This is a genomic window from Nitrospirillum amazonense (genome assembly GCF_029594735.1).
GTDB lineage: Bacteria > Pseudomonadota > Alphaproteobacteria > Azospirillales > Azospirillaceae > Nitrospirillum > Nitrospirillum amazonense.
Map to the genome: position 1 here is coordinate 669385 of NZ_JARPAF010000001.1, position 115343 is coordinate 784727.

At 67.8% G+C, this 115343-nt stretch carries 89 protein-coding genes and 1 pseudogene (1 of these 90 running past the window's edge); 54 read left to right on the plus strand and 36 right to left on the minus strand.

Annotated elements, in window-relative coordinates; all coding sequences use genetic code 11:
- Positions 1-88: 88 nt before the first annotated feature.
- Positions 89-1789, minus strand: a complete 1701-nt coding sequence (locus P5F91_RS02825) for a tyrosinase family protein (protein WP_277906430.1) — start codon at positions 1787-1789, stop codon at positions 89-91.
- 260 nt (positions 1790-2049) lie between these two features.
- Between P5F91_RS02825 and P5F91_RS02830 the strand changes: the two genes are divergently transcribed.
- The 3 genes from P5F91_RS02830 to P5F91_RS02840 all read left to right on the plus strand — a co-directional run bounded on the left by P5F91_RS02830 (position 2050) and on the right by P5F91_RS02840 (position 4970).
- Positions 2050-2550 (plus strand): DUF2231 domain-containing protein, encoded by a 501-nt coding sequence (locus P5F91_RS02830; protein WP_211107037.1) that lies wholly within the window; start codon positions 2050-2052, stop codon positions 2548-2550.
- Positions 2547-3872, plus strand: a complete 1326-nt coding sequence (locus P5F91_RS02835; protein ID WP_277906431.1) for a PQQ-dependent sugar dehydrogenase — start codon at positions 2547-2549, stop codon at positions 3870-3872. Before P5F91_RS02830 ends, P5F91_RS02835 begins: the two co-directional genes overlap by 4 nt.
- Before the next feature lie 96 nt (positions 3873-3968).
- Complete coding sequence (locus P5F91_RS02840; protein ID WP_277906432.1) at positions 3969-4970, plus strand: Ldh family oxidoreductase; 1002 nt, start codon at positions 3969-3971, stop codon at positions 4968-4970.
- Between the two features lie 91 nt (positions 4971-5061).
- Here P5F91_RS02840 and P5F91_RS02845 read toward each other — a convergent pair whose 3' ends face one another.
- Positions 5062-7494, minus strand: a complete 2433-nt coding sequence (locus P5F91_RS02845) for a TonB-dependent receptor (RefSeq protein WP_277906433.1) — start codon at positions 7492-7494, stop codon at positions 5062-5064.
- 211 nt (positions 7495-7705) lie between these two features.
- On the opposite strand from P5F91_RS02845, the gene P5F91_RS02850 reads away from it, so the two are divergent.
- From P5F91_RS02850 to P5F91_RS02860, 3 genes are read left to right on the plus strand one after another with little or no spacing between them, the layout of a single operon-like run.
- Positions 7706-9088: an ATP-binding protein gene (locus tag P5F91_RS02850; protein ID WP_277906434.1), complete on the plus strand. Its 1383-nt coding sequence runs from the start codon at positions 7706-7708 to the stop codon at positions 9086-9088.
- 31 nt (positions 9089-9119) lie between these two features.
- Positions 9120-9737, plus strand: coding sequence for a response regulator (locus P5F91_RS02855; RefSeq protein WP_277906435.1), 618 nt, complete (start codon positions 9120-9122; stop codon positions 9735-9737).
- Positions 9738-9792: 55 nt separating this feature from the next.
- Positions 9793-10245 carry a hypothetical protein gene (locus P5F91_RS02860; RefSeq protein ID WP_145612554.1) on the plus strand — a complete coding sequence of 151 codons (453 nt, stop codon included), beginning with the start codon at positions 9793-9795 and terminating at the stop codon, positions 10243-10245.
- Here P5F91_RS02860 and P5F91_RS02865 read toward each other — a convergent pair.
- From P5F91_RS02865 to P5F91_RS02875, 3 genes are all read right to left on the minus strand, one after another.
- Complete coding sequence (locus P5F91_RS02865) at positions 10232-12304, minus strand: methyl-accepting chemotaxis protein (RefSeq protein WP_145612553.1); 2073 nt, start codon at positions 12302-12304, stop codon at positions 10232-10234. The genes P5F91_RS02860 and P5F91_RS02865 overlap by 14 nt on opposite strands.
- 175 nt (positions 12305-12479) lie before the next feature.
- Positions 12480-13562: a flavodoxin family protein gene (locus P5F91_RS02870; protein WP_277906436.1), complete on the minus strand. Its 1083-nt coding sequence runs from the start codon at positions 13560-13562 to the stop codon at positions 12480-12482.
- A gap of 58 nt (positions 13563-13620) precedes the next feature.
- Positions 13621-14556, minus strand: coding sequence for a DUF6328 family protein (locus P5F91_RS02875; protein WP_277906437.1), 936 nt, complete (start codon positions 14554-14556; stop codon positions 13621-13623).
- A 207-nt stretch (positions 14557-14763) separates the two neighbouring features.
- Here P5F91_RS02875 and P5F91_RS02880 point away from each other — a divergent pair, with 207 nt between their 5' ends.
- The 12 genes from P5F91_RS02880 to P5F91_RS02935 are packed head-to-tail and all read left to right on the plus strand — an operon-like array spanning position 14764 to position 26386.
- On the plus strand, positions 14764-15426 hold the full coding sequence (locus P5F91_RS02880; protein ID WP_145612550.1) for a cytochrome c3 family protein: 663 nt from the start codon (positions 14764-14766) through the stop codon (positions 15424-15426).
- 5 nt (positions 15427-15431) lie between these two features.
- Positions 15432-18326 (plus strand): TAT-variant-translocated molybdopterin oxidoreductase, encoded by a 2895-nt coding sequence (locus P5F91_RS02885; protein ID WP_145612549.1) that lies wholly within the window; start codon positions 15432-15434, stop codon positions 18324-18326.
- Entirely contained in the window at positions 18323-19702 is a 1380-nt protein-coding gene (gene nrfD, locus P5F91_RS02890; protein WP_145612548.1) for an NrfD/PsrC family molybdoenzyme membrane anchor subunit, read from the plus strand. The genes P5F91_RS02885 and nrfD overlap by 4 nt, the downstream gene beginning before the upstream one ends.
- Complete coding sequence (locus P5F91_RS02895; protein WP_277906438.1) at positions 19689-20243, plus strand: DUF3341 domain-containing protein; 555 nt, start codon at positions 19689-19691, stop codon at positions 20241-20243. The genes nrfD and P5F91_RS02895 overlap by 14 nt, the downstream gene beginning before the upstream one ends.
- Positions 20240-20797 carry a c-type cytochrome gene (locus P5F91_RS02900; RefSeq protein WP_277906439.1) on the plus strand — a complete coding sequence of 186 codons (558 nt, stop codon included), beginning with the start codon at positions 20240-20242 and terminating at the stop codon, positions 20795-20797. The genes P5F91_RS02895 and P5F91_RS02900 overlap by 4 nt, the downstream gene beginning before the upstream one ends.
- Positions 20794-21798, plus strand: coding sequence for a hypothetical protein (locus P5F91_RS02905; protein WP_277906440.1), 1005 nt, complete (start codon positions 20794-20796; stop codon positions 21796-21798). Before P5F91_RS02900 ends, P5F91_RS02905 begins: the two co-directional genes overlap by 4 nt.
- A complete protein-coding gene (locus tag P5F91_RS02910) occupies positions 21795-22172 on the plus strand; it encodes a hypothetical protein (RefSeq protein WP_277906441.1) in 378 nt (125 codons plus the stop codon). Before P5F91_RS02905 ends, P5F91_RS02910 begins: the two co-directional genes overlap by 4 nt.
- Positions 22169-22939 (plus strand): SCO family protein, encoded by a 771-nt coding sequence (locus tag P5F91_RS02915; RefSeq protein WP_277906442.1) that lies wholly within the window; start codon positions 22169-22171, stop codon positions 22937-22939. The genes P5F91_RS02910 and P5F91_RS02915 overlap by 4 nt, the downstream gene beginning before the upstream one ends.
- A complete protein-coding gene (gene coxB, locus P5F91_RS02920) occupies positions 22936-23907 on the plus strand; it encodes a cytochrome c oxidase subunit II (protein WP_145612542.1) in 972 nt (323 codons plus the stop codon). Before P5F91_RS02915 ends, coxB begins: the two co-directional genes overlap by 4 nt.
- On the plus strand, positions 23904-25517 hold the full coding sequence (gene ctaD / locus P5F91_RS02925; protein WP_145612541.1) for a cytochrome c oxidase subunit I: 1614 nt from the start codon (positions 23904-23906) through the stop codon (positions 25515-25517). The genes coxB and ctaD overlap by 4 nt, the downstream gene beginning before the upstream one ends.
- Complete coding sequence (locus P5F91_RS02930; RefSeq protein WP_277906443.1) at positions 25510-26121, plus strand: cytochrome c oxidase subunit 3; 612 nt, start codon at positions 25510-25512, stop codon at positions 26119-26121. The genes ctaD and P5F91_RS02930 overlap by 8 nt, the downstream gene beginning before the upstream one ends.
- Position 26122: 1 nt before the next feature.
- On the plus strand, positions 26123-26386 hold the full coding sequence (locus P5F91_RS02935) for a cytochrome C oxidase subunit IV family protein (RefSeq protein ID WP_145612539.1): 264 nt from the start codon (positions 26123-26125) through the stop codon (positions 26384-26386).
- A gap of 8 nt (positions 26387-26394) precedes the next feature.
- Here the strand turns inward: P5F91_RS02935 and P5F91_RS02940 are convergent, their stop codons facing one another.
- From P5F91_RS02940 to P5F91_RS02970, 7 genes and pseudogenes are all read right to left on the minus strand, one after another.
- Entirely contained in the window at positions 26395-27201 is an 807-nt protein-coding gene (locus tag P5F91_RS02940; RefSeq protein WP_277906444.1) for an SDR family NAD(P)-dependent oxidoreductase, read from the minus strand.
- Positions 27202-27238: 37 nt separating this feature from the next.
- Complete coding sequence (locus P5F91_RS02945) at positions 27239-28408, minus strand: zinc-dependent alcohol dehydrogenase (protein WP_040850348.1); 1170 nt, start codon at positions 28406-28408, stop codon at positions 27239-27241.
- Positions 28409-28565: 157 nt separating this feature from the next.
- The gene (locus P5F91_RS02950; protein ID WP_145612533.1) at positions 28566-28964 is read right to left on the minus strand and encodes a response regulator; all 399 of its coding nucleotides are present in this window, start codon (positions 28962-28964) and stop codon (positions 28566-28568) included.
- A complete protein-coding gene (locus tag P5F91_RS02955) occupies positions 28948-32436 on the minus strand; it encodes a chemotaxis protein CheB (RefSeq protein ID WP_277906445.1) in 3489 nt (1162 codons plus the stop codon). The genes P5F91_RS02950 and P5F91_RS02955 overlap by 17 nt, the downstream gene beginning before the upstream one ends.
- Before the next feature lie 186 nt (positions 32437-32622).
- Positions 32623-35012, minus strand: a pseudogene (locus P5F91_RS02960) (membrane-bound PQQ-dependent dehydrogenase, glucose/quinate/shikimate family).
- A complete protein-coding gene (locus P5F91_RS02965) occupies positions 35009-35320 on the minus strand; it encodes a hypothetical protein (protein WP_277906446.1) in 312 nt (103 codons plus the stop codon). Before P5F91_RS02965 ends, P5F91_RS02960 begins: the two are co-directional and overlap by 4 nt.
- Positions 35321-35437: 117 nt before the next feature.
- Positions 35438-35899 carry an Lrp/AsnC family transcriptional regulator gene (locus tag P5F91_RS02970; RefSeq protein WP_145612529.1) on the minus strand — a complete coding sequence of 154 codons (462 nt, stop codon included), beginning with the start codon at positions 35897-35899 and terminating at the stop codon, positions 35438-35440.
- Positions 35900-36032: 133 nt separating this feature from the next.
- Between P5F91_RS02970 and kynU the strand changes: the two genes are divergently transcribed.
- The 3 genes from kynU to kynB are packed head-to-tail and all read left to right on the plus strand — an operon-like array spanning position 36033 to position 38742.
- Positions 36033-37268, plus strand: coding sequence for a kynureninase (gene kynU / locus P5F91_RS02975; protein WP_277906447.1), 1236 nt, complete (start codon positions 36033-36035; stop codon positions 37266-37268).
- A complete protein-coding gene (kynA, locus tag P5F91_RS02980; protein ID WP_277906448.1) occupies positions 37265-38116 on the plus strand; it encodes a tryptophan 2,3-dioxygenase in 852 nt (283 codons plus the stop codon). Before kynU ends, kynA begins: the two co-directional genes overlap by 4 nt.
- The gene (gene kynB / locus P5F91_RS02985) at positions 38113-38742 is read left to right on the plus strand and encodes an arylformamidase (protein ID WP_277906449.1); all 630 of its coding nucleotides are present in this window, start codon (positions 38113-38115) and stop codon (positions 38740-38742) included. The genes kynA and kynB overlap by 4 nt, the downstream gene beginning before the upstream one ends.
- Before the next feature lie 8 nt (positions 38743-38750).
- Here the strand turns inward: kynB and P5F91_RS02990 are convergent, their stop codons facing one another.
- Entirely contained in the window at positions 38751-40373 is a 1623-nt protein-coding gene (locus P5F91_RS02990) for an ABC-F family ATP-binding cassette domain-containing protein (RefSeq protein WP_277906450.1), read from the minus strand.
- Positions 40374-40595: 222 nt separating this feature from the next.
- Here P5F91_RS02990 and P5F91_RS02995 point away from each other — a divergent pair, with 222 nt between their 5' ends.
- From P5F91_RS02995 to P5F91_RS03050, 12 genes are all read left to right on the plus strand, one after another.
- Positions 40596-41180, plus strand: a complete 585-nt coding sequence (locus P5F91_RS02995) for an RNA polymerase sigma factor (protein ID WP_277906451.1) — start codon at positions 40596-40598, stop codon at positions 41178-41180.
- Positions 41177-42151, plus strand: a complete 975-nt coding sequence (locus tag P5F91_RS03000; RefSeq protein ID WP_277906452.1) for a FecR family protein — start codon at positions 41177-41179, stop codon at positions 42149-42151. Before P5F91_RS02995 ends, P5F91_RS03000 begins: the two co-directional genes overlap by 4 nt.
- Before the next feature lie 208 nt (positions 42152-42359).
- Positions 42360-45170 carry a TonB-dependent receptor gene (locus P5F91_RS03005; protein WP_277906453.1) on the plus strand — a complete coding sequence of 937 codons (2811 nt, stop codon included), beginning with the start codon at positions 42360-42362 and terminating at the stop codon, positions 45168-45170.
- Between the two features lie 75 nt (positions 45171-45245).
- The gene (locus tag P5F91_RS03010) at positions 45246-46751 is read left to right on the plus strand and encodes a tryptophan halogenase family protein (protein ID WP_277906454.1); all 1506 of its coding nucleotides are present in this window, start codon (positions 45246-45248) and stop codon (positions 46749-46751) included.
- Positions 46752-46839: 88 nt separating this feature from the next.
- Complete coding sequence (locus P5F91_RS03015; RefSeq protein WP_277906455.1) at positions 46840-48888, plus strand: hypothetical protein; 2049 nt, start codon at positions 46840-46842, stop codon at positions 48886-48888.
- Positions 48889-49573: 685 nt separating this feature from the next.
- On the plus strand, positions 49574-52363 hold the full coding sequence (locus P5F91_RS03020) for a TonB-dependent receptor (protein ID WP_277906456.1): 2790 nt from the start codon (positions 49574-49576) through the stop codon (positions 52361-52363).
- A gap of 161 nt (positions 52364-52524) precedes the next feature.
- Positions 52525-53073, plus strand: a complete 549-nt coding sequence (locus P5F91_RS03025) for an RNA polymerase sigma factor (protein WP_186454883.1) — start codon at positions 52525-52527, stop codon at positions 53071-53073.
- A complete protein-coding gene (locus tag P5F91_RS03030; protein ID WP_145612518.1) occupies positions 53070-54065 on the plus strand; it encodes a FecR family protein in 996 nt (331 codons plus the stop codon). The genes P5F91_RS03025 and P5F91_RS03030 overlap by 4 nt, the downstream gene beginning before the upstream one ends.
- Positions 54034-57075, plus strand: coding sequence for a TonB-dependent receptor (locus P5F91_RS03035; protein ID WP_277906457.1), 3042 nt, complete (start codon positions 54034-54036; stop codon positions 57073-57075). The genes P5F91_RS03030 and P5F91_RS03035 overlap by 32 nt, the downstream gene beginning before the upstream one ends.
- Positions 57075-58223 (plus strand): hypothetical protein, encoded by a 1149-nt coding sequence (locus P5F91_RS03040; protein WP_277906458.1) that lies wholly within the window; start codon positions 57075-57077, stop codon positions 58221-58223. Before P5F91_RS03035 ends, P5F91_RS03040 begins: the two co-directional genes overlap by 1 nt.
- Positions 58224-58246: 23 nt before the next feature.
- Positions 58247-59494, plus strand: a complete 1248-nt coding sequence (locus P5F91_RS03045; protein WP_277906459.1) for a histidine-type phosphatase — start codon at positions 58247-58249, stop codon at positions 59492-59494.
- 27 nt (positions 59495-59521) lie between these two features.
- Positions 59522-61606, plus strand: a complete 2085-nt coding sequence (locus tag P5F91_RS03050) for a phosphocholine-specific phospholipase C (protein ID WP_277906460.1) — start codon at positions 59522-59524, stop codon at positions 61604-61606.
- Here the strand turns inward: P5F91_RS03050 and P5F91_RS03055 are convergent.
- On the minus strand, positions 61590-62495 hold the full coding sequence (locus P5F91_RS03055; protein WP_277906461.1) for a LysR family transcriptional regulator: 906 nt from the start codon (positions 62493-62495) through the stop codon (positions 61590-61592). The genes P5F91_RS03050 and P5F91_RS03055 overlap by 17 nt on opposite strands.
- A gap of 100 nt (positions 62496-62595) precedes the next feature.
- Between P5F91_RS03055 and P5F91_RS03060 the strand changes: the two genes are divergently transcribed.
- Positions 62596-64095, plus strand: coding sequence for a CoA-acylating methylmalonate-semialdehyde dehydrogenase (locus tag P5F91_RS03060; protein ID WP_277906462.1), 1500 nt, complete (start codon positions 62596-62598; stop codon positions 64093-64095).
- 25 nt (positions 64096-64120) lie between these two features.
- On the opposite strand, the gene P5F91_RS03065 is transcribed toward P5F91_RS03060, so the two are convergent.
- Entirely contained in the window at positions 64121-64657 is a 537-nt protein-coding gene (locus tag P5F91_RS03065) for a GNAT family N-acetyltransferase (RefSeq protein ID WP_277906463.1), read from the minus strand.
- 81 nt (positions 64658-64738) lie between these two features.
- Between P5F91_RS03065 and P5F91_RS03070 the strand changes: the two genes are divergently transcribed.
- Both P5F91_RS03070 and P5F91_RS03075 read left to right on the plus strand, forming a co-directional pair.
- Positions 64739-65314 (plus strand): helix-turn-helix domain-containing protein, encoded by a 576-nt coding sequence (locus P5F91_RS03070; protein ID WP_145612510.1) that lies wholly within the window; start codon positions 64739-64741, stop codon positions 65312-65314.
- Between the two features lie 118 nt (positions 65315-65432).
- Positions 65433-66677: an MFS transporter gene (locus P5F91_RS03075; RefSeq protein ID WP_277906464.1), complete on the plus strand. Its 1245-nt coding sequence runs from the start codon at positions 65433-65435 to the stop codon at positions 66675-66677.
- On the opposite strand, the gene P5F91_RS03080 is transcribed toward P5F91_RS03075, so the two are convergent.
- Complete coding sequence (locus tag P5F91_RS03080) at positions 66674-67510, minus strand: oxidoreductase (protein WP_277906465.1); 837 nt, start codon at positions 67508-67510, stop codon at positions 66674-66676. The genes P5F91_RS03075 and P5F91_RS03080 overlap by 4 nt on opposite strands.
- A 105-nt stretch (positions 67511-67615) precedes the next feature.
- Here P5F91_RS03080 and P5F91_RS03085 point away from each other — a divergent pair, with 105 nt between their 5' ends.
- Together P5F91_RS03085 and P5F91_RS03090 are read left to right on the plus strand one after the other, a co-directional pair.
- Complete coding sequence (locus tag P5F91_RS03085; RefSeq protein ID WP_277906466.1) at positions 67616-68530, plus strand: LysR family transcriptional regulator; 915 nt, start codon at positions 67616-67618, stop codon at positions 68528-68530.
- A gap of 141 nt (positions 68531-68671) precedes the next feature.
- On the plus strand, positions 68672-69256 hold the full coding sequence (locus tag P5F91_RS03090; protein ID WP_277906467.1) for a DUF4865 family protein: 585 nt from the start codon (positions 68672-68674) through the stop codon (positions 69254-69256).
- Here P5F91_RS03090 and P5F91_RS03095 read toward each other — a convergent pair.
- Complete coding sequence (locus P5F91_RS03095; RefSeq protein WP_145612505.1) at positions 69239-70402, minus strand: winged helix-turn-helix domain-containing protein; 1164 nt, start codon at positions 70400-70402, stop codon at positions 69239-69241. The genes P5F91_RS03090 and P5F91_RS03095 overlap by 18 nt on opposite strands.
- 146 nt (positions 70403-70548) lie before the next feature.
- On the opposite strand from P5F91_RS03095, the gene P5F91_RS03100 reads away from it, so the two are divergent.
- Positions 70549-70947 (plus strand): DUF1636 family protein, encoded by a 399-nt coding sequence (locus tag P5F91_RS03100; protein ID WP_186454880.1) that lies wholly within the window; start codon positions 70549-70551, stop codon positions 70945-70947.
- Positions 70948-70951: 4 nt separating this feature from the next.
- Here P5F91_RS03100 and P5F91_RS03105 read toward each other — a convergent pair whose 3' ends face one another.
- The 5 genes from P5F91_RS03105 to P5F91_RS03125 all read right to left on the minus strand — a co-directional run bounded on the left by P5F91_RS03105 (position 70952) and on the right by P5F91_RS03125 (position 79354).
- Positions 70952-72190 carry an SGNH/GDSL hydrolase family protein gene (locus tag P5F91_RS03105; protein WP_277906468.1) on the minus strand — a complete coding sequence of 413 codons (1239 nt, stop codon included), beginning with the start codon at positions 72188-72190 and terminating at the stop codon, positions 70952-70954.
- Positions 72191-72216: 26 nt separating this feature from the next.
- Positions 72217-73173 carry a polysaccharide deacetylase family protein gene (locus P5F91_RS03110; protein ID WP_277906469.1) on the minus strand — a complete coding sequence of 319 codons (957 nt, stop codon included), beginning with the start codon at positions 73171-73173 and terminating at the stop codon, positions 72217-72219.
- 42 nt (positions 73174-73215) lie between these two features.
- Positions 73216-76101, minus strand: coding sequence for a glycosyl hydrolase 115 family protein (locus tag P5F91_RS03115; protein ID WP_277906470.1), 2886 nt, complete (start codon positions 76099-76101; stop codon positions 73216-73218).
- 5 nt (positions 76102-76106) lie between these two features.
- Positions 76107-78497 carry a glycoside hydrolase family 3 N-terminal domain-containing protein gene (locus P5F91_RS03120; protein WP_277906471.1) on the minus strand — a complete coding sequence of 797 codons (2391 nt, stop codon included), beginning with the start codon at positions 78495-78497 and terminating at the stop codon, positions 76107-76109.
- A 137-nt stretch (positions 78498-78634) separates the two neighbouring features.
- Positions 78635-79354 carry a GntR family transcriptional regulator gene (locus P5F91_RS03125; protein ID WP_244410944.1) on the minus strand — a complete coding sequence of 240 codons (720 nt, stop codon included), beginning with the start codon at positions 79352-79354 and terminating at the stop codon, positions 78635-78637.
- Between the two features lie 474 nt (positions 79355-79828).
- Here P5F91_RS03125 and manD point away from each other — a divergent pair, with 474 nt between their 5' ends.
- The 4 genes from manD (at position 79829) to P5F91_RS03145 (ending at position 87327) form a co-directional block, all read left to right on the plus strand.
- Positions 79829-81034 (plus strand): D-mannonate dehydratase ManD, encoded by a 1206-nt coding sequence (gene manD, locus P5F91_RS03130; protein ID WP_277906472.1) that lies wholly within the window; start codon positions 79829-79831, stop codon positions 81032-81034.
- A 99-nt stretch (positions 81035-81133) separates the two neighbouring features.
- Positions 81134-82453 carry an MFS transporter gene (locus P5F91_RS03135; protein WP_277906473.1) on the plus strand — a complete coding sequence of 440 codons (1320 nt, stop codon included), beginning with the start codon at positions 81134-81136 and terminating at the stop codon, positions 82451-82453.
- Between the two features lie 206 nt (positions 82454-82659).
- Positions 82660-84354 (plus strand): GH35 family beta-galactosidase, encoded by a 1695-nt coding sequence (locus tag P5F91_RS03140; RefSeq protein WP_277906474.1) that lies wholly within the window; start codon positions 82660-82662, stop codon positions 84352-84354.
- A 96-nt stretch (positions 84355-84450) separates the two neighbouring features.
- Complete coding sequence (locus P5F91_RS03145) at positions 84451-87327, plus strand: TonB-dependent receptor (protein WP_145612496.1); 2877 nt, start codon at positions 84451-84453, stop codon at positions 87325-87327.
- A gap of 153 nt (positions 87328-87480) precedes the next feature.
- Here the strand turns inward: P5F91_RS03145 and P5F91_RS03150 are convergent, their stop codons facing one another.
- The 3 genes from P5F91_RS03150 to P5F91_RS03160 form a co-directional block, all read right to left on the minus strand.
- Positions 87481-87993 (minus strand): flavin reductase family protein, encoded by a 513-nt coding sequence (locus tag P5F91_RS03150; RefSeq protein ID WP_145612495.1) that lies wholly within the window; start codon positions 87991-87993, stop codon positions 87481-87483.
- Positions 87994-88220: 227 nt separating this feature from the next.
- Positions 88221-88850 carry a flavin reductase family protein gene (locus tag P5F91_RS03155; protein ID WP_145612494.1) on the minus strand — a complete coding sequence of 210 codons (630 nt, stop codon included), beginning with the start codon at positions 88848-88850 and terminating at the stop codon, positions 88221-88223.
- 177 nt (positions 88851-89027) lie between these two features.
- The gene (locus P5F91_RS03160) at positions 89028-89441 is read right to left on the minus strand and encodes a hypothetical protein (RefSeq protein WP_145612493.1); all 414 of its coding nucleotides are present in this window, start codon (positions 89439-89441) and stop codon (positions 89028-89030) included.
- A 299-nt stretch (positions 89442-89740) separates the two neighbouring features.
- Between P5F91_RS03160 and P5F91_RS03165 the strand changes: the two genes are divergently transcribed.
- Together P5F91_RS03165 and P5F91_RS03170 are read left to right on the plus strand one after the other, a co-directional pair.
- Complete coding sequence (locus P5F91_RS03165; protein ID WP_145612492.1) at positions 89741-90088, plus strand: Hsp20/alpha crystallin family protein; 348 nt, start codon at positions 89741-89743, stop codon at positions 90086-90088.
- A gap of 10 nt (positions 90089-90098) precedes the next feature.
- A complete protein-coding gene (locus tag P5F91_RS03170) occupies positions 90099-90647 on the plus strand; it encodes an inorganic diphosphatase (RefSeq protein WP_145612491.1) in 549 nt (182 codons plus the stop codon).
- Here P5F91_RS03170 and P5F91_RS03175 read toward each other — a convergent pair.
- The 4 genes from P5F91_RS03175 to P5F91_RS03190 form a co-directional block, all read right to left on the minus strand.
- On the minus strand, positions 90637-93681 hold the full coding sequence (locus tag P5F91_RS03175) for an efflux RND transporter permease subunit (protein WP_277906475.1): 3045 nt from the start codon (positions 93679-93681) through the stop codon (positions 90637-90639). The two genes, P5F91_RS03170 and P5F91_RS03175, sit on opposite strands and share 11 nt — an antisense overlap.
- Positions 93678-94718 carry an efflux RND transporter periplasmic adaptor subunit gene (locus P5F91_RS03180; RefSeq protein ID WP_145612489.1) on the minus strand — a complete coding sequence of 347 codons (1041 nt, stop codon included), beginning with the start codon at positions 94716-94718 and terminating at the stop codon, positions 93678-93680. Before P5F91_RS03180 ends, P5F91_RS03175 begins: the two co-directional genes overlap by 4 nt.
- Complete coding sequence (locus P5F91_RS03185) at positions 94715-96085, minus strand: TolC family protein (protein WP_277906476.1); 1371 nt, start codon at positions 96083-96085, stop codon at positions 94715-94717. The genes P5F91_RS03180 and P5F91_RS03185 overlap by 4 nt, the downstream gene beginning before the upstream one ends.
- A 155-nt stretch (positions 96086-96240) precedes the next feature.
- Complete coding sequence (locus P5F91_RS03190) at positions 96241-97254, minus strand: YncE family protein (protein ID WP_145612487.1); 1014 nt, start codon at positions 97252-97254, stop codon at positions 96241-96243.
- Between the two features lie 164 nt (positions 97255-97418).
- On the opposite strand from P5F91_RS03190, the gene P5F91_RS03195 reads away from it, so the two are divergent.
- Positions 97419-98099: a response regulator transcription factor gene (locus P5F91_RS03195; protein ID WP_145612486.1), complete on the plus strand. Its 681-nt coding sequence runs from the start codon at positions 97419-97421 to the stop codon at positions 98097-98099.
- Positions 98086-99477, plus strand: a complete 1392-nt coding sequence (locus tag P5F91_RS03200) for an ATP-binding protein (protein WP_277906477.1) — start codon at positions 98086-98088, stop codon at positions 99475-99477. The genes P5F91_RS03195 and P5F91_RS03200 overlap by 14 nt, the downstream gene beginning before the upstream one ends.
- On the opposite strand, the gene P5F91_RS03205 is transcribed toward P5F91_RS03200, so the two are convergent.
- Positions 99474-101387, minus strand: coding sequence for an AsmA family protein (locus P5F91_RS03205; RefSeq protein ID WP_277906478.1), 1914 nt, complete (start codon positions 101385-101387; stop codon positions 99474-99476). The two genes, P5F91_RS03200 and P5F91_RS03205, sit on opposite strands and share 4 nt — an antisense overlap.
- A gap of 178 nt (positions 101388-101565) precedes the next feature.
- On the opposite strand from P5F91_RS03205, the gene P5F91_RS03210 reads away from it, so the two are divergent.
- Together P5F91_RS03210 and P5F91_RS03215 are read left to right on the plus strand one after the other, a co-directional pair.
- Positions 101566-102315: a creatininase family protein gene (locus tag P5F91_RS03210; RefSeq protein WP_277906479.1), complete on the plus strand. Its 750-nt coding sequence runs from the start codon at positions 101566-101568 to the stop codon at positions 102313-102315.
- A gap of 78 nt (positions 102316-102393) precedes the next feature.
- A complete protein-coding gene (locus P5F91_RS03215; protein ID WP_277906480.1) occupies positions 102394-102894 on the plus strand; it encodes a RidA family protein in 501 nt (166 codons plus the stop codon).
- 63 nt (positions 102895-102957) lie between these two features.
- Here P5F91_RS03215 and paoC read toward each other — a convergent pair whose 3' ends face one another.
- From paoC to P5F91_RS03235, 4 genes are all read right to left on the minus strand, one after another.
- On the minus strand, positions 102958-105153 hold the full coding sequence (gene paoC / locus P5F91_RS03220; protein WP_145612481.1) for an aldehyde oxidoreductase molybdenum-binding subunit PaoC: 2196 nt from the start codon (positions 105151-105153) through the stop codon (positions 102958-102960).
- Between the two features lie 4 nt (positions 105154-105157).
- Positions 105158-106123, minus strand: coding sequence for an FAD binding domain-containing protein (locus P5F91_RS03225; protein ID WP_145612480.1), 966 nt, complete (start codon positions 106121-106123; stop codon positions 105158-105160).
- Positions 106120-106824, minus strand: a complete 705-nt coding sequence (gene paoA, locus P5F91_RS03230; RefSeq protein ID WP_145612479.1) for an aldehyde dehydrogenase iron-sulfur subunit PaoA — start codon at positions 106822-106824, stop codon at positions 106120-106122. Before paoA ends, P5F91_RS03225 begins: the two co-directional genes overlap by 4 nt.
- Before the next feature lie 340 nt (positions 106825-107164).
- Positions 107165-107857: a helix-turn-helix domain-containing protein gene (locus P5F91_RS03235; protein WP_145619556.1), complete on the minus strand. Its 693-nt coding sequence runs from the start codon at positions 107855-107857 to the stop codon at positions 107165-107167.
- Positions 107858-108319: 462 nt separating this feature from the next.
- On the opposite strand from P5F91_RS03235, the gene P5F91_RS03240 reads away from it, so the two are divergent.
- A complete protein-coding gene (locus P5F91_RS03240; RefSeq protein WP_145612477.1) occupies positions 108320-108757 on the plus strand; it encodes a hypothetical protein in 438 nt (145 codons plus the stop codon).
- Between the two features lie 24 nt (positions 108758-108781).
- Here the strand turns inward: P5F91_RS03240 and P5F91_RS03245 are convergent, their stop codons facing one another.
- Both P5F91_RS03245 and P5F91_RS03250 read right to left on the minus strand, forming a co-directional pair.
- Complete coding sequence (locus P5F91_RS03245) at positions 108782-110494, minus strand: thiamine pyrophosphate-dependent enzyme (protein WP_145612476.1); 1713 nt, start codon at positions 110492-110494, stop codon at positions 108782-108784.
- A gap of 27 nt (positions 110495-110521) precedes the next feature.
- Positions 110522-111505, minus strand: a complete 984-nt coding sequence (locus tag P5F91_RS03250; RefSeq protein WP_186454878.1) for a catalase family protein — start codon at positions 111503-111505, stop codon at positions 110522-110524.
- A gap of 221 nt (positions 111506-111726) precedes the next feature.
- Here P5F91_RS03250 and P5F91_RS03255 point away from each other — a divergent pair, with 221 nt between their 5' ends.
- The 4 genes from P5F91_RS03255 to P5F91_RS03270 form a co-directional block, all read left to right on the plus strand.
- A complete protein-coding gene (locus P5F91_RS03255; protein WP_145612474.1) occupies positions 111727-112011 on the plus strand; it encodes a YtcA family lipoprotein in 285 nt (94 codons plus the stop codon).
- A gap of 8 nt (positions 112012-112019) precedes the next feature.
- A complete protein-coding gene (gene mdtN / locus P5F91_RS03260) occupies positions 112020-113054 on the plus strand; it encodes a multidrug transporter subunit MdtN (RefSeq protein WP_277906481.1) in 1035 nt (344 codons plus the stop codon).
- Positions 113041-114996 (plus strand): FUSC family protein, encoded by a 1956-nt coding sequence (locus P5F91_RS03265; RefSeq protein WP_277906482.1) that lies wholly within the window; start codon positions 113041-113043, stop codon positions 114994-114996. Before mdtN ends, P5F91_RS03265 begins: the two co-directional genes overlap by 14 nt.
- Positions 114997-115151: 155 nt before the next feature.
- Positions 115152-115343, plus strand: partial view of a TolC family protein gene (locus P5F91_RS03270; protein ID WP_277906483.1) — the start only. The gene runs 1116 nt beyond the window's last position; the window shows 192 of its 1308 coding nt (coding positions 1-192); it begins with the start codon at positions 115152-115154; its stop codon lies beyond the right edge, outside the window.

Sequence of the window (115343 nt, forward strand, 5' to 3'; positions counted from 1 at the left end):
CCAATCTTATGGAAAATACCTCATGCCATTGGAAGGGACCCCGTTTCCGGCGGTCCCTTCCAGGCACGTCAGCTCATGCGGTCCAGGATCACTGCGCCGGCTGCACCATCAGGCTGATCCTCTGGATCGTCAGGCCGGCGTCGGCGTTCATCGTTGGCTTCTCACCCGTGCCCTCGCGGCCGGTGGTGGCTTCGAAGCTGACGGTCACATCGGACAGGCTGGCCTTGCCGCCGGCGACCTCGCGCAGGGCGTCGGTGACGTCGAAGTCGTCGGTCTTGGGGGGCTGGTGCTCGGCATGTTTGGCGGCGGCGGCGCCCGACAGGCTGAAGAAGCTGATGGTGCCCACCTGCACCCGCTTCTTGGGGTCCTTGCTGTTCTCCAGGAACACGTCGAACATGGTGCCGGGGTGCGCCTTGTAGCTGATGCCCTCCAGGATCAGATGGGTCTCGGTGGCCGCCGCGTTTTGTGGGACCAGCGCGAACGCCTGCAACCGCGCCTTCTCACCGCCCTGGGGCATGGTGATCTTCACCTTGGTCTTGGCCTGGGTCAGGGCAAGCGGCTGGGAGGGCGCGTTCAATGGCTGGGGCTCCGCAAGCAGGCTTTCGGTGGCTGGCGCATTGGGGGCCCCATTGGGCGGCAAAGGGTTTGGCGGCAACGGGTTCGGCGGCTGGTCGGCGGCCTTCACCGCCGCGGCGGCCAGCGCGACCGTCGAACCGGCACTGGCGACCAGCGTCTCGCCGGCGCCGCGGGCGCAGTTCGTTTCCTGTTCATATTTGTAGTCGACGATGGTGCCGTTGAACAGGTCGCGGACCGTTACCGTGAATTCCTTGCCGTTGGTGTCGACGAAGGAATAGGGCTGGTTCAGGAAGGCGTCGGTGTCCGGGTTCTGGTGGCCGCTGATGTTGCTCCAGCAGCTCCACATCCGGTCTATGTTGGCGTGATGCGACCAGAACACCGGATCGTTGGAGGAATAGGGCACCGACCCCATGTCCACCACCGGGCAGGTCACACCCACGGTGCAGTGGACATAGCCGTGCACCCTGCCCTCGATATAGTTCTGGTAGGCAGTGAACTGCTTCAGCTTCAGCGCGGAATTGATATTGGTGGAGTTGCCGTTCAGCGTGGCCTTGCCCGTCAGCCAGCCGGGCGCGCGACGGGCTTCGTACAGCGGGTTCGGCTGGGTCTTGCCGGAACCGTCGACATAGGTCTTGTCGATGAAGGCCGCCGGCATGGCCAGTTGGGCTGGGTTGCTATAGTCCCAGTACGGCAAGCGCAAGGTCGGGTCGCCCGCGGCCGCCTGCAACTGCTTCTCGAAATACAGCAGGTACAGGCGGTGCCAGGCGAAGAACCAGGGCGTGCCGTGCTGGCAATTCGCCCACACGTCCTTGGCCACCTGGTCCGGCGGGCTCGTGTCCTGGATGCCCTTGAAATAGACCAGATACTGCTGCGGCAGCCCCTGCATGTTCTCGGCCACCGTACCGAAAGGCGAATCCGGGCCGAAATAGCCGTGGATGTTGGCCCAATACTCCCAGCTGGTGCGGTACACGGCGCTGGTGTGGTCCGCGCTGTTGCGGGATTTCATGACGGCCACGGCCTTGCGCAGGCTGGCGACCTTGGCCGGATCCTTGGCGAAGTCCTGCCAACTGAGGCGGATGCCGCCCGGAGACTTGGCCGCCTCCGCGTTTACCTCGGCATTGGACAGGGACGGGACGGCGAATGCCGTGGTGATGGCCAGGGCCGCCGTGCCGATCAGACGACGGGCGGCCCGCGAAGATGGGATGATGCGCATTTCACAACCCCTGGGTGAAATCGATGCGCGACTCTTATCCCCGCTTGCGGGCTTTGTCACTATGGATATGCACGTATTAATAGTGGATAAATGGCCAAAATCTGAGCGTTCCTGCGGATAATGACGGTCTGCGGGCTATTACCAATCCCGAAGATATACTCTTTTTACGCGTACCCAAAAGCGGCACCCGCGCGCCCTCCGGAACCACGCCGACGCCTAAGGGGTTGAAGGCGCGGGGAAGATTATGGAGAGGAGCGGCCATGCCCAGTGACATCACGCGATCGACGGTCCAGGGGACGCCGGTGCACCTGACCACCGTGGAAAGCACGACCACCGAGGTTGTGCGCCACCCCCTTTATCCCATGCTGGTCCCCTTCCCCAGCGTCTGTTTTGTCGGCGCCTTCTTCACCGATGTCGCCTACTGGGGCACGGCGGAAATGATGTGGGCGGACTTTTCCGCCTGGTTGCTGTTCGCCGGCGTGGTGCTGGGGTGCCTGGCGCTGGTCGCCGGCTTGGTGGATCTGGGGCAGCGCCGCTATGTCGTCACCCAGGCGCCCATCTGGCCGCATGTGCTGGGCAACCTGGTGGCGTTGGGCCTGGCCATCCTGAACTGTTTCGTGCACAGCCGCGACGCCTGGACCTCCGTCGTGCCGCAGGGACTGATCCTGTCGGCGCTGGTGCTGATCGTCGTGCTGACCAGCAACTGGATCGGCTGGTCGGTGCTGGTCTACCGCCGCCGGGTGGTGGAGGTGCGGCCATGAAGCGGCATGTCCTACGCCTGCTGGCCCTGGCCAGTGTGGCCGCCTTTGCCCTGAGCGCCTGCGACGACGGCAGCAAGGGCACGGATCCCAATGCCCAGATCGGCGCCAACCCCACCCTGCCCAAGCAGCAGCAATACCTGCTGCCGCCCATGAAGGTGGCCAAGGTCGTCGGCTGGAAGGATGGCGAGAAGCCGGCCGTCGCCCAAGGGTTGAAGATCCAGGCCATGGCCACTGGGCTGCATCATCCCCGATCCCTCACCGTGCTGCCGAATGGCGACGTGCTGGTGGTCGAATCCGTGGCGCCCAAGGGTGAACCCATCAAGCGCCCCAAGGACCTGATCATGCATTGGGTGGAATCGCTGGCCACGTCCGGCGGTGAAACCAAGGACAGCAATCGCATCACCTTGTTGCGCGATGCCGACGGCGACGGCGTGCCGGAGTCCCAAAGCGTGTTCCTGGACCACCTGAATTCCCCCTTCGGCGTGGCCCTGGTGGGCAACGACCTGTACGTGGCCGACACCGACGCCATCATCCGCTACCCCTACACCGAGGGCGACACCCAGATCACGGCGGAGGGCACCACCCTGACGCCCCTGCCCGGCGGCCCCATCGACCACCATTGGACCAAAAGCCTGGTGGCCAGCCAGGATGGCACGCGGCTCTATGTTGGGGTCGGATCCAACAGCAACATCACCGAAAACGGCATCGAAGCGGAGAAGAACCGAGCCGCCATCTGGGAGGTGGACCGCGCCACCGGCCGCTGGCGCATCTACGCCGATGGCCTGCGCAATCCCAACGGCCTGAGCTGGGAACCGCAGACCGGCACCCTGTGGGCGGTGGTGAACGAGCGTGACGAACTGGGCCCCAATTTGGTGCCGGACTACATGACCTCGGTGAAGGATGGCGGCTTCTACGGGTGGCCCTACAGCTATTACGGTCAGAACGTCGACCCGCGGGTGAAGCCGCAGCGCCCCGATCTGGTCGCCCGCGCCATCGTGCCGGACTATGCCCTCAGCACCCACGTTGCCCCCCTGGGCATGGTCTTTTACACCGGAAGCACTCTGCCCGGCACCTACCAGGGCGGCGCCTTCGTGGGTGAGCATGGCAGCTGGAATCGAAAGATTCCAAATGGATACAAAGTGATTTTCATACCGTTCAGCAACGGCCAGCCCAATGGTCAGCCGGTGGATGTGGTCACGGGCTTCCTGGACCAGGACGGCAAGGCCCACGGCCGCCCTGTGGGCCTGGCGGTGGACAAGACCGGGGCCCTGCTGATCGCCGACGACGTGGGCAACACGGTCTGGCGGGTGACGGCGCAATAGCCACGGCCCGCAGTTAGGCGGCGACAAATGGGCCGGGTGGCGGCATAGCTGGGGATTATCGCCCAGCCGTGCCCGTCCCCAACCTGTGCTGCCGCCATGCCCATTCTCTCGCTCACCGATGCCCACACCCTGACTGTCCGGGCGCTGACCGCCTGCGGCACCCTGCCCGCCGCTGCCGGCAGCGTGGCCCGCGCCTTGGTGGCGGCCGAGGCCGATGGCCAAGCCGGCCACGGTCTGGCCCGCGTGCCGTCCTATGCCGCCCAGGTGCGTGCCGGCAAGGTTGACGGCGCAGCTTTACCACGCCTGATCCAGACGGCCGCCGCCAGCCTGCGGGTGGACGCGGCTGGTGGTTTCGCCTATCCCGCCGTGGATATGGCTGTGGATGCCGTGGCCGCCCTGGCGCGCCAGATGGGTACGGCGGGCGCGGGCATCCACGCCTCCCACCACATCGGCCAAGCGGGCCTGGTGGTGGAGAGGCTGGCGGACCAGGGCATGGTGGCCCTGGTCATGTCCAACACCCCGGCCGCCATGGCAACGGCGGGCGGGCGTCGTGCCTTGCTGGGAACCAACCCGCTGGCCTTCGCCGCCCCGCTGGCAGGCCGGGCGCCGCTGGTCATCGACATGGCGCTGTCCCTGGTCGCCCGATCCAAGATCGTGGCGGCGCAAAAAGCCGGGCGACCCATTCCGGCCGACTGGGCCGTGGACGCCGATGGCAATCCCACCACCGATCCGGCGGCAGCGCTGAAGGGCGCGCTGGCGCCTATTGGCGGCCCCAAGGGGGCGGCGCTGGCCTTGATGGTGGAAATCCTCTGCGGTGCGCTGGCCGGTGGGCGGTACGGTTGGCAAGCCAGTTCCTTCCTGGACGCCCAGGGGTCCAGCCCCGCCGTGGGCCAGCTCATCATCGCCTTCGATCCGGCGGCGTTCAGCGGCCCCGACTTCGCCGGCCGCATGGGGGGACTGGTTCAGGCCATCGTCGCGGATGGCGCGCGCCTGCCGGGCGACCGCCGCCTGGCCGCCCGCGCCCGGGCACAGACCCATGGGCTGGAGGTGCCGCCGGCGCTGCTGGAAGAACTCAAGGCCCTGGCGGCCGGCGGGTAAAAAAGAGGGGGACCGGCAGCGGATGGAACCGGTCCCCCTTCCCTGACGGCATGATCGCGTCGCCCACAGGGAACTTCATGAATTCAACCTCTTAGAACGATACCTTCACCCCACCATAGAAAGTGCGCGGCGCACCCAGGGTCAGGGTGCGGGCGTCGCTCAACGAGCGGCCCAGGATGTCGCTGGCGCCGGCCGTATCGAAATAGGTGCCGTAGCTGGCGTAACGGCGGTCGAACAGATTGTTGACGCCGCCGATCAGCTGGATGTTGGACAGGATCTGGTAGGAGGTGCGCAGGTCCATGGTCCAGTAGGGCGTCAGCTGGGAGTTCTGGTTGGCGTCATCCCCAACCAGATACTGGCTGCCGTAGTACTGCACGGCGCCGCCTACGCTCCACGCGTCGGTCACCATCACGTCGCCGCCCAGCTTCACCTGGTGGCGGGGGATGCCGGGGATGCGGTCGCCGCTGTGCACGGTGATGGTGCCGTTGTCATCCGCCTGCGGGTTGTTGGGCGAGGCCAGCACGCCGTCGAACTGATAGGTGGCGTCGACGAAGCTGTAGTTCAGGTAGACCTGCCAGCGTTCGGCGGCGAAGGTCAGGCCAGCGTCGACGCCCTGGCGACGGGTCCCGGGAACGTTGGTGTAATAGCCGCGGCCCTGGATGCTGCTGGCCAGTGCCACGATGTCGTTGTCGCTCTCGGTGCGGAACAGGCCCACGGTCCAGTCCAGCCGGCCGGAAAGGATGCCCTGGGTCCCGCGGACGCCGGCCTCGTAGGTGTCGGCCACCACCTGGCGCAGCGGCGGATCCGCCACCAGCGAATTCTCCAGCAGGCAGGGGCGCAGGGGGTCGGCACAGTCCAGCTCCAGCGGCGTGGGCGCGCGGTTGGACTGGGAATAGCCGCCATAGACGCTGACTCCGTCGCCGAGCTGATAGGTCAGGCCGGCCTGCGGGTTCCAGTGGGTGTAGCGGTTGTCGCTGTTCAGTTCGGGCGCCGCCCCTCCCCGGTCGCGGGTGCCGATGTCGGCCACGTTCAGGCGCAGACCGGCGGTCAGCGACAGGGCCGGGGTCAGGTCCAGCGTGTCGGTGACGTAGGCGCCGTAATAGTCGGTGGTGCCGGACAGCCAGACGGGGGCGTAGCCCAGGTTGCCCAGGGTGCGGATGATCAGGCCGGCGCCGGGGACATCGTCGGCCTCCCCGCCCTGGGTGCTCACCGACAGGTCGGGGTTGATGATGCCCAGCGTGGTGGTGGCGGTGAAGCGGATGTCGCTGTGGTCGATGCTGCCGCCGGCGGCGAAGCGGTTGCCCAGGCCCATCAGCGGCCGGTCGCTGGTCAACTGCAGCGACCCGCCCACGGCGGTGGTGTCGGTGGCGCTGCGATCCAGGGTGCCGTAGGTGGCGTCGCGGTCGAAGGCGAAGGTGTGTCCCGCCAGGTCGGTGATGACGAACTGGTTGCGGAAAGCAGTTGTCTTTCCGCCCGCCGGCGTACCGAAGGCGTCATCCTCCAGGCATAGCTGGCCGCCGTAGGAGGAGCGCGCGCTGCAGCCTTCGAAATCGCTGTCGTTGCCGTCCACATGCTTCTGCCCGAAATGGCGGCCATAGACATTGCCCTGCAGGGCCCAGCCGGGGGCGATGTCGATCCTGCCGTTCAGGGCCAGCATGCCGCTGTCGTTCTTAGTGGTCTGCGGCCAAGTGTAAATGGCGGTCTCGTCCGCCTGGATCATTTCCAGCGGCGTGGGACCCACGACGCCCAGGCTGGATCGCGCGGCGGCGGCGATCAGGTGCACCTCCGCCGTTTCGCTGCGCCAGCCGGCGTCGGCGTAAAAGCGCTCTACGTCGGAGGCCGACTGCTTGCGCCAGCCATCATCCTTCTCCGCCTCCGCCGCCAGGTAAAGACTGAAGGCCCCCGATTGCCAACCGAACTCGGCCGAGCCCTGGATCCGCCCGTTGCTGCCGCCCAGCAACTCTGCATTCGCGCCCTGAAAGGTGAAGCCGTTCTTCATCTCCAGGGTCACCGCCCCGCCCAGGGCGTTCAGCCCATAGGCCGGGTTGTTGGTCGCCAAGGTCAGGCGGTCGATCGCCACCTCGGGCGCCAGATCCCAGTTCACCGTGTCGCCGAAGGCCTCGTTCAGGCGTACGCCATTCTGATAGACGGCGATGCCCTGGGGCGTTCCCTGCAGGGGGGACACGGTGAAGCCGTGGTAGCGGACATCCTGGAACAGGGCGTTACCCTGGGTGTCCGACAACGCCAGCCCCGGCATCCTCTGGGCCATGCCGTCCAGGATGGACACGGAATGCAGGCGGGCCAAGTCATCCGCCGACAGGGTGGTGGCAGCGGCCGGTACCTTGTCCAGCGGGACGTTGGCGCCCGGCAGGGGGGTCACGCCGATGACGATGATGTCGCTCAAGGTCGGCGGGGCGCCATCGGGGGCCGGGTCGGGCTCGGCCGCCAGGGCGTGGGCGGAACAGGCCAGGGTGGAGCAGGTGGTGCAGAGCAGAGCCAACAAGCCGGCCGGGATGTTTTTCATTATGGGGACGCACCGGTGGGATGGAGCTGGTCTTAGGCTAGCCCTGAGGCCAGGGCCCGGCCATAGGCCCCCTTCCCGATTTTCCCGGGAAAAATTCCCGATATCACGGCGGTTGTTGCACCTGGCCCCCAAGCGCCTGTTAGATAGGGGTGGGAGGCGCTGTCCGAAGGTGGGCGGCCACACATTTACCGGCCATTGGGGAACCAACCTCATGTCGCTACGCATCCGCCTGGTCTTGAGCATCGCCCTGCTGTTGCTGGTCAGCCTGGCCACCGGCGCCGCCGCCGCCTGGCTGCGGGCGGAGCGGTCCGTACATACGGAGATGGAGGCGGCCCTGTCCGTGGGCCAACACACGGTGGGCAGCGCGCTGGCCCACCTGGCCGGTCGGCCGGTGCCGGAAAGCCGCAGTGACGAGGACATCACCACCCTGCTGACCCGGCTGGTTGGCGCCTTCAACGGCGACCGTCACCTGAAGGTCAGCCTGCGCCAGCCGGGCGGCGGGGTGGTCGCCAGTTCCCGCCTGGCCGTGCCCGACCATCCGGCCCCCACTTGGTTCGTCCGGTCGCTGGACGTGCCGCAACTGAGCGCCGAGGTGCCCCTGCCCGGCTTTTCCGGCCAGGGCCTGTGGCTGCGCCTCGAAACCGATCCCTCAGGCGAGGTGTCGGAGGTGTGGGGCGAACTGGGTGACGACGCCGTCATGATGCTGCTGTTCAGCGCGCTGGCGCTGCCCATGGTCTATTGGACGCTGGGCCGGGCGCTGCGCTCCGTGGACCGTCTGTCCAAGGCCTTCGCCCAGGTAGCGGAAACCGGCATGGAGACGGCGCGGCCGGTGGCGGAGGCGGGGCCGCCGGAGCTGCGCCGCTTGGCCGTCGGCTTCAACCGCATGATCGAGCGCCTGGCGGCGGCGGAGGCGCGCAACCGCCGCCTGCACGAGCAACTGCAGACCATCCAGGAGGAGGAGCGTGCGGATCTCGCCCGCGACCTGCATGACGAGGTCGGCCCCTATCTCTTCGCCATCAATGTCGATGTCACCGCACTGATGGCGGCGGCGGAGCGCGTGGGTGACTCCGCGATGCGCGACCAGGCCCGCTCCGCCCGCGAGGCCGTGGCCCATGTGCAGCAGGAGGTGAAGGCCATCCTGGCCCGCCTGCGCCCGCCGGGCCTCAGCGACCTGGGCCTGCGGGCAGCCCTGGAAAACCTGGCGGCCTTCTGGCGCGCGCGCCGGCCGGACGTGGCCATCGCCGTCACCGTGGCGCCCGGTCCGCACCTGGGTGAAGCGGGGGACACCGCGATTTACCGGGTGGTGCAGGAAAGCCTGAGCAACGCCATCCGACACGGCCGGCCCCGGGCCGTCAGCGTCGGCGTGGCGTCCTGCGGCAGCGGCATCACCGTCGACATCGCGGATGACGGCGACGGACTGCCGGCGGAGGCGCCGCCCAGCACAGGCTATGGCCTGCGCGGCATGGCGGAACGGGTGGCGGCCCTGGGCGGCAGCCTGACGGTGGCAAACCGGCCGGAAGGCGGCGTGCGCGTCCACGCCGTGCTGCCTTCGGCCGCCGGTATATCGGCCTTGGCGACCCCGGAAGCGGCGTGATCAGGATGACGGCATCAGGAATGACGGCCCCATGAAGCTATTGCTTGTCGACGACCATGCCATTGTGCGCTCCGGCCTGCGCCGCCTGCTGGCCCCCCTGCCCGGTGTCGCCATCGCCGAGGCCGCAACCGGCCGCGACGCCCTGGCCCGCTATCGCGAGGACCGGCCGGACATCGTGCTGCTGGACCTGAACCTGCCCGGCGTGGGTGGGCTGGAACTGCTGCAGCGCCTGCTGATCGAGGACCCCACGGCCTGCGTCCTGGTATTCAGCATGCATGCCGAAGCGCTGTACGCCTCACGCGCGCTGGCGGCGGGCGCCAAGGGTTACATGAGCAAGAATGCCGACCCGGATGAACTGCTGGCCGCCATCCGCCGCCTGGCCGAGGGCGGCCGCTATGTGGAGAATGAGATCGCCCAGGAACTGGCGGTGCACGGCATGCCCGCCAGCCATCCGGCGCAGCGCCTGACGGAACGCGACCTGGAAATCCTGCGCCTGCTGGGCGAAGGCCGGGCGCTGGCGGAAATCGCCAGCGAACTGGGCGTGGGCTACAAGACCATCGCCAACACCTGCACCGCCATCAAGGCCAAGCTGGGCGTGGCCCGCACCGCCGACCTGATCCGCCTGTCCATTGAAATGGGCGTGAGCTGACCGGCCCGCCCGCGCGTATTCTCAAGCGAATGGACGTGACGCAAGGGGGTGTGGGATGTTTACGGGACGACAGGCCGGTATTCTGGTCGTGCTGGGGGGTATGTTCTGGCTGTCGGCACTGGCCTACCTGCGCGGCCTGCCCCAGCTTCTGACCGATCCCTTCTGGAACCCGTTGAACTTCGCCAGCACCGTCTCGGTCGCCTGGACCGCCGTGTACCTCATCCGGCGGCTGGCGGGATTGGCGCCGGAACAGCTGATGGCGGGCGTGGGGCTGGTGGGCGCGGTGGTCATGGTCACCGACGGCTTGGTCCTGAACTGGTTCCCCCGGATTTACGGGCCCAACGATACCGTCAGCCGCCTGGCCGGCGCCTGGCTGCTCTGGGGTTATGGCTTCAGCCTGGCCGCGGCCCTGCTCATGGCGCGGGCTGGACAGAGGGCCGCCACGGTTGGCGGCGACGCCCCTGCCCAATCCCCCGCCCAATCCCCCGCCGCCGTCACGCCGCCTTGATGGTGGCGACAAAGCCGCTGACCACCGAGCGCAGGGTGTCGGCCTCGCGGCCCAGCACGTCGGAGGAGCTGAGCACGCTGCGCGCGGCGCTGCCCGTCTCATCGGCGGCGGTGCGCACGCCGGTGATGTTGGACGACACCTCTTGCGTGCCGACGCTGGCCTGCTGGACGTTGCGGGCGATCTCCCGCGTGGCGGCGCCTTGTTGCTCCACCGCCGAGGCGACGCCGGTGGTGATCTGGCTCATGCTGGCGATGGTGTTGGTGATGCCATCGATGGCGGCGGCGGCGCGCGCCGTCTCCTCCTGAATGGCGCCCACCTGGGCCTGGATCTCCTCCGTCGCCTTCGCCGTCTGGTTGGCCAGTGCCTTGACCTCGCTGGCGACCACGGCGAAGCCCTTGCCGGCTTCACCGGCGCGCGCAGCCTCGATGGTGGCGTTCAGGGCCAGCAGGTTGGTCTGGCTGGCGATGTCGGTGATCAGTTTCACCACGTCGCCGATGCGCTGAGCGGCGCTGACCAGGCCGTCGATGGACTGCTTGGTGGTCGAGGCTTCGCGCACCGCCGCCTCGGAGGTGGTGGTGGCGCCCACCATCTGGCGGGCGATCTCACTGATGGACTGGTTCAGTTCCTCGGCCGCCGCCGCCACCGTCTGCACGTTGGCGGAGGTCTCCTCGGCGGCGCCGGCCACGGTGTTGGACAGGCTGATGGTGTCGCCGGCCGACAGGGTCAGGCTATCCGCCGCCCCGCGCAGCGAACGTTCGGCCCCGGAGAACCCTTCCACAACCTGGTCGATGGAGGTGGCGAATTCCCGGGTCGCCGCTTCCAGGCGCAGGCGGCGCTGTTCCTTGGCGGCCTCCTCCTCCCGCTGGCGATCGGCCAGGATATCGGCTTCCTTGGCATTGACCCGCAAGGTCGAGATGGCGCCCGCCATCTCTCCGATCTCGTCGCGGCGTTCCGTCAAGGGGACGGCCAAGTCATGGTCGCCGCCGGCGATCTTCATCACCACCTGCGTCAACACCGACAGCGGACCGGTGACCCGGCGGCCGACAAGCCAGACGATGCCGCCCAGCACGCCGCCTGCGGCCAGCAGCAGCAGGGTGACCAGCAGCAGGGCCCGGCTGGCGCTGGCATGCTGTTCATCGGCCAGGCGGGTCGCCTCGGCGATGGCGGCGTCGCGGATGCCCAGGATGCCGGCCAGCTGGGGCACGCTGGTCTTTCGGTACTCCGTGACATCGACGGGATAGGGCGTTCCGGCCGCGCTGGCCTCCAGCACCTTGGCGCGCATGGCGCCGAAGACGCCCTTATAGCCCTGGCGCGCCGCCTCCGCCGCCTTCACCAGGTTGTCGGGCGTGCCGGCCAGGGCCAGCTGGCCGTCCAGGCGCCCTTCCAGGTCGTCCAGATGCCCCTGCATGACCTGAACGTCGCGCGTGGCCTGCGGGCTCATAGGCTTGCCACTGTTCAGGGCCTGCAACAGCATGGAGGATTGGCGACCGGCATAGTCGCGGTAGGACCAGGCCATCACGGCGATGTTGGCATAGTGCCCCGCCTCCGGCGCGCGCTGCAGCAGCGACCGGCCGGTGGCATTCAGTTCGGCGCCAAGGTCCGCCATGATGGCGAACATGCCCTTGACGTAGGTGTCGACCTCGCCCGCCGGACGGTCCGCCACCGGCTTGGCCAGCAGGGCGTCGACGATGCCGCGCTGGGTGGCCAACCGGCCGTCCAGCGTGGACATGACCGCCTTCAAGCTATCCTTGGTGTCGAAATCCTCCGTGACCAGCAGATCGGCCAGGGCCTTGCGCACCGCATCGGACTTGGCGCGCTGCTCCTTCACCGGGGCCAGCGTCGCCGGATCGGCACTGCCCAGCGCCACCAGCGTCGGGCCACGCTCGACCGCCAGATTCTCCGTCATGCGGGTCAGCGCTGCCATGACGCGGGCCAGGCCCTGGGCGTCCGCCGCCGCGGCCGCCACCCGCCATTGCTCCACCGCCACCACGGCGCCCAGCACCAGCATCAGGACGGCGACGCCGCCCAGGCATGATGCGATCAACTTGCGTATGGTCATCGGACGTCTCCCCTCACGGTCCTAGGGCGCTTGGTCCCGCACCCAACGAAACCGCGCCCCGCACCACGGCCGCCATCCCGCAATGGCTAGCCGAATTGGTTAATCCCTACCGTGAAAATTAGGACAAATCCTTGAACAAACGGTTAAGCGCCAACGGCGCCGGCTTTTGGGCCGTCTACTTCTGGCGCGGCGGGTGTAAATCGTTGCCGGCGGCGACCTGGCGCCCCTGGCGCGTGGCTGTCACAGCCTGGCCCAGGGTGCGGGCGGCGTTGCGCACCTCTTCCTGCACCGCCTCGTCCGCGTCCAACTCCAGGTGGTTGGTGGCGTAGGGCTTCCAGTAACCGATGTAGCGGTCCAGCTCCGCCTGGGGCCCCGCCGGCACCAGCCGCATGAAGCGCAGCCAGTCCGACAGGCTGCGCCTCACATTCTCCGCCCCCTCCACGTCGCCATGGACGATGACGGAATACAGACGGCCGGCCAGGTGGCGGGGATAGTCCCAGCCCGCCAGCTCCACCGCCTTGGCCCGCTGGGCGTCCTTGCCCTGGGTCAGGGTGGGGTCGGGATTGCCGCCGTCGGCGCAAACCAGGCGGTCCATCATGAGCTTCACCGGTGAGGACACCTGGTACCAGTTGACCGGCGTCACGATCATCACCCCATGGGCCCGCACCCACATGGGGTAGATCTCGTTCATCCAGTCCTGCGCCTGTCCCAGGGAATAATTGGGGTAGCAGGAACAGGGCCAGTGGCAGAGCGGGGCGGCGGTGGAGAAGCAAGCCTTGCACGGATGGATGTGGCGGCCATACTCGGCGGCCAAGCGGTGCAGTTCCAGCACCTCCACCACCGTGTCCGGCATGCCCTCCAGTACCGATCGCGCCAAATCCACCAGGCGATGGGACTTGGACATTTCGCCCGGGCAGGTGTGCTCGCTGCGCGATGAGCCGCTGATGAGCAGTAAACGGCTGGGGCCGGCCGGATCGTCGTGCTGACGCTGCGCCGCCTGGATGGCGTCGCTGGCGGCGATCCAGTCCACCGCCAGATCGTAATCCGGATCATGGAACCCTGGACCCGCCTTGCGCGTGCGCGGGCTCTTGCGATGGTGGCTATAGGCGTCCCAAGCTGCGGCGGCGACGCGGTCCAGCTCCCCGGACAGGGCATCGAAGGCGGGATCCTGGAAAGGCGCCAGGAAGCGGCGGCGGAACTCGCCCTCATCCAGGAGGGGGCTGGGCGTGCCCTTGCGGGGTTGGGTGGGATCCGGCATCGGTCGCTCGCGGAAAGGCTGCCGCCATAACCGGCGGCGGCACGCGGCGGTTCCGGCCTCAGGTCACCAGCCGGCGGCGAAGCAGGCGCCAGGGATGCGCGTACCACAGCAGCGCCAGGACCAGCAGGACCGACCCGCCGGCCACGGCGCCGGCCATGGCCGAGTCCAGGATGAAGCCAATGGTGACGGCGGCGTCGGCTGCCATGCCCGCGCCCAGAGGCAGGGTCGCGGCCGTGACCAGGCGGCTGGCCACTGTCAGGAAACGGGGGCTGGCCTCACCCGCGTAAACCAGGCGGTGATAGGCGGCCGGCGCCATCAGCAGGATGATGGACAGGGCGACGCAACCCAAGGCGGCCGCGTGCAGGGCCTTTTCCGGGGGCGACAGGCCGGCGAAGGCTTTGGTCAGGACCACGGCCAGCTGAAAGCCCAGCATGGCCTGGGCGCCCGGCAGGATGGTCCGCGCCTCCGTCATCATGAAGGTGATCTTCTGCCCCACGTCGGCGGTCTCATCCCCGCGCAGATCGGCCATCTCCCGCTCCTTCCGGCCATGACGCGACCGCGCCAGCAGGCCCCAGCCCAGCCACGCGCCCAGCGCCAGGGCCGCAAACGCCAGGCCCCCGGCCACCCCCGCCGCCGTGCCGTAGACCTGCTCCGCGCCGATCAGCACGTCCAGGCCCAGGGACAGGGCGAAGGGCGGCAGGGCCCAGTCCGCCATACGGCTGGTCATGTGCGCGACGCCCCGCGTCGCCTGGTGATCGCCGTAAAGGGCGTGATGGATGCCCGGTGCCATCAACAGGCCCACCGCCAGGATCATCAGCAGCAGGCCGGCGATGTTGGCCACCTTGGCATGGTCCGGCAGGTCGGCGAACAGCTCCTGGAAGACGGCCTGGAACTGGAAGCCCACCAGGACCTGGCAGCCCAGGGTCAGCATGCGGAGTTCATCCAGCCCCGCCTTCACCTTGTGCGTCAGGTCCATGGCGTTCTTTGGCGGCATCACAATTGTTACAGATGGATGAACGCCGCAGGCCGGAGCTTGTTCCTGCCGCGCCAAAGCCTCGTCCGCCCTCAGGCGCGACAGGACGCCGCAGGCCCGGAACCAAACCGGTCGGGCGCCGGTTCAGGGGGCGGCTCGGTTCAACTCCCCTTCATTCAGCTCACATCCCCGAAGCCCAACACCCGAATAAGGGGGGATCCCCGCCCCATGCCCCAGATTTTCACGGCATCCGCCGATACCTGGCTGCGCGCCGGCGTGTTGCTGGCGGCGCTGGGCGTCTTGGTCACGGGTCTGCTGTGGGGTGGGGCCATCGGATCCAGCTATATCACCGCCGTGGGCTGGGTCCGCGACCAGCCGGTGCCCTTCAGCCACAAGCATCATGTGGGCGACGTCGGCATCGACTGCCGCTATTGCCACACGACGGTAGAGACGGGACCGCACGCGGGGTTTCCCGCCACCCACACCTGCATGACCTGCCATTCCCAGCTGTGGACCAGCGCCCCCGCCCTGGCGCCGGTGCGGGAAAGCCTGGCCACCGGCACCCCCATACGTTGGCAGCGGGTGGCCCGCCTGCCGGACTACGTCTATTTCAACCACAGCATCCATGTGGCGCGCGGGGTGCCCTGCGTCACCTGCCACGGGCGGGTGGACCAGATGCCCCTGATGATGCGGGCCCAGCCCTTCCAGATGCGCTGGTGCCTGGACTGCCACCGCGACCCCGGACCGCACCTGCGCCCGCCCGATCAGATAACGCGCATGGACTGGCGCGCCTGGGATCGCGAGGGCCACGCCGACTACGGCCCCAACCAGGCCGCGTTGTTCGGGATCAAGCCCGAGCGCATGACCGACTGCACCCTGTGTCACCGGTGACGCCCATGGACCGCACGGCACGCGATACCGTCATCCAGGCCCTCAGCGGCCGTACCGGCAGCGGCCTCTGGCGCAGCCTGGAGGACATGGCCGATACCGCCGCCTTTCGTGATCTGGTGGTGGCTGAGTTCCCGGCCCTGTTGCCGTCGCTGGCGCCCGCCGGCCTGAACCGCCGCGCTGCGCTGAAGGCTATGGCCGCCAGCCTGGCGTTGGCCGGCCTGACGGGCTGCGACGGGCGGCCGGATGAAACGGCCCTGCCCTATGTCACCGCACCCGAGGGCGACGTGCCGGGCGTCGCACGCCATTACGCCACCGCCGTGCGCCTGGGCGGCTATGCCCAGCCCGTCATGGGTAAGACCCACAGCGGCCGGCCGGTGAAGCTGGAGGGCAATCCCAACCATCCCGCCACCGGCGGCGGCACCGACCTGTTCACCCAGGCCGCCCTGCTGGATCTTTACGATCCCGACCGCTCGCAGGGTCCCCGGCGCCGGAACCAGCCCACGACCTGGGCCGCCCTGGACACCGCGCTGGGTGGAGGGGCGCGGGCGGCGGACGCCAGCCAGGGTGAGGGCCTGCGCCTGCTGACCGGCCCCACCACCTCCCCCACGCTGGTCCGCCAGATCACGGCTTTGGCCCAACGCTGGCCCCGGGTGCGCTGGCATGTGCTGGACCCGATGGGCGATGCCTCGCGGCTGGAGGCGGCGCGCCTGGCTTTCGGCCAGCCCTTGCAGGCACACACTCTGCTGGATCAGGCGGACGTGGTGGTGTGCCTGGACGATGACCCGCTGGGGCCAGGGCCCGCCCAGACCACGCTGGCCCGGCGCTGGGCGCGGCGTCGCCTGGCCGGCCAGACCGGCCAGGGTCCCTGCCGGCTGTTCGTGGCGGAACCGACCCCCACCCTGACCGGCGCCCGTGCTGACCTGCGGCTTGTGGCCGGGGTGCAGCGGCTGCCGGCCCTGATGCAGGCCCTGCACGGTGAGACGGCGGACTTGAGCCCTCAGGAGGCCCGCTGGGCGGAAGAGGCCAGGGCGGCGCTGCTGGCTCATCCCGGCCGTTCGTTGATCACCGTGGGGCCCTGGCACGACCCGGCGCTGCAGGCCCAGGCCTTGGACCTGAACACACGGCTGGGTGCGCTGGGCGGCTGCCTGCGCTTCACCGGGCCGCTGGTAGCGACAGCCGCGCCTTGGCATGACCTGTTGCGGGACATGGCCGAGGGCCAGGTGCGCGCGCTGCTGGTCCTGGACGCCAACCCGGCCTATGCCGCCCCCGAGGCCGCCGCGTTCCGCGACGCCCTGGCCCGGGTGCCCTTCAGCCTGCATGCCGGCACGCTGGTGGACGAAACCGCCACGGCCTGCCAATGGCATGCGCCCCTGGCCCATGACCTGGAAAGCTGGGGCGACGCGCGCGCCGTGGACGGCACGGCCAGCCTGATCCAGCCGCTGGTGCGCCCGTTTTACGACGTGCGCGGCCGCCACGCCCTGCTGGACGGTCTGATGGGCGGCGGCGCCACGGATCGGGAGGTGGTGCAGGCCACCTGGCGTCCCGGCTGGGGTGATGACTTTGAGCGGCGTTGGAGCGACGCGCTGGTGCGCGGTTTCATTCCCGACAGCGTCCCGGCTTGGGTGACGCCCCAGTCTGCCGAGCTTCGCGCCAACCTACCCGCGCCCGCCGAGGCGGCATCCTCCGGCGGTCTGACCCTGTTGGTCCGGCCGGATCCCACCCTGTGGGACGGCGCGTCCGCCAACAACGCCTGGCTGCAGGAAACGCCCAAGCCGCTGACCAAGGTCACTTGGGGCAACGTCGTGCACATCAGCCCCCATTTGGCGGCCGAGCGCGGCCTGAGGAATGGCGATGAGGTGCGGGTGGCGGTGGGTGGCGCCAGCATCATGGGTCCCGCCTGGGTCCTGCCTGGGCAACAGGCGCTGACCATCACCCTGACGCTGGGCTATGGCCGGCGCCTGCCCGGCCAGACGGCGGATGGCCTGGGCCACGACGCCTATCCCCTGACCCCGGGCCCGGTGTCGCTGGAGGCCACGGGCCGGCGGCTGGACATCGCCAGCACCCAGCGCCACCACGCCATGGAGGGCGAGAACTTCGTGCGCACGGTGCCGGCGGACCACCCTGTGGTGCCGCATGAAGAGCCCACGCCCAGCTTCTACCCCGATGCGCCGCGTGAGCGTCCGTCCTGGGGCATGGCCATCGACCTGGACCTGTGCATCGGCTGCAACGCCTGCGTCGTCGCCTGCGTGGCGGAGAACAACGTGCCCATGGTGGGGGCGGAGCTGGTGGCCATGGGGCGCGAGATGCATTGGCTGCGCGTCGACAGCTACCACGCGGGCGACGCGGCGGCACCTGCCACCTATTTCCAGCCCGTGCCCTGCATGCATTGCGAACAGGCGCCGTGCGAGATGGGCTGCCCCGTCAACGCGGCAGTGCACAGCCACGACGGCCTGAACCTGCAGGTCTACAACCGCTGCATCGGCACCCGCACCTGCTCGTCCTACTGCCCCTACAAGGTGCGCCGCTTCAACTGGTACGATTATACCGCCGACGCGCCTGAATCCGTGAAGGCCCAGCGCAATCCGGACGTGACCGTGCGCCAGCGCGGCGTCATGGAAAAGTGCACCTACTGCGTCCAGCGCATCAGCGCCGCGCGCATCCAGGCCAAGCTGAAAGGGGAGGCCATCCCGGACGGCGCCATCGTGCCCGCCTGCCAGCAAGCCTGCCCCACCCAGGCCATCACCTTCGGGGATGTCACCGACCCCACCTCCGCCGTCAGCCGCCAAAAGGCCAGTCCCCGCAATTACAGCCTGGTGCCCGAGGCCGGGACGCGGCCGCGCACCACCTACCTCGCCCGCATCGAGCCCGCCCCCACGGACAAGGACGGGGGGCCCGCATGACGGACGCGACGGACACCCAACGGGCCGACACCCAACGGGCCGCCGCCTACGCCCACGTGACGGCGGAGGTGACGGGCATCCCCCTGCACTATCCCCGGCCGCGCGCCTGGTGGCTGTGCTTCCTGCCGGCCTGCGGCCTGCTGGCCGTTTTCTTCACGGCGCTGGGCGTCCTGCTGTGGAACGGCGTGGGCGTATGGGGCCTGAATATCCCCGTCAACTGGGGTTTCGACATCGTCAACTACATCTGGTTCTTGGGCATTGGCCATGCCGGCACCCTGATCTCGGCCATGCTGCTGTTGCTGAACGTCCATTGGCGCAATTCGCTCAACCGTTTCGCGGAGGCGATGACTCTGTTCGCCGTGGTCTGCGCCGGCCTCTACCCGCTGATGCATCTGGGCCGGCCCTGGCTGTTCTACTGGGTGGCCCCCTATCCCAACAGCATGACGCTGTGGCCGCAGTTCAAAAGCCCGCTGACCTGGGACTTCTTCGCCGTCCTGACCTACCTCACCGTCTCCGCCCTGTTCTGGTACATCGGCATCGTGCCGGACCTGGCCGCCACGCGGGACCGGGCCCGCGGCCGCCTGGCCCAGGTCCTGTACGGTCTGGGCGCCTTGGGCTGGCGCGGGTCCGCCCATCACTGGGCGCGCTGGGGCCAGGCCTATCGCCTGACGGCCGCGATCGCCGTGCCGCTGGTGGTTTCCGTGCATTCGGAAATCTCGCTGTTGCTGGCGGCCGGCCCGGTGCCGGGATGGAGTTCCACGGTCTTCCCGCCTTATTTCGTGCTGGGGGCCGCCTTCTCCGGCTTCGCCGTCGTCTCGATGATCGCGGTTGTGCTGCGCGGCGCCCTGGGACTGCAGGATCTGGTGCGGCCCCTGCACCTGGACATGCTGGGCCGCCTGCTGCTGGCCACCGGACTGATGACCGCCTACGGTTACGCGGCGGAGGTGTTCGACACCCTCTATGGCGGGGAAAAGCCGGAATTGTCCCTGCTGGCCGACCGGCTGACCGGGCCGTTCGCCTGGAGCTATTGGGGCGCCGTCATCGCCAACTTCGCTCCGCTGCAGCTGCTGTGGTGGCGGGGGGTGCGGCGGCACCCGCTGGCCCTGTTCCTCATCGGCTTTTCCGCCATGGTGGGCATGTGGTGCGAACGCTTCATGCTGCTGGCCACCAGCCTGCATCACAGCTGGGTACCATCGAGTTGGCGGCCCTACACCCCCAGCTTCTGGGAGGTGGCGCTGTTCGCCGGCATGCTGGGCGTGTTCCTGGTGCCCTTCCTGGTGTTCGTCCGCTTTCTGCCCGTCATCTCCGCCTTCGAGGTGAAGGAAGCGCTGTTCGAGGAAAGCGAAGAAAAGGGAGGCGGCCATGCCGGAGCGTAAGGTCCCCCTGCCGCCCTTCGGCGTGATGGCGGAATTCGACGACGCCGAACACCTGGTGGATGCCGTGAAACGGGCCAGGGACGCGGGCTTCCATCGGCTGGACGCCTACACCCCCTTCCCCGTGGCCGACCTGACGGAGGCTTTGGGCATCCACGACAATCGCGTCCCCTGGCTGACCCTGGCCGGCGGCATTATGGGGGCCGCCGCCGGCTTCGGCCTGCAGGTGTGGAGCAACCTGGACTATCCCATTCCCGTGGGCGGCCGGCCGCTGGTGGCCCTTCCCGCCACTTTGCTGATCACCTTCGAGCTGACGGTGCTGGGCGCAGTGCTCAGCGCCATCCTGGGCATGCTGGTGCTGAACCGCCTGCCCCGCCTGCACCACCCGGTGTTCGGGATACCGGATTTCCACCTGGCCAGTACTGGCAAGTTCTTCCTGGTGATCCTGGGCGAGGACGCCCGCTTTGGCGAGGCGGCCCGGTTCCTCGGCGATCTGGCGCCCGTGCGGGTGGTGGACGTGCCGCAGACGGAGGGGCCGGAATGAGATATCTGCTGCTGCTGGCCCTGTGCGCGGTCCTGATCATCCTGCTTGTCGGCTGTGATGAGATGACCCACCAGCCCCGCTATCAGGCGGCGGGGCCGGGCCGGCTGTTCCCAGATGGCAAGGCGATGCAGGCCCCGCCGGCCGGCGCGGTGGCGCAGGACGACCCCGCCCGCGCCGCCGCCTTGGCCCGCCGCCCGGCCATGAGTGCGGCGCTGCTGGCGCGCGGACGCCAACGCTATGACATCTATTGCAGCCCCTGCCATGACGTCGCCGGCACCGGCCACGGCGCCGTGCCCGCCCGGGGTTTCCCGGCCCCGCCCAGCCTGCATGAGCCGCGCCTGGTGCAGGCGCCGTCCCGCTATTTCGTGGAGGTCATCACCAGCGGCCACGGCGTCATGTACAGCTACGCCGACCGGGTGGCCCCGGCCGACCGCTGGGCCATCGCCGCGTACATCCGCGCCCTGCAGCTCAGCCGCGACGCGCCGGCGGATGCGCTGGAGGCCACGGACAGGGTTAAGCTCGATGGGGCCAGGCTGGATGGAGGGGCGCCTTGACCGCCCGCCGCTATTTCCCGGCCGTCTGCGGCCTGCTGGTGTGCGGCGGCGTGCTGGCCTATGCGGCGGTGGAACCTGCCGTGGCGCTCGGCGGGTGGCTGGCGGCCTTCGCCTTCTGGAGCGGGCTGCCCATCGCGACACTGATCCTGCTGGCCATGATGCGCCTCATCCCCGGCGTCTGGCGCCAGGGCCTGGCGCCGGGGGCGGAAGCCGCCCTGCCCCTGCTGGCCTTGGCGGCCCTGGCCCTGCTGCCTCTGCTGATCGCACCGCGCGTGCTGTACCCTTGGGCGGATGAGGTCATGGCGGGCTTTCGCGGCTGGTACCTGTCGTCGTGGCCCTTCCGGCTGCGCGGCGCGCTGTTTTTCGCCCTGGCCGGACTGCTGGCCTGGGGGCTGATGCGACGGCCACCGGCGGTGCCGATGGCCATCCTCACCCTTATCCTGCTGGTTCCCTTCCAGGATCTGGTGGCCACCGACTGGCTGATGTCGCTGGATCCGGAATTCCATTCCTCCGGCTTCGGGCTCTACCTCCTGTCCATCCAGATGGTGACGGCGCTGGCCGTGCTGATCCCCCAGCGGGTGATGGCGGACAAGACGGCGCCCGTAGGGGTGCTGGCGGGGGTATGGCTGACGGCCCTGCTGCTGTGGGCCTATCTCGCCTTTATGCACTATTTCATCAGTTGGTCTACCGACCTGGCGCCGGGCGTGCGCTGGTACCAGCGGCGTGGCGAGGGCGCCTGGGCCGTGGTGGAATACGCCGTGGCCGTGCTGGGCCTGCTGCCCCTGTTCCTGTTGTTCTCCCCGCCCATCCGCCGCAGCCGCCTGGCCCTGGCCCGCATGGCGCCCTTCGTGCTGCTGGGCAAGGTGCTGGAAACCGCCTGGCTGGTACTGCCCGACCTGCCCCGCGACCAGGGGCCCGCAGCGGTCGCCGGCGTTCTGGCGTTGCTGGGAATGGGCCTGCTCAACTGGGTCGGCTTGCGCTGGCGGGAGGTGCGGGCATGAGCCCGGCGCCGGAAACCCGGGCCCCCGAGGCGCGCGACATGTCCCCCCGCGTCGTGCTGTGGTCGGCGGCGGTCCTGGTGGCCTCCGTCGCCGTGGCGCTGGGCATCGTGGCTGGCCTGGTTCATCTGCTGGGCCATGGCCGGGGGCCGACGCCGGTCACCGCCCCGCCCCCCGTGGCGGGCGTCCCCCTGGATGAGGTGCCGTACCTGGGCGGCGCCCAGGTGCGGGCGCGAGCGAAGGCCGACCTCACCCGCTATGGCTGGGCCGACCGCGACGCCGGACGCGCCACCATTCCCATCGACCGGGCCATGGATCTGCTGGCCAGGAAGGGTTGGCCAGCCCCGGACGACAAGGACACGGAGGCGCCGGAATGACGCGCGCCCTCGCCCTGATCACCGCCGCCTTCTGGCTGGCGGCCTTCGACCCCTTCCAGGCGGCGGGCATCGACCCAAGGCTGGGCGCGCGCATCCCCCTGGATGGTACCTTTCGCGAGGCCGACGGCCGGGCGGTCAGCCTGGGCGGGCTGGCGGACGGCAAGCCGCTGGTCCTGGTCCCGGTCCTGCATCGCTGTCCCAACATCTGCGGCGTCACCCTGGCGGGCTTGGCCCAGGCCATCCTGGCGCAGAGACTGCGCCCCGGCCGCGACTTCACCCTGGTGGCCTTCGGTATCGACCCGCGCGAGGGGCCGGATGATGCCACCGCCGACCTAGCCGACCTGCGCCGCGCCTTCCCGGCCCTGCCCGCCGACGGCATCCACGCCCTGACCGGCGCGCGGGACCAGATCCGGGCGGTGACCGACGCCCTGGGCTACCGTTACGCCTGGGATGACCGCATCGGGCAGTACGCCCATGTGGCGGCGGTGGCCATCCTGCGTCCGGACGGGACGCTGAACCATTGGCTCTATGGCCTGTCGCCCGCACCCGACGCGCTGGAACGGGCGCTGGACGAGGCGGCACGGGGTCGGGCTGGCGACTGGGGCCAGCGCATCCTGCTGCTGTGCTTCCACTACGATCCCATGACCGGCCGTAACGGCCCCCTGATCTGGACCCTGCTGCGCACCCTGGGCGCGCTGGTGGCGCTGGGCGGCGGGGGCTGGATCGCCTGGTCCCTGTGGCGCGACCGCCGCCTGGTGAAGTCATGAACCGGCTGCTGACCTTCTGGGGCGGCCAGGCCTCGCACCACGCGCATCAGGTGGACACGCTGTTCCTGGGATTGGCGGCCCTGGCCGTGTTGCTGTCGGCGCCGGTGTTCATCCTGATCCCCTGGTTCGCGGTGAAGTACCGGCGGGGGAAACCGGCCGACCGCACCCATGCCGCCGACCGCAGCGTCTGGCTGGAGGTGTCGTGGGCCGCCATCCCCTTCCTTGCCACCCTTGCCTTCTATGTCTGGTCCACCCGTCTGTACATCGATCTCTACCAGCCGCCGGCCGAGGCGCTGGCGATCAACGCCGTGGGCAAGCAATGGATGTGGAAGTTCCAGCACCCGGGCGGCCAGGCGGAAATCAACGAACTGCATGTGCCGGCCGGCCGTCCGGTGGAGGTCACCCTGGCCTCCCAGGATGTCATCCACAGCCTGTTCGTGCCCGCGCTGCGCCTGAAGCAGGACGTGGTGCCCGGCCGCTACACCCGCCTGTGGTTCACCGCCGACACACCCGGCAGCTACGCCCTGGTCTGCGCCCAGTTCTGCGGCGCCGACCATGCCGTCATGGGCGGCCGGCTGGTGGTGCAGACGCCGGCCGACTATGCCCGTTGGCTGGAGGGTATGGGCACCGACGGTTCGCTGGCGGCGCAAGGGGCCGTCCTGTTCCGCACCCGGGGCTGCAGCGGCTGCCATGGTTCCGCCGGCACCGTCCACGCCCCGCCACTGGAAGGGCTGTACGGGCGCCCGGTGCCCCTGGCCGACGGCAGCGTAGTGACCGCGGACGATCAATACCTGCGCGACAGCATCCTGCTGCCACAGGCCCAGGTGGCGGCGGGCTATCCCGCCATCATGCCCACCTTTCAGAACGTGCTGGGGGAGGAAGATGTGCTGAAGCTGGTGGCCTACATCAAGTCCCTGGCGAACGCGCCACCACCCCCGAGGGATCGCGACGACGGGGGACCGCCATGACCGAGGTCAGCTACCTGGAGCATGGCCACAGCCTGAAGTCCTGGCTGTTGACCACGGACCACAAGCGCATCGCCATCCTCTATTTTCTCTCCATCACCTTCTTCTTCTTCGTGGGTGGGGCGGCGGCGGCGCTGATCCGCATCGATCTGCTGACGCCTGAAGCCGACCTGATGAGCAACGAAGGCTACAACCGCGCCTTCACCCTGCATGGCGTCATCATGGTGTGGTTCTTCCTGATCCCGTCCATCCCCAACACCTTCGGCAATTTCCTGGTGCCGCTGATGATCGGGGCGCGGGACCTGGCCTTTCCGCGGCTGAACCTGCTCAGCTGGTACATCTATATGCTGGGCGGGCTGTTCACCCTGGCGGTGCTGGTGCTGGGTGGGGTGGACACGGGCTGGACCTTCTACACCCCGCTATCCTCCATGTTCGCCAACGGCAACGTCATCCTGGCCGCCACCGCGATCTTCGTGGTGGGGTTTTCGTCCATCCTCACGGGCCTCAACTTCATCGTTACGGTGCACCGGTTGCGCTGCCCGGGCATGACCTGGGGCCGGCTGCCGCTGTTCGTGTGGTCGATCTATGCCACCTCGCTGATCCTGGTGCTGGCGACGCCGGTCCTGTCCATCACCCTGGTGCTGATCGCGGCGGAGCGGCTGTTCGGCGTCGGCGTCTTCAACCCGGCGCTGGGTGGCGACCCGCTGCTGTACCAGCACCTGTTCTGGTTTTACAGCCACCCGGCGGTTTACATCATGGTGCTGCCGGCCCTGGGCGTGATCAGCGAATTGGTCACGGCGGCGGCGCGCAAGCCGGTGTTCGGCTACCGCTTCGTGGCCGGTTCCTCCATCGCCATCGCCATCATCGGCTTCCTGGTCTGGGGCCATCACATGTTCGTGGCGGGGCAATCCATGTACGCCAGCGCCGTCTTCAGCTTCCTCAGCCTCGCGGTGGCGGTGCCCTCGGGCATCAAGGTCTATAACTGGACGGCCACCCTGTATAAGGGGCACATAGCCCTGGACCCGCCCTTCCTGTTCGCCATGAGCTTCATCGGCCTGTTCGTGGTGGGCGGCATGACCGGCCTGATCCTGGCCATGCTGGCGGTGGACGTGCACGTACACGACACCTATTTCGTCATCGCCCATTTTCACTACATCATGGTGGGCGGCACGGTGTCCGCCTACTTCGGGGCCCTGCATTACTGGTGGCCCAAGATGATGGGGCGCTGGCTGCCCCTGGTGTGGGGGCGCCTGTCGGCCATCTTCATCTTCCTGGGCTTCAACCTGACCTTCTTCCCCCAGTTCATCCTGGGGTACCTGGGCATGCCCCGGCGCTATCACGTCTACCCGGCGGAGTTCCAGACGCTGCACGTCCTGTCGTCGGCGGGGGCCAGCGTGCTGGGCCTGGCCTATCTCCTGCCCTTCACCTATTTGCTCTATTCCCTGCGGCATGGGGAAAAGGCACCGCCCAATCCTTGGGGCGCCACCGGGCTGGAATGGACCGTGCCCTCGCCCCCGCCCCAGCACAACTTCCATGAGTTGCCCACGGTGGACGGCCCGCCGTACCAGTACCCGGTGGAACCGGACGCCGAGCGGGAGACAGCCCATGGCTGACGCCGCCCCCAGCCGGCAGCGTGACACCACGCTGATGGGCATGTACCTGTTCCTCGCCAGCGAGATCATGCTGTTCGGCGGGCTGTTCGCCGTGGCGCTGGCCCTGCGCCTGCTGCACCCGCAGGAGGTGGCGGCCGCGTCCCGCCGCCTGCACTACGGCATCGGGGCGGCCAACACCGTGGTGCTGCTGACTTCCAGCCTGGCGGTGGCCCTGGCCGTGGCGGCGGCGGAAATGGGCAAGGTCAAGGGCACCGTGGTGGGCCTGCTGGCCGCCGCCGGCCTGGGGCTCGGCTTCCTGGCCCTGAAGGCGGTGGAATACGGGATGGAAATCCGCGAACAGTTGCTGCCGGCCTTCACCCCGGCCGAGGCATTCGAGAGCCCGCCGGCCCACCTGTTCATGGACCTCTATCTGGTCGCGACGGCGCTGCACGCCGCGCACGTGACGGTGGGCGTGGTCCTGCTGGCCGGCCTGGCCTGGCGTGTCCATCGTCGCAGCCTGGCCCTGCCGCGCGGGGCCGCAGGCGTGGAGGTGGTGGGCCTCTATTGGCACCTGGTGGACGTCATCTGGGTCTTCCTCTACCCCGTCCTCTACCTGGTGCGCTGAGATGAAGGTCGTGGCTCCCCTGATCGCCGTCTGGGCCGCCTTGCTGGCCCTGCTGGGACTGACCGTAGGCGCCAGCCTGATGCTGACCGGCACGCCCAGCCTGGTGGTCAGCCTGGGCATCGCGTCGGCCAAGGCGGCGCTGATCGCCTGGGTCTATATGCAGCTGCGCCGCGAAGGCGGCCTGATGCGCATCATGGCGCTGGGGGCCGCCTTCTGGCTGCTGATCCTGCTGGGCTATCTGGCGCTGGACTACCTGACGCGTTGAGCGACGGGTCAGTGCTTGCGGGCTGTTCCGGGCGCGGCCATGCCGCGGTGCTGGTCCGCCAGCATTTCCGCCGGCGTGATATTGGCCAGGGTGCTCTGCAGCTTGTTCTTCCAGCCGCTGACCACGTCGGCCTCACCCTTCATCAGGGCGTCGAAGCCGTCGCGGGCGACCTTGGCCGGGTCGTCCTTCTCGGCCGTGCCCATCTCCGTGTCCATCAGCTCGGCGCGGCGGAAAAAGTCGGTGTCCGTCGGCCCGGGCATGAGGCAGGAGACGGTGACGCCCGTGCCCTCCAGCTCATTGCGCAAGGCGTAGGCGAAGTTGTCGAGGAAGGCCTTGCTCGCGTTGTAGACGGCCTGGTAGCTGCCGGGGATGAAGCCGGCGATGGACCCGGTGATAAGGATGCGGCCCGAATTCAGCGCCCGCATGCCCCGGCCCACCAAATGGATCAGATACACGGTGCCGGTGACGTTGGTATCGATCACCCGCTTGGCCTTGATGAAGTTCTGGTCGAGGAAGCCCTTGCCCAGGCCCCGGCCGGCATTGGCGAACAAGGCGTCCACCGGACGGCCTTGGGCCTGGATGGTGGCATAAAGCGTATCGACGCCGTCCAGGGTGGCCAGATCGGCCTGCACCGCCTCGACATGCGCGCCCAGCGCGCGGAAGGTGTCGGCGGCGTCATGGATTTCGGGTTCATCGGCAGCGACCACCAGGTCGAAGCCGTTCTGGGCGCACAGCTTGGCGAGTTCGTAGCCGATGCCGGTGGAGGCACCGGTGACGACGGCCAACAGGCGCACGGGCGCGCGGGAAGCAGCCATGGCGTTTCTCCTTCTTGGGGACTGGCTTATGGGATGGTCAGGGCTTCATCACGACCTTGATGCAGCCGTCCTGCTTGTCGCGGAAGGTTTTGTAGAGCTCCGGCCCCTCCTCCAGCGACGCGCGGTGGGTGATGACGAAGGACGGGTCGATCTCCCCCTCCTCGATGCGGCGCAGCAGGTGGGGCAGGTAGCGCTGCACCGGCGTCTGGGCCATGCGGAAGGTCAGGCCCCGGTTGATGGCGGACCCCATGGGGATCTTGTCCAGCAGGCCGCCATAGACGCCGACGATGGAGACGGTGCCGAAGTTACGGCAGCACATGATGGCCTGGCGCAGCACGTGGGGCCGGTCCGTTCCCATGAAGGTCGCGACCTTGATGCGATCGACCACGGCGTCGAAGCCGCTGCCGATGTCGGGTTCCGTTCCCACCGCATCGATGCAGGCGTCGGCGCCCCGGCCCTGGGTCAGGTCCATGATGCGGTCGTAGATGTCCTCTTCCTTGAAGTCCAGGGTCATGGCGCCGCCCTGCCGGGCCAGTTCCAGCCGCTCGGGCACATGGTCGATGGCGATGACCCGCTCCGCCCCCAGCAGGTAAGCGCTGCGGATGGCCATCTGGCCCACCGGGCCGCAGCCCCAGATGGCGATGGTGTCGCCCGGCTGGATATTGCAGAAATCGGCAGCCATGTAACCGGTGGGGAAGATGTCGGACAGGAACAGCGCCTGCTCATCCGTCAGGCCGCCCGGAACCTTCAGGGGGCCGACATCCGCGTAGGGGACGCGCAGGTACTCCGCCTGGCCGCCGCTGTAACCGCCCAGCAGGTGCGAATAACCGAACAGTCCCGCGGGCGAGTTGCCCCACAGCTTGGTCGCCTTGGCCTTGTCGGGGTTGGACCGCTCGCAGGCGGAGTAATAGCCGCGCTTGCAGAAGAAGCACTCGCCGCAGGAGATGGTGAAAGGCACCACCACGCGGTCGCCGACCTTCAGGTTGCTGACGCCGCTGCCGACCTCGACCACCTCGCCCATGGTCTCGTGGCCCAGCACGTCACCGCTTTCCATGGAGGGAATAATGCCGTCGTAAAGATGCACGTCCGAGCCGCAGATGGCACAGGCCGTCACCTTGATGATGCAGTCGCGGGCATGCTCGATCGTCGGATCGGGGACATGTTCGCATCGAACATCGCCCTTGCCGTGCCAGGTCAGCGCTTTCATGAGGTATCCCTTCCACGTCGATCACGGATTGAACGGGAAGACCTCTCCGGCGCTGCGGACTTGAAGCGAGGGCGGTTCCCCGAGTGCGGGATCAATCCGGACGGCACGGCGGGGTTCCGCTTATGGCGCGAAATTTACCCAGGCGGGACGGTTCCGGTCAGGCCAGCGCCTTCTGCTTGGCCACCAGGGCCAGCATGGTGGCCATGAAGGCATCCTGCCGCACCGGCTTGGTCAGCACCGGGACGCCGGGGTATTTTGCCTGCATGCTCGGCGACAGCATCTGACCGCTGTAGAAGAAGAAGGGAATGCCCCGTTCGGTCAGGATGTCGGCCACGGCTTCGGAGGTTTCGCGCCCCAGGCGCACGTCCAGGATGGCGGCGGTCAGGCGGGGGTTGCGGGCGGCGACGATCGCCTGCGGCACGGTAGCGGCGCTGAGGATATCGGCACCCGCGTCCCGGAAGGTCTCCTCCAGGTTGATGGCGATCATCACCTCGTCATCCGCGACCAGGATGCACGTGCCGGCCAGCGGCAGTTCGGGATCAGCTGTCGTCCCCATCCTGCTCTTCCTCCTCAACGTCGATTTCCATGGTGCACACCAGGCCCGTGGGCTCGAAAAGCCGGGTCACGGTAGCGCCGGGCATACCACGCTCAATCAAAACTCCGCCGAAGCCATGATGTTCCGGCGGAACGACGGCGGGGCCGTCGAATTCCCGCCACGTCACCGTCAGGAAGGGCCGGCCCTCGCGGGTCACTTGGGTCCAAGTCAGTTCCACCCGCCCGCCGGCAACGGAAAGGGCGCCGTACTTGGCGGCGTTGGTGGCCAGTTCGTGCAACACAAGGCCAAAGGGGGTTGCCAGGTGGGGCGGCAGCAGGACGTGCGCGCCCTCCAGGCGCAGGCGTTGCGGGCCGGCAGTGATGTAGGCCGCCAGCTGGATGCGGGCCAGGGCTATCAATTCCGCCCCTTCCCATTGGCAATCGACCAGCAGGGTATGCGCCCGGGCCAGCGCGGTCAGGCGGCCCTCGAACAGGTCGACGAAGCGGTCGCTGGATCCGGCCGTGCGCAAGGTCTGCCGGGCCAGTGACTGCACCACCGCCAGCGTGTTGCCCACGCGATGGCGCAGTTCGCCCAGCAGCAGGCGCTGGCGCCGTTCCCATTTCTTCCGGTCGGTGACATCGCGCGTGCTTTCCAGCACCAGCCGCCGGCCGCCGACGCTGACCATCTCGATCTGGCTTTCCACCGTCAGCACCCGGCCGTCCTTGGTGGTGTGCCGCAGCTCACCACTCCAGGCGCCCTTTTCCGACAGGGCCTGGCGCACGATGTCGAAGCTGCCGTCCACCGGCGCCGATCGCAGCAGTGCCGCCACATCCTGGCCCTTCGCCTCTTCGCGGGAATAGCCGTACAACTCCTCACTGCCCCGGTTCCACTGAACGATGCCGTCGTCGAACTCCCAGACGAAAATAGGCGCGCGTGAGAATTCGACCAGGCGCATCTCCTGTTTCAGCCGCGCCTCGCTGTCGCGCAGGGCTTCTTCGACCCGGCGGCGCTCGGTGATGTCGAAGAAGGTCACCACCACGCCGTCGATGCGATCGTCGACGGTGCGATAGGGCCGGATACGGACCAGGTACCAACCGCCGTCCCGGCTTTGCACCTCATGCTCCAGCAGCGTCAGCTCCCGCAGCACGGCGTGGGCGTGGTCCGCCAGCTGGTCGTAATCCAACTGATGGGTGAAGTCGGTGATGGGCCGGCCGGCGTCGGTGGCGGTGATGTTGAACAGCTCCGTCACGCGGGGCGTGAAGCGCTTGATGCGCAGCGAGGGGTCCAGGAACAGGGTGCCGAAATCCGCCGCCGCCATGAGGTTCTGCAGGTCGCTGTGCGCGCGGGACACGCTGGCCAGCTTCTGCTTCAGCTCATTGTTGACGGTCTGCAGCTCCTCATTGGTGGATTGCAGCTCCTCCTTGCTGGTCTCCAGCTCTTCGGAGGTGGATCGGTACTCCTCATTGATGGACTGCAGTTCCTCGTTGGCGGCCCGCAATTCCTCGTTCGTTGCCTCCGATTCCTCCCGCGTGGCCCTCAGGCGGTTTTGCGCCAGCTGCAATTCCTCCTGCAACTGGCGGATGGTCTCATTGGTCGGCTCACGATCCTGGCCACCTTCGTCCCCGTCGCCGTCCGCCAGCACCGTTTCACCCTCGATGAACAGCACCAGGGCGTAGCGGCTGGGGTCGCCTTCCTCAAGGACCGGTTTCACCTGCAGATAGACCCGCTGGGGCTGGCCTTCGAACTTCACCACCAGCGGCCGGGTCAGCGTCGCCTCCTTCCGGTCGAAGGCGCGGTGCAGCGCCGCCTCGAGGTCGAAGCGCAGTTCGGGCCGGACCATGTCGGTGGCCACCGTGGTGACGGGCCCGCCCGAGGGTTGCAGGAAACGGCCGGCGGTTTCGGACAGATGGATGGCGCGGTGCGTCTCATCCACCAGCATGCTGGGTGGCGCCACGCGTTCCAGCATCTGGCGGTGCAGGGCCACGTCGCCCCCCGGACCCAGGGGCCGGTGCGCGGTCGCGCCACGGCTGGGTGCCGCATGGTGGGTGCTGGGCATGATGGGCAGGGCCGTCCGCCTTTCCCCGGTATTGGGAACCATGCGGTAGATGCGCGCGTCGCGGTCCAGGGCCCGAAACAGGCCGGGGGGATGGTCGGCGTTCTCAGACGCGCCCAGGAACAGGAAGCCGCCGGGGTTCAGCGCGTAGTGGAAGGTGGTGCAGACCTGGTGCTGCAGTTCCCGGTCCAGGTAGATCAGCAGGTTGCGGCAGGACACCATGTCGACCCGGGCGAAGGGCGGGTCGCGCAGGATGCTGTGGCTGGCGAACATGACGGTATCGCGCAATTCCCGACGCACCCGGTAATGGTCGCCCTCACGCTGGAAGTAGCGGCGCAGATATTCCTCTGGCACGTCCTGGTCGATGGTCAGGGGGAAGCAGCCCTCGCGGGCCACGACCAGCGCATCGGCGTCCAGGTCGGACCCGAAGACCTGGATTTCGGGCCGCACGTCGCGGCGCGCCGCTTCCTCCAGCAACAGGATGCCGATGGTGTAGGCTTCTTCGCCCGTGGCGCAGGCGGGGACCCAGATGCGGATGGTGTTCGCCGCTTCCTTCCCTTCGAACAACTGGGGAATCACCATGGCCGCGAGCTGATCGAAGGCCCGGTTGTCGCGGAAGAAGGTGGTGACCGAGATCAGGAAGTCGGTGAACAGGGCGTGGGCCTCGTCCGCGTGCTCCCGCAGGTAAGTGTGGTACTGGCTCAGCGTGTCCTGCTGCGTGACCTGCATGCGCCGTGTGATGCGCCGCGCGATGGTGGCACGCTTGTATTGGCTGAAGTCATGGCCCACGCGCACCCGCACATGGGCCAGGATACGGCGCATCATATTCTCGTCGTCATCCGGCGCGGTCAGCGCCTCGCCATCCTTCCGGTTCCGCAACAATTCTGCCAATTGCCGGGCCAGGTCGCGCACGGGCAGGACGAAGTCGGCGGCGTCGGTGGCGATGGCGTTGCGGGGCATGGAGGCGAATTCCGCCTCGTCCGGGTCCTGCACCAGGACGATGCCGCCCACCTCCTTGATGGCCCTGACACCCACGGCGCCATCCGCGCCGGCACCCGTCAGGATGATGGCGAAGCCGTCGCTATGCTGCGCCGCCAGCGACCGGAAGAATAGGTCGATGGGCGCCCGCTTGGCCCGCGGCTCGTCAAACGACAGGGCCGAGATCATGTGGTCGGCGATGTTGAGCGCGCTGTCCGGGGCGATGACATAGACGTGGTTGTTGCGCAGGTGCACCCTGTCGGTGACCTGCGAGACAGGCATGCGAGTGCGGGTCGCCAGGATCTTGGCCAGTTCGCTGCGCCGTTCGGGATTCAGGTGGATCACCACGACGAAGGCGGCATTGGGTTCGTCCGGCAATGCCTCGAATAAGGCCTGCAGCGCCTTCACCCCGCCTGCCGACGCTCCGATGCCGACGATCGGCGGATCGGTTTCCAACTCCACATGCCCCTCCAACGCCCTTGGCCTCATCACGCCGGCCGATCAGTCCAACCTTCCGCAAGAGCTGTCATAAATCATTGAAACCATGGACAACCGCGCCCATGGGCCGTCGCCCGCTGGCTTGTGAAGAACGCAGCCCGGGGCCTGCGGCGCAAGGATGACAAAGGAACTATGCCCATCGCCGCTCCCTCAATCCCCGAGGGTATAGGCCCGCACATAGTCGCCGATCCTGGTGCCGAAGGAGCCGTGGCCGCCGTCCACGGTGACGATGTATTGCCGCCCGCCTTGCTCATAGGACATGGGGGTGGACTGGCCCCCGGCGGGCAGCGGGTCCTGCCACAGCAATCGGCCGTCCGTCACATCGAAGGCCCGGATGGCGTAGTCCATGGTGGAGGTCAGGAACACCACCCCGCCCGCCGTCACTAGCGGACCACCCAGCATGGGCACCCCCAATTCCAGCGGTATCGGCACGGGCGCCATGTCGCGGATGGTGCCCACGCGGTGGCGCCATACCACGGTGTTGGTGCGCAGGTCGATGGCCGCCAGCTCACCCCAAGGCGGCTGCAGGCAGGGGATTCCCAGGGGCGACAGGAAACACCCAGGTTAGCGCCGAAGGGCGTGCCGTACATGGGCTGCACACCCAATTCCGTCCCCGGCGGATGCTGGCCGTTGGGGGCCGCCGGGTTGTCCTTGCCGCGTGGCACCAGGCGGGAGACGAAGGGGATGGACATGGGATTGGCAATGGCCACTTGCCGCCGCGGGTCGATGGCGATGCCGCCCCATTCGAACATGCCGAGGTCACCTGGGAAGACCAGCGTGCCCTGCAGCGATGGCGGGGTGAAGGGCCCCTCGTAACGCAGGCGCTTGAACAGGATGCGGCAGGCCAACTGGTCGAACATCGTGCCGCCCCACATCTGCGCGCCCGTCAGCTTGTCCCGGGGGCGGAAGCTCAGTTGCGAGGCGGGCTGCGTCGGGGACAACCGGTCGCCGGGCGCGGGTCCCTGGGGGACCGGCACCTCTGGCGCCGGCACGATGGGGTGCCCGTCCCGGCGGTCCAGCACGAAGATGTTGCCGGTCTTGGCCGGGACATAGACAGCCGGCACCGGTCCGGCCGGCGTCGCCACGTCCACCAGGCTGGGCTGGGCCGGGACGTCCATGTCCCACACGTCGTGGTGCACGTTCTGGTAGGACCAGCGCAGCCTGCCCGTGGCGATGTCCAGCGCCACCAGGGCGCTGTCATAACGTTCCTGCGCCGGCGTGCGGTTGCCGCCCCAAATGTCAGGGGAGGACGATCCCAGCGGCACATAGACCAGGCCCAGCCCCTCGTCCACCGCCGAAACGATCCAGGAATTGGGGCTGCCGGCGGTGAAATGGTGGGTGGCCGACGGCATCTCGTTCGGGTCGGGATTGCCGGCGTCGAACGCCCAGAGCAACCGGCCGCTGTAGACATCGAATCCCCGGATGACGCCGGACGGCACCTTGCCGGAGTAGTTGTCGATGACGGCACCACCCATGATCAGCACCCTGTCCGTCACCGCCGGCGGGGAAGTGCCCTGGTAGAAACCCACCTGCTTCACCTCGCTGCCGCGCTTCAGGTCGATTTGGCCATGGTCGCCGAAGCCGTCGCAGGGCTTGCCGGTTTCCGCGTCCAGGGCGAACAGCCGGCCGTCATCGGTGGGCAGGTAGATGCGGGTGGGACATTCGGCGGGTGCCGGCGCGCCGTCGGCCGTCGTGCCCCCGGGCCGCGTGCGGTGGAAGGCCACGCCGCGGCAGGTCATGTGCTGGAAACCAGGGTTGCGCTGGACCTGCGGATCGAACTTCCAGCGCAGCGCCCCGGTTGCGGCGTCCAGGGCGAAAACGATCTGGTGCGGGGAGCAGGTGTAAAGCAGGTCGCCGACCTTCAGGGGCGTCACCTCGGTGGTGATCTCGCCGGGGTCGTTGGGCCCCGGCAGGTCGCCGGTGCGGAACTGCCAGGCCAGCTTGAGGCGGCCGACATTCGCAGGGGTGATCTGGGCCACGTCGGAATAGCGGTCGCCCCTGCCGCTGCCGCCATAGGCCGGCCAGTCGGTCGCCGCCTGATCGGAGGCGGGCGCCTCGAGCCCCATGGGCCGCACCGTTCCCTGGATGGCGTGCCGATCATGCGCCAGGGCGACGCCAACCACCACCACGGCCAGCGCCAGTACGCCGCCCAGAGCTAGCACCGGTCCCTTGCCTGCCCCACTCTTGCCCTCCCCACTGGCCGCCGGCGACAGCCCGCGGCTGATGAAGGGCAACATCAGCCAGACGCCGAGGGGGACCAACACGTCGCCGCGCGGGGCCAGGGCCCAGAAATCGAAGCCCACCTCCCATACCGCCCAGGCCATGGTGGCCAGCACCAGGGCGGCGTACAGCCACAAAGCCGCCGCCCGGCGGCGCCACAACAGGACGGCGACCGCCAGCAGCGTGACGCCGGCGATGGCGTAATACGGGCTGCCGTGCAGGAGAATCAGCCAGGCACCGCCGACCATGAGATAAAGGCCGAACACCGCGATCAGCGCCGCCGTGCCCGTGGACAGCCGCCGGTCCCAGGCTGCGCTCATGGGGCCGGCTTCCCGGCCTGGACCTTGGCGAAGTGCAGGGTCAGCCAGGCGCCCGTCAACAGCGCGCCCAGCGCCAGCACCGCGAAATCAAGCGTCAGTACCGCCATGACCGGGCGCACCGACCAAAGCAACAGTCCGGCGATGATGTTGGCGAAGCCCCATAGGAAGTTCACCAGGGGCGGGCTGTCGCCGGCGGCGGGTGGCTTGGCGAAGGGCGTGGGAAATGGGCGTCCGTGCAGGCCGGCGACCAGATGGGGGATGCCGTTGCACAGGAAGACCCCGGCGAAAAACAGGGCGATATAGTCCATGGCGGCCACAGCCTCCGCTAGGGGCGACGTCCACCGGCGTGACTCCGGGGATCACGGCCCACAATCCGCCATCACGGGATAAGGTTCCGGAACGGCGGGCCGCCTGGGCCGCCGCCCTTACGGCTGGGTGCCCAACGCGGCCATCAACGGACGCGCCTGAAAGACCGTCTTCAGGCAAATGCGGGTGGAGAAGGTCTTGACGCCTGGCAGGCGCGACAGCTCCGTCCGCAGCAGTTGGTCCAGCGCCTCGACATCCCGCAGCGCCACCCGTAGGACGTAATCGAACGGCCCGGCCGTGGTATGGCACTCCAGCACGGCGGGGACCTGGGCGATGGCCTCCTCGAACGCCTGATGGCGCCCCAGGTCGATGGCCACGTCCACGAAGGCCAGCAGCGGCAGCCCCACGCGTGACCGGTCGAGCTCCGCTCGGTATCCCGTGATCACCCCGCCGTCCTCCAGGGCCTGCACGCGGTTCCAGCACGGCGTCTTGGACAGGCCCACCGTCTCGGCGATCTGGGCGAAGGACGCGCGGCCGCTGGTTTCCAGGATAGTCAGCAGGCGCTGATCGATCGCATCCATAGTCGTTCTCCAATTCACCAAGTTGGCAGAACGATGTTCTTAACGTTTCATCAAGACAAGCATCTTCGTAACAATGTTCCCCTTCGGGGGCGGTATGATCGGGGAAAGGGAAACCTCAAGGAGATCTCGGGACATGTCCCTGGACCGTGCCGCCTGCGCAGCGCTGGATCATGACGATCCGCTGGCCGAATTCCGTGACGCGTTTGAGATCGCCGACGGCGTCATCTACCTGGACGGGAATTCGCTGGGCGCCCTGCCCAAGGCCACGCGGCAGCGCCTGGCCGACGTGGTGGCGCGCGAATGGGGAGGTGAACTCATCCGCGGCTGGAACACGGCCGGCTGGATCACCCTGCCCCAGCGCGTCGGCGCCAGCATCGCGTCACTCATCGGCGCGGAAGCGGATGAGGTCATCGCGGCGGACTCCACCTCCGTCAATCTGTTCAAGCTGGCGACGGCCGCCCTGGCCCTGCGGCCCGGCCGCTGGGTGATCGTGACGGAGCCGGGCAACTTCCCCACCGATCTCTATATCCTGCAGGGCGTGCGCGACCTCCTGGGCGACCGGGTCGAGCTGCGGGTGGTGGAGCCTGATCACATCGAACAAGCCCTGGACGCGGACACGGCCCTGCTGCTGCTGACCCAGGTGCATTACAAGACGGGCCGCATCCACGACATGGCCCGGCTGACCGCCAAGGCCCATGCCGCCGGGGCATTGGCGCTGTGGGACCTATCGCACAGCGCCGGTGCCATCGATGTCGACCTGAACGCGGCGGGCGCCGACCTGGCCGTCGGCTGCGGCTATAAATACCTGAACGGGGGCCCCGGGGCGCCGGCTTTCCTATACGCGGCCCGGCGTCACCAGGCGCAGCTGCGCTCCCCCCTCTCCGGCTGGATGGGCCACGCGGCGCCCTTCGCCTTCGGCGACGACTATGCGCCGGCCCCCGGGATCGAGCGCATGCTCTGCGGCACGCCCCCCATCCTGGGCCTGGCCGCCCTCGAGGTCGGCGTCGGCATCATGGCCAGCGCCGATCGTCGTGCGGTGCGCGCCAAGTCCATGGCGCTGGGCGACCTTTTCATCCGGCTGGTGGAGGAATCCTGCCCGGGGCAGTTCATCCTGCATTCACCCCGCGACGCGCAGGCCCGGGGCAGCCAGGTCAGCTTCGGCCATCCCGAAGGCTACGCCATCATGCAGGCGCTGATTGCCCGGGGGGTCATCGGCGACTTCCGCGCCCCGGATGTGATCCGCTTCGGCTTCGCCCCGCTCTATGTGCGCTATGTCGATGTTTATGACGCGGTGGCCCACCTGAAAGACATTATGGACAGCGGCGCCTGGCAGGATGCCGCCTATCAGACCCGTGGAGCCGTGACGTGACCGACATCGCCCGCCCCCATACCGCCGCCGTTGATCTGTCCGGCGAGGGGCTGCACACCGCCCCGCCCATGAGTTATGGCAGCTACCTGGGGCTGGAGGAGTTGCTGGCCGCCCAGCATCCCCGCTCCGGCGAGCACGACGAACTGCTGTTCATCATCATCCACCAGGCGTCCGAGCTGTGGATGAAGCTTTCCCTGCATGAGCTGCGGGCGGCATTGCGCCAGATCCAGGCGGACGACTTGGGGCCGGCCCTGAAGATGATCGCCCGGGTCAGCCGTATCCAGGCGCAGCTGATCCAGTCGTGGGAGGTGCTGTCCACCATGACTCCGGCGGATTACAGCCTGATCCGCCCCCACCTGGGACAGAGCAGCGGCTTCCAGTCCTATCAATATCGCCACCTGGAATTCCTGCTGGGCAACAAGAACGCCGGCATGATGACGGTGCACCAGGGCGAGCCGGCCATCTTCGCGGCATTGGAAGAGAGCCTGAACGCCCCCAGCCTGTATGATGAGTCCCTGCGCCTGCTGGCCCGCCGGGGGTTTGACATCCCGCGGGAGAAGCTGGAGCGTGACTTCGCCCAGCCCTATGAGCCGGACGCCCGGGTGCAGGCCGCCTGGCTGGCGGTCTACCAGGACCCGCACCGGCACTGGGAGCTGTACGACCTGGCGGAAAAGCTGGTGGATCTGGAATACCGTTTCCAGCAATGGCGCTTCAGCCACATGAAGACGGTGGAACGCATCATCGGCTTCAAGCCCGGCACCGGCGGCACCGGCGGCGTCAGTTACCTGGTCAAGGCGCTGAGCCTCAGCTTCTTCCCCGAATTGCTTTCCGTGAGGACGGCGCTATGACCCGCATCTGGGATATCACCCAGCCCATCCGCCCCGGCATCCCCGTGTGGCCCGGCGACACCGCCTATCAGGAGGAACGGGTGTGGGCCCTGGGGCCCGGCTGCCCCGTCAATGTCAGCCGGCTGACCCTGTCCACCCACACCGGGACTCACGCCGACGCCCCCCTGCACTATGACGCCGCCGGCCTGCCCATTGGCGCCGTCGACCTGGCGCCCTACCTGGGGCCCTGCCGTCTTATCCACGTGGTGGATGGCGATGGGCCGGTCATGCCGGCGGAGGTGGCGGACAGCCTGGCAGGCGCGCCGCCGCGCATCCTGCTGCGCACCTATCAGCGCTTCCCGCACGACCGCTGGGTCAGCGACTTCCGTGCCCTGGACGCCGCCACCGTCGACCTGATGGCCGCCCATGGCGTGCGCCTGGTGGGGGTGGACGCGCCGTCGCTGGATCCGGAAACGTCCAAGGACCTGCTGGCCCACAACGCCGTACGCCGCAACGGCCTGGCCATCCTGGAAGGGCTGGTGCTGGACGAGGTGCCGGCGGGGGATTACGAACTGATCGCCCTGCCCCTCAATCTCGCCCACGCCGACGCCGCCCCCGTCCGCGCCATCCTGCGCGCGCTGTCTTAGGATCGGAATCAGCTGTGCAGGCCGGGGGCCTCCTGCCCGGTGCTGGCCACATATTCGGTATAGCCGCCGCCGTACTGGTGGATGCCTTCCGGTGTCAGTTCCAGCACGCGGTTGGACAGCGTGGCCAGGAAGTGGCGGTCGTGCGACACGAACAGCATGGTGCCCTCGTACGCCGCCAGGGCGGTGATCAGCATCTGCTTGGTGTCGAGGTCCAGGTGGTTGGTCGGCTCGTCCAGCACCAGGAAGTTGGGCGGGTTGTACAGCATCATGGCCATCACCAGCCGGGCCTTCTCTCCGCCCGACAGGACGCGGCAGCGCTTTTCCACGTCGTCGCCGGAGAAACCGAAGCAGCCTGCCAGCGCCCGCAGCGATCCCTGGCCCGCCTGCGGGAACTTGGCCTCGAGGGCCTCGAACACCGTCTGCTCACCATCCAGCAACTCCATGGCGTGCTGGGAGAAATAGCCCATCTTGACGCTGCCGCCGACGGTGACGGTGCCCGCATCCGGCTGGTCGGCGCCCGCGATCAGCTTCAGAAGGGTGGACTTGCCGGCGCCGTTGACGCCCATGACGCACCAGCGCTCCTTGCGGCGGATGGTCAGATCCAGGCCCTGGTAGATGATGCGGCTGCCATAGCCCTTGTGCACATTCTTCAGCACCGCCACGTCGTCGCCCGAGCGCGGCGCCGGCGGGAATTCGAACGTCACGGTCTGGCGGCGCTTCGGCGGCTCGATCCGCTCGATCTTGTCCAGCTTCTTCACCCGGCTCTGCACCTGGCTGGCGTGCGAGGCGCGGGCCTTGAACCGCTCGATGAACTTCAGTTCCTTGGCCAGCATGGCCTGCTGGCGCTCGAACTGCGCCTGCTGCTGCCGCTCGTTCAGCGCCCGCTGCTGCTCATAGAACACATAGTCGCCGGAGTAGCTGGTCAGCGACCCGCCGTCGATCTCGATGATCTTGGTGACGATGCGATTCATGAACTCCCGGTCGTGGGAGGTCATCAGCAGGGCGCCGTCGTACCCCTTCAGGAAGCCCTCCAGCCAGATCAGGCTTTCCAGATCCAGGTGGTTGCTGGGTTCGTCCAGCAGCATGGCGTCGGGCTTCATCAGCAGGATGCGGGCCAGGGCCACGCGCATCTTCCAGCCGCCGGACAGCATGCCGACGTCCTTGTCCATCATCTCCTGGCTGAAGCTGAGGCCGGCCAGCACTTCCCGCGCCTTTCCCTCCAGCTCGTAGCCACCCAGCTCATCGAAGCGCGCCTGCACCTCGCCATAACGCTCGATGATCTCATCCATGCGGTCGGCCTGGTCGGGGTCGGCCATGGCGGCCTCCAGGATGGCCATCTCCTTGGCCACCTCGCTGACCGGGCCGGCGCCGTCCATCACCTCCGCCACCGCGCTGCGGCCGGACATCTCGCCCACGTCCTGGTTGAAGTAACCTATGGTGATCTGCTTTTCCACCGACACCTGGCCGGTGTCCGGCAGTTCCTCACCGGTGATCATGCGGAACAGGGTGGTCTTGCCGGCGCCGTTGGGACCGACCAGGCCCACCTTCTCACCCCGGTTCAGGGCCGCGGACGTCTCCATGAACAGGATGCGGTGGCCGTTGTGCTTGCTGATGTTTTCGAGGCGGATCATGGGAACCGGATTCCAAAGGCGTGATTGGCCCCCTTATGCCACAGGATGCGCGACACGATAGTGCCCGGATCGGCATACCCGTCCAGCGATGGGGCCGCGCCCGGCACATCCTGGCCCCGAAATTTTTTCCCATTGCCCATAACGGATTTTTGGCGCCCGTTCGTCATCCAGGGAAAGGGCGCCCCGTGTGCGCGCAGAATACCGAGGGAGGAAGGACGTCCGGTGAACAGAAGTGCGGTGGATCTATGGTTTGTGGAGGAAGTCCTACCCTTGGAGGCGGCGCTGACCGGCTACCTGCGCCGCAAATGGCGGGAGGCATCCGAGATCCCCGATCTTCGGCAGGAAATCTACACCCGCGTCTACGAGGCGGCGACCGTGGCGATCCCTGAGATGACCAAGCCCTTCCTGTTCATGACCGCCCGGAACCTGTTGATCGACCGCGCCCGCCGCGCGCAGGTGGTCTCGATCGAGACCGTCATCGATCTTGAGGACCTGGACGTGGCCGACACCGTGCCCAACCCGGAACAGAGCGCTGTCGGCCGCGAGGCCATGCGGCTGCTGCAGGCTGCCATCAACCGCCTGCCGCCGCGCTGCCGCGAGGTGACCCTGCTGCGCAAGGTGCACGGCCTGCCCCAGCGCGACGTGGCCCGCCGCATGGGCATCAGCGAAAGCACGGTGGAACAGCAGGTGGCCAAGGGAGTGCGCCTGATCGCCGACGCCATGGTCGACATCGTCCCCGAACCCGGGACAGGCCGCTTCGGCCGGCGTTTGCGCAAAATGGGGCCGCGCCAGGTGGGGCGGCCATGATGGAGCACGATCCCATCGAGGAACAGGCGGCGCGCTGGCTGGCCCGCCAGGATGCCGGCCCGCTGGACGCGGCGGCCAAGGCAGGGTTCGACGCCTGGATCGCCACCTCTACCCGCCACCGCGTGACCTACCTGCGGCTGGAGGCGGCGTGGCAGCGGGCCGACCAGCTGCGCGCTACCCGCCAGGCCCCCGCCCTGCCCCCGCCGCGGGCCGGCTTGGTGCGCGCGCCGTGGCGCCGCTGGGCGCCTATGGTGGCCGTCGCCGCGGCGGTGGCCCTGGTCGCCGTCGTTCCCGCCTTGGATGACTGGGACTGGCCCTTTGCTGCCGGGCAGAAGTTCAGCACCGGCGTCGGCGACCGCTATACCGCCCACTTGCAGGACGGATCGCAGATCGAGCTGAACACCAACACGCGCCTGCGTGCATCCGTCGACCAGACAACGCGCGAGGTGCGGCTGGACAAGGGCGAGGCCTTCTTCGAGGTGGTGCACGACGACAAGCACCCCTTTGTCGTCATCAGCGGCGACCTGCGCATCGTCGACGTCGGCACCAAGTTCTCCGTTCGCCGTGAAGGCGACAGGCTTGAGGTGGTGGTGGCCGAGGGTGCCGTCCTGGTGGAGGACATGGCCCATCCCAATGAGGTGGGCCCCACCCTGGTGACGCAGTTGAACGCGGCGGTGGCGCAGCCCAAGGCCATCCGGAAAAGCCCGCGCAGCGAGGAACAAGTGCGGGACTCCCTGGGTTGGCGCCACGGGACGCTGGTCTTCACCGACCGCCCCTTGCGGGAGGTGGCGGCGGAGTTCAACCGCTATAACCGCAAGCAACTGGTGGTGCCGGCCGAGGGGCCCATGGGCGATATCCGCATCGGCGGCAGTTTCGAGGCCACCAATGTCGACGCTTTCGCCCGCCTGCTGCACAGCGGTTTCGGCCTGAAGGTAATCGACGACGGCAGGGAAATAAGAATTTCAAATTGAGGATAGGGGATCCGGCACGGTCCTTCGTCATAGCCAAATACAACAATCCAGAAATGAGGGAGAAATCGTGCCAAACCCGAATATCCGTCACGCCCTTTCCGCCGCCCTTCTGACGACGGTCTGCTGGCCGGCGCTAACGCAGGCCGCTGAATCCATGGCGGTGCCGCAACCTTCGCGCGCGATCACTTTGGCGTCCGCCGCCGAAACGATGATCGATGTCCCGGCCGGCGACCTGCGCACCGCGCTGGAAAGCTATATTCGCCAGACCGGCTCGCAGCTGATCTACAAGGCCGACGAGGTCGCCGGCATCAGCACCAAGGGCGCCCAGGGCCGCCTGTCCGCCCAGCAGGCGCTGGACAGCATCCTGGCCAACACCGGCCTGACCGTGCACCGCGACCCGTCGGGCGCCGCCGTGGTCAGCCGCAAGTCCGACCGCGCCGCCACGGCGACCCCGGCCCTGCGCAATGCCGCCGCCCAAGGGGGCGCGACGGAAGGTGCCGCCGCCCAGCCCCAGGTGGCCCAGGCCACCCCCGCCACGACCGGCATCGACGACACCGTGCAGATGGGCGGCGCGCCCGACCTGCAGGAAATCATCGTCACCGGTCTGCGCTCCAAGCGCAACCTGCTGAACGCCTCCGTCGCCATCACCGCGGTGAACGAGGCCGACCTGGCCCAGAAGGCGCCGCGCAGCACCGTCGACGTGCTGGAAATGATCCCTGGCATCTTCGTCGAGGGCACGGCCGGCCCCGTGTCCAACAACTACTCGGTGCGCGGCCTGCCCGGTGGCACCCAGCAGTTCGTCCGCCTGATCGAAGACGGCATGCCCGCCATCTATGGCGGCCTGAACGATGACGAGGTGTTCCAGAACGACATCTCGATCGATCGGGTCGAGGCGCTGCAGGGCGGCAGCTCGGGCATCCTGACACCCAACGCCGCCGGCGCCTCCATCAACTTCATCTCGCGCAAGCTGAACTTCGACGAGGCCGGCGGCATCGCCCGCATCACCGGCACCACCTATGGCGACCGGCGCGGCGACCTGTGGTTCTCCTCCCCCATCCCGGACCTGAAGGACACGGCCTTCGCCATCTCCGGCTACTACGACAGCACGCCGGGTGTGCGCAGCTCCCCCTTCCGGTACGAGACCTATCACATCAAGGGCCAGCTGGAGCACAAGTTCGAGGACGGCTGGATCCGCTTCACCGTCAAGGATTGGGACGAGCACGATCCCTACTACGCCGACCAGCCCTACGCCTATAACAACGGCACCATTTCCAGCGTGCCGGGCCTGGACACCCAGTTCGGCAACATCATCGGCAAGGGCTTCGCCAACGTCAGCGTGCCGGACTCCTGCTACGCCAACGGCCAGTGCTTCCGCAATTTCAGCATGCAGGACGGCATCCACGCCACCGGCCACCAGTTCCGCGTGGATGGGGAGCGTGAGTTCGACCACGGCATCTCCCTCTTCGCCCGTGGCCGCTATACCGAGACGGATTGGGACTTCAACGGCGTGTTCGCCGGCAGCGGCACCGGCAACGGCGGCCTGGCGTCGGCCCTCACCTACCTGACGCCCACCAGCGCATCGCCCATCTACGATCTGCTGCAGTCCGGCCTGGCCGCCTTCCCCGGCACCACGCAGTTCGGCATCCGCAACCTGACCAACGGCCAGGTCACCGCGGCCTCCAATGCCGCGGCCCTGAACGCGCTCAACGGCAACGGCCTGCTGCAGCAGACCGTGCTGAACCGCCAGTTGGTGAAGCTGCGCGACTGGGGCAGCGATTTTGGCGCCAAGTGGGACACCTCGGGCGATGGCTGGACCAACAGCCTGACCGTGGGCGGCATGATCTACGCCACCGACATCGCCAACGACCAGTCGGGCGTCTCGACCGTCATCAACGACGTGAAGAACCAGTCCAACATCTATGACATCGTGGCCATGAACAGTGCCGGCAATGTGCTGGGCACGCTGGGCAACAACGGCCTGATCTCCTACGGCAACTGGGGTGCGGGCATCAGCGCCACCCACCAGACGTCGAAGTCGGTCTATGTGAACGATGAATTCGCCTGGAACCAGGACCTGCACTTCGACTTCGGCGTGCGCTATGAGCGCGAGGACACCGTCGGCGTGGCGGGCAACAGCTCGCCCCAGCCCATCCCGGCGGGCGTGGGCGGCATCGTGCAGGTGAACCCGAACGCGTTCAACGGCACCTACAGCTACACCTCGGGCCATGAGTCGCCGGTGCACGTCACGGCCGGCGTCAACTACACCATCGCCCAGAACCTGTCGGTCTACGCCCGCTACGCCCACGCCTACCAGACCCAGGGCACCAACCCGCAGGCGGCCGCCCTGAGCCTGTACGAAGGCGGCGTCACCTATTCCGACTATGGCCTGACCGGCACCGTCCGCGGCTTCCGCACCGAGTTCAAGAACCAGACCTGGGGCGGTGGCGTCAACCCGGCCGATCCCAACCTGAACCAGGGCTTCTTCGCCGATTCCGAAACCAACGGCGTCGACGTCGATCTGTACTACCGCCCGCAGTACGAGCCGCTGAGCGCCTTCGGCGTGCACGCCCAGGCCACCTACCAGGACCCGACGTTCAGCAACGTCAAGGTCGGCTTCATCGACGTCAACGGCACCAACATCGCGCCGCAGGTGGCCGCCTTCTACAACGGCAAGATCCCGGGTCGCACGCCGAAGATCCTGTATGCCATCACGCCGGAGTACAACCTGCCCAACAACAAGGGCCAGATTTACCTGCGCTACAAGTACGTCGGCCGCATCTTCGCCGACAACGGCAACCAGGTGGAGCTGCCTGGCTACGGCGTCGTGACCATCGGCGCCATCTACAACCTCACGCCCGCCATGACGCTGAACGTCAGTGTGGACAATGTCACGGATGAGCTGGGCCTGACGGAAGGCAACCCCCGCCAGGGCTTCACCCAGCAGGTCGTGAACGGCTACTTCTATGGCCGTGGCATCGTCGGCCCCAACGCCATGGTGTCCCTGACCGCCAAGTTCTGACCCTCTTCCTCCCCTGGGCGGCGGATCAGTCTCGGGGCCCGCCGCCCGCTTTTTTTCTGAAGGAGAGCGAAAGCCGTGTCAGATCGACGGATCCGGAAGGTCGTCATCCTGGGCGGGGGCACCGCTGGCTGGATGACGGCGGCGGCGCTGGCCAAGGTCAACACCCCGCCGCAGTTCGAGGTGACGCTGATCGAATCCGATGAGATCGGCATCATCGGCGTGGGGGAGGCCACCATCCCCACCATCCACTGGTTCAACCGCCTGGTAGACCTGGACGAGGCGCAGTTCCTGCGCGAAACCAAGGCCACCTTCAAGCTGGGCATAGAGTTTGTCGGCTGGAACGGTGGCGACAGCCGCTATTTCCATCCCTTCGGCCGCTATGGCGGGCCGGCCGACGCGCAGATGTTCTTCCACCGCTGGATCCGCGCCACCCTGGGCGGCTTCCCGCACGGCCACCAGGATTATTCCCTGGCCACGCTGGCGGCCATGGCGAACAAGTTCGGCCCGCCCGCCACCGACCCCAATTCCCTTTTCTCCACCCTGGGCTACGCCTACCACTTCGACGCCGGCCTCTACGCCGCCCATCTGCGCCGCCGGTCTGAGGTGCTGGGGGTGAAGCGTATCGAAGGCAAGGTGGAGCGGATCGAGCAGGATCCGGAGACCGGCTTCGTCACCCGCCTGACCACCCACCGGGGCGAGGGGGTGGAAGGCGACCTGTTCATTGATTGCTCCGGCCTGCGCGCCCTGCTGATTGAGGGCGTGATGAACAGCGGGTTCGAGGACTGGTCGCACTGGCTGCCCTGTGACCGCGCCCTGGCCGTGCCGTGCGAGCGCGTCGCCGCCCCCGTCCCCTACACCCGCGCTACCGCCCACGCCTTCGGCTGGCAATGGCGCATCCCACTGCAGCACCGCACCGGCAACGGCATCGTCTACAGCAGCCGGTTCGCCGACGATGACGGGGCGGCATCCACGCTGATGGCCAACCTGGACGGCAAGGCGTTGGCCGACCCGCGCCTGATCCGCTTCCAAACCGGGCGGCGGCGGCGGTCCTGGGTCAAGAACGTCGTCGCCATCGGCCTGTCCAGCGGCTTCCTGGAGCCCTTGGAGTCCACCTCCATCCACCTGATCCAGAGCGGCATTGCCAAGCTTCTGTCCCTGTTCCCCACCCGCGACTGTCCGGAGGAGACGGCCGGCCAGTTCAACCAAGTCTATGGCGCCGACGTTGAATCGGTGCGCGACTTCCTGGTGCTGCACTACAGCCGCACCCAGGGCCGGGATGAGCCGCTGTGGCGCCACTGCCAGGCCATGGCGGTACCCGAGGGGCTGTCGCTGAAGGAACGCCACTTCACCCGCACCGGCCGCATCGTGCTCTCGACCGATGAACTGTTCCGTGAGGCCAGTTGGTTCGCCGTGCTGATGGGCCAGGGGCTGCGGGCCACCGACTACAACCCGCTGCTGGACACAATGCCGGCGGACGAGAACCTGGCCTATTTGCTGCGCCTGCGCGACCAGATGGCCAAGGCCGCCGCCACCCTGCCCAGTCACGAAGGGTATCTGCACCGCGTGATGGGACCAGCCTGATCCCATCCCTCCCCGTCTTTCCACCCCGCCACCGCCCCAGTCCCCGGGGCGGCGCACCCCGGTTCATGCCTGCCTATAGGACCCACCCATGCCGCGCCTTCCGCACCTGCTCTCCAGCTCCATCTTGGCCCTGACGCTGGCCTGGGCACCGGCATGCTTCGCTGATACGGCCGCCAAGCCTGCCCTGTCCTACAGCCTGACGGAGGGGCGAAACCTCAACGCCTTTGTGCGCCAGGGCGAGGTGGCGGCCCACCTGCTGCTGCGCTCCGGCAAGGACGCGCGCATCCTGGTGGCGTTTCCAGCCGGCAACAGCAGCGTGGGCCTGTGGCTGGACACGGCCGACACCGCCAGCTGGACCCTGACCGGCACCCCCCAGCCCGTGACCACCACCGACGCCCAGGGACGCCCCTTGCGCGGGGTGGTGTTCGAGGCGGCGCTGAGAGCCGACAGCGCCGTGCCCCGCCAGGGCGTGCTGTCCAGCACCCGGGTGCTGCGCGACTATGAAACCCTGCGCACCCTACCCGCCCAAGTGCAGGTGCAACCCATCCGCACGAACGACACGCTGGACTGGAGCCGCGACCGCCTGGACGGCAAGGCCGGCTATCGCCTGACCGTGACGGTGACCCACGGCCAGCTGACGGACGATGGGCTGAAGGCCGGTGCCGACGGCACCATCGGCCTGCGCATCACGGCGCTGACCGGTGAGGCGCCGCTGACCCCGCTGTCCGGCGATCATTTGCTAACCGCCGGTGCCGCCAACCAGCCGGCCAGCCGCAACGCCCTGACCTTCCTCAGCTATCAGGAAAAGCTGCTGGCCGGGTCCTGGCGCTTCCACACCTATTTCGGGCGCGACACCCTGATGTCCGTCATGCTGTTGATGCCAGCCTTGCAGCCGGATGCCGTGCAGGCCGGCCTGCGCTCCGTCCTCGCCCGGCTCTCGCCAGCCGGTGAGGTGGCGCATGAGGAGGATATCGGTGAGTTTGCCATCCTGGACCATCTGAAGGCTGACGGCAGCACGTCGGACGCGCCGGTCTATGACTACAAGATGGTGGACAGCGACTTCCTGCTGGCGCCGGTGGCGCGGGCCTGGCTGCTGGACGACCCGCGCGGCCGGAAAGCGGCGGCCGAATTCCTGGCGGCGCCCGATGGCCGGCATGGGGAGAGCGAGGCGGCGGGTGCGGCCCTGGTGCGCAACCTGCGCCAGGTGGTGGCCCAGGCCGCCCCCTTCGCCGCAGCCCCCGGCACCGCCACCCTGGTGCGGCTGAAGCCGGGGCAGCAGGTGGGCGAATGGCGCGATAGCAACACCGGCCTGGGCGGCGGTGTCTATCCCTACGACGTCAACGCCATCCTGGTGCCGGCGGCCCTGGAGGCGGCGGACGCCCTGCTGAAAGCCAAGCTGCTGGACCCCTGGCTGGACGCGGCCGCCCGTGCCGACCTGGCCAAGGCGGCGGACCTCGCCAAGGTGTGGCGGGCCAAGGCCCCTGCCCTGTTCGACGTGACGGTGGCGCCGGCCCAGGCGCGCCGGGATGTCGCCGCCTATGCCGCCAAAGTGGGCGTGCCGGCCGACGCGGCGCTGGCGGCCCTGCCCAAGGGCCCGGTGCGTTTCCACGCCCTGTCGTTGAACGCCGACGGCACCCCTGTCCCCGTCCTGCATTCGGATGAAGGGTTCGAGATGCTGTTCGGCCATCCCAGCCCCGCGGCGCTGGATGCCGCGGTGGAGGCCGCGGACCGCCCCTTCCCCGCCGGCCTGATGACCGGCATCGGCATGCTGGTCGCCAACCCGGCCTACGCGCCGGCGGCGACGCGGGAGCTGTTCCCCCGCACCGCCTATCATGGCACCGTCGTGTGGTCCTGGCAGCAGGCCCTGACCGCCGCCGGCCTGGCCCGCCAGTTGGCCCGCACCGACCTGCCTGCCACGACCCGGACCAGGCTGACCCGGATGCAAACCGCCCTGTGGCGGGATATCGAGGCCGCCAAGGGCGTGCAGAATTCCGAACTGTGGTCCTGGGACTATCGCGACGGCCACTACGTCGTCGCCCCCTATGGCGCCGCCGGCAACGACGCCGACGAGTCCAACGCCGCCCAGTTGTGGAGCACCGTTTTCCTGGCCGTGCGGCAGCCGAAGCCCCAGCACTGATCCATGCCCTGCCCCGGCTGCGGGGCTTGGCACGATGTTAGCGGCAGCTGATCAGCTTGGGTCGGGGCATCCCGACACCCTGTCAGGTCGGCGCCAGCGGTTGCTGGCGGCTGAAACGTCGGCTAAGAGATAAAGTACTTTCTTACCGCCGGCCTTGAGGGCGCGCGCAACAGATGGTATGATTTCGGTCAAAGCAATGCTAAGCCTAGTCAAAACTGGGTGGGGAATGATGGGATCTGTTTGGCTTCATTGACGCCGAAAGGAACCGGTATGTCCCGATCTGATGCTTATAATCATATGCGCGACCTTGAGCGGCACATCGACGAGATCAAGATGCGAGGCGATAAGCCTACGAAGTTTACGCTGATGCTATATCGCCTTGCGAAGCATATGGTGGAAACTTCGCCGGTATAGGTCCAATAACCCCGAGGGGGGCGCTATCCCCACGGGTAGTGCCCTTCTGCGTGTTGCCCCGGAGGGTATACCTAAAGTGCGCAGGCACTCGGGGTTGTGAATTCTGATCTCAGATGCCGGCGTCGGACGTTGCTGACATCCGAATAACGAAACCAAAATTACTAAAGTTCCGTGACAGGCCGGAATCTGGCCGCGTGCCGCGTCTTGGCTTTCCGAGGGCGCCCGTCGTGGGCGTCCATGATGGAGCCGAAAGAAGACTATGCGACACACGATGCTCAAGGACGTCCTGCTGTGCGGCGCCATGGCCGGCGCCCTGCTGGCCGCACCGACCATCCATGCCGCTGAAGCCAGCGCCCCCGCCACCCCTGCCCCCAACGCCGGCGCGCCCGACGCCAGCACCGACGGGACGCTGGACGAAATCCTGGTCTTCGCCAACCGCGACCAGGCCGACACCGCCAAGATCCGCGCGTCCAACACCGTCGACATCATGTCGGCGGCGGAGCTGGAGCACACCGCCGTCCATAACGTGGCCGAGGCGCTGGGCCTGCTGCCGGGCGTAACCGTCAGCAACACCGGCCAGTCGGTGGCCGGTGGCATCGACGGCGCCTCACGCGGCGAAGGCATGCTGGTGGCCATCCGGGGCATGAATTCCGAATTCGCCGTCGACCTCATGAACGGCGTGGAGGTGGCCCAGGGCCTGCCCTACAGCCGCAGCGTCCAGCTGGACCTGCTGCCGCCGTCCGGCCTGCAGACCATCGTCGTCAACAAGACGCTGGACGCGTCCATGAGCGGCGACGCCATTTCCGGCACGGTCGACTTCCGCACCCCCACCGCTTTCGACTTCGCCAACCCGCTGCACTTCAGCATCCAGGGCGGCGCCCGCCTGGAAAGCCGGGCGCGCGACTATGGCGAGACCGGCCTGGGCGGCAACACCGCCGCCGAGGTGGCGACCCAGTTCGGCCGCGACCGCCAGTTCGGCGTCTATGTCAGCGGCTATTACGACAAGCGCTATTTCACCAACAGCGAGATGGCGGGCATCGACAGCGCCCATAACGACGGCGGCTGGGGCTTCGCCGTCAGCAGCACCAAGAACGGATCGACCAACCCGGCCGGCACGGACCCTGCCTCCAACCTGCGCCAGACGGGCATCAGCGTCGGCGTGTCGGACGGCAGCACGGAACGCTATGGCGGCAACCTGTCGCTGGACTGGCACCCGGACGACACCACCGCCGTTTTCCTGCGCGGCTCCTTCGCCCGCGAGAACGCGGTGCAGAACAGCACGCTGAGCCAGATCATCAGCACCGACAAGAGCTGGAACGCCCTGGCCAACGGTCTGTACGGCCTGAGCGTGGACAAGTACCGCACCTCCGTCTGGTATGAGACCAACCCGGAGCGCGCCGACCTGTCCACCCTGCAGCTGGGTGGCGAGAAGAAGCTGGGCGCCCTGACCCTGACGCCCACCGTCTTCTTCAGCGCCGCCAACAACGACCGCCCCAACCATATCGAGGCGTCGTCCCGCATCGACCAGTACAGCAGCAGCGCCCGCTTCCCCAGTGGCATCAGCGGCATGGGCAACAACGACGGCTATCCGGTGCCGGTGTTCAGCCCCGGCATGTACGACGCCCTGAACAACGCCGCCACCGCGCTGTCGGCCCGCCGCGCCGGCCAGCTAACCCAGCAGGGCAGCCATCAGGACAAATACGGCGCCAAGCTGGACGGCCAGTACGACATGAACGACAACGGCCCGCTGTCCTTCATCAAGGCCGGCGTGAAGTTCGTGGAAAGCGACCGCGCGGTCACCAACCGCGACTGGACCAACGCCTACTTCTCCGCCTCCGGCTACCCCAACAGCACCTGGTCCAGCCTGGGCATCGCCAACGGCTATTATTCCTCGGTCTATCCCGGCCGCTACAGCTGGTCGGTGCCCAAGGTCAGCCAGCAGGCCCTGCTGGACTATTTCTACAAGCTGCAGACGGCCGGCAGCTTCGACACCTGCAACGGCAACTACGTCGACAACATGAACTGCAACACCCTGAAGGGGCGGGAGCAGGTGACGTCGGCCTATGTCATGGCCAACCTGCAGTTCGGCCAGGTGGAGGTCATCCCTGGCATCCGGTTCGAACACACCGACATCCACAACACCTTCTGGCAGCTGAACAGCGACGGCAAGACCGTGGGCCACTGGGAAAACAGCAGCACCACGTACAACGAGCCGCTGCCCAGCGTGCTGGTGAACTGGCGCCCGGACAACGACACGGTCTACCGCGCCAGCGTCAGCCAGTCCTACACCCGGCCCGCCCTGGTGCAGCTGGGCGCCTCTTCCTCCGTGTCCATCAGCGCCGACACGGGTGTCAAGACCATCACCCAGGGCAACCCCAACCTGAAGCCCATCGAGTCCACCAACCTGGACATGTCGGGTGAATGGCACAACAGCCAGGGCGGCACGGCCTCGGCCGCCGTCTATTACAAGCGGCTGTCGAACTACCTGTTCGACAACGGTTCCACCCTGGTGAACCCCTTCAGCACCACCAGCAACCTGGTCAGCATCAGCCAGCCCAAGAATGGCGGCGACGGCGACGTCTACGGCATCGAGCTGGCCTTCCGGCAGAAGTTCGACACCATCCTGCCCGGCTGGCTGTCCGGCTTCAGCATCGGCGGCAACGTCACACGCCAGTGGTCGGTGGTCGACACCGGCATCAAGGGCCTGGACGCCGACCAGCCCATCCAGAACGCCCCCGGCTGGCTGGCCAACGCCACCCTGTCCTACACCGTGGGCGGCTTCTCCGCCGACCTCGGCTACAACTACACCGGTTCCTACCTGGCCTATTACGACTACCTGGGCCAAGGCGGCAGCTGGGACAACATGTGGGTCCGGCCGACCAACCGCCTGGACCTGCACGTGGGCTACAAGTTCGACAACGGCTTCGCGGTCGACGGCTCCGTCTCCAACCTCACGGGTGACTACACCTACTGGGCGCATATCGGGCGCAACAGCCTGACGCTGTCGAACATCGTCGATAGCGGCACCACCGCCCTGATGACCGTCAAATATACCTACTGATCCGTTCTGCTACCGGGGGTGGGGCCGCCAGGTCCCGCCCCCATCCCCACCCCCGCGTCCCCGTCATCCGGAGCCTGCACATGGCGCAGCCCTCCATCATAAATCTGCAGCCTGCCGTCGCTATGACCTTGTCCGTGCCCATTAGCCGGCCGAGAGGAAAGATGGACAGTCAGGCCGACTCAAGGGCCAGGAGCGATGCGCCGTCGGCGTTCGACGGCGCGGAGTTCGAGGCGCACCAATCCGTGCTGCGCGGCTATTTCGCCCGCCGCGTGCGCCAGGCGCAGGATGTGGACGACTATGTCCAGGACGTCTATCTGCGCGCGCTGGCCGCCGCCCCCGCCCGGGGCGTGGACAACTGGCGCGCCTTCCTGCTGCGCGTCGCCAGCAGCCTGCTGGTCGATCGCTTCCGCCGCAACGCCGCCCGCCACCAGGACGCTCACGACGGCCTGGACCAGGTGGCGGAGCTGGCGGACGACGGCGCCGCCACGCCCGAGCATACCGTCATGGTCCGGCAGGAGCTGGCCAGCCTGGAGGCGGCGCTGCGCGATGTCGATCCTCTGGCGCGGCACGCCTTCCTGCTAGTCCGCGTTGATGGGCTGAGCCACCGGGAAGTGGCCGGCCGCCTGGGCCTTGAGGTCAAAGTGGTGTCTCGTCAAATCGAACGCGTCCTGGCCCACCTGGCCCGGACGATGGTGGAGCCCGCGCGTTGACCTCCACCGATCACGATCAAGTCTTGCTAGAAACGGCTGCCGCTTGGCTGCGGCGCATACAGGCGGGGGAACTGGGGCCGGAGGGCCAGCGGACCTTCCGCGCCTGGCTGGCGGCCGACCCCCGACACGCCGCCGCCATGGACCTGGTGACCCGCGCCTGGACGGCCAGCGGCGGCATCGACGACAAGGGCCCCCTGCGGCCTGACCTGACCCGCGCCCGTGGCCTGCGCCTGGCGGATGGGCAGACGCGGCCCCACCGCTCCTGGCGCCCCGTCGCCTGGATGCCCCCCGTGGGCGGCCTTGCCGCCGTCCTGGCCCTGGCGCTGGTCTGGCTGTGGAACGGCGCGGTCAGCGAAGCCGACTATGTCACCGCCGCCCATGACCATCCCCAGGTAACGCTGTCCGACGGCACGGTCATGCGCCTGGGCGGCTCAACGCACCTGCATGTGCGCATCGACCCGCTGGGCCGCCGCGTGGACCTGGCCCAGGGTGAGGCGGAGTTCCAGGTGACGCATGAGAGGCTGCGCCCCTTCCATGTGATGGCCGGGGCGCTGGAGGTGCGCGACCTGGGCACGCGTTTCACCGTTTCATCCCACGGCGGGCAAGTGCGCGCCGTGCTGCTGGAGGGGGCGGCCGAGGTTCGCGACCGCGACAGCGGCCGGGTGTTGGTCAGTCTGGCGCCCGGCCAGCAGGTGGACCAGGAGGGCCGCGGCCCCCTGCGCCTGGGCAAGGCCAATGTGGACCAGGTCAAGGCCCGCCAGGACGGGCGCATGCTGTTCGATGACATGCCCCTGGCCCAGGTGGTGCCGGAGGTGGCGGCACGAACCGGCATCGTGCTGCACCTGGACGACCCCGCCCTGGGCGCCATCCGTGTCAGCGGCAGCTACCGCGCCGACGATGTCGCCGGCTTCCTCGCCGCCCTGGCCCGCCTGCATCCCATCACCTGGCGGCAGGACGCCAATGGGGATTACCGGATTGCGCGCCGGCGGTAGACCCCAGCGCCGGCCAGGACGCCGCCGGCTGGCGGCGTCCTGCGCCGTGCTGCCGTTGCTGGTAGCGGCGCCCGCGCCGGCGGGAACGCCATTCACCATCGCGGAACAACCGCTGGGCAGCGCGCTGTTGGACCTGGCGCGCCAGTCCGGCCGCGACGTGTTGTTCCGGCCGGAACTGGTGCGCGGCTGCCGCGCCGGACCGCTGGCCGGCGTGACGGATTTCGAGGCAGCGCTGGGCCGCCTGATATCGGGCTGCCACCTGCGCTATCGTCTGGGTGACGGTGGCGCCATCGAGTTGGAGCGGGCATCGTCCATCCCGGCCACGCCGGCGGTGGCACCGGCCAGCGGCGGTCAGCTGCCCGAGGTGCTGATCGTCAAGGCGCCCTACCACGGCACGCCCCCGGCGGAAATCACCGCTACCGCCGTGACCGACAGCCTGACCACGGCGGACCTGCACGACCGGGCCGACCGCACCCTGGCGGAAAGCCTGGGCCGGCTGGCCGGGGTCAACGTGCTGGTAACGTCCCTTCAGGGCGACCTGGGTGGCATCGACCGGGCGGCGCGGGGAGAAGGCCAGTTCGCTGCCGTGCGCGGGCTGGACAGCGCCTACGCCGTCACCCGCCTGGACGGGGTATCGGTGGCGCAAAGCATGCCCTACAGCCGCGCCGTGCAACTGAGCCTGCTGCCGCCGCTCGCCATGGAAGGGGTGGAACTGACCAAGACGCCGGACGCCCATGACGACGGCGATGCCACCGCGGGCCAGTTCGACCTGCGCCTGGCGTCCGCCCTGGAGGGCGGGGAGCATACGCGCCTGCTGGTCCAGGGCAATTTGGACGAACGCTCCGCCAACCTGGGCCGGCCCTCGGGCGGGGGCCTCGCCACCGTGGACGTCGCCCGCCAATTCGGCCGCGACCACAGCCTAGGCCTGGCCGTCACCGGCTATTACGGACGCAACCGCTTCGCCAGTGTGGAACAGTCCTACCAGTCCACCCAGTTCGAATACCGCCTGGTCGACGCCAGCGGCCAGACGCCGGCCGGCCTGGATCCGGCGCGCGACCTGCTGGCCACCTCGCTGAACGTGCAATATTCGGAAGGGGAGACGCGGCGCTGGGGGGGCAGCCTGGCGGGCGACTGGCAGCCCAACGACACCTTCCGCGCCTTCGCCCATGTCACCGTGGCCACGGCCGACACCGACCAGGAAGTCTACCAGACGGGCTTCCAGGGTGGGCGCGACCCCAGCTTCATCACCCGCGTCGCCCTGGGCAACGGCCTTTATGAAAACCGCAGCGTCAAGACCCAGCTGCATTACTGGTTCGAGACAAACCCCGATACCGCCACCCTGGGCACGGCCCAGCTGGGCGCCGACTGGCACACGGGCGCCCTGACCCTGTCGCCCCGCCTGTTCTACACCTGGGGGGAGAACGGCCGGCCCCAGCATATCGAGCTGTCGTTCTGGAACCCGACCGGCACCACGGTGAACCAGGGCCTGAGCCTGGGGCACAAGGACGGCTATCCCGTGGTCGCTGGACCGTCCGGCGCCTTGGCAATGGCCGACGGAGTGGAGAACTTGCCGGTTTCCAACCGCGGCCAGATCACCAGCCTGTTCAGCCGTCAGGATAGGCTGGGCGGCGCCCTGGACGGCAAGCTGGCCGTGACCTCCGACGCCACGCTGGAAGCCGGGGTAAAGATCACCGACAGCCAGCGCGACAGCTACCGCCGCGACCAGGAAGGGCAACTGGTAGGCGGGCTGGGGGCGGTGGACGCCGGCACCAGCGTGGCCGACTTGGCGGCCGCGGGCCTGCGCGCCGGCACGCTGACGGCACCGCTCAGCGGCATCTACAATTTCACCTTCCCCCTGATCGATGCCGGCCGGCTGGCGCAGCTGTACCGCCAGCGTGACGGCACCGCGACCTGGACCGCCGATGCCTGGAACGGCAACACGCTGAGCGGTGGGGAGCGCACGGTGGCCGCCTATGCCCAGGCGCGGCTGACCTTGGATGACCTCACCCTGCTGCCGGGGTTACGGGCGGAATTCTCTGACCTGACCAACCGCTATTGGCTGTCGGGCAACAACGGCGCGCCCGCAGGCGGCGTCAATTACGGCTGGAATGAAAGTGGCAGCCGGTTCACCGCCCTGCTGCCCCGCGTGCTCGCCCGCTGGCAGCCGGATGAGCGCTCGACCTACCGCGCCGCCGTCTGGACCAGCCGGACCGCGCCGTCGCCCTATCAACTGGCGGGCAACGCCACCGCCACACAGGACAGTGATGGCGTGGTCACCATCACCCGGGGCAACCCTGACCTGAAGGCGGTCGACGGCCTGAATTTCGACCTGTCCGGCGCCTGGACCTGGGGCAACATCGCCGGGGAGGATGGCCGGCTGGAACTGGCGCTGTTCCACAAGCGCTTGAAGAACTACCTCTACGACGCCGGCGGCGGCCTGGCGGTGGGGTCCCCCACCAGCGACGCGCAACTCCGCCTCAGCATCCCCACCAACGGCGGCACCGCCCGGCTGACCGGGGCGGAGCTGTCGGTGGATCAGGGACTGGCGCCCGTGGCCGAGATCCTGCGTGATCTCCATCTGGCCGGCACCCTCAGCTGGGAGACCACGGCGGTGCGCCTCAACAGCCCGGATTTGAACACGATCGAACGGGTGCAGTATGCGCCCCGCTGGCTGGCCGGGGTGCAACTGCGTTACGACCGAGACGCCCTGCATCTGGCCGTGGATTACCGCTGGGCCGACGATTACGTGCAATCCTACGGCACCGCGTTTGTTTCCGGGGGCGGAACGACCCTGGCGGGCAGCGCGCTGGATACCTGGGTGCATCCCACGCGCCGGCTGGACCTCAGCGCCGGCTATGATGCCGGCGGGGGCTTGAGCGCGCGGCTGACGGTGCGCAATCTCGGTGACGCCTTGGCCTACCGCACCAGCGTTGGCCGTCACGGCGACGCCGTGGTGCAGACCATTAGCGCCGGCCGCAGCTATGAACTCAGCCTGCAACAGGAGTTTTGATGACGACGCTCCTCCGCCTGGCCTCCGCCTTGGCTGTGCTACTGCTGCTGGCCCGGCCCGCGCTGGCGGCCGATGCCGCCACCCTCGCCGGCGCCTCGCCCCTGACGCGCGATGCCCTGGCCCGCTTGCGCGCCGATGTGAGCACGATACACGACCCGGTCATCAAGGCCGCGACCGAGGACGCCCTGTTCAACCCCGCCACCTGCGTGGCCCATCGCGCCAACCTGGGCCAAGCGGACAAGCGAGACATCATCAACCGGCTGGTGGCCGAGGGCCTGGCCGACCCCGGCGACGGCCTGGTGGATGGGCTGTTCCCGGCCTTGCCCGGCGAGGGCGGCCCCTGCCCCCATCTGCCCCAACCCTTCGCCGCCGCCCCCGGCGGCAATGCCGGCAGCCATCATTCCTGGCCTGGCGGCCTGCCCGTGCACGAAGCCTTCAACGCCCAAAGCGCCAAGGATTTCGCCGCCGCCTACCGGGCCATCGACGGTGTCGTCCTGGATGGGCAGGACGATCTGATCGCCGCCGCACCGCTGTGGCATGACTGGGCCAAGGCCCTGCTGTTCATCTGGCGCCCGGATGGCGGGTTGCCGCCCGAGGTATCCCTGGGCGGACATGGACCCGATGGCGACTATCGCACCGGCGCCCATCACATCCTGGGCCTGGCGGAGGCGATGGCCCGCCGCATGCCGGCCGACCTGATCATCGTCCAGGCCTGCGCCCACCAGGCGCCGGAACGGGGCAAGCCCGATCGGCTGGTGCACTGGCTGCGCGCCGCCGCCATCATCGCCCGGGTGGATCCGGTGGCAGCGGGTTACTTGGCGCCGGCACAGGCGGGTGGCCTGACCTTGCCCGGTATGACCGAAACCGGCACCGTGCCGCGCTGGTGGTCCGCCTGCCTGATCCACGCCCAGTCCGACCACAACTGGGTCTATGCCGAACCCGCCGTGGAGGATGCCGACGCCCTGCTGCGCCAATTGGCCCCCCGCTTCGGCGTGGATGCCGGCGACCCCGCCCGCTACACCTGGGGCTATCGCCACGCGGTGCTGAGTCACCTGGGGGCCGCCCGTGTACAGTCGCTGGCAGCCCAGGGCGGACTGGACGCCCTTACCCAAGCCTTGACCCAACTGCGCGCCCAAGGCGTGTTTTGACCCCTGCTGCTGGAAAGATGCCCGTGACCCGCCTTCTTCTCCTTCTCCTGGCCGGCCTGATGCTGGCGACCGCCCCGGCTCAAGCGGCACCCGACGCCACCGTGGCCCCCCGCGCCGCGAACGGCCAGCCCCTGACGCTGGAGCGGGTGGTCATGCTGGTGCGCCACGGTGTGCGGGCCCCCCTGGATACCGAAGCGGCCCCCGGGCTGGCACAGGGCCCGTGGCCGTCCTGGCCGGTGGCGCCCAGCCACCTCACGCCCCATGGCGCCGCCGCCGCGACGCTGATGGGCGCCTATCAACGCCAGTGGCTGGCCGCCAACGGCCTGCTGCCGGCCCAGGGCTGCCCCGCCGCAAGCCAGGTGGCGATCTGGACCAATTCGGCGGAGCGCACCATCCGCACGGGCGAAGCCATGGCCCAAGGCCTGGCGCCGAACTGCCCCCTGCCTGTGGGGCACAGGCCGCCGGGCACGCTGGACCCGCTGTTCGATCCGTTCGAGGCCGGTGCCGCCACCGTGGATGCCGCCGCCGCCGTGAAGGCCATGGAGCCGGAGATGGACAACGTGCGCAACGCCTCCACCTACTTGGTGCCCGCCATCGCGCTCACCATCCGCGGCCTGGACTGTGACAAGACCCTGCCGGCCTGCGACCTGGTGCAGGAGCGCACGGTCATCAGCCCCAGCGCCGACAACCGCGGCGTGGATCTGCGCGGGCCCGTGGCCCAGACCGCCGGCGCGGCGCAGATCTTCATCCTGGAATATCTGGAGGGCATGGCGCCGGATCAGGTGGCCTGGGGCCGCCTGGGCGCCGGTCCCGGCCTAAGCGACGCGCTGGCGCAGATTTCCCGCCTGCACGGCCTGCAGTTCGACGTCTTCGCCCGCAACGCCTACATGGCGCCGCGCAAGGCCGTGGCCCTGGCCCCGCGTATGGCGGAGGCGCTGACCGGCGCCGGCCAGCCACCCGTCACCCTGTTGGTGGGCCATGACGACAACATCGCCGCCATCGCGGGATTGCTGGGCGTGCACTTCCAGGTCCAGGGCTATGGCGAGGATGATCCGCCCGTGGGCGGCGGCCTGCGGCTGGAACTGTGGCGCGACGCTGCCGGCCAAGCCCTGGTCCGCGTCGCCTATGTCGCCCAGACGCCGGACCAGGTGCGCAATCTGGCCCCCCTCAGCCTGGCCAGCCCGCCCTGGAGCGCCGTGCTGCCCCTGCCCGGCTGCGGCACGCTGTGCCCCGTGAAGACCGTGGCCGACAAGCTGTCGGTCGCCCCCTGATCTCCCGCCCCGGAAAGACCGCCCATCATGATGGATCGCCGTTCGCTTCTTCGCCATGCGCTGGGCGGTGCCGCCCTGGCCGGCTTGCCCCCCGCCCTGGCCCGCGCCGCCGCCATCCCTGCTGATGTGCGCACCGGCACCATCGAGGATGTGGCCCACATCGTCGTGCTCATGCAGGAAAACCGGGGCTTCGATCATTACTTCGGCACCCTCTCGGGTGTCTGCGGCTTCGGCGACCGCTTCCCCATCCCGGTGCCGCCGGGCCCGGATGGGCAGCCCCTAACCGTATGGGACCAGCGCGACCGTACCGACCCGCACCCGCGCCTGGTCAATCCCTTCCACCTGTCGACCAAGGCGCATTTCGATCTGATGCGCATGTTGGGAACGCCGCACCAGTGGGCCAATGCCCAGGCGGCCTGGGACAACGGCCGCATGGCCCATTGGCCGGAGGCCAAGACCCAGCGCGCCATGGGCTATTACACGCGGGAGGACATTCCCTTCCAGTTTGCCATGGCGGAGGCGTTCACGATCTGCGACGCCTACCACTGCGCCATGCACACCGGCACCAACACCAACCGCCTGTTCCTGTGGACCGGCACCAACGACCCGCACGGCAAGGGCGGTGGCCCGGCCATCGACAACCCCGACGACGACCTGACGAAGCCGGATGCGGCCAGCACCCCGCGCTTCTCCTGGACGACCTATCCGGAGCGGCTAGAGGCGGCGGGCATCAGCTGGGGCCATTACCAGGACATGGCCGACAATTTCGGCGACAACCCGCTGGCCAATTTCCTGCAATACCGCGCCGCCTACCGTGGCGATCCGGGCTCACGCGCCGTGCTGCGGGAAAAGGGCCTGTCCACCCGGGCGCTGGACAAGCTGCGCGAGGATGTGCTGGCCGACCGACTGCCCCAGATCTCCTGGGTCGTGGGCACGGAGGAAGGGTCGGAGCATCCCGGCCCCTCCAGCCCGGCGCAGGGGGCGGCCTACACCGCCCAGGTCATCGACGCGCTGACCGCCAACCCCAAGGTGTGGGCGCGCACCGTGCTGTTCATCACCTTCGATGAGAATGACGGCTTCTTCGACCATGTTCCGCCACCGGCCCCGCCCTCTCCCGACCCGGACGCCCCCGGTGGTTTCGCCGGCGCCAGCACGGCGGCGACGGACGACGACTATCACCGCCTGAAAGCCCCCGGCGCCGATGGCGACGATTTGAACCTGCGCGGCCGGCCCTACGGCCTGGGGCCGCGCGTGCCCTGCTATATCCTATCCCCCTGGTCGCGCGGCGGCTGGGTGCATTCGGAGGTGGCGGACCACACCTCCATCATCCGCTTCATGGAGCGGCGCTTCGGCGTGATGGAACCCAACATCTCCGCCTGGCGGCGGGCGGTGTGCGGCGACCTGCTGACCGCCTTCGACTTCAAGACGCCCAACGCCAAGCTGGCGCCTCTGCCCGACACGGTGCCCACCCGCGACCGCGCCCGCGCCATCGTCGGCCAGACGGTGCCGGAAACGCCGGTAGCCCCGCCCCGTCCGGTGCAGGAGGCCGGGATCCGGCCGTCGCGCCGGCTGCGCTACGCGCTGGAGGTCGCCGGCCACGTTGATGCGACCACCGGCACCCTGCGGTTGGACTTCTCCGCCGGGGCGGGCCAGGGCGCCGTGTTCCATGTCTATGACCGGCTGCGGCTGGACGCCATCCCGCGCCGCTACACCGTAGAGGCCGGCCGCACGCTATCGGGGGACTGGCACCTGACCGGGCCCGAGGGCGCCTATGACCTGTGGGTGCGCGGCCCCAACGGCTTTCACCGCGCCTTCACCGGTACCCGCGCGGGCACCGCCGGCGTCAGCTGGGCGGTGGAGGGCGACGCCCTGCGCGTTACCGTGGCCCCCGGCACGGACGTGAGCATCCAGCCCGGCGCCTATCTGGATCACCACCGGCCCTGGACGCCGGGGCCGGAGGGCGGCGTCATGCGCTGGCCCCTGCGCCCCACGGGCGGCTGGTACGATTTGGTCATCACTGGCGACCATGTCCAACGCCGCCTGGCCGGTCGCGCCGACGGCGATTGGCCAGCCAGCACCGACCCGGCCATCGGATCTACACGTCCGGCGTGAACATGGCGCGGGCGGCCCTCACCGCCTCGACAATGAAGTCGGAGGTGATGCGCACCCGCGCCAGCGCGCGCAGGTCGGAATGGACGATCAGCCAGAAGGAACGTGTCAGGGATACCGTCTCGGGCAAAACCCGGCGCAGTCGCGGCTCCTGCCCCGCCATGAAGCAGGGCAGGACGCACAGCCCCTGCCCCGCCAGGGTCATCTGGTATTGGGCCAATAGGTTTGAACTGGTGATGCTGGGCGCCAGATCCTTTTCGATCAGGGGCACGTAGTCCAGTTCCGGCGCGTAGATCAGCTCGCCGATATAGCCGATCAGGCGATGGTCGCGCAGATCGGTCCGCCGCTGCGGCGCCCCCCGCCGGTCGAGATAATCCTGCGCCGCGTACAGGCCCAGCTGATAGTCCGTCAGCTTGCGGGCGTGCAACCGGCCCTCGCGCGGGGGCGCCAGGCCGATGGCGATGTCGGCCTCGCGCTTGGTCAGACTGAACAGCCGGGGCGTGGTCACCAGTTCCACCAGCAAATCCGGATGGGCCGCCCCCAGGTCGCCCAGGCGCGGCGCCAGGAACACGGTGCCGAAGCCGTCGGGTGCGCCGATGCGCACGCTGCCTGCCACCTTGAGGCTGGAGCCCGCCACCTCCCCCAGGATGCCCAGTGCCACGGACTCCATGGCCTGGGCCGAGGCCAGCAGCTTCTCCCCCTGGGGCGTCAGGGCATAGCCCTGGACGCTGCGGGTGAACAGCTGGGTCTGCAGGGTGCGTTCCAGGTCGGCGATGCGGCGGCTGAGGGTGGAATGGTCCACGCCCAAGCGGCGGGCCGCCGCCGTCAGCTTGCCCGCCCGCACCACCGCCAGGAAGGACTGCAGGGCGTCCCAGTCAAATGAGCTTTCCATATGGGAATTCCCGCACAGCCGAGGGCGAAATCAGCGCCCTGTACGTGCAGGAATATGAATGCTTAACTGGTGCAAAACAACCATAGCAGGAGGAACGCGCATGACCCGGGAACTGACCCATTTCGTCAACGGCCGTCCTGTGCCGGGCACGTCCGGCCGCTTCGGCGACGTCTACGACCCCAACACCGGCGAGGTGCAGGCCAAGGTGCCGCTGGCCTCGAAAAGCGAGGTGGAGGCCGCCATCGCCGCCGCCGAGGCGGCCCAGCCGGCCTGGGCAGCCACCAACCCGCAGCGCCGCGCCCGCGTGCTGATGAAGTTCGTGGACTTGGTGAACCGCGACATGAACAGCCTGGCGCGGCTGCTGTCCTCCGAACATGGCAAGACCATTGCCGACGCCAAGGGCGACATCCAGCGCGGGCTGGAGGTGGCGGAGTTCGCCATCGGCATCCCCCACCTGCTGAAGGGGGAGTACACCGACAGCGCCGGCCCCGGCATCGACGTCTACTCCATGCGCCAGCCCCTGGGCGTGGTCGCGGGTATCACGCCCTTCAATTTCCCGGCCATGATCCCGCTGTGGAAAGCCGCCCCAGCCATCGCTTGCGGCAACGCCTTCGTGCTGAAGCCGTCGGAGCGCGATCCGTCGGTGCCGCTGCGCCTGGCGGAACTGTTCCTGGAGGCGGGCCTGCCCGAGGGCGTCTTCAACGTGGTGAACGGCGACAAGGAAGCGGTGGACACGCTGCTGACCGACCCGCGCATACAGGCCGTTGGCTTCGTCGGCAGCAGCGCCATCGCCAACTACATCTACGCCACGGCGGCGGAACACGGGAAACGGGCCCAGTGCTTCGGCGGCGCCAAGAACCACATGATCATCATGCCCGATGCCGACCTGGACCAGGCGGTGGACGCACTGATCGGCGCCGGCTACGGCTCGGCGGGTGAGCGCTGCATGGCCATTTCCGTGGCCGTGCCGGTGGGTCGGGCCACCGCCGAGGCCCTGGTGGAACGGCTGGTGCCGCGCGTGGAATCCCTGCGCGTCGGCCTGTCCACCGATGAGGGCGCCGACTACGGCCCCCTGGTGACCCGCGACGCGCTGGAGCGGGTGCGCGGCTACATCGATACCGGCGTCAAGGAAGGGGCCAAGCTGTTGGTCGACGGGCGCGGTTTCAAGATGCAGGGGCACGAAAACGGCTATTTCATCGGCGGCAGCCTGTTCGACCACGTCACCACGGACATGAGGATTTACCAGGACGAGATTTTCGGCCCGGTGCTGTCCGTGGCGCGGGCCGACAGCTATGAGCAGGCGCTGCGCCTGCCCAACGAGCATGCCTACGGCAACGGTGTCGCCATCTTCACCCGCGACGGCGACACCGCCCGCGACTTCACCAACCGGGTGAACGTGGGCATGGTGGGCGTGAACGTGCCCATCCCCGTGCCGCTGGCCTACCACACCTTCGGCGGCTGGAAGCGCTCGGGCTTCGGTGACCTGAACCAGCACGGTCCGGACAGCGTCCGCTTCTACACCAAGACCAAGACGGTCACCTCGCGCTGGCCCTCCGGCACCAAGGAAGGCGCCAGCTTCGTGATCCCGACGATGAACTGAGGCTTGTGGAGGATGGGGGCCCGCCTCAGGTCGGCTGGCCCCCGCCGACCGCCAGCTCCATGAAAGTCAGGTCCAGCCAGCGGCCAAACTTGGTGCCCGCCTCGGAGAAGACCCCGGCGGTGCGGAAGCCGACCTTGGCGTGCAAGGCGATGGAGATGGCGTTCTCGCTGGCGATGGCCGCGATCATGCGGTGGATGCCGCGTTCCCGCGCGCACGCCACCAGGGCGCGCAGCAGCGCCTCCCCCACCCCGCGTCCCTGGGCCTGGGGCGCCACATAGACGGAATTCTCCACCGAGTGGCGGAAACCGTCGAAGGGGCGCCAATCGCCATAGGCGGCGTAGCCCACCACCTGCCCCTGCCCCTGCCCCTCCCCCTCTGCCACCGCGACCAGCACCGGGAAATTCCGGGCCATGCGCGCCTCGAACCACTGGCGGCGGTTCTCCAGATCCACCTGCACGTCGTTCCAGATGGCCGTCGTATGCACGACCGCGTGGTTGTAGATGACGCGGATGCCTTCCAGATCGTCCACGGTGGCCGGGCGGATGGTAACGGTCTGGGTCATGCGAGAAGTCCGTTCACTATAGTTTCATGACGTCCACTATGTGATACGATACCGATGTCGGCAAGTGGGGTTCGATAACACATGACGGGAAACGGCGATGAACTGGACGCGCGGCTGGGCGCCCGCATCCGGGTGGAGCGTGAGGCGCGCGGCTGGTCGCTGACCGACCTGTCGGACCGCGCCGGCGTGTCGCGTGCCATGATCAACAAGATCGAGCGGGCGGAAAGCAGCCCCACCGCCTCACTTCTCGGCCGGCTATCGGGCGCCTTCGGCCTGACTCTGTCGGCCCTGCTGGCCCGGGCGGAGGATGACGGACGCCGCCGCCTGCTGCGCGCGGGCGAGCAGCGCAGTTGGCGCGACCCCGCCACCGGCTATGTCCGCCGCCTGGTGGCGCCGCCCCCGGGGTCCGACATGCCGCTGGAACTGGTGCATATCGACCTTCCGGCCGGCGCGCGCGTGCCCTTCCCCGCCTCGGCCTACGCCTTCACCCGCCACATCATCCACGTGCTGACCAACGAACTGACCTTTACCGAGGGCGACACCGAGCACCGGCTGGCGGCCGGCGACAGCCTGGAACTGGGCCCGCCGGCCGACTGCGTGTTCGAGAACCGGGGCGAGCGGCCCTGCACCTACCTGGTGCTGATCCTTCAGCCCTAGGGCCGCCGGTCGGCCGCCTAGATCGTCCGCCGCCATGGCTCAGTCCAAGGTTCGATGGTCATGCGGTGACGCGGCCCCTAGGTTTCTGGTCCCACCGCCTCCCCCGGCCAGGACCGCCATGACCGAAGCCTCCCCCCGCCGCCGCTTCCATCCCGTCTCGCTGGACGCGATCAATTTCCTGCTGGCCGACGTGCGCGGCGCCCTGGGTCCCTTCCTCAACGTCTTCCTGGTGACCCAGCAGGGCTGGAGCCAGTCGGCCGTTGGCGTCATGACCATGGTCAGCGGCCTGGTCGGTCTCGTGGCGCAGACGCCGGCGGGGGCGGCCATCGACGCCACCACGGCCAAGCGCGCCGTGATGGTGGCGGCTCTGGTCGTCCTGGCGGCCGGCACCGGCGTCATCTACGCCTGGCCGGACTTCTGGCCCGTGCTGGTGGCCAACAGCGTCCTGGCCGCCGTCGGTGACGTGCTGGGCCCCGCCGTCGCGGCGCTGACCCTCGGCCTGTTCGCGCAGCAGCAATTGGCGGCCCGCATGGGTCGCAACGCCGCCTGGGACCATGCCGGCAACGTCTTCATCGCCCTGGTTGCCGGGGCGGTCGGCCGGCTGTTCGGCCAGCGGTCCGTTTTCCTTTTGGGGCCGGTGTTCGCCGTCCTGGCCATTGTCGCGGTCCTGTCCATTCCCGGACGCGCCATTGACCATCAGCGCGCCACAGGGGCCGATGGGAATGAGGCCGGGGGCGGCCCACCCGCCTGGCGCGCCGTGGTGGGATGTCGGCCGCTCATGGTGTTCAGCTTCTGCGCCCTGTTGTTCCACTTCGCCAACGCCCCGTTGCTGCCGCTGGTGGGGCAGAAGCTGGCCGCCGCCAACCCAACCTGGGCCACCGCCCTGATGTCTGCCTGTATCATCGCGGCGCAGTTGGTCATGCTGCCGGTGGCGCTCGTCAGCGGCTGGCGGGCGGACCGCTGGGGACGCAAGCCCCTGCTGCTGGTGGGCTTCGCCATCCTGCCCATCCGCGCCGTGCTCTATACCCTGTCGGACAACAGCGCCTGGCTGGTGGCGGTGCAGTTGCTGGACGGCGTGGGCGCGGGCATTCATGGCGCCCTGACGCCCCTGGTGGCAGCGGACCTGATGCGCGGCACCGGCCGCTACAACCTGGCGCTGGGCGTCATCGCCACTGTGCAGGGCATGGGTGCGGCCGTCAGCGGCCTGGCCGCCGGCATGCTAGTCGACCATTTCGGCTACCGCCTCACGTTCCTGGCGCTGGGCGCCGCCGCCGCCGTGGCGCTGACCACCCTGGCGGCGACCTTTCCCGAAACGGCGTCGGGCCCCGAGACGGCGTCCGACAAGGATGGCTGCGCCGCCTAATCGAAATCCGTCGACCGCGTCAGGTCCTCCCACGCGGTGATCTCGGCCTCCAGCGCCGTCAGCTTGTCGCGCACCAGGGCCAGGGCGTCGGTGCCCAGCAACAGATGTGTCGGCGGAGCCTCGGCCTCCACGAGGGTGAGCAGCGCCTGCGCCGCCTTGGCGGGGTCGCCGGCCTGGCGGCCGCTCTTCTCCTCCCGCGCCTGGCGCACCGGGTCGAACAGGCTGTCGTAGTCCGCGATGGCGCGGGCTGAACGGACCATGGAGCGGCCGGCCCAATCGGTGCGGAAGGAACCCGGCGCCACCGCCGTCACCCGGATGCCCAGATCGCGCACCTCCTTCGCCAGCGCCTCGCTGACGCCTTCCAGCGCGAACTTGCTGCCGCAATAGTAGGCCAGGCCGGGCATGGTGATGAAGCCGCCCATGGAAGTGATGTTCACGATGTGCCCGGCCCGCCGCCGGCGCATGAACGGCAGCACCGCCTGGATCATGGCCACGGCGCCAAAGACGTTGACGTCGAACTGCCGGCGCATTTCCGCCAGCGGTGATTCCTCCAGGATGCCTTCGTGGCCATAGCCGGCGTTGTTGACCAGAACGGCGATGGGGCCAACATCCCGCTCCACCCCCGCCACGGCCGGCGCGATGGCGTCGGTATCGGTGATGTCCAGAGGGATGGCGCGGGCGCGGGTATCGTGCAGCGCGGTGAAGGCCTGGGCGTCCGCCGCGCGCCGAACGGTACCCACGACAGTATTGCCGGCCGCCAGCACCGCTTCCGCGAAGGCGCGGCCGAAGCCGCTGCTGACGCCGGTGATCAAGAAAATCTTCGATTGGACCATGGGGACACCCCAGCGCTGGTTTGAGAATGCGCGGGAGTGGGCCACAGCCGCCGGATCTGCGGTATGCTACATAAACTCGATGCGCCTGTTAGCTGGAGAGATAGAATGCGCGGCAGTGAATTCGCCGACCTGCGGGCCTTCGCCATGATCGCCGAACAGGGGAACTTCTCCCGCGCCGCGGCCCAATTGCGGGTCACCCCGTCGGCCCTCAGCCAGACCATCCGCGGGCTGGAGGAACGGCTGGGCGTCGCCCTGTTCAACCGCACCACGCGCAGCACCGCCCTGACGGAGGCGGGCGCGCGGCTGCTGGCGGGGTTCAAGCCGGCCCTGGAACAGATGGAGGCGGCGGTGGCGGACGTCGGCAATATGCGCGGCACGGCCACCGGCACGGTGCGCCTGCATATGCCCCGGCTGGCGGCCGCCACGCTAGTGGAACCGGTGCTGGGGCGCTTCCACGAGACATATCCCGACATCGTGCTGGAGCTGGCCATCGATGACGCGGTGGTGGACATCGTGGAAGCCGGGTTCGACGTGGGCATCACCCTGGGCGAATTGCTGGCCAAGGACATGGTGGCGGCGAAGCTGGGACCTGACCTGCATCAGGTGGCGGTGGCCTCCCCCGACTATATCGCCCGCCACGGCCGGCCCAGCACACCCGCCGACCTGCACACGCATCGGTGCATCAATTGGCGCAAGCCCGGCAGCGGCAAGCTGTACAATTGGGAATTCCAGGCCGACGGCCGCTGGTTCGCCGTGGCGGTGGAGGGGCCGCTGGTGGTGTCCCATCGCGACACGGCCTTGGCCGCCGCCGCGCAAGGGGTAGGGATCGCCTTCGCCTATTGGTCGGACCGGTGGATGAAGCCGCTGATCGACCGGGGCGCCCTGGTGCCGCTGTTGCAGGAATACTCACCCCCCTTTCCCGGCTGGTACCTGTACTACCCTAAACAGCGCCACACCCCACCGGCGGTGCGGGCGCTGGTGGATTTCCTGCGGCGAACGGCGCAAGAGCCGGCAGCTTAATCATTTCAAACAGCAATTACTGAAATATTCATTCATGTGATTATGTGATCATCCAGGCACCGCTATCCTCCCAAATATCGCCACCACGGGCCAAATATCGCCACCACGGGCCAAATATCGCCACCACGGGAGTGACAACCGATGCTGATCGCGCACTACAGCCACCGCCTGACGGCCGACTACGACCTGGACATCCTGCGCAAGCGGGCCGAGACCAACGCCGCCCGCTGGGCCGCCATGCCCGAACTGTACTTCAAGGGTTTCCTGCTGCGGGAGGCAGGCAGGCACGGCGCCATCGCCAACGCCTATTCCTCCCTGTACCTGTGGCGGCAGGACGCAGCCTTCCGCGATTTCCTGGTACATAACCACTATAAGGCCGTCACCGATACCTTCGGCCGGGCGGACATCGATGTGCGCGTCGCGCTGGACGCGCGCAAGGGCCGCGCCCGCGACGCCCGTTACGCCGTGGTGGACAACGCGCCCATCTCGATGGACACCGCCCTGGGCGGGCTGTGGGCCGATGAAATCGCGCTGAACCGTGAGGTGGCGGAGGGGGAGGACATCGTGGCCTCCGCCGTGGGGGTGGACACCCGCGCCTGGACCCTGACCCGGGTTCGCCTGGCCGCGGAGGCGCCCTCGAACCCGCCGGCCACGGCCGTGACCTATCAGGTGCTGCAGTTGGCCCGGCCGCTCCTGGAAACGCTGCCCTCAAGCCGGCAGGAGTGAGGGCGCCAGCTGGAAGCGTTGGAACCGGCCCAGCGCTTCCTCGATGGCGGCCTTCAGATCCGGCCGTTCCGGCACCATCCAGGTCCAGCGTTGCACCAACAGGCGGCCGGCCTGGCGGTCGGTCTTCAGGTCCAGGGCCGCCACGATCTCATCCCCCACCAGCACCGGCAGAGCGAAATAGCCCAGCACCCGTTTGGCCGCCGGCACATAGGCCTCGAACCGATGGACATAGCCGAAGATGGCCTCCAGCCGCTTGCGCTGGATGACCAGCGGGTCGAAGGGCGACAGGATGTGAACCAGGCCGGCGGGGACCGGCGGTTGCCCGCCTTCCAGCGCCGCGGCCTCGGCCCAGTGGGGCACCTTCTCCGCGCCGGTAATGCTCACCTGGGCCAGGCGGCCGGCACGTACCGCCTTCTCGATCAAGGGCAAGACCTGGGCCTTCAGGCCCAAATTGCCGTAGCAGATGGAATCCAGGCTGACGACCCCTTGGCTGCGCAGCGCGCGGCTCAACAGATAGTCGGCCACCTGCCCCGGCGTCGCCGGGCGGGGCCGCCGCTCCCAGCCGAAATGACGGTCGGTCAGCTCATAGGCCTTCAGCATGCCGTCGCGGCGGGAGATGGTGAGGTCCCCGTTGTAGAAGCCGAAGTTCAGCAGGCGCTTGGACGGCTTGCGGCTGGCCCACAGATGCTCTTTCTCCACCAGCACCTCATCGTCGATGTCGCGGATGCTGAGCGCGCCCTCCTCCCCAATGCGGCGCAGCAGGGCGTTGTAATCGCGCCGGTTGATGGCGGCGTAGTTGGCCGGCGGGTTGTCGCGCATCTGGCGCATGTCCGGCGCGAAATAGCGATAGTCGGCCGTGGGGATGTAGGCCAGGGCGTGCGCCCAGTATTCGAAGACCGACTTGTCCACCGACTGCGCCGCCGCCAGGTCCGCCCGGGCGTAGTCAGGGATGCGCGTCTGCAGGATGTGGTGGTGGCTGCGCTCGATGACGTTGATGGTGTCGATCTGGACATAACCCAGGTGCTCGGTCGCCAATTTCACGGCCTGGGGGCCCGCGCCGAAGGGGGTCGGTTCCAGCAGACGCTGGGCCGCCAGCCAGAGATGACGGGCGCGGGACGCGGAAATCTCGACAGGCATGCTGGGCATCAGGCCGAATCCTCGGGGGCGTGGAAGCCGTCTTATAACTGCCGGCGACCGCCGCGCCTGTGATGAATATACGGCGTATCCCCTTGACGCCCGCCGCACGGCCGAGCCCATAGTCGCACCGCGTTCAAGCCTTGAGGAAGTCCCCGGTGAGCGAAGCGTCCCCGACCGTCCCCGCCCCTGCCCACACTCTTCACATCTGCGTCACCTGCCGGCCCAAGGGCGCCCTGCCGGAGGCCGTGCGCGACGGCCGCCTGCTGTACGAGGCCGTGGCCGCCCTGCACGCCGACTGGCCGGGCCGCGACCAGGTGGCCCTGAACGGGGTGGAGTGCATGAGCGGCTGCGACCGCGCCTGCACCGTGGCCCTGTCCGGCCCGGGCAAGCCCAGCTACCTGTTCTGCGACAAGGCGCCGACGCCCGAGACCGCCGCCGCCGCCTTGGACCTGGCGGCACAGTATGCCGCCAGCGAGACCGGCGTGCTGATGCGCGGCGACCGCCCCGGTCCCTTCCGCTCCGGCATCCTGGCCAAGATCCCGCCTGGCTTGTAAGCCGTCACCTCGCGAACAGCGCCAGGTCCGTACCCTCCGCCATCAGGCGATAGCCGGTATCGCCCGGATGCAGATGGTCGCCGCCATCGGCCTCCGGCAAGAGATGGCCGGGATTCTTGGGATCCTGGAGCGTGCGGTCCAGGTCGATGACGGCGTCGAAGGCGCCGCTGCCGCGCATCCAGGCGTTGACCTTCTGACGGTTGGGCTCCATGGCCGGGTCGCAATAGCCGATGCCCTGGCAGGGCAGGATGGTGGCGCCATAGACCAGCAGGCCGCGCGCATGGGCGCGGGCGATGATCTGGCGGTAGGCGTCGATGATGGCCTCCGGTGTCGCCCCCACCTCTTTGCGTTCCGCCGCCTTAAGGGCCGTCGCCAGGTCGTTGATGCCCTCCAGCACGATGACCCAGCGCACCGCCGTCTGGTCCAGCACGTCGCGATCCAGCCGGTCCAGCGCGCGGGGGCCGATGCCGTCCAGCAGCAGGCGGTTGCCGCCGATGCCGGCATTCAGCACGCCCACCGGGCTCTTGCCCTGCAGCAGGCGTCGGGCCAGGGCGTCCGTCCAGCGGCCGTTGCCGTCGGTGGTGCTGTCGCGCCCGTCGGTGATGCTGTCGCCCAGCACGACCACGGCATTGGCCGTGGCCGGCGCCTGCACGTCCACGCCGGTGAGGATATACCAGTGCGTGACCGTCGCGGCGTTTGGCAGATCGGCAGCGTCCAACGCGTCACCGGTGGCGATGTAGCTGGTGGCGCGGGACCCCGGATGCCCAGTGACCGTGGCTGGCACGTCCTTCAGGCGCAGGCTGACGGCCAGGTCCACCATGTCGGGCACAGCCATGTCCACTGGGTCGGACCAGACCATGCCGCCGGCCGGAATGGTGACGGACGTCTGGCCGTTGAAGGTCAGGGCGTGGTCGCTGCCGGCGCGAATGGCGGCGCTGGGCGTCTTTCCCTCCTTCGCCGACAGGGCGACATGGGCGCCGGGGATGGTCAGCGGCGCCGTGCCGAAGGCGTTGGACAGGCGGAAGCGCACGCGGGCGCCGCCTAAGGTCAGGTGCACCACCTGGCGCAGGGTGGCGTCGGTGAAACCCGGCGCGGGCGGCGTGGAATCGGCGCCGCCCGCCTGGGCGGACGCCATCCAGCTGCCCACCCACCGGGTGGTGAACTGGTCAACATTCTGGGGGGCGGCATGAACCGTGGTGGAAGCCAGCAGGGCACCAGCCAGGAGTAGGGAACGGAGGCGCATGGGGGTATTTCCTGAATCTAGGGGTGTCAGCGGCACAGGCCATCCAGCCAGGTGGACGGGTCGGCGCTGTGCGCCGGCTGCGGCAGGTTGCGGGCCGTCATTTCCCGGTCCAGCAGGCTGCCGGTGCCATTGGATGGCGTGTCGGGGTTGGTGGCGTAGACGGGGTCCGCCTCCGCCTCGGCCAGCGGCACGAAGGCCACGCCCTTGGCCTTCATCAGCGACAGCAGTTCCGGCAGCATCACCGTCTCAAACCCGCCGATATGCAGCAGCATGACGTGGGGCACATCGCGGCCGTACAAGGCCTGGGCCTGCTGCCGCCCGATGGCCAGCGATTCCGCCGCCCGGTCCAGATAGCTCTTGCGCAGTTGCGCCACCGCCGCCTGGTCGCCCTTGGCCATGCAGCGGGCATAGGGCGCGTTGTAGATGTAGTCGTTGAAGCTGAGCGTCACTTCGGCCACGCGATAGCCGTGGTCCTTGAGGAAGGCCGCGACCTCCCGCCGCTTTTCCGGCGTCTCGCCGATGTGCAGATAGGGGAAGCGCAGCCAGTGCCAATCGGTGTTCTTTCCACTTCCTGGGCCCATGTACTGCGTGAGCGCCGCCTCATCCGCCGTCACCGCGGCGGTGAAGGCGGCCACGTCGTGACCATGCAGGTCGTCATGGGCATAGACGTGGTTGCCCAGCGGATAGCCGGCCTGGCGCCACAGGGCCAGCACCTGGGCGGCATCGTCGCCCTCGTCCGCCAGGCCCTTGGCGTTGACGAAGCCGTAGACCTCCGCCACGCCGGCGCCCTTGAAGGCCGCAAGCACGCGGGTCGCCACCTCCGCCCGGGTCAGGCCGGGCGGCAGGGGGCCGTGCACCGGTAGGTCGTCCATGGTCAGGGCCACTTGCATTTGGGCGGCCTGCGGGGGCGCCTGCTGCGCCAGCACAGGGGCTGCGGTCAGCATCAGGCCGGCGGCCAGGGGCAACAGTCGTTTCAGGCGCATGACGTTTCCTTCCCCACCCTTTCCTTTTGGCGCGGCCACTTCTTATCGCGCGGCCTGGCGGGCGCTTTCCGGCGGGCCCAGGTAGCTGGGCTTCACCCCGCCCAGATCGACCACCAGCTTGGTCAGCACCACCGCCGGATCCACCATCCAGATGTGAAGGGTGTGATAGCCGGCACTGGCCACGGTGTGGTGGCTGGTGGGCTTGCGCGCGTTATCCTCAACCGACTTGGACCAGTCGGCGACCCCGTTCAATGCCAGGATGTCCACCACCTGCGGCGCCTCGTCATCGATGGCGACGGCATAGCGCAGGCCGCGCCCGGGCACGAAGTTCAGGGTGGGGCCGACGATGGCCTGCACCGTCAGCGGGCCTGCCGCCGGCAGGTACACGCGGTAGTCCAGGCGCGGCCCCTGCCCGGCCGCGAAGCTGGCCGAGGTCACCGGGAAGGGCGCCAGGCCCGACAGGGTGCGGCCATAGTCCGGAATCTTCTGCCAAGCGGCCCCGCCGGCATCGGCCTTGGCGGTATAGTGCTCCGCCTCCATCGACACATAGCCGTCGGCGGCGATGAAGGCCGGCTGGCCATCCTGCGGCACCGGCGTGTTCAGCGCGCGCAGGTGGACGGTGACGCTGCCCCCGGCCCCCGTGATGGTGACGCTGCCTGGGCTGGTCCCGGCCGGCGCCTTGGCCCAGTCCACCGCCACCTGCAGGCGGGTCTCCTGCGTCACCGTGCCCTTGGCCTGGCTCAGGATGATCCAGGGCGCGCTGGCCTTGGCGGTGTAGGCGAAGGGCTTCGATCCCCGGTTGAAGACATCGATGTAACGGCTTGGTTTATTGGCTACATCCAGATCCGGCAGCACGGCGGCGTCCTTCATCGGCTGGCCATCCAGGGCGGGCCAAGCCTGGATCTTGCCCTCCACCGCCACGCCCAGCTTCGCCTCCGCCGGCAGGGTCAGTTCCCGCACCTCCGGCATGATGTCGACAAGGGGTTCCCGCCAAGAGGTGTAGCCGATGTGAGTCTGGTCCATCATATGGTCCCACTTGCCGCCGTTCAGCGCGTGATACTGCCTCGTCAGGTCGGCATCGGCCTGGAACAAGGCCTTGGCCTTCGCGGCCTCCGCATTGGCGGACGCGCGGCCCTGGTCGGCATACAGGCGGTTGCGGCCGACGGCGACGTACAGCTCCGTCACCTGGGCCGCCGCCTTGGCCGGGTGCAACACCAGCTGGAAGAAGGCGTCTCGGGCGTCGGCCGGCAGGGCCTGATAGATGGCTTCCGCCTTCGCCACCAGGTCCTGGTAGTCGGCCACCACCCGCTCCGCCTCGCGGTAGTCGGTCAGGCTGAAGGTGTTGGCGTCCAGCAACTCGGGCTTGCGGCGGCTGATCAGCATGCCGTAGCGGGTGACCAGGGTCGCGATCTCGGCGGCGTGCTCAGGCCCGAATTCGCGTTCGGCCCAGGCGGCCGTGAACTCCGGCAGCTTCTCCTTGGGCCAGCGCTTGGGGTCCCTGGCGTAATCCAGGAAGAACTCGATGGGCAATTCCATGGGCTTCAGGTCGCCCACGTTCACGATCCACACCCGGTCCGCGCCATATTCCAAGGTCAGGTTCATCTGTTCCCAGACCTTAGGAATGGAGTTGGTATTGATCCACTTGTAGTTCCGGGGATCACCGACATAGTCGAAATGGTAGTACATGCCGGCCCCGCCGGGACGCTTGCGCTCCTCCGCCGTGGGCAGGCGGCGGACGTCACCCCAATTGTCGTCGCACCACAGCAGGGTCACGTCGTCGGGCACGCGCATGCCCTTTTCGTAATACTCCTGCACTTCCTTGTAGAGCGCCCAGATTTGCGGGATCTGGGTGACGTCGGGGTTGACCTCCTTGGCCAGGATTTGGCGCTGGTCGGCCACGATCTTTTCCAGCAGCGCCGTGTTGGCTGCCGCCGCGTCGCCGGTCATGGGCATGTCGCCATCACCGCGCATGCCGATGGTGACGATGCTCTCGAAGTCCTTGTTGCGGCGTACCCCGTCCGACCAGAACTGGCGCAGCACCTCGCCATTCTGGGCATAGTCCCAGGGGCCGGTGCCGTGGCGCTTCCATTCCTGCTGGGACCGCAGCATGGGTTCGTGATGGGAATTGCCCATGACCACGCCATACTCGTCGGCGATCTTGGGGTTCAGCGGGTCATCCTCGTTGAAGGCGTTGCCCCACATGGCGGGCCACAGGTAGTTGCCCTTCAGCCGCAGGATCAACTCGAAGACATGTTCGTAAAACTGGTGGTTCAGGCCGCCGAACTTCTCCCTGGCCCAGCCGGTCAGGGCCGGCGCCTCGTCATTCAGGAAGATGCCGCGATACTTGACCGGTGCCGGATCCTCGCCATAGGTGCCAGCCTTCACATAAAGGCTGTCGCGGTGGCGCACCGGCACATCCGCCCACCATGCCCAGGGCGACACGCCGATCTGTTCCGAGACGTCGTACAGGCCGTAGATGGTGCCGCGCTTGTCGCTGCCGGCGATGACCAGGGCGCTGGCGATGCCGGGTGCCGGGTTGGCCACAACCTGGATGCGGAAGGCCTCCCACTTGCCCTTGAGGACGCCAGCGTCGATCTTGCCCTCCGCCGCCAGCCTGTCGATGGTCGGGCTGTGACCCAGGGTGCCCACCAGGATGGGCAGGGCGCCTAGATCCGTGTCCTGGCTTATCGCGGGCGTGACGCCCGTGACCTTGCCGATGTCGGCCGCCAGGTCCCGCGCGGCGCGCTGCACGCCGGCATAGTCCTGGGCGTCGACATGCAGGCGGGCGGCGACACCGCCCTGCACGATGGCGAAGCCGCCAGGCGTGGCCTGTGCCTCGACATACCGGGGTTGGCCCAGGGCCCAGGCCTGGGGGGCCAGCGCGACCGTGGCGGTAGCCAGCAGAAGGGATCGGATGAAACGCTTCATGGTTCTCACTCCGTGACCGTCAGGACAGCGGTCTTGAGGTCGACGGAATTGTCGCCGACCATGATGTCGAAGGCGCCGGGCTCCACCACCCGCTTCATGTCCTGGTTCCATAGGGCCAGCGCCTGGCCGTCGACGGTGAAGGTGACCGTGCGGCTCTCGCCCGGGGCCAGCGTGACGCGCTGGAAGCCCTTCAACTCCTTCACCGGCCGGGTAACGGAGGCGACCTGCTGGTGCAGGTACAACTGCACCACCTCATCCCCCGCCCGCTTGCCGGTGTTCTTCACGTCCACCGACACCGTGACGGCGCCATCCCTGGCGATCGTGGGCGTGGACAGACGCGGGAAGCCCACGTCGAAGGTCGTGTAGCTAAGCCCATAGCCGAAGGGGAACAGCGGGTCGGTGGTGTCGAACAGATAGCCGCGCCGCGCGCTGGGCTTCTTGTTGTAGAACATGGGCAATTGCCCAACGGAGCGCGGGACGGTCACCGGCAGCTTGCCGCCCGGGTTCACGTCCCCGAACAGCACGTCGGCCATGGCGGTGCCCCCCTCCTGCCCCAGGTACCAGCCCTCGATCAGGGCGTTGGCCTTGGCGGCCACGTCCACCACCGACAGCGGGCGGCCGTTCTGCAGCACCACGACCACGGGCTTGCCCAAGGCGAACAGGGCCTTGGCCAAATCGTTCTGCTGGCCCACCAGGTCCAGGCTGTCGCGATCGCCCAAATGGTTGTTGGCCCAGCCCTCCCGGCTGGTCTGTTCATTGTCGCCGATGACCAGCACGATGTGGTCGGCGGTCTTGGCCACGGCAACGGCCTGCTGGATCAGATGGGCGTTTTCCGCCGGATCGGCCAGTTCGACGGTGTCGCCATACCAATCGTCATCCTTGGTGATGCGCACGCCCTCGGCATAGGTCACCTTCACCTGGGCGCCCACCTTGGCCTTGATGCCGTCCAGGATGCTGACGGTCTGCTTGGGCTCACCGGAGTAGCCGCCCAGGTGGGCCTTGGCGGCATTGGGGCCGATGACGGCCAGGGTCTTGACCTTGGCCATGTCCAGCGGCAGCACGCCGTCGTTCTTCAGCAGCACCACCGACTTTTGCGCCGCCTTCAGGGCCACAGCCCGCGCCTCGCCGTTCGCCGTCAGGGCCTCGGCCTTGTCCGCGTCGGCATAGGGGTGATCAAACAGGCCGGCCTGGAACTTCAGTTCCAGGATGCGGCGAACGGCGCGGTCGATCACCTCTTCCTTGATCCTTCCGGCCCGCACGGCTTGGGCCAGGCTGGCATAGGACTCGCCATCCGGCAGGTCGGCATCCACCCCGGCCGTGATGGCGCGGATGGCGGCCGACGGCAGATCCGGCACCACGTGATGGACGCTGACCAGCTGGTCGATGGCGGAATAGTCGCTGATGATGGAACCCTTATAGCCCCATTCCCCGCGAAGGATGTCGTGCAGCAGCCACGTGTTCACATGGCTGGGCACGCCGTCGATCTCATTATAGGAGGCCATGACCGCGCGCACGTTGGTGCGGTGGATGACCTGCTCGAACGGGGGGAAGAACATCTCCCGCAGCGTGCGCTCCCCGACCGAGGCCGGGCCGACGTTGGTGCCGCTTTCGGGCTGGCCGTGGCCGGTCAGGTGCTTCAGCGTGGCGAAGACCTTGCCGTCGGCCAGGGGCAGGCTGTCGCCCTGCAGTCCCTGGACGGCGGCCACGCCCATCTCCCCCGCCAGGTAGGGATCCTCGCCAAAGGTCTCCTCGATGCGTCCCCAGCGCGGGTCGCGCGCCACGTCCACCACCGGCGACAGCACCAGGCTGACGCCGCGCACGCGGATCTCGCGGGCCACGACGCTGTCGACCTCGCGGATCAGGTCCGGGTCCCAGCTGCTGGCTTGGGCGATGGCCTGGGGGAAACTGGTGGGGCCGATGGCAGGGTAACCGTGCAGGCCCTCCTCATGGAACAGCACGGGGATGCCCAGCCGCGTCTTCTCCACCGCCCAATGCTGGACGGCGTTCACCATGGCGACCGTGCCCTTTGTGTCCCGCCAATGCTGGGTCCGCAGGGAACCGGAGCCCTTTTCGTCATTGGGGCGCGTGAACTGGCCCAGGCCGTTGGGGTATACGCCGCTGGCCTTGGCCGGATCGAAGTTCATGCCCGCGTCGAAGATGGCGGGCTTGTGATCCCACACGGCGATCAGCTGGGCCACCTTCTCATCCAGCGTCATGCGCGCCAGCAGATCGTCGACCCGGGCGGCCACCGGCGCGCCCGCGTCCTTGTAGACCGCAGGCTTGTCGGCCGCATAGGCGGCGGCACTGATGGCCACGGCGGCGACGCCGGCCAGGATCAGGCGGCGGCCGATCCGATGGCTGATCCGATGATGGATGGAGTCATGGCGTATACGCACGCTGGCTTCTCCCTATCGTTATTCTTTCAAGGCCTCCGGCCCCCGGACACCCGCCCCGTCAGGGCCGCCATGGTACCGTTACCATGGCCACAAAACCTTAAGCCGGCCGGGACCGGTCCTACCAAACAGCCAAATCGTTATAAGGGCGCGTCGTCGGCGAACAGGTCCGGGAACCGGGTGGCCAACCGGGGAAGAGAGGTCAGGATTTCCTGCAGGTGTTGGCGCATCGCCGCCTCAGCCCTGTCCGCGTCGCGGTCGGCGATGGCATCGACGATGGCATGGTGCTGCGTGATCAGCAGGGAAAACGGCGTCGCCTCCGGCATGCTGAGATAGCGCACGCGGTCCATCTGCGCCTTGGTTTCTTCAACCACCCGCCAGGCATATTCGCAGCCCACATGCAGCGCGATGTCACGGTGGAAGCGCTCGTCCAGGTCCAGGAAGCCCGCATGGTCGCGGTCCTCTGCGGCGTTGGCCTGGGCGCGCAGGTTGTCACGCAGCAGGTCGATATCGCGCGCCTTCATCTCCGCCACCGCGCGGCGCACCACTGCCAGTTCCACCGCCTCGCGCACGAAACGGGCGTCGAACACCTGGCGTACGGAAATCTTGACGATGAAGGAACCACGCTGCGGACGGATGGACAACAGCCCCGCCTCGCTCAACTTGATGAAGGCCTCACGCACCGGCTGGCGGCTGACGCCCAGCTGGTCGGCGATATCCTGTTCGGAGATGGCTTGGCCGGGGCGGAACTTCATGGCGACGATGGCGCCCCGCAGTTCCCGGAACACGCGGCGGGCCACGGGCTCCGCACTGTCCGCCTGGATACGGTTCAGGACGACACGGTCATTTTCCGCCAACACCAGACGCACCCCATTAGAGTCGCACGGGCCCGGGGCCGAAACGGTCCCGGCACGGGAGTACCCTCGCGGCACACCGCCCATCCCCGTTTCCACCCTGCGACATTCGGCCGGCGTCTTCCAGAGGACATCGCCCGAAGGAAACGCATTTTTGTCGAACGCCGTTGCTCTTACAATTCATACATACTACCATACTAGGCGACAAACAAGGCCGCGATGTCGGTCGGAGAATGGGAGCAGCGCAATTTCACGCAGCAGCGGCTGCCCCCTTCAGACGCACCCCATACTGTCCTGTTGACCCAACTGGTATGGTAGTATACATGAATGGTAACTGACGAACGGCATGAGCCGTTTCGCACTGGGAGAGAACACAGCCCCGTGGCCACCCCGGGGGCTTTATCGAAGACCATTGCCGGACCCGCCGCCCTTTTCATGGCCGGCCCGCGCCCACCTGGACCCGCCTTCGGAGCTGAAAGTATGAAGATCACGGACGCCTACGTCATCGTCACCTGCCCGGCGCGGAACTTCGTCACCCTGAAGATCCGCACGGATGAAGGTGTCTATGGCATCGGCGACGCCACCCTGAACGGGCGTGAACTGGCGGTCGCGTCCTACCTGACCGACCATGTCATTCCCTGCCTGATCGGCCGTGATCCCCACGATATCGAGGATATTTGGCAGTACCTGTACAAGGGCGCCTATTGGCGCCGCGGTCCCGTCACCATGTCGGCCATCGCCGCGGTGGACACCGCCCTATGGGACATCAAGGCCAAGGTGGCCGGCCTGCCGCTGTACCAGTTGCTGGGTGGCAAGAGCCGCAATGGCGTCATGGTCTACGCCCATGCCAACGGCCAAACCGTCGACGACGCCATGGACCAGGTGCAGCACTATGTCGATCAGGGCTACAAGGCCATCCGCATCCAGGCGGGCGTGCCCGGCCTGAAGGGTGTGTACGGCGTGGCCAAAGGCATCAATTACGAGCCGGCGACACGCGGCCTGCCAGCGGAATCGGCCTGGTCCACGGAAGCCTACCTGGATTTCGCCCACACCCTGTTCGCCGCCGCCCGCGACCGTTTCGGCTGGGACCTGCATCTGCTGCACGACGTGCACCACCGCCTGACCCCCATCGAGGCGGCACGCTTGGGCAAAAGCCTGGAACCCTACCGCCTGTTCTGGATGGAAGACCCCACCCCGGCGGAAAACCAGGAGTCCTTCCGCCTGATCCGGCAGCACACCACGACGCCCCTGGCGGTGGGTGAGGTGTTCAACACCATCTGGGATTGTAAGGACCTGATCCAGAACCAGTTGATCGACTACATCCGCACCACGGTGGTGCACGCGGGCGGCATCACCCACCTGCGCCGCATCGCCAACCTGGCGGAGTTGTACCAGATCCGCACCGGTAGCCATGGGGCCACCGACCTGTCGCCGGTGTGCATGGGCGCCGCCCTGCACTTCGACCTGTGGGTGCCCAACTTCGGCATTCAGGAACGCATGGTGCACGAGGCCGTGACCGAGAGCGTCTTCCCCCACGCCTACAGCTTCGATCAGGGCTACATGCACCCAGGCGAAGCGCCCGGCCACGGCGTCGATATCGATGAGGCGGAAGCCGCCAAGTACCCCTACCAGCCCGCCTACCTCCCGGTGGCCCGCTTGACGGACGGCACGCTCTGGAACTGGTGAGCTGGCTTGGGGCCGGGCGCGGCCTTGAACGCGCCCTTGCATAAGAACAGCGCCGCGCGGGCGTCAAAGCCGCCGGTGACGAATGGGAGAGAGACGTTCATGGCGTGGCCTGCGGAAGCCACAGGTGCACCGATCCCACCGCCGGCCAGGCTAGGCCGGCGGCGCTGGATCGTCGTGGCCCTGCTGTTCGCCGCCACCGTCATCAACTACGTCGACCGCCAGATGCTGGGCTTGCTGAAGCCGCTGCTGTCGCAGGAATTCCGCTGGTCCGATACCGACTACGCCGACATCATCTTCTGGTTCCAAGCCTCGTACGCGGTCGCCTACCTGGTGTTCGGCCGTGTCATCGACCGGGTGGGTGCTCGCTGGGGCTACGCCCTGACCTTCGTCATCTGGAACCTGGCCCACATGGCCCACGGCCTGGCCGGCGGGCTGGTCCAGTTCACCCTGGCGCGCGTGGCCTTGGGCGCGGGCGAGGCCGGCAATTTCCCCGCAGGCCTGAAAAGCGTGGCGGAATGGTTCCCCCGTCGCGAGCGCGCCCTGGCCGTGGGCATCTTCAACGCCGGTTCCAACGTCGGCGCGGTCGTCACCCCCTTGGTGGTGCCCGTCATCGTCGCCGTGGCCGATTGGCGCACCGCTTTCGTGGTAACCGGTGTCATCAGCTTCGGATGGCTGGCCGCCTGGCTTCTCTTCTACCGCCGGCCGGAAGAGGACCGGAATCTGACTGGGGCGGAGTTGGCCCACATCCGCTCTGACGCCATTTCCCCCATCATTGCCATCCAGGGGCCGCGCCTGCGCTGGGTGTTGCGCCAGCGGCAGACCTGGGCCTATGTGCTGGCCAAGTTCCTCACCGATCCCATCTGGTGGGTGTTCCTGTTCTGGCTGCCGGATTTCCTGGGCCGCCGCTTCGGCTTGGACCTGTCCAGCTTCGGCCCGCCCCTGGTGGCGATCTACCTCATGTCCGACGTCGGCAGCGTGGCCGGTGGTTGGCTGTCGTCACGCCTGATGCGACGGGGTCTGGGCGCCAACCGGTCGCGCAAGGTCGCCATGCTGGCGTGTGCCGTCTGCGTCGTCCCCGTGCTGGCGGCGCCCTGGGTCGGCGGGCTGGTGGCGGCGGTCCTGATCATCGGCTTGGCGACCGCCGGTCATCAGGGTTTTTCCGCCAACCTCATGACCCTGCCGTCGGACCTGTTCCCTCCCTCCGCCGTCGCCACCGTAGTGGGCCTGGGCGGCACGGCGGGGGCCGTGGGCGGCATGGTGATGTCCAAGTTCACGGGATGGATTTTGCAGACCACAGGCGGCTATGGCCCCATCTTCCTGACGGCGGCGTTGGCCTATCCCCTGGCGCTGCTGGCCCTCCAGACACTGAGCCCCCAGCTGCGCCCCGCCATACCGGACAGCGGAGGCGCCGCATCCTGAGAAAAAAAGAAATCTTTAAGTAATTTCTCTGGAAACGATCACCTTTCTTTGGAAGGTGGCATTGTATTTGCCTGCATTTTAAAATAATTACCGGAATTATACCAATATTGTTTAAAAAATATATTGACAATATTGCTGTTTCCTGGAAATGGTAACGCTACCATTTAAAAGCGCCTCGAACGCGCTGGTTGAGGGAGGGGAGCGGAATGGGACGCCTGCATTCGGCCACCGGCCGGCAAACAAACACCTGGCGCTTGATGCTGGCCGCCAGCCTGGTCGCGCTGTCCACCGGGACGTCCTCCCCCACGGCCGCCCTGGCCGCCGTCCCCATCCTGGACCACCAAGGCACCGCCACCCGCCTCATGGTGGACGGCAGGCCGCTGTTGGTGCTGGGCGGTGAATTGGGCAATTCCAGCGCCTCCAGCCGGTCCTACATGGCCAAGTACTGGCCCAAACTGAAGGCCATGAACCTGAACACGGTTCTGTCGCCGGTTTATTGGGAACTGATCGAGGACAAGGAAGGGACGTTCGACTTTTCCACGGTTGACGGGCTGCTGGCCGACGCCCGCGCCCAGGACATGCATCTGGTGCTGCTGTGGTTTGGCGCCTGGAAGAACAGCATGTCCACCTACGTCCCCGGTTGGGTGAAGCGTGACCAGGCGCGCTTCCCGCGCGCCCGCGCCGCCAATGGTGCCAGCGTGGAAATCCTTTCCGCCTTCTCCCCGGCGCTCCGCGACGCCGACGCCAAGGCCTTCGCGGCCCTGATGGCGCATCTGAAGGCCGTTGATGCCAAAGGCACCGTGCTGATGGTGCAGGTGGAAAATGAGATCGGCATGCTGCCGGTGGCGCGCGAATGGGGCGATGCCGCCCAGGCCGCCTGGGCGCAGCCGGTGCCGGAGGCGCTGCTGCGCACCGTGCGCGAGGGCAAAACGGTGGAACCGGAGCTGCGCGCCCTGTGGCAGGCCCACGGCGCCAAGACCGCTGGCACATGGGGCCAGGTGTTCGGCGACGCCGACGTGGGGCAGGAGGTGTTCACCGCCTGGCATTACGCCCAGTACGCCGACGCCGTCACCCGTGCGGGCAAGGCTGCCTACCCCCTCCCCATGTACGTCAACGTGGCATTGAACCGGGCCGGCAAGACGCCGGGCGAATATCCCAGCGGCGGGCCCCTGCCCCATCTGATCGACGTGTGGAAGACCGGCGCGCCCAGCCTGGACCTGATCGGACCAGACATCTACTTCCACAATTTCAGTGACCTGGCCGGGCGGTACAAACGCGCCGACAATCCGCTGTTCATTCCCGAGGCCAACAACGTGACGGCGCCCGAGGTGCCGGCCAACGCCTTCTACGCAATCGGCAATCTGGACGCCTTCGGCTTCAGCCCCTTCTCCATCGAGAACGCGGACACCAAGAGCCAGGCGGCCATCACCGACGCCTACGGCCTGCTACGCCAGCTGACCCCCGCCATCCTTAAGGCGCAGGGGCTGGGTCGCATGGCGGGCTTCAAGCCCCGGGTGCTCGAGGATGGCACGGTGCTGGACGCCCCGGTCACGCGCACCCTGGGCGACTACCGCTTCACCGTCGGCTTCATCGACAGCTGGACGCCCAAGGCGGAGCAGGACACCGCCAGCCACGGCGGCCTAATCATCCAGACGGGGCCGGAGGAATACCTGATCGCCGGCCGCGGCCTGATCGTCACGGTCGCCGGTGAACCGGGCCCCAAGGGCGATGGCCCGGCGCTGGCCGGCATCGACAAGGCCGTCGAGGGCACGTTCGACGCGCAGGGCCGCTGGGTGCCGGGACGCTATCTGAACGGCGACCAGACCCACCAGGGTCGGCATATCCGCCTGCCCCCCGATCAGTTTCAGATCCAGCGGGTGACGTTCTACCGCTACCGCTGACCCGTATCCGCGCGGGATTGCCGCGCAAAACCAGAACCTTAACAACAGACCGCCCAATCCGGAGAGGGAGCCGCGGGCGATCAGGGAGGAAAAGAAATGGCATATTCAAAGAACTGGAAAGCATTACTGACGACCACCGCCCTGGCCGGCTCCGCGCTGCTGGGCATGATGTCGATGCAGGCCTACGCCCAGACGGCCTCGGCGGGCGATGATGCCGCGCTGGAGGAAATCACCGTCACCGGCATCCGGCGCAGCCTGTTGGACGCCACCGAGCAGAAGCGCAATTCCGTCGCCTTTGGCGACAGCATCTTCGCCGAGGATATCGGCAAGCTGCCGGCCACCAACCTGGCCGAGACCCTGAACCGCATCCCCGGCGTGAACCTGAACCGCGACATCGACGGCGAAGGCGTGCAGGTCTCCATCCGCGGCTTGGGCCCCAGCTTCTCCAAGGTGCTGCTGAACAACACCCAGATCGCGGTGGCGTCGGACGGCGGCACCAACGGCGGCAACGCCAACCGCGAAGTCGACTTGGATCTGTTCCCGTCCGAGCTGTTCACCCGCCTGGACGTGGAGAAGACGCCGGTCTCCTCCACCCTGGAAGGCGGCATTGCCGGCACGGTGAACCTGCACAGCGCCCGCCCCTTCGATAACGAGGGCACCCACGTCACCCTGATCGGCCAGGGCCAGTACACCAACGCCGACGGCGAGGTCAGCCCGCGCGGCGCCATGGTGGCCAGCCATACCTGGGGCCCCTTCGGCATCCTGGTCGGCGTGTCCGGCGTGAAGACCACGACCCGCATCGACGGCTTCGAGACCATCGGCTGGACCGACGGCAACCTGCCCGCCGGCAGCGGCGACGTCGGCACCGGCAACGGTTTCGTCTATGCCAGCACAGCCCCCCGCAACGTGGCGGGCCTCACCGCTGGCCAGCCGGTGAACCTGGCGCAGACGTCGGGCCTGACCCTGCCGCAGCTGGGCAGCGCGCAGATCCCGCGCCTGGGCCGCAACAGCTACACCTTCGGCGACCGTTCGCGCGTGTCCAGCCTGCTGTCCCTGGAATACCGCCCCAGCGACGAGTGGCACTTCGCCATCGACGGCCTGTGGGCCCAGTCCGACCGCGACTATCAGCGCCTGAACATGAACTGGTACGTCCGCAACTCCGGCCCCGGCACCAGCCCCACGTCCACCGGCGGCATGGTCCCCTTCAACCTGACCGTCGACAGCAACAACGTCGTGACCCAGGGCACCTTCGCCAATTCCAGCTTCTTCCTGGAAAACGACATCTTCAACCAGCATACCGAGTTCTACAACATCAACCCCACCCTGACCTGGAAGCCGTCCAAGGACTTCAAGGTCGATGCCCAGGTTAACTACGGCCACAGCACCTTCTTCCGTGAACAGCCGCAGTTCGACGTGCAGACGCCGGCGCAGTCCGGCCTGGTGGTCAGCTATCAGGCCAATGGCGCCAACGGCGAACCCATCATCGTGCCCAACCGCAACCTGAACGACCCGAACCTGGGTTGGAAGTGGTACCGCGTGAACGTGCAGAACGTGTACCGCGAGACCACGACCCGTGGCGCCCACATCGACACCCAGTACGGCGACGACAACGTCAACCTGAAGGTGGGCGGCGCCTATGACATGGCCAGCCGCATCATCCGCGCCTACGACAACAGCACGGCCTTCCAGACCTCCGTCTGCGGCGCCACCTGCGACGGGCTGTCGGGTTCGGTGCCCAATTCCCAGATCGGCCAGTACCTGCAGCCCATGAACATCAGCGACTTCGGTCACCTGGCCGGTGGCAACGTCGGCTACACCCAGTGGATCATGACCAACCTGTCGGCGCTGGAGAAGGCCACCAACTACGAATACTATAAGGAAACGGCGCCGCAGACGCGCAGCGCCGTGACCGGCGGTTCCGTCGGCAACATCTCGGAAAAGACCTTCGGCGGCTATGCCGAGGGTAACGCCAAGGATACCCTGCTGGGCCATGACGTGGCCATCAACATGGGCCTGCGTTACTTCCACACCGACCAGACCGTGACCAGCCCGCTGGTGACCGCGTCCGGCGCCCTGGTCGACCAGACGCTGAGCACCGGGTACAGTGACGTGCTGCCCTCGGCCAACGTGGTCTACAGCCTGACGGATGACATCAAGCTGCGCGCTTCGGCCTCGCGCAGCATCACCCGCGCCGACGCCAGCCAACTGCTGCCCGGCACCACCTTCTCCGACATCTCGGCGCAGGTGGCCAGCGCCGGCAACCCGAACCTGAAGCCCTACACCTCCAACAACATCGACATCGGTGGCGAGTGGTACACGGGCGGCCTGGGCTATATCGGCGCCGCCCTGTTCCGCAAGGACATCGACGGCTTCACCGTCACCACGCAGAAGACTGTGCCCTTCACCGCCCTGGGCATCAATTTCAGCGACCTGCAAACCAGCCAGCAGCAGGCCCTGCTGTTGCGCGGCGGCCCGAACGTGGCGACCGTCACGCTGACCCAGCCGGTCAACCTCAGCAAGCTGCTGCTGCAGGGCATCGAGCTGACCTGGGTGCAGCCGCTGGACTTCATCGTCGAGGGTCTGGGCTTCTCGGCCAACGGCACGCATATCGAGCAGAGCTCGGACAGCGGGCTGTTCGCCACCGGCATCGCCCCCTACAGCTACAATCTGCAGGCCTATTATGAAGGCCACGGCGTGTCGCTCAGCGTGAACTACGTCTGGAACGACCAGTCTACGGCCGCCAACGCCCCACAGAACAACATCAACGAGGCGTTGATCGCCGAGGCGCATGGCCAGTTGGACCTGTCCATGGGTTATCAACTGCCCTTCTTCAACGACAGCCTGCGCTTGACCGTGGATGCCCTGAACGTCACCAACGAGCCGCTGGTGACGCTGTTCGGCCACTCCAACTCGCCCTACAGCATCTATTACCCCGGCGTGCAGGTGATCTTCGGCGCCCGCGCCAAGTTCTGAGATCCAGTTCAGTCCCCCCTACGGTCCCAGGGGCCTCCCTTCCCTAGGGCCGTCCAAACTCGAGTTTTGGCAGTTAAAAACAAAAATCCCCGGGGGCGCCCGTCCCCCGGGGATTTCCTTTTGCGGCTTTACCGGTCTTAATCCGGCCGCGCCTCACCCCAGCCGGCGGTAACCGCCGTCGGCGTAGAGCAGCGGGTTGACCTCGGGCCGGCTGCGGGTCCACAGCACCTCCCCCACGATGACGCGGTGACTGCCGTGGGGCAGCTCGGCGGCGCGGCGACAGATCAGGGTGGATTGGGCGCCGATCAAGCAGGGGGCGCCCATGATGTCTTCCCACGCGTCGGGCCTGAAGCAGTCGGCCGTCCGGTTGGGGGCGCCGAAGGTCTTTGAGACCTCTTCCTGGTCGGCATAGAGGATGTTGATGGCGTAGGTGTCCACCGCCAGGATGCGGTCGTGCATGCTGCCGGACTGGTTCAGCGCGATCAGGACCGAGGGTGGCTCGAAGCTCAGGGAACACAGGGCGCTGACCGTGGCGCCCGCCGCCCCGTTCGTATCCCGCAGCGTCACCACGGAGACCGAGGCCGCCAAGCGGCGCATGGCCTGGCGCAGGCCATCCATGATGCTGGCGGCGTCATCGAGCGGTGGAAGGGCGGAGGACGTGGACATGAGGCCTCAACAGACAGCGCGATAGAGGGCACACCTTACCTGCCGGTGATGGTGTTGCCAGCCCAATGTTTCGGCACAAGACCCGAGCGGTGGGAATAGGACACCGCTTCATTCGGGATGACAAGGCGGATCGACGCTTAGTCAAAGGACTGTGCGCTGCGGTACCACACTGGCCCGCAGCGCCGTAATTGAATAGTTTTCAACAGCCATTTGCCTGCGCCCAATCATCATCCACGGGGCCTGTCCATGTCGAAACGGGTGTTGGGCGTGATGGCGGCATAGGCCGAGGGGCCGCCACCGCGCAGGATGATACCGGCGCCGAAGGTGTCGAAGACGCCATCGACGATCAGGTTGCGGGCGATATGGATGGCGACGGCCTCGCCCATCACCAGCCAGGAATCCACGGCCGTGCCGTCATGGCGGCGCAGGCGGTGGATGTCCGTCACCCGGCATTCGAAATGGACAGGGCTTTCGGCCACGCGCGGCACGTCGATGTGCACCGCCGGCAGCTGGGTCAGGCCGGCGGCCTCGAATTCGTTGGTCCCGTACGGCACGGGAGCGCTGGTGGCGTTCATCTGTTCCGCCAGGTCGCGTGTGGCGAGGTTCCAGACGAAGACGCCCGTTTCCTGGGCGTTGCGCAGGCTGTCCTTGGCGCTGGTGCTGCAGAAGCCCACGATGGGCGGGCGGTAGTTGAACAGGTTGAAGAAGCTGTAGGGCGCCAGGTTGACGCTGCCGTCCCGCCCCCTGCTGGAGATCCAGCCGATGGGGCGGGGTCCTACCATCGAGTTCAACGGGTCGTGCGGCAACCCATGGCCCTTGGCCGGCTCATAGGAATAGAGGTCATGGTGCTGGCGCATAAGATCCTGTCCCGGCGGTGGGGCGGCCGCCGCCGGCGTCTACCGGCGGTGGGGCGGCCGCCCAAATTGCTAACCGTCTGAACATAATGGCCCCGGCGCGCGCTTTGAACGCGGCGTCGACGCACAGGTCTGTTGCGCGACCGGCATCTGTTGCGTGACAGGCGAGGGCGCGGGCTGTCAGGCGACTTGTTTGGGCGCCGCGGCGGCACCGCCCCCGACGTCATCCCCCTTTGCCCCGTCGCCCTTGCCAATGGGCCCGTCCTCCAACGCGCCGATGCTGACTTGCAGCAGGCGGCTGATGCCCTCGGCGTAATCCTGGCTGGCCTTGAGGGCGAAGCGCTGGCCGCATTCCTGCAGTTCCTGCGGCGTGCGACAGGCCAACAATTCGGCGCAGGCCTCCCTGTCCTCGTGCATGCGCAGCTCCCAGAAACGGCTCATTTCCTGAAAGAAGGCCATGCCCCCATGGGCCATGCGGCCATAGGCGTGCTGGATGTCACCCAGCCAGGCGGCGTTGTCGGCCAGCATGGTGCCGAAGAGGGCTTGGTTGGTCCGGTCGTTCGGTGGAAACGGTGCTTTGACGGCGTCAGGCATGGCGTCCTCCCCTCTGTTGCGATCCCCGGCACGGATGGCACGGGCAAGGCCCCGATGCCGTGGGCGAGACGAACGAAACGAGCGGCGGGCCCGCACTGCTCTCCCCTGAGACGGGCTCAGGGGAGACGGTACCGGGTCGCCCGCTGGATGGAGTGGCGGGGCCAGCATAGCACAAGCCACCCGGCAGCCCCATCCCCCGTCAGCCCCTGCGGCGAATTGTTTTCGGCGCCGTTCCGGGAACGGAAAGGCCGCCCCGGCTCTTGAACCCATGAACAGCCATCCTCGACGGAGCGCCCGCCATGGCCCACTATTCCATCGACCACGGCACCACCATTGCCCGGGCCCTGGGCAGCCCAGCCGCCCCCACCCCGGCCACCGCCATCGACGTGCCTGCCACCGATGCGCCCGCCATCGACATCGTGGAGGCGGAGGAGGCGTTGTACATCATCACCGAACTGCCGGAAGACGTGCTGTCCGGCCCGTTCGCCGTGACACTGAAGGATCGGGCCCTGGTCCTGTGGGGACCGGAGGTGCCCCGGCGGCGGGTGCCACTGCCGTTCCGCCCCGATCCGCGGCTGGTGCGGACCGAGTTCCGTCGCGGCGTGATGACTGTAACCGTGCCCAAGGGCGGGACTTTCCTTGGCTGAGCGAGGGATCATGGACCAGGCGCCCCGCCCTGTTCCGGCCATGGACCGCCTGCCCGCCTTCGATCTGGAAAGCGGCCTGGTCAACACGGTTCTGGAAACGCCCAAGGGCTGCCCCGGAAAGCTGAAGTATGAGCCTGGGCTGGGCCTGTTCACGCTCAGTTACCTGCTGCCCCTGGGCCAGGTCTTCCCCCATAATTTCGGCTTCATCCCAGGAACGGAAGGACAGGACGGGGATCCCCTGGATCTGCTGTTGATACTGGACACGCCCCTGCCCACCGGCTTGCTGGTCCAGACGCGCCTGTTGGGCGTGATCATGGCGGAGCAGACGGACCAGAACGGCAAGACGGTGCGCAACGATCGCCTGCTGGGCGTGCCCGACCGGGCGCGGGAGCCTATCGCAGACGATCCCGTGCCTGTCCTGTCCCGCCAGTTGCTGGAGGACATCGAGGCCTTCTTCATCGATTACAACCGCCGGCGCGGCCGCCATTTCCGCCCCCTGGGCGTGGGCAACGCCGATGACGCCCGCGCCATCCTGGAGGCCGGCCTGATCAAGTCCTGACGCCGCGCATGGCCAGGCGGTACAGGCAGGGCATGACCAGCAGCACCAGTGGCAGCTGCACCGCCAGCCCGGACAGGATGGCGATGGCCAGCGGCTGCTGCATGCCCGCCCCTTCGCCCAGGCCGAAGGCCAGCGGCAGCAGGGTCAGCATGGCGGCCAGTGTCGTCATGGCGATGGGGCGGAAGCGGTTGCGCCCCGCCTGGGACAGCCGTTCCACCAGCGGCATGTCCGCCGGCAGGCTCTCAAACTCCGAGAAGAAGAAGATCGCCACCTCGGTCACGATGCCGATGACCATAGTCATGCCCATCATGGCGGTGATGTTCAGCTCCGTCCGTGTCAGCCACAGCCCCACGAACACCGCCCCCGCCGCCAGCAAGGGCATGACCAGGATGACCAGGGCGGTGATGAAGCTTTCGTACAGGAACAGCAGCAGGACGAAGACGGCCGCCACGGCGGCGGAGAATACGGTCAGCAGGCCGTGGAAGGCGATGCGCTGCTGCTGATAAAGCCCGCCGAGTTCATAGCGCAATGGCGCCTTCACCAGGTGCTGGCTGTCCAGCAGGGCGGTGACGTCAGCGGCGACGGAGCCCATGTCGCGCCCCTCTATGCGGGCGGTGACGGCCACCATGCCCTGCAGGTTCTCCTGCCCGATCTCCGGCTCCCCGCTCACCGGCACCACCGCTGCCACCCGCTTCAAGGGAAACATATGGCCGTCGGGCGCGCGCAGGCGCAGGTTGGCCACGTCGGTGTCGGTGGTGCGCATCGCCGCCGGCACCCAGACGCGCACCCCCACCTGCTTGGTGGCCAGCGCCGTCTGCAGCGGCAGCTGCGTCGCCACGGCCCCCTGCAGGTAATCAGCCACCGCCGCGGTGACGCCGGCCACGTCCATGCCCTCCACCGCCGCCCGGGCGGCGTCCACGCGGATGTCCAGGGCATCGCCTGCCGGGTTGACGCCGTCCTTGATGTCGACCACCCCGTCCACCTTGGCCAGGGCCGCCGCCACGGCGCGGGCCGTGGGCAGTACGGTCGCGGGATCGTCGCCGAAGATCTTGACCTCGATGGGCTGCGGCACGGCCGTCAGGTCGCCGATCAGATCCTCCATTTGCTGGGCGATCTCCACCTCAAGGCCCGGCACCTCGTGGGCGAGGCGGGCCCGCACCTCGGCGATGATCTCATCGATATCGCGGCGGCCGGTCGGTTTCAGGCGCACGAAATAATCGCCCCGGTTGGGCTCGTTCAGCTCCCCACCCAGACCAGCGCCAATGCGCCAGGACCAGGTCGCGACATCGGGGGTGCCGGCCAGGATGGCATCAACCTGGTGCAGCAGGCGGGCCGTCTCCGTGATGGCCGTGCCGGGGGCGCTGCGGTAGTCCAGGACAAAGCCGCCCTCATCCATGTCGGGCATGAAGCCGGAACCCACGGCGCGATAAGCCAGGCCACCCAGGACGATCAGGGGAACCAGGCCGGCCAGCGCCAGCCACGGCCGGGCCAGGAGGCGCGCCGACAGCCGTCCGTAGCGGTCGTCCACCCAGGCCTGCACCCTGCCCGCGCCGTGCGGCCTGTGGATGTCCACCAGCCGTTCCACCGCCAGCGGCACCGCCAGCCAGGTGATGATGAAGGAAAAGGCCAGGCCGGAGGCCATGGTCAGCGACAGCGCCTGGAAAAAGGCGCCGGTGACGCCGTTCAGGAAAGCCAGGGGAACGAAGATGACCAGGGTGGCGGCGCTGGATCCGGCCAGGGGCCGCGTGAATTCCCGCGCGGCGGCCAACACGCCGCCGCCGCCGTCACCATGTCCTTCGCGCAGGCGGCGCACGATGTGTTCCACCATGACGATGGCATCGTCGATGATCAGGCCCACCGCCGCCGCCATGCCCCCCAGGGTCATGATGTTGAAGCTGAGGTGCAGGATGCTCAGCAGCGCCACCGTGGCCGCCAGCGCCGCCGGTACCACCAGGGCGGCGATCAAGGTGATGCGCACGTCGCGCAGGAACAGCCACAGCACCAAGGCCGCCAGCACGATGCCGATCAGCACGGCGTCGCGCACACTGGCCGCGGAGGCAAGCACCAGCTGGCTCTGGTCGTACCAGTTGCTGACCGTGACGCCCTTGGGCAGGCTGGCCGCCGCCAAGCGGTCGCGCACAGCCGCCGCGATGCGCACGCTGTTGCCGTCGCGCTGCTGATAGACGTTCAGCAGCACGGCATTGCGGCCACCGGCCGTCACCCGCGTCCATTGCGGCACGGTGCCGTCCACCACCTGGGCCACGTCGCCCACCGTCACGACACCGCCAGCACCGCTGGACAGCACGACGTGGCGCACGGCATCGAGGCCGCCCAGGCTGTTGTCCGATACCACCAGGAACAGCTTGTAATGATCTTCGATGCGGCCAACGGCCTGCACCAGGCTGGCGTTGCCCACCGCCTTGACCACGTCCTCGAAGGCCAGGCCGTGGGCCAGCAGGCGGTCGGGATCGGCGATGACCTGGAATTCCTGCTCCGCCCCGCCGGTGACACCCACCTCGGCAACACCCTCGATGCCGGCCAGCAGGGGGCGCAGTTGGTACTGGGCCAAGTCCCGCAGCCGCGTGGGCGACAGGGTATCGGAGGTCAGGCTGTAGGCGATGATGGGGAAGACGGTAGGTTCCATGCGGCGCACGGTGGCGGTGGAGCCCGCCGGCAGGGTAGGCAGCACCTGCCCCACCGCCGCGTTCACCTGCAGCTCCGCCGTGGTCATATCGGTGCCCCAGGCGAAGGTGATGGACAGTTCCGCACTGCCCCGGCTGGTGGTGGAGCGCACGTCCGTGACCCCGGGCACCCGGTGCACCGCCTGTTCCAGCGGCCTTGTGGCCAGCAGCAGCATCTGCGGCGCCGGCCGGTCGCCGGCATCCAGCGAGACCCGCACCCGGGGGAAGGTCACGGTGGGAAACAGGGTGACGGGCAGACGAGCCGCCATGATCAGGCCCGCCAGTACCGGCAGGGCCAGCAGGCACAAGAGCGAGCGGCGATGGGCGGCCACCCACGCGGTGAAACTGGTCATCGGGCGGCCTCGACCTTGACGGCCCCGCCGTCCTCCAGACCGTAATTGCCCAGGATGATGACCGGCAGCTTGGGGTCCAGCTTGTCGCCGCTGACCTCCGTGCCGGCGGGGCCCTCCACGCCGGTCTCGACACTCACGCGCCGGGCCTTGGCCCCCGCTAGCTGGAACAGGTAGGCGCCGTCCTCATCCGTCAGCACCGCCTGCCGGGGCACGACATAGCCGTCGTGCCGGTCGGTGATGATGGCGATGCGGGCCGGGGTGCCGGGCAGCGCACCGCCACCCGCCTGCAGGATGACGGTCACGTCCACCCAGCGGGTGGCGGGGTTCAGCATGCCGGCGATGCCGGCCACCGTGCCGGTAAGGGCAGTGCCGGCCCCCACCAGCGGCGTCACCGTCACAGGTTGGCCCACCTTCACCGTGGCGACCTCGGCCGGGTCCACGCCCGCCACCACGCGCACGCCCGCGCCCCGGCCCAGCCGCACCACGGGCGCGCCCGGCTGGATGCGATCACCCAAGGCCACGGGGATGCTGTCGACATAGCCATCGAAGGGGGCGGCCAGGGTTTCGGTGGTGTGATCGGTGCCCAGGTGCTGCTCCGCCTCCAGGGCGCTGCGCGCGTCCCGTTCGGCCTGCTCCGCCGCCGCCACCTGGGAATTGGTCGCCAGGTGCTGGTCGCGCAGGGCGCGCGCCCGCTCCAGCTCCCCCGTGGCGAAGGTCAGGGCCGAGCGCGCCTTGGCATAGCCGGCGGCGGCCGTGGGGTCTGTCGCCAGATCCACCAGGGGGGCACCTTTGGCCACCGGCTGGCCAGGCCGCACCAGCACGCGGGCCACCTGCCCCGCCCGCTGGAAACTCACGTTGACCAGGGCGTCGCTGTCCGGCGTCAGGGTGCCGTAACCGCCGACGGTGACGCTGACCGCCTGGCGGGCCAGGGGCGCGGCGCGCACGGTGGCGACGGGCGCCGGCTCCTCGGCGGCATGGGCGCCACCGGCCAGCAGGGTCGCGGCCAGCAGCGTGGCGCGCAGGGCGGACTTGGTCATGGGGTCGCTTTCTCGATCGCGTCTGGGGCCGTGCCCAGGTTTTCCGGCACATCGCCACCGATCAGGGTCATGAGGTCGACGCGCTGTTCCTGCACCGTCTGGTCCAGCTTCAACGCCTCCAGCCGGCGGGACAGCAGGGCACCCTGCAGGTCGGCGAAGGTGCGCTCATCGAGGCTGCCGGCGCGGAAAGCGGCGTCGGCGTCGGCCGCCGCCCGTTCCAGGGTGGCGATGCTGTCGGCCGTCGCCCGCGCCTGGGCCTCCAGCTGGTCCAGGGCCAGCAGGCCCTGGCCGACGCCGGCCACCGCGGCGTCCAGGCGCGCCTGATAGTCCTGGCGCAGCTGCTCCCGTGTCGCGCGCTGCACGGCGATGGCGCCCTGGTTGCCATCGAACAGCGGCAGGCTGATGGACAGCGCCAGACTCTGCGTCTTGACGTTGGAGGTGTCGCGGGCGCGGTTGCTGCCGATGCTAAGGGCCGGGAACTGGCCCAGCACCGCCTGCCACACCGCCTGCTCCTGCGCCCGGTAGCCGGCCCTCAGCGCCAGCAGGTCGGGCCGGCGGCCGGCCAATTGGGGCAGATCGGCCCGGATGCGGTCGGCCGGCGGCAGGGGCAGGTCGCCGGCCGTCAGGGGCGCAAGGGCCAGGGTGGCAGCGGGCGTCAGGCCCAGCAGGGCGTTTAGGTCCATGCGGTTGCGCAAGGCCTGCTGCTCCAGGTCATGCAGCTGGGTTTCCACGCCGTTCAGCGCCGCCAGGTCGCTGACGACGTTGGGCAGGGTTTCGTCCCCCCGGCCCATGGCGGTGCTGGTGCGGCGATAGCGGTCGGCGAACAGGGCGCGATTGGCCTCCAGCACGGCGCGCTGGCGCTCGAAGGCATGGGCCCGCACCACCAGCAGCCGCGCCTGGGACACCACCTGCCATTCCTGCCACAGCAGGTCCAGCTCCGCCCCCCGCAGGGTGGCCGCCGCGGCGTCCTTGCGGGAGGATCGGGTGAGGAAAGGCATGACGTCCTGCATCAGGCCGAGGGTGAAGGCGTCCATCACCGCGGGGCCCGAGGTGAGGAAGCCGTAGTCGACCGACAGCTGCGGGTTGGGCAGCAGCCCCGCCGTGAACGCCTCCGCCACCGCCACGCCATGCTGGGCGCGGGCGGCCTTCAGCTCGGGATTGCGGGCCACGGCCACCATGGCCACCGCATCGACGTCCAGCGGACGGGCCGGATCGACGGCGTGGCGGCGCAGGGCCGGCAGGGGCATGGCCGCCGGGTCTACGGTGATGCCCGCCAGGCCCTGCGCCAGGTCGGGCGCATCAGCCAGGGGGGCCGGGCTGTAGCTGGCGCAGCCGGCCAAGCTGGACAGGGCCAGAAGGCCGCCCAAGCCCCTTGATTTCCATATGCGTGGGATCATGCGGCAGGTTCTGGAGGAAGAGGTCGCGAAATCATGGATGCACGACGCCAGAAGACGGGTCTACCCTCCATTGACTTTTCAGTTAGTCTTCGACACTCACGCATTTGTCATGAATGGCGACGCCTTCATTGGGCCGGTTCCAGCACCATCACATGGAAGCTGCCCGGCACCATGGACGGACGCCCCCCGGCCTTGGCAGCCTCGAAGGTTGCCGTCGGCAGATAGACACGGCCGGTCACAGGGTCCAAGGCGCCAGTGCGAGCGCCTTTCTCCGTCGGCACCATGGCGGTGACGGCGGGCACGCCCCGGGCATCCTGGCTCAACACCGTCAGCACGCCGTCATGGCCGCAAGGAATCAGGAAACGGTGGTTCCTGGCATCCAGGATGACCGCGTCGGCCCCCTGGCCTATGGACAGGCTGGCCAGGACATGGCCGTCGGCAGCATTCATGGCCACGGCCCGGCCGCTGGAACAGGCGGTGACCAGGATGCCCGTGGCCGGGTCCAAGGCAAGCCCGGTGGGACCGTCGCAATCCGCCAGCGGCCGTCGCGCCAGCACGGCATGGCCGGGCAGGTCGACCACCACCAGTTCGTTCCTGTCCTCCACGTTGACGTAGAGATGGCCCTGCGCGTCTACCGCGGCGAATTCCAGCGCACCACCCACGGCGATGTGGCCGACGACGGTGCGGGCGGCCGGATCGATCAGGGTGATGTCGCCCTGCTTGCCGTCCATCACCGCGACCAGCTTGCCGGCCCGGACCACGGCGTCCGGCTTGGTCCCGGTGGGCAGGCTGGCCAGGACGGCGCCGTCGGCCGTGTTGAACAGGGTGGCGGTGTTGCTGTCGCCGTTGGTGCTGACCGCCATGCCGCCGCCCAGCGGCAACACGCCGTGCACCCGCTGGCCCGGCACCAGGGTGGGCGTCAACCGACCACTGTCCAGGTCCAGCGCCAGCACGCCGTCGCCACGGGCCACGTACAGCCGGCGGGCGTCGGCGTCCACGCTGGCGTAGTCCCACGGCCCATCGGGTGCGGCGATGCTGGCGCCCTTGCGGTAAGGCGCGTCGGCGGCACCGGCCGGCCCCACGGTGGCGAGGCCGGCGGACAGGAAGGCGATGGCGGCGAGGGAAAGGCGGCAGGGCATGATCGGGACGTCCAAGCGATGAAACCCCTGCTCAATAACCGCATCCTGGCCGGGGAAACGCTAACTTTTGCGTTAGGGCCGCGTCTGCCCTGGTGCCCCACCGCGGCAAGGCCGCTATCGTGCGCCGAGATGCCCTGAGAATGCCCTGCCAGAGTTGCCCACCCATGCCCAGGATATTGGTGATCGAGGATGAGGAGCGGACGGCGCGCGAGATCGTCGATGCGCTGAAAGCCGAAGGCTATGCCGTCGACCTTCGCGCCGACGGCCCCGCCGGCCTGGCGGCGGCGCGCAGCGGCCATTACGACGCCATCACCCTGGATCGCCTGCTGCCGGGCCTGGACGGGCTGACCTTGCTGGCCGACCTGCGGCGGGAGGGGGTGACCACGCCCGTGCTGGTGGTCAGCGCCTTGGATGGCGTGGACGACAAGGTGCGGGGACTGCGCGCCGGCGGCGACGACTATCTCACCAAGCCCTTCGCCCTGGCCGAGCTGGTGGCGCGGGTCATGGCCCTGGCCCGCCGCCGGGCGGACAAGCCGGCCGGCACCCTGCTGCAGGCGGGCCCCCTGGTCATGGACCTGATGAACCGGCGGGCCACGCGCGGGGCGCGGGACCTGGACCTGACACCGCGCGAGTTCCGCTTGCTGGAATATTTCGTCCGCAACGCGGAACAGACCTTGACCCGCAGCATGCTGTACCAGGCGGTGTGGGAATACAGCTTCGATCCCGGCACCAACGTCATCGACGTGCATATCGGCCGCCTGCGCCGCAAGGTGGATTGGGATAACGAGGACCCGATGATCCGCACCGTGCGCGGCGGGGGCTGGCGCCTGCATGCCCCGGATTGAACGGTTCCGCCTGGCGGACCTGCCCCGCACCACCGCCTTCCGCATGACCCTGCTGTTCGGCGTGCTGATGATCACCGCCGTGCTGCTGGTGCTGGGCTTCGTCTACTGGCGCACGGGCGTGTTCCTGACCCGCCGGCTGGACGACACCCTAGTGCGCGAGACGGAGGAGTTCCTGCGCACCTCGGTGCCGGAGCAATCCGCCCATATCGACAGCCTGGTGGACAGCGACGGCCGGGGGTATTGGAAGGCCCTGCTGCTGGCGCCCGACGGTCACGTCCTGGCCGGCAACCTGCCGGCGTTGCCGCCGGAATTGAAGGACGCCGACGGCAAGGTCCACGCCCTGCCCCACGGCGCCGGCCCGATGCCGGAGCACCATCACAAGGCACGCGGACTGGCACACCGCCTGCCGGACGGGGGCGTCCTGGTGCTGGCCCTGCGCACCGATGAGGTGCACGAGGTGCGCGAATTGATCCTGCGCGCCATGGCGGCCGGCCTGGTAGGCAGCGTCGGCCTGGCCCTGGCGGGCGGCTTGGCACTGAGCTTCGGCACCCTGCGCCGCATCGAGGCCATCCATCGCGCCAGCGCCACCATCATGGCAGGCGACCTGTCGCAGCGCCTGCCCACGCGCGGTTCCAGCGACGACTTCGACAAGCTGGCCGCCATCGTCAACGCCATGCTGGGCAAGATCGAGGGGCTGATCGGCGACGTGAAGGCGGCGGGCGACAACATCGCCCACGATCTGCGCACCCCCCTTACCCGCCTGCGCACCCGGCTGGAGGGTGCCCTGCGCCGGGGCGGCGATGTCGAGACCCATCGCGCCGCCATGGAAGACGCCATCAGCGACGCCGACCAGATCCTGGCGACCTTCCGCGCCCTGCTGCGCATCGCGGAGGTGGAGGACGGCCGCCGCCGCGCGGCCTTCGCCCCCGTCGACCCCGCGGCGCTGGCCACCGCCGCCGCCGAGCTGTATGAACCGCTAGCCACCGCCCAGGGCCTGGCCTTCGCCGCCGACATCCACCCGGTCGGATCCGTCACCGGCGACGCCGACCTGCTGTTCGAGGCGCTGGGCAACCTGCTGGACAACGCCATCAAGTTCACAGCCATCAAGTATGGCGGGGCGGGCGGCGCCGTCAGCCTGACCCTGCGGCAAGAGGCGGGACAGGTGCCGGAACTCATGGTCCGCGACACCGGGCCCGGCATCACGCCCGAACAGCGGAACATGATGTTCCGCCGCTTCACCCGCGGCGACGACGCCCGCCATACGCCAGGCAACGGCCTGGGTCTCAGCCTGGTGGCCGCCGTGGTGCAACTGCACGGCTTCCACCTGGACGTCGAGGACGGCCAGCCGGGCTGCGTCATGCGGGTCAGGCTGGGCTAATCGGCGGCCAACAGCTGCCGCGTCAGGCCGTCGCAATCCACATCGTCGGCGCCGCCGAAGTCGGGCAGCGGGATGGGGATCAAGCGGCCGATGGTGATGCGGGGGGAGCGGATCTTGCCCCTGACCACCACGGGGGCGTGCAGGTCCAGAAGGTCGAACTTCTTGGTGTCGGCCGTGACCTCGGTATCCACCTCCTGGGTCTTCAACCGAACCTCGCCGTTGACGTGGACAACCGATTTGCGGGTGTCCATCAGGGTGCGGTCGAAAGCCACCTGGCCATGGTTGAAATTCAGGCGGCCCAGGGCGCAGCGAATGGGGATCTGGTCGTCGCCGGTGATGTACAGCACCAGGGCATCGGCGATCTGCAAGCCGGCCAGGCTGACCATCAGGGAACTGATGGTACCACCGGACATGGTGACGACGACGTTGCCTGTGGCCGAACCCATGACCTCTGCCAAGGAATGGCCATTCCCCACCAGTTGCACGCGCCCCCTCAGCTTGCCCGTGGTGGTGTCGAAATAGTCCGACCCGCGGAAGAAGGTCTTCAGGTCCACGTCCTGGTAGGTCAGATTGGCGCGGGCCTGCGGGTTGTCGGTGCGGGCGTCCAGCGCCAGGGTGCCGGCCAGGGTGCCGCCGGCCACGCTCATGCGCAACGGGTCCACCATCGCCTGCCCGTCCCGGACGCGCACACGGAAGTTCAGCGTCTGCACCGGCAGGTAGTCCGGCGCCACCACGTGGCGGGCGTCCAGGCTGACATCCATGTTCATGGCGCGCAGCCGTTCCATTTTCAGCGGTAGGTTGGGGAACAGGTCCCCCGTCGCCTCCAGCTGGGCCTGGGTCTTCTTCTGCTCCGCCGAGAGGTTGCCCTTGGCGCCGGGCGTGGCGCCCACCAGGGGGGCCAGGTCGGCGAAGGCCAGGTGGTCGGATGTGAGATGCGCCGTGAGGAAAGAGGGCTTGGCATGGTGGTCGATGGCGATGTCCCCGGCCAGGTCGCTGTCGCCCGCATGCCAGGCCATGTCCACCACCCGCCAGACGCCGGGCTCATGCGTCAGCTTGCCAGTGATGCGGTACGGCGGCGTGGGCGGGCCCGGAATGCCCAGCAGGGGAAAGATGTCCGAGAGGTTGGGGCCGGACAGCGCCACCTGCACATTGGATCCTGTGAATTGGAAGGGATCCTCCAAAGTGCCGTTCACCGTCAGCTTGGTGGCCCCGTAATCAACCTTCAGGTCCACGGGATAAGGCTGGTCCGTGTCGCGCAGCATGAGGACGCTGCCGCCGACGAAGTGCACGGTCAGGGGCTGGTTCTCGATGCTGCCCTTCAGATCCAGTTCGGCCTTGGGTTCAGCTGGGGCCTGGCCGGTGGCCGTCTGCACCGTGCCGTCCAGGTTCAGCTTGCGCTTGGCGTCGCGATAGCTGACGCGGCCGTCGTCGATCTCCAGCCGGCCGATCAACGGCACCTCATCCCGGCTCTCGGGCTTCAGCTGATTCACGGTGCCACTGGCCACCGGACTTTCCGCCGGGCTCCAGTTCCATTGTTCCTGGTCGTTCTTTTCCAGCGCCACCACCGGCTGGCGCAGGATCAACTGGGGGAACACCAGGTCGCGGTGCAGCAGCAGGGGTTTGAGCTCGATATCCAGTTCGATCTGCTTGGCCGTGAACAGGTGCGGCGCCTGGCCCCAGTCGGTGTTGGAGACCTGCACGTCGTCCAGCAGGATGTGGGTGACCCAGCCCCAATGGACGGAGATCTTGCCGATCTTGGTCTTGCGCCCGGAAAAGGCGTCGGCCCGGTTTTCCAATTGGGCGCGCACATAGTCGGACGTGACGAAGAAATAGACTCCCGTTCCGGCCAGCAGCACCAGTACCACCAGCACACCCAGGGACCAGCCGATTATCTTGAATGCCCGTCGCATGGCGCAAATCCGTAAAGCAGGTTCCGTCCGGCAAGCCCCCTCCAGCACGCCCGGCGTTCATCCCCCATCCCCTGCCAACCGCCAAGGTGGTGCCCCGGTTCCCCGGGGCGCTTTTGGGATGCCTTTGCCGGTGGTCCACCCTATGGTGGCGGCCAATAAGGCTTTGAGGAACGAACCCATGCTGTTGCACCTGTCCACCTGGTCGGAGACCGAGCGCCACCTGGAACGCTCCAAGACCATTGTCATTCCCATCGGCTCCAACGAGCAGCACGGCCCCACTGGCCTGCTGGGCACGGACTGGCTATGCCCCGAGATCATCGCGCATGAGGCGCACAAGGGCGGCGCCGACATCCTGGTGGGGCCCACCTTCAACATCGGCATGGCCCAGCACCATCTAGGCTTCCCCGGCACCATCAGCCTGCGCCCCTCCACCTTCATGGCGGCGATCGGCGACTGGGTGCGATCCCTGGCCGTGCACGGTTTCGAGCGGATCTATTTCCTGAACGGCCATGGCGGCAACGTCGCCACCATCGAGGCCGCCTTCTCCGAATTGTATGCCGAGGCCAGCTTCGCCAAGCGCCGCGCCGGCTTCGCCCTAAAGCTGCGCAACTGGTGGGATCTGCCGGGCGTCAACGCCCTGGCGCATCAGCTGTTTCCCGCCGGCCACGGCAGCCACGCCACCTCGTCGGAAATCGCGGTGACGCAATGGGCGTATCCGGACGCCATCAAGACGGCCGAGTACACGCCCAAGATCGCCGGCTCCGGCCCCATCCGGGAGGCGCTGGACTTCCGCGCCCGGCATCCGGACGGCCGCATGGGCTCCGATCCCGCGCTGGCCACGCCGGAAAAGGGTGGCCAACTGGTGCGACTGGCGGTGACTGGCCTGGTGGCCGAGGTCGCAGCCTTCGGCAACGAGCCCGCCGTCTAAACGTCAAGAGGGCCTTGCGACGTCGCAAGGCCCCGCCCCGACCCGGCTTAGCCAACACTCGGAAGGAGATTCAAGAAGATGCGCCTGTCCGTCCTGCTGCCCGCCCTGGTCCTGCCGGCCGCCACGCCCGCTTTGGCCGAAACCGGCATTGTCCGCACGCAAGGCCCCAACGCCGACAGCCCCATCGCCGCCGCCGTCACAGTGCCCGCCGGGGCGGAGACGGTGTACCTCAGCGGCACGCTGGCCTCCGTCATCGATCCCAATGCCCCCAAGGGGAGCGTCCAGGCCTATGGCGACACCCAGGCGCAGGCGCTGAGCGTGCTGGGCAAGCTGAAGGCCACGCTGGAAGGCCTGGGCTATGGCATGGGCGACGTGGTGCAGGCGCACGTCTTCCTGGCGGGCGACCCCAATAAGGGCGGCGACATCGACTTCGCCGGCCTGCAGGCCGCCTGGACGCAGTACTTCGGCACGGTGGCCCAGCCCAACAAGCCGGCACGCAGCACGGTGAAGGTGGCGGCCCTGGTGCTGCCCGGCGCCCTGGTGGAAATCGAGGTGACCGCCGCCAAGGTGAAGCACTGACCCAGCCTTATTATGGTGCCGTGTCGTCCACCCAACAGGCCCGGGGTGGACGGGGCGCTTTCCTCAGGTCATTTCCGGCAGATGGTCCAGGATCTTGTCCAGGGTGATGGGATAGTCGCGCACGCGCACGCCGGTGGCGTTGTAGACGGCGTTGGCCACCGCCGCCCCCACGCCGCAGATCCCCAGCTCGCCCACCCCCTTGGCCTTCATGGGGGAGGAGATGGGATCGACCTCGTCCAGGAAGACCACCTCCTGGTGCGGGATGTCGGCGTGCACCGGTACCTCGTATCCCGCCAGGTCATGGTTGACGAAGAAGCCCCGGCGCTTGTCCACCGCCAGTTCCTCCATCAGGGCCGCCCCCGCCCCCATGGTCATGGCACCGATGACCTGGCTGCGGGCCGACTTGGGGTTCAGAATGCGTCCGGCGGCACAGACCGCCAGCATGCGGCGCAGCCGGATCTCACCCGTGGCGCCGTCCACTGCCACCTCCACGAAATGGCCGGCGAAGGTGGATTGCTGGTACTTCTTGTCCAGGTCGCCGTATTCGATCAGGTCTTCCACCACCAGTTCCCCATCCTTGGCCGCCTGGGCCAGCGGCACGGTGTGCCCGCCGGATGAGACATGGCCGTCGGCGAATTGTGGCTCGGCGGCGTTGAAGCCCAGCTTGCGCGCCACGGCCTGGCGCAGCTTCATACAGGCGGCATAGACGCCCGCCGTCGAGTTGTTGGCGCCCCACTGCCCGCCGGAGCCACAGGAGACGGGGAAGCTGCTGTCGCCTAAGCGCACCGCTACCCTGTCCAGCGGCACGCCCATGGTTTCCGCCGCCGTCTGGGCGATGATGGTGTAGGTGCCGGTGCCGATGTCGGTCATGTCCGTTTCCACCGTCACCATGCCCTGGCCATCCAGCCGCACGCGGGCGGCGGATTTGGTCACCAGGTTGTTGCGGAAGCCCGCCGCCACGCCCACGCCCACCAGCCAGCGGCCCTCGCGCACGCTGGCGGGCTTTGGGCTGCGCTTGGCCCAGCCGAAGCGCTCCGCCCCCTGGCGCAGGCATTCCGCCAGCTGGCGTTGCGAGTAGGGGCGGCCTGGCTTTTCCGGATCCTCTTGCGTGTCGTTCAGGATGCGGAACTGGATGGGATCCATACCCAGCTTTTCCGCCATTTCATCCATGGCGATCTCCAGGGCCATCAAGCCCGGAGCCTCCCCCGGGGCCCGCATGGCGTTGCCCTCCGGAAGGTCCAGCACGGCCAGACGCATGGCGGTCAGGCGGTTGGCCCCGGCGTAAAGCAGGCGGGTCTGCTGCACCGCCGTCTCCGGCTTGCCACCGGGCAGATCGCCGGACCAGCTTTCATGGCCGATGGCGGTGATCCTGCCCTCACGCGTGGTGCCGATGCGGATACGCTGGATGGTGGCCGGACGATGGGTGGTGTTGTTGAACATCAGGGGCCGGGTCAGCGCCACCTTCACCGGCCGGCCCGCCGCCTTCGCGCCCAGGGCCGCCATCAGCGCGTCACTGCGCACGAACAGCTTGCCACCGAAGCCGCCACCGATGTAGGGCGAGATCAGGCGGATATTTTCCTCCGGCATGTTAAGGGTTTGCGAGACGTCCTTGACGCCCCAGTTGATCATCTGATTGGCGGTCCACAGGGTCAGCTTGTCGCCATTCCAGGCAGCGATGGTGGCGTGCGGCTCCATCATCGCGTGGCCTTGATCGGGCGTCGTGTACGTGGCGTCCAGCTGCACCGGCGCCGCGGCGTAGGCGCCGTTGAAATCGCCCACCGTGCTGTCCGGTTCGCCCTTGGCCACCGTCGCGCCACTCCGGGCGGCCGCCAGGTCATAGGCCCCGGCCTCCGCCTGATAGTCCACCTTGATCAGGCTGGCGGCGTCGCGCGCCTGCTCGAACGTCTCGGCCACCACCAGGGCCACCGCCTGGTGGTAGTGCTGGATTTCCGGCCCGCCCAGGAGGGCGGCGGTATTCCACTTGCCCTTGCCCAGCGCGCCCGCGTTTTCCGCCGTCACGACGGCAATGACGCCGGGGGCGGCCTTGGCAGCGGCGACGTCCATGCGGCTGATGCGGCCCTTGGCGATGGCGGATCCCAGGATGAACCCGTAGGCCTGGTTGGCCACCACGTCATGCCGCTCATAGGCATAGGGGGCCGTGCCGGTTGTCTTCAGCGGCCCGTCGATGCGGTCGGTGGCCTTCCCCACCACCTTCAGCTGGTCGATGGGGTTGGTGGCGGCGGGTGTGTCGAACTTCATGGCCTCACCCCCTCGCCTCGGTCAGGACGGCGGCTAACGTGCGCTCGGCCAACTTGATCTTGAACCGGTTGTCGGCCGTCGGACGCGCATCGGCCAGCAGGCCGGCAGTGACCGCCTTGGCGCCTTGCTTCATGTGCGCCTCCGCCGCCTCCACCCGCCAGGGCTTGGGCGCCACGCCGCCCAGCGCCACCCGGCCCCATGCGATCCCGTTGGTGTCACCGGGCTGCATGATGGCGGCGACGGAAACCAGCGCGAAGGCGTAGGAGGCGCGGTCGCGCACCTTGTGATACAGCTGCACGCCGCCCACCGGCTTGGGCAAGGTCACGGCCGTGATCAGTTCCCCTTGCTCCAGCGTCGTTTCCACATGCGGCGTATCGCCGGGCAAGCGGTGCAAGTCCGCAATGGGGATTGCGCGGAAAGCACCGCCGGGCCGCACAGTTTCCACGGTCGCGTCCAGCACCCGCATGGCCACGGCCATGTCGCTGGGGTGGGTGGCGATGCAAGCCTCGCTGGTGCCGACGATCCCCAGTTGGCGGCTGACACCGCCGATGGCGGAACAGCCGCTGCCGGGCTGGCGCTTGTTGCAGGGCTGGTTGGGGTCATAGAAGTAGGGGCAGCGGGTCCGTTGCAGCAGGTTGCCGGCGGTGGTGGCGACGTTGCGCAATTGGCCCGAGGCGCCGGCCACCAGGGCCCGGCTTAGCACGCCATAGTGCCGGCGCACCCGCATGTCGGCAGCCAGGTCGGTGTTGCGCACCAGGGCCCCGATGCGCAGGCCGCCGTCCGGCGTATCCTCGATCTTGTCCAGGCCCAGGCCGTTCAAGTCGATCAGATGGGCCGGCGTCTCGATCTGCAGCTTCATCAGGTCCAGAAGATTGGTGCCGCCGGCGATGAAGCGGGCGCCCGGTATGCTGGCCGCCTTGGCCGCGGCATCGGCCGGGGACGTGGCGCGCTCATAGGTGAAGGGCTTCATGCCGGATCCCTCCCGTTCTGTTGGCCCGCCGTCCTTTGGCCCGCCACGTCGGTCATGGCGTCCAGAATGTTGGAATAGGCGCCGCAACGGCAGATGTTGCCGCTCATGCGTTCCCGCATCTCGGCATGGGTGGGCTGGGGGGCGTCCGTCAGGCTGGCGGTGACGTGACTTGGAATGCCGGCCTTGATCTCATCCAGCACGGCGACGGCGGAGCAGATTTGGCCCGGCGTGCAGTAACCGCACTGATACCCGTCATGCTTCACGAAAGCGGCCTGCATGGGGTGCAGCCTGGCCGGCGTGCCCAGCCCTTCCACCGTCGTGACGCTGCCGCCCTCATGCATGATGGCCAGGGTCAGGCAGGAATTGATGCGCCGGCCATCGACGATGACGGTACAAGCGCCGCATTGGCCATGGTCGCACCCTTTCTTGGTGCCGGTCAGGTGCAGATGCTCCCGTAGCGCGTCGAGCAGGGTGGTGCGGGTGTCCACCTCCAGCGTCTGCGCCGTGCCGTTCACGGTAAGGGACACGCGATTCATTACAGGATTCATGACGGGCGCCGGACCGGGATGGGGGGCCGGCGGCGCATCGCCGTCAGCCGGCATAGCCTGGCCGTGCCGCGGCGTCGCCGTCAAGGCGGCGGACGCCGCCGCCCCCAGCAGCAATCCACGCCGGCTGACGTCGGCGTTTCCATGATGTCGCATATCGTCCCCTCCGCCACCGCCCAACCGCAAACACGTCACTGCTCCACAGCTCACCGCAAAGGTGTCGCCTCACGTGCCACCCTTCCCGCAGGTAGTTGTCCACGAAGGTGACAAAGGCCCTTGCCTTGCCGCTGGGCATACGCCCCGGGGGATAAACCGCAGACACGATGATGGACGGCAAGGCCCAGTCATCCAGGGCTGAAACCACCGCCGCGGATTTCAGTTCCGCCGTGAATGCAAATTCGAAAGCGCTGGCCGGCCCCCATGACGGTGATCACGGCCGGTCGTGTGGCCGACATCGAACCAGACCACCGGCGCCGGCTGGCGCCGGAGCATCTGCTTACGTCGGGCGGCAGATCGACCCAGCCGCTTCCGATGTCGCTACGTCCCCAGGGATATCAGGCTGGTCAGGCGTTGGCCCTTGAGGGGGCCCTTGAGGGGGCCCTTGGGGGCGCGACGCGATTGGGGGGCGCTCTCTGAATCGGCCCGCGCGCTCACGGCGTTCACGCCGCCAAGCCGCCGGACTCTGTCCTGTCGCTCCGCGAAAGCGGTTGGTGAAGTGAGACTGGTCGGAAAATCCGCAAGCAACGGCGATCTCGCTGAGCGGCGCATCGCTGGTCAACATCATCCGCTGGGCCAGCGCCAAGCGCCGCCGTGTAATGAAGCTATACGGCGTCTCGCCCATCGTACGCTTGAATGCCCTGCAGAAGTGCGACGCACTTCTGCGAGCGACCTCACCGAGCTTCTTGACGGAGATATGTTCCGACAGATGCTCCTCCATGTAAGCGGTGACCCGGCGGACCTGCCAAGGCGCAAGCCCGCCGCCATCCATGCCATGCATGACGGAGGTTCTTTCCAGTTCAACTTTTAGAATATCAGACGCCCTGTTAATCGCGCGCTTGGCGGATTCCGGGTCCCAATCCACGTCGCCTTCGGCACGCTCCAACAGCTCAAGCAAGCTATGAACAAGGGCCTCTTCCCCGAGCCCGTTCAGTGGCGTAGCGGGAACAACGGCGGCGGTCAGCTGAGTCATCTTTCCAGTCCCGTCGGAATTACGTCGGGATGATGCATTGTTCGCTCTCGCAAACGCTTGTTTGGCGTTGCGAGAAATTATTGCGAATTTGTAAGTCCGATTAAGCAAAGTGGTGCAAATTGACGCACTGAGTTTCAAGAAGAGAGATTTTCCAGGACTTAGACTCGCCGCGACGTCATAGTCCGGGAATCAATCATGCCTCTCGCTTCAGACGTCTTCCGATCCTACGGGGGTAAAGGACGTTGGAACCGACTGACAGCCTTTTCCGCCCATGTCTCGATCGGCGGCCCATTATTGGGGCCCGGCTCTGCGTCCCCCTCCGGTGGCCGTCCGTTGTCGCGGGAATTCGCCATTGAAGGAGACCCCCGCAGTCCAAGCCTGAAATTATTCGGCTCTACCGACGCGGACCGCTATTTCCTATACCGCCCCAACCGGCTCGAGATCCGGAGCAGGAGGGACGCTTTGATCACTGGCGTGGACTACCCGGACGCCACTCTGGCAGGAAGTGCCAACGGTCGCCCCCTCGACGAGATCGAGAGGTTGTTCCTTATTGGAAACGTTTTATGGAACGCCATCGCCGGCCCTTTCGCCGGGCTTCTCCCTGGCGCGAGAACCGTCGCCACCGGCGTGGGGCAATTGGATATTCACTTGCCTCATCGCGCCGATCCATTGTGCCCCCATCGACGGCTGCTGATCGCCGACGATGGAATTGCCCACCGCTGCGACTATCAGATGCGGCATGTCCACCCCGGTGTTCTGGCGGACATTCTATCGGCCCATGCCTCTTTCAATGGAATTCTCATTGCCACCCTTCGGCGGGCCCGCGCCATCGAAGCGGATGGACGCCTTGGCACGAATTCCCTGTTAGACGTTGAGATTTTTGACGTGCGCTTTCAATGAAAGCGCACGTCGATCACCCAAAAATCAGAGAAAGTTCTCCTGGATCATCTCAATGACGTCCTGGCTCTGCCCATCCAGAATGGCCCGGGCGGAATAGAGCGCCATGCCATATGCCGGACCGAACTCGATGACCGGCGGCATCACCAACGTCATGCTTTCCACCTTGACGTTGAGCAATGCGGGTCCGGGATGGGCGAGCCATGAACCGACCGCCTCCTCCAGCTCATCGGCGCGGGAAACGGTTCGTCCCCACAATCCCATCGCCTCGGCCACCTTCCCGAAATCCGGGTTGTGCAGGTGGGTATAAAGCGGCAGCAGGCCTTCCGACTTCTGCTCAATGTCAATGAAGCCTAGCTTGCCGTTATCGTAGACGGCGATCTTGATTGGCAGTTTTTCCTGGACCGCCGTCAGCAAATCGCCGAACAGCATGGCGATCCCGCCATCTCCGGACAGGGCTATGACCTGCCGGTCGGGCGCCGCCTTCTGCAAGCCCAGGGCGGTGGGCATCGCCGATGCCATCGTGCCGTGCAGCAGACTTCCAAAGAAGCGGCGCTGTGCCGTTGCGGTAAAATAGCGGTGCATCCAGACGGTCGGCGTGCCGTCGTCACCGGTTACGAGCGCGTCTTCGGCCGCCATGCGGTCGATGACTTCCGTGAGATGAATGCCCGAAATACTGTCACGCCGCTTAGGCGCCGCCTTGGCCACGTGTGACGCGATCACCTCATGGTAACGCTTCACCAGGCGATCGAGGAAATGCGTGTCCGTCTTCTCCTGGACCCTGGGAATTAGCGCCTCGACGGTTGCCTTGATGTCGCCGGTCAAGCCGAGGGCAATAGGATGACGGCGGCCGAGATGCGTCGGATCAAGGTCGATTTGAACGATGCGCGCATGCTTGGGGTAAAATTGGCGCCAGGCGAAATCCGCCCCCAGCAGCAGTAGCGTGTCGCAGTCATGAAGAGCCTGATAGCCCGCTTCAGTCCCAATGATTCCCGTCATGCCGACGTTGTAGGGATTGTCGTAAGCCAGCGCGTCCTTGCCCCGCGACGTATGAGCGATCGGCGCCTTGAGAATTCCGGCGAGGCGGACGATCGCATCATGCGCATCACGGCAACCCGACCCACCGTAGATCGCCACCTTCCGCCCGGCATTGAGGAAGGCGGCGGCACGATCAAGATCGGCGTCGATCGGGCGGACCAGCGGATCGCTGGTATGGACGGCATAGGGCACATCGTCATGCGCATCGGAATGCGAGATATCGACCGGCACGATCAAGACTGCGACGCCCCGCTTGGCCAAGGCGGCCTGACAGGCCATGACGGTCTTGCGCCTGGCCTGGTTGGGCGTGAGAATCATGTCACAATATACGCTGCAACTGCCGTAAATGGCCTTGAAGTCGACTTCCTGAGGAAAGTCGAACCCCAACTCGTCGCGGACGACCTGGGTGGCGATGACGATGAGCGGGGCCCGGTTGCGGTTGGCCTCCACCACCCCGTTGATAAAGTGGAGGCTGCCGGGGCCGCAGCTGCCAGCGATGGCGGTGAGCCTGCCGGTCACCAGCGCTTCGCCCTGCGCCGCGAAGGCACCGGCCTCCTCATGGCGCATGTGAATCCAACTGATCGAGCTGGTGGAGATATTGTGCGCGATCAGATTGAGAGTATCGCCGACGACACCATAGCAATTCTTGACGCCAGCCTGCTCCAGGGTTTCGACGATGATCTGGGCTACTTTTTTGCTCATTCCGGGAATACTCCTCTGCAAAAGAAGTCACTTGCGCCACAGTGCGGCGCTGGCGCTGTAGACCGCACCGCGGGCACGATTAAGATTTCCAAGCGGCCGGAATCCTTCGGGCGCGTTCCAAGGATTAAAGGCCAGGCCGTCCACCCTGGCGGCCGCCTCCGCATCAATGCTTGGGCGTCCGGGAATCACGAGGGTGGCAATGTCGACGGACGGAGTGACGGCTTCACGCCATTCGACGGCGCCGTCTTCTATTGGGGTGCGTTCTTCATCGACGAAGGATTGCAGCGCCAATTTAAAGGTCACTGGGCCCTGGGTCAGGCGCGCCGAGAAATCGGCATTGAGATCGTCGGGCCCCTCTTCACCGGGCGCGGCTGTGGCGTCGGACCAGGGCCGCAGGTTGAAGCGAACCGGGCCCGCCTCCCCCCAAAGATAGGCGCCGCGGCTCCAGAACCGTTCGCGGGCGAGCCCCGGTGATTTGCGGGCGCCTTGCTGGATGTTTTCCAGCATTCGCCTCGTTTCAGCAGCCCCGAAATGCTCGACCAGACGCGCCGGCAAAGTCGCCCTGTCGCCGCTTGAGGCGATCATGGCGAACTCGACGAACTGGCGCGCGTTACGGGCATGCGACACGGGGAAGCTCGTCATGAGCAGATCGTGGAAGCCGCCGCCAGGGATCGCGACACGAAGCGCCACCCCCCTGAGATCCGGCGCTGCGTCAGGCAGGTGTGCCGCGCTGGCGTTGGAGAAGCGAACGGTCGCCCCGAATTCTCTGCCCGCCTGGACATAGCCCTGGCAGAAACGGGCGGGCGCGTCGTCATCGATCAGCAGGCGGGCGTCCTCGATCCCGGCGGTTTGCTTCGCATGGAGCGTCCTTTGGGGATGGCTCCATCCGGCCTTTCGCCGGGTCGCCTCCTGGATTGATTGGAAGACTTCAGCGAAGCGCTGAAAGCTTTCCTGTTCCGCCTCAATCGACCCGCCGTCGAAAACCTCACGCCAGCGTTCTGTATCGGTCATCGCAAATCCCCTGATGGTGCGCCGGCCGCATGCTGGCGGCATCGTGCCCAAATGGATTGCAGCCCAATGCCATGCTTTGAGAGTTATTGTTGCTGGCGTCGGCGCATGCCCTTGGCACACGCAAGCAAGGATTTCCAAGTCGGCGCAACGGGATGCAATCCCGGGGAAATCACACCGAATAGCTTTTAGACCGGATATTCACCTCGCCTCCGGTTCCCACGATGCCCCATTCCCGTACCGCCCCGGACCGCTGGCTCGTTCCCGCCGGCGCCTTGCTCCTGACGGGTTGCCTGTCCAGTTGCAACACTGCCCCAACCCAAAGCATTCTGGGCTCGTTCTTCCCGTCCTGGATGATTTGCTTCCTGATCGGGGCCGTCGCCTCCGTGGCCATCCGGCTCATTCTTTCCGCGGTCGGGATGGCGCGCGCAGTGCCAGCCGCCCTGCTCGTCCATCTGATCCTGGCGGTAGCCGTCTCCTTCGCGGTGTGGCTGCTATGGCAGGACTAGAAGCCGAAATGCCGGCACCCAGCGCCATCAAACGGCTGTTGGGAAAGGTCTTCGCGGCAGTCGTGGTGCTGCTGGCCATTGGATTGGGGGCGACCGTCCTGGTGCGCATCGACAGCCGGCCACGCACCCACGACGCGTTCCTGTACGCCGACAGCGCGGGGCTGGCCCCTGAAGTCAGCGGACGTATCATCAACCTTAAGGTGCGCGATAACCAACGCGTTACGAAGGGACAGGCTCTCGTGGTGATCGACCCGGAGCCGTTCGAGCTGAGGCTCCGCCAGGCGCGTGCGCAGGTGGCGGCGCTCAAGGCGCAGATCGCGCTCACGGGGCGGCAGGTGGCAGGCCAGTCATCCGGCGCCGATGCCGCCGCCACCCAGGTGGGCCGCGCCCGAACCCAATACAAATTGGCGCAGGACACGCTTGACCGGCTTTCCCCGCTGCTCGGCAAGGGCTATGTCACCGCGCAGCAAGTGGATGAGGCCCGCACCAATGTGCAGACGGCCGCGGCAGCGCTGACCGCCGCCACCCAGCAGGCCCAGCAGGCTCGTCAGATGGTGGGCGATACCGACAGTCTCGAAGCACAACTCGCCGGCGCTGAGGCCAGTGTAGCCCTGGCGGAACGCGACCTGAGGCTGTCGACGGTGGTGGCCCCGTTCGACGGGGTGGTGGTGGGGCTGGATATTGCCGATGGCGCCTACGCGGTCGCCGGCCATCCGCTGTTCACCCTGGTCAAGGCGGATGAATGGTATGCAGTAGCCAATTTCCGCGAGACCGAGCTATCCGCCGTCGCTGCCGGCGACGACGCCACGATCTGGATGATGATGGACAATGGCCATCCCCTGCAAGGCAAGGTGGACAGCATCGGCTGGGGCGTCCGGCCCGAAGACGGCGGTGGCCCATCCCTGCCGACGGTGGGTCGAACCCTCAGCTGGGTGGTGGTGGCGCAGCGTTTCCCTGTTCGCATTCGCCTGACCGAACCGCCGGAATCGTTCATGCGCATCGGGGGGACGGCGACCGTCATGGTGCGGCATGCCCGCCGCTGATGAACCATCCCTGCTGGCCTTCCTCCGGGCCGAGCTGGCACCGCGGCCAGGAAGGTTAGGCCAGGTCTGCCGTATCGCCGTCACCTGTACGGTCGTCGTGATCATCGGCCAGATCTTCCAGGTGCCGCTGACGCCCTACATGGCTTACGCGGTGTTCCTGGTCAGTGGTGGTGAGGCGGCAAGCACGGTGATGGTCGGCTTGGTGGCGGCGCTCGCGTTCACCATCGCCGTCGGGCTGTCGCTGCTGTTTTATGTCTTCGACGCGTCGGAGCCGGCACTTCGCATTCCGCTGATGGCGTTGAGCACCTTTGTAGGCATGTATCTGGCGCGGGTCATGACGCTGGGTCCGGTGATGTTCCTGGCGAGCTTCGTGCTCGTCCTGTCCCAGACCCTGATCGACGAAATCCCTAACCTCGAAGCATTGACCCATACGGTGCTCTGGTTGTGGGTCGTGGTGATGATCCCGGTCGTGGCGACCATCCTGGTCAATCTGCTGATCGGGGTGGATCCTGCGCGCCTGGCGCGGCGTTCCGCCCACGACTTGCTCACGGCCTTGGCGGACGCGCTCCGATGCGGAGATTTCTCGGGCTTGGCACAACGACGGGAGGAAGCGGTCACTCTGATGGAAGTGCGCCACAAGGCCAGCTTTTTGAACCCCGGCCTGCATGGACGCGACGCACTGGACAGCATGCTGATCGAGACTGTGGCGGAACTGCTCGCCCTTTGTCCCTTGCTGCCCCGGCAGACACCCGCCGCGATCCGACTGCCCTTGGCGGCAGTGGCGGAAGACTGTGCGACATTCCTATCCGGAGGGGCGCCGCCGGCCCCCTTCCCCCTCGCCCTGGCAATACCCACGCTGGAGTTGACGCCTGAAGCGACCGCGGTCGTGATCGCGTTCCGCACGGCGATGATGCGGCTGCGGGACGGCCTGTCTCAGCGCGGCTCAATAAATGCGGCCGCACCGAGGCAACGGAAGCCCCTTTTTGTAGGCGATGCCTTCACCAACCCGTCGCATGGGCGCTTTGCCCTTAAGACCACCCTGGCCGCCATGGTCTGCTACGTCGCTTATAATTTGGTGGATTGGCCCGGCATCGATACGGCGATCACCACCTGCTTTTTCGTGGCCCTCGGAAGCCTGGGCGAAACCATGCACAAGCTGACACTGCGCCTCAGCGGAGCAATTCTGGGTGGGCTGCTGGGTGGGATGTGCGTGGTGTTCATCCTGCCTCATATGACCGACATCGGTCAGCTGTCGCTGCTCATTCTGGGTGGCTCCGCGCTGGGGGCCTGGATCTCAACCAGCAGCGACAGGCTTTCCTACGCCGGCATGCAGCTGGCCTTCGCCTTTTTCCTCACCGTGCTGCAGGGCTATGCCCCGTCAACCGATCTCACGATTCCGCGCGATCGCATCGCCGGCATTCTGCTTGGCAACGTGGTGATGTCCCTCGTTTTCAGCCTGTTGTGGCCGGTCAGTGCCACGGACCGGGTCCGAAGCTCTATAGCCGAGGCCTTGCGCGCCTTGGCCCGACTGTTGAGTTCCGGTACGCCAGGTACCCGGCTGGCCGCGCTGCGGGCGCTGGGGGCCGCCCACCGCTTCACCGGCCTTGCCTTGTTTGAACTGAAGGCGCTTCCGGAGCGTGCGCTCCAGAAGCATGAAGTGTTGACCCTCGGCTCGCTCGACCGGATCGCCGCGGCGACCTTCACCATTGCCGATCAGGCCGCAAGTCCCGCTGCCGCACCAGCCGATGCCGCCGCCGCGGATTGGCTAATCGCCAGCGCCGACCGGGTTGCGGGTGGCGCCTCTGTCCAGCCACCGCCACACCAGGCAGCTGCGGATCTCGACGGCTTGCTCGCGGTGACCCCAGCGGATGATCGCATCGCCCTACAAGCCCGCAAATTGCTCCTGCAGCAAATCGCCCTCGCAACCGACGCCAGGAGTTGACAGCCGTGCTGTACCTCCGCACTGCCCTTCTACTCTGTCCCATTCTTGCTTCCGCCTGTGCCACGGACAGGCTGGACCTGGCTCCGTCCAGTCCGGATCGCCCCATTCTGCTACCGACGGATTATTCGGCCCAGCCGCCGGCACAAGGGCCAACCGTGCGCCATGAGGCTGCGGATGTCGTTCTGTCACCGGTGATAGTCGACCCCTCCCGGCGCTACGACCTGCCGGCCCTGATCGATCTTTCCCAGCGGAACAATCCCGATACGCGTATCGCCTGGGAAAGGGCCCGCCAAGCGGCGTTGGGGGTTGGCCTTGCCGAAGCCGCCTACCTGCCGCAGATTTCGGCG

What these genes read in the sequence shown, in the direction of transcription:
- P5F91_RS03095 (WP_145612505.1), bottom strand. Translation starts at nt 70,402, where the DNA reads ATGCCCAGCATGCCTGTCGAGATTTCCGCGTCCCGCGCCCGTCATCTC.
- P5F91_RS03215 (WP_277906480.1), top strand. Translation starts at nt 102,394, where the DNA reads ATGCGCCTGTCCGTCCTGCTGCCCGCCCTGGTCCTGCCGGCCGCCACG.
- P5F91_RS03145 (WP_145612496.1), top strand. Translation starts at nt 84,451, where the DNA reads ATGGCATATTCAAAGAACTGGAAAGCATTACTGACGACCACCGCCCTG.
- P5F91_RS02965 (WP_277906446.1), bottom strand. Translation starts at nt 35,320, where the DNA reads ATGGACTATATCGCCCTGTTTTTCGCCGGGGTCTTCCTGTGCAACGGC.
- P5F91_RS02835 (WP_277906431.1), top strand. Translation starts at nt 2,547, where the DNA reads ATGAAGCGGCATGTCCTACGCCTGCTGGCCCTGGCCAGTGTGGCCGCC.
- P5F91_RS03005 (WP_277906453.1), top strand. Translation starts at nt 42,360, where the DNA reads ATGATCGATGTCCCGGCCGGCGACCTGCGCACCGCGCTGGAAAGCTAT.
- P5F91_RS03265 (WP_277906482.1), top strand. Translation starts at nt 113,041, where the DNA reads ATGCCCGCCGCTGATGAACCATCCCTGCTGGCCTTCCTCCGGGCCGAG.
- P5F91_RS02895 (WP_277906438.1), top strand. Translation starts at nt 19,689, where the DNA reads ATGCCGGAGCGTAAGGTCCCCCTGCCGCCCTTCGGCGTGATGGCGGAA.
- P5F91_RS03245 (WP_145612476.1), bottom strand. Translation starts at nt 110,494, where the DNA reads ATGAGCAAAAAAGTAGCCCAGATCATCGTCGAAACCCTGGAGCAGGCT.
- P5F91_RS03200 (WP_277906477.1), top strand. Translation starts at nt 98,086, where the DNA reads ATGCCCCGGATTGAACGGTTCCGCCTGGCGGACCTGCCCCGCACCACC.
- P5F91_RS03050 (WP_277906460.1), top strand. Translation starts at nt 59,522, where the DNA reads ATGATGGATCGCCGTTCGCTTCTTCGCCATGCGCTGGGCGGTGCCGCC.
- P5F91_RS03195 (WP_145612486.1), top strand. Translation starts at nt 97,419, where the DNA reads ATGCCCAGGATATTGGTGATCGAGGATGAGGAGCGGACGGCGCGCGAG.
- P5F91_RS03105 (WP_277906468.1), bottom strand. Translation starts at nt 72,190, where the DNA reads ATGCGCCTCCGTTCCCTACTCCTGGCTGGTGCCCTGCTGGCTTCCACC.
- P5F91_RS03070 (WP_145612510.1), top strand. Translation starts at nt 64,739, where the DNA reads ATGACGGGAAACGGCGATGAACTGGACGCGCGGCTGGGCGCCCGCATC.
- P5F91_RS02875 (WP_277906437.1), bottom strand. Translation starts at nt 14,556, where the DNA reads ATGCCGCCAAAGAACGCCATGGACCTGACGCACAAGGTGAAGGCGGGG.
- P5F91_RS03060 (WP_277906462.1), top strand. Translation starts at nt 62,596, where the DNA reads ATGACCCGGGAACTGACCCATTTCGTCAACGGCCGTCCTGTGCCGGGC.
- P5F91_RS02930 (WP_277906443.1), top strand. Translation starts at nt 25,510, where the DNA reads ATGGCTGACGCCGCCCCCAGCCGGCAGCGTGACACCACGCTGATGGGC.
- P5F91_RS03235 (WP_145619556.1), bottom strand. Translation starts at nt 107,857, where the DNA reads ATGACTCAGCTGACCGCCGCCGTTGTTCCCGCTACGCCACTGAACGGG.
- P5F91_RS03040 (WP_277906458.1), top strand. Translation starts at nt 57,075, where the DNA reads ATGACGACGCTCCTCCGCCTGGCCTCCGCCTTGGCTGTGCTACTGCTG.
- P5F91_RS03255 (WP_145612474.1), top strand. Translation starts at nt 111,727, where the DNA reads ATGCCCCATTCCCGTACCGCCCCGGACCGCTGGCTCGTTCCCGCCGGC.
- P5F91_RS03190 (WP_145612487.1), bottom strand. Translation starts at nt 97,254, where the DNA reads ATGCCCTGCCGCCTTTCCCTCGCCGCCATCGCCTTCCTGTCCGCCGGC.
- kynU (WP_277906447.1), top strand. Translation starts at nt 36,033, where the DNA reads ATGTCCCTGGACCGTGCCGCCTGCGCAGCGCTGGATCATGACGATCCG.
- P5F91_RS03175 (WP_277906475.1), bottom strand. Translation starts at nt 93,681, where the DNA reads ATGACCAGTTTCACCGCGTGGGTGGCCGCCCATCGCCGCTCGCTCTTG.
- P5F91_RS02840 (WP_277906432.1), top strand. Translation starts at nt 3,969, where the DNA reads ATGCCCATTCTCTCGCTCACCGATGCCCACACCCTGACTGTCCGGGCG.
- P5F91_RS03250 (WP_186454878.1), bottom strand. Translation starts at nt 111,505, where the DNA reads ATGACCGATACAGAACGCTGGCGTGAGGTTTTCGACGGCGGGTCGATT.
- P5F91_RS03020 (WP_277906456.1), top strand. Translation starts at nt 49,574, where the DNA reads ATGCTCAAGGACGTCCTGCTGTGCGGCGCCATGGCCGGCGCCCTGCTG.
- P5F91_RS02940 (WP_277906444.1), bottom strand. Translation starts at nt 27,201, where the DNA reads ATGGCTGCTTCCCGCGCGCCCGTGCGCCTGTTGGCCGTCGTCACCGGT.
- P5F91_RS03170 (WP_145612491.1), top strand. Translation starts at nt 90,099, where the DNA reads ATGGACCAGGCGCCCCGCCCTGTTCCGGCCATGGACCGCCTGCCCGCC.
- P5F91_RS03150 (WP_145612495.1), bottom strand. Translation starts at nt 87,993, where the DNA reads ATGTCCACGTCCTCCGCCCTTCCACCGCTCGATGACGCCGCCAGCATC.
- P5F91_RS03075 (WP_277906464.1), top strand. Translation starts at nt 65,433, where the DNA reads ATGACCGAAGCCTCCCCCCGCCGCCGCTTCCATCCCGTCTCGCTGGAC.
- P5F91_RS02950 (WP_145612533.1), bottom strand. Translation starts at nt 28,964, where the DNA reads ATGGGGACGACAGCTGATCCCGAACTGCCGCTGGCCGGCACGTGCATC.
- paoC (WP_145612481.1), bottom strand. Translation starts at nt 105,153, where the DNA reads ATGAAGTTCGACACACCCGCCGCCACCAACCCCATCGACCAGCTGAAG.
- manD (WP_277906472.1), top strand. Translation starts at nt 79,829, where the DNA reads ATGAAGATCACGGACGCCTACGTCATCGTCACCTGCCCGGCGCGGAAC.
- P5F91_RS03065 (WP_277906463.1), bottom strand. Translation starts at nt 64,657, where the DNA reads ATGACCCAGACCGTTACCATCCGCCCGGCCACCGTGGACGATCTGGAA.
- P5F91_RS02990 (WP_277906450.1), bottom strand. Translation starts at nt 40,373, where the DNA reads ATGATCCGCCTCGAAAACATCAGCAAGCACAACGGCCACCGCATCCTG.
- P5F91_RS03165 (WP_145612492.1), top strand. Translation starts at nt 89,741, where the DNA reads ATGGCCCACTATTCCATCGACCACGGCACCACCATTGCCCGGGCCCTG.
- P5F91_RS03000 (WP_277906452.1), top strand. Translation starts at nt 41,177, where the DNA reads ATGATGGAGCACGATCCCATCGAGGAACAGGCGGCGCGCTGGCTGGCC.
- P5F91_RS03110 (WP_277906469.1), bottom strand. Translation starts at nt 73,173, where the DNA reads ATGCGCCTGAAACGACTGTTGCCCCTGGCCGCCGGCCTGATGCTGACC.
- mdtN (WP_277906481.1), top strand. Translation starts at nt 112,020, where the DNA reads ATGCCGGCACCCAGCGCCATCAAACGGCTGTTGGGAAAGGTCTTCGCG.
- P5F91_RS02845 (WP_277906433.1), bottom strand. Translation starts at nt 7,494, where the DNA reads ATGAAAAACATCCCGGCCGGCTTGTTGGCTCTGCTCTGCACCACCTGC.
- P5F91_RS03055 (WP_277906461.1), bottom strand. Translation starts at nt 62,495, where the DNA reads ATGGAAAGCTCATTTGACTGGGACGCCCTGCAGTCCTTCCTGGCGGTG.
- P5F91_RS03025 (WP_186454883.1), top strand. Translation starts at nt 52,525, where the DNA reads ATGGACAGTCAGGCCGACTCAAGGGCCAGGAGCGATGCGCCGTCGGCG.
- P5F91_RS02915 (WP_277906442.1), top strand. Translation starts at nt 22,169, where the DNA reads ATGACGCGCGCCCTCGCCCTGATCACCGCCGCCTTCTGGCTGGCGGCC.
- P5F91_RS02870 (WP_277906436.1), bottom strand. Translation starts at nt 13,562, where the DNA reads ATGCCGGATCCCACCCAACCCCGCAAGGGCACGCCCAGCCCCCTCCTG.
- P5F91_RS03205 (WP_277906478.1), bottom strand. Translation starts at nt 101,387, where the DNA reads ATGCGACGGGCATTCAAGATAATCGGCTGGTCCCTGGGTGTGCTGGTG.
- P5F91_RS03155 (WP_145612494.1), bottom strand. Translation starts at nt 88,850, where the DNA reads ATGCGCCAGCACCATGACCTCTATTCCTATGAGCCGGCCAAGGGCCAT.
- P5F91_RS02855 (WP_277906435.1), top strand. Translation starts at nt 9,120, where the DNA reads ATGAAGCTATTGCTTGTCGACGACCATGCCATTGTGCGCTCCGGCCTG.
- P5F91_RS02900 (WP_277906439.1), top strand. Translation starts at nt 20,240, where the DNA reads ATGAGATATCTGCTGCTGCTGGCCCTGTGCGCGGTCCTGATCATCCTG.
- P5F91_RS03140 (WP_277906474.1), top strand. Translation starts at nt 82,660, where the DNA reads ATGGGACGCCTGCATTCGGCCACCGGCCGGCAAACAAACACCTGGCGC.
- P5F91_RS02860 (WP_145612554.1), top strand. Translation starts at nt 9,793, where the DNA reads ATGTTTACGGGACGACAGGCCGGTATTCTGGTCGTGCTGGGGGGTATG.
- P5F91_RS03090 (WP_277906467.1), top strand. Translation starts at nt 68,672, where the DNA reads ATGCTGATCGCGCACTACAGCCACCGCCTGACGGCCGACTACGACCTG.
- P5F91_RS03180 (WP_145612489.1), bottom strand. Translation starts at nt 94,718, where the DNA reads ATGACCAAGTCCGCCCTGCGCGCCACGCTGCTGGCCGCGACCCTGCTG.
- P5F91_RS02865 (WP_145612553.1), bottom strand. Translation starts at nt 12,304, where the DNA reads ATGACCATACGCAAGTTGATCGCATCATGCCTGGGCGGCGTCGCCGTC.
- P5F91_RS02880 (WP_145612550.1), top strand. Translation starts at nt 14,764, where the DNA reads ATGCCCCAGATTTTCACGGCATCCGCCGATACCTGGCTGCGCGCCGGC.
- P5F91_RS03210 (WP_277906479.1), top strand. Translation starts at nt 101,566, where the DNA reads ATGCTGTTGCACCTGTCCACCTGGTCGGAGACCGAGCGCCACCTGGAA.
- P5F91_RS02830 (WP_211107037.1), top strand. Translation starts at nt 2,050, where the DNA reads ATGCCCAGTGACATCACGCGATCGACGGTCCAGGGGACGCCGGTGCAC.
- kynB (WP_277906449.1), top strand. Translation starts at nt 38,113, where the DNA reads ATGACCCGCATCTGGGATATCACCCAGCCCATCCGCCCCGGCATCCCC.
- nrfD (WP_145612548.1), top strand. Translation starts at nt 18,323, where the DNA reads ATGACGGACGCGACGGACACCCAACGGGCCGACACCCAACGGGCCGCC.
- ctaD (WP_145612541.1), top strand. Translation starts at nt 23,904, where the DNA reads ATGACCGAGGTCAGCTACCTGGAGCATGGCCACAGCCTGAAGTCCTGG.
- P5F91_RS03225 (WP_145612480.1), bottom strand. Translation starts at nt 106,123, where the DNA reads ATGAAGCCCTTCACCTATGAGCGCGCCACGTCCCCGGCCGATGCCGCG.
- coxB (WP_145612542.1), top strand. Translation starts at nt 22,936, where the DNA reads ATGAACCGGCTGCTGACCTTCTGGGGCGGCCAGGCCTCGCACCACGCG.
- paoA (WP_145612479.1), bottom strand. Translation starts at nt 106,824, where the DNA reads ATGCGACATCATGGAAACGCCGACGTCAGCCGGCGTGGATTGCTGCTG.
- P5F91_RS02885 (WP_145612549.1), top strand. Translation starts at nt 15,432, where the DNA reads ATGGACCGCACGGCACGCGATACCGTCATCCAGGCCCTCAGCGGCCGT.
- P5F91_RS02945 (WP_040850348.1), bottom strand. Translation starts at nt 28,408, where the DNA reads ATGAAAGCGCTGACCTGGCACGGCAAGGGCGATGTTCGATGCGAACAT.
- P5F91_RS03160 (WP_145612493.1), bottom strand. Translation starts at nt 89,441, where the DNA reads ATGCCTGACGCCGTCAAAGCACCGTTTCCACCGAACGACCGGACCAAC.
- P5F91_RS03015 (WP_277906455.1), top strand. Translation starts at nt 46,840, where the DNA reads ATGCCGCGCCTTCCGCACCTGCTCTCCAGCTCCATCTTGGCCCTGACG.
- P5F91_RS02935 (WP_145612539.1), top strand. Translation starts at nt 26,123, where the DNA reads ATGAAGGTCGTGGCTCCCCTGATCGCCGTCTGGGCCGCCTTGCTGGCC.
- P5F91_RS03115 (WP_277906470.1), bottom strand. Translation starts at nt 76,101, where the DNA reads ATGAAGCGTTTCATCCGATCCCTTCTGCTGGCTACCGCCACGGTCGCG.
- P5F91_RS03135 (WP_277906473.1), top strand. Translation starts at nt 81,134, where the DNA reads ATGGCGTGGCCTGCGGAAGCCACAGGTGCACCGATCCCACCGCCGGCC.
- P5F91_RS03035 (WP_277906457.1), top strand. Translation starts at nt 54,034, where the DNA reads ATGGGGATTACCGGATTGCGCGCCGGCGGTAGACCCCAGCGCCGGCCA.
- P5F91_RS03080 (WP_277906465.1), bottom strand. Translation starts at nt 67,510, where the DNA reads ATGGTCCAATCGAAGATTTTCTTGATCACCGGCGTCAGCAGCGGCTTC.
- P5F91_RS02825 (WP_277906430.1), bottom strand. Translation starts at nt 1,789, where the DNA reads ATGCGCATCATCCCATCTTCGCGGGCCGCCCGTCGTCTGATCGGCACG.
- P5F91_RS02850 (WP_277906434.1), top strand. Translation starts at nt 7,706, where the DNA reads ATGTCGCTACGCATCCGCCTGGTCTTGAGCATCGCCCTGCTGTTGCTG.
- P5F91_RS03085 (WP_277906466.1), top strand. Translation starts at nt 67,616, where the DNA reads ATGCGCGGCAGTGAATTCGCCGACCTGCGGGCCTTCGCCATGATCGCC.
- P5F91_RS02910 (WP_277906441.1), top strand. Translation starts at nt 21,795, where the DNA reads ATGAGCCCGGCGCCGGAAACCCGGGCCCCCGAGGCGCGCGACATGTCC.
- P5F91_RS02970 (WP_145612529.1), bottom strand. Translation starts at nt 35,899, where the DNA reads ATGGATGCGATCGATCAGCGCCTGCTGACTATCCTGGAAACCAGCGGC.